114 protein-coding genes and 2 pseudogenes (1 of these 116 cut by a window edge) are annotated in these 110678 nt (G+C 73.0%); 55 read left to right on the top strand and 61 right to left on the bottom strand.

What is annotated here, in order from left to right:
- On the bottom strand, positions 1-630 hold the 5' portion of the coding sequence (locus ABZS58_RS08180) for a PhzF family phenazine biosynthesis protein (protein WP_354778917.1). 240 nt of this gene lie to the left of the window's left edge; the window shows 630 of its 870 coding nt (coding positions 1-630); the start codon lies at positions 628-630; its stop codon lies beyond the left edge, outside the window.
- A 93-nt stretch (positions 631-723) separates the two neighbouring features.
- Between ABZS58_RS08180 and ABZS58_RS08175 the strand changes: the two genes are divergently transcribed.
- Entirely contained in the window at positions 724-1164 is a 441-nt protein-coding gene (locus ABZS58_RS08175; RefSeq protein ID WP_354778915.1) for an Lrp/AsnC family transcriptional regulator, read from the top strand.
- Positions 1165-1257: 93 nt separating this feature from the next.
- On the opposite strand, the gene ABZS58_RS08170 is transcribed toward ABZS58_RS08175, so the two are convergent.
- The 4 genes from ABZS58_RS08170 to ABZS58_RS08155 all read right to left on the bottom strand — a co-directional run bounded on the left by ABZS58_RS08170 (position 1258) and on the right by ABZS58_RS08155 (position 5198).
- The gene (locus ABZS58_RS08170; protein WP_354778913.1) at positions 1258-1617 is read right to left on the bottom strand and encodes a DUF2203 domain-containing protein; all 360 of its coding nucleotides are present in this window, start codon (positions 1615-1617) and stop codon (positions 1258-1260) included.
- A 37-nt stretch (positions 1618-1654) separates the two neighbouring features.
- Entirely contained in the window at positions 1655-2146 is a 492-nt protein-coding gene (locus ABZS58_RS08165) for a universal stress protein (protein ID WP_354778911.1), read from the bottom strand.
- A 61-nt stretch (positions 2147-2207) separates the two neighbouring features.
- Positions 2208-4574: a penicillin acylase family protein gene (locus ABZS58_RS08160; protein ID WP_354778909.1), complete on the bottom strand. Its 2367-nt coding sequence runs from the start codon at positions 4572-4574 to the stop codon at positions 2208-2210.
- A 333-nt stretch (positions 4575-4907) separates the two neighbouring features.
- Entirely contained in the window at positions 4908-5198 is a 291-nt protein-coding gene (locus ABZS58_RS08155; RefSeq protein ID WP_354778907.1) for a DUF4287 domain-containing protein, read from the bottom strand.
- A 156-nt stretch (positions 5199-5354) separates the two neighbouring features.
- Between ABZS58_RS08155 and ABZS58_RS08150 the strand changes: the two genes are divergently transcribed.
- Both ABZS58_RS08150 and ABZS58_RS08145 read left to right on the top strand, forming a co-directional pair.
- A complete protein-coding gene (locus tag ABZS58_RS08150) occupies positions 5355-6863 on the top strand; it encodes an MFS transporter (protein ID WP_354778905.1) in 1509 nt (502 codons plus the stop codon).
- Positions 6864-6876: 13 nt separating this feature from the next.
- Positions 6877-7458, top strand: a complete 582-nt coding sequence (locus ABZS58_RS08145; protein WP_354778903.1) for a TetR/AcrR family transcriptional regulator — start codon at positions 6877-6879, stop codon at positions 7456-7458.
- Between the two features lie 59 nt (positions 7459-7517).
- Here the strand turns inward: ABZS58_RS08145 and ABZS58_RS08140 are convergent, their stop codons facing one another.
- Positions 7518-8333, bottom strand: a complete 816-nt coding sequence (locus ABZS58_RS08140) for a glycosyltransferase (protein WP_354778901.1) — start codon at positions 8331-8333, stop codon at positions 7518-7520.
- A 239-nt stretch (positions 8334-8572) separates the two neighbouring features.
- On the opposite strand from ABZS58_RS08140, the gene ABZS58_RS08135 reads away from it, so the two are divergent.
- Positions 8573-9460: a pentapeptide repeat-containing protein gene (locus ABZS58_RS08135; RefSeq protein WP_354778899.1), complete on the top strand. Its 888-nt coding sequence runs from the start codon at positions 8573-8575 to the stop codon at positions 9458-9460.
- Here the strand turns inward: ABZS58_RS08135 and ABZS58_RS08130 are convergent.
- The 3 genes from ABZS58_RS08130 to ABZS58_RS08120 form a co-directional block, all read right to left on the bottom strand.
- Entirely contained in the window at positions 9426-9821 is a 396-nt protein-coding gene (locus ABZS58_RS08130) for a hypothetical protein (protein WP_354778897.1), read from the bottom strand. The two genes, ABZS58_RS08135 and ABZS58_RS08130, sit on opposite strands and share 35 nt — an antisense overlap.
- Before the next feature lie 248 nt (positions 9822-10069).
- Positions 10070-10948 carry an aldo/keto reductase gene (locus ABZS58_RS08125; protein WP_354778895.1) on the bottom strand — a complete coding sequence of 293 codons (879 nt, stop codon included), beginning with the start codon at positions 10946-10948 and terminating at the stop codon, positions 10070-10072.
- A gap of 8 nt (positions 10949-10956) precedes the next feature.
- Entirely contained in the window at positions 10957-12114 is a 1158-nt protein-coding gene (locus tag ABZS58_RS08120; RefSeq protein WP_354779181.1) for a D-alanyl-D-alanine carboxypeptidase family protein, read from the bottom strand.
- A 43-nt stretch (positions 12115-12157) separates the two neighbouring features.
- Between ABZS58_RS08120 and ABZS58_RS08115 the strand changes: the two genes are divergently transcribed.
- The 5 genes from ABZS58_RS08115 to ABZS58_RS08095 all read left to right on the top strand — a co-directional run bounded on the left by ABZS58_RS08115 (position 12158) and on the right by ABZS58_RS08095 (position 15443).
- Entirely contained in the window at positions 12158-12358 is a 201-nt protein-coding gene (locus tag ABZS58_RS08115) for a hypothetical protein (RefSeq protein WP_354778893.1), read from the top strand.
- A 9-nt stretch (positions 12359-12367) separates the two neighbouring features.
- The gene (locus ABZS58_RS08110; protein ID WP_354778891.1) at positions 12368-12832 is read left to right on the top strand and encodes an NUDIX hydrolase; all 465 of its coding nucleotides are present in this window, start codon (positions 12368-12370) and stop codon (positions 12830-12832) included.
- Positions 12833-12860: 28 nt separating this feature from the next.
- Positions 12861-14477, top strand: a complete 1617-nt coding sequence (locus tag ABZS58_RS08105) for a methyl-accepting chemotaxis protein (RefSeq protein ID WP_354778889.1) — start codon at positions 12861-12863, stop codon at positions 14475-14477.
- A gap of 82 nt (positions 14478-14559) precedes the next feature.
- Positions 14560-14805 (top strand): PspC domain-containing protein, encoded by a 246-nt coding sequence (locus ABZS58_RS08100; RefSeq protein WP_354778888.1) that lies wholly within the window; start codon positions 14560-14562, stop codon positions 14803-14805.
- 11 nt (positions 14806-14816) lie between these two features.
- A complete protein-coding gene (locus ABZS58_RS08095; protein WP_354778886.1) occupies positions 14817-15443 on the top strand; it encodes a hypothetical protein in 627 nt (208 codons plus the stop codon).
- Positions 15444-15445: 2 nt separating this feature from the next.
- Here the strand turns inward: ABZS58_RS08095 and ABZS58_RS08090 are convergent, their stop codons facing one another.
- The 4 genes from ABZS58_RS08090 to ABZS58_RS08075 form a co-directional block, all read right to left on the bottom strand.
- Positions 15446-15664 carry a hypothetical protein gene (locus tag ABZS58_RS08090; RefSeq protein ID WP_354778884.1) on the bottom strand — a complete coding sequence of 73 codons (219 nt, stop codon included), beginning with the start codon at positions 15662-15664 and terminating at the stop codon, positions 15446-15448.
- Between the two features lie 243 nt (positions 15665-15907).
- The gene (locus ABZS58_RS08085; protein ID WP_354778882.1) at positions 15908-16522 is read right to left on the bottom strand and encodes a dihydrofolate reductase family protein; all 615 of its coding nucleotides are present in this window, start codon (positions 16520-16522) and stop codon (positions 15908-15910) included.
- A gap of 111 nt (positions 16523-16633) precedes the next feature.
- The gene (locus ABZS58_RS08080) at positions 16634-17209 is read right to left on the bottom strand and encodes a hypothetical protein (RefSeq protein WP_354778880.1); all 576 of its coding nucleotides are present in this window, start codon (positions 17207-17209) and stop codon (positions 16634-16636) included.
- A gap of 43 nt (positions 17210-17252) precedes the next feature.
- Positions 17253-18812 carry a polysaccharide deacetylase family protein gene (locus ABZS58_RS08075; RefSeq protein WP_354778878.1) on the bottom strand — a complete coding sequence of 520 codons (1560 nt, stop codon included), beginning with the start codon at positions 18810-18812 and terminating at the stop codon, positions 17253-17255.
- A gap of 62 nt (positions 18813-18874) precedes the next feature.
- On the opposite strand from ABZS58_RS08075, the gene ABZS58_RS08070 reads away from it, so the two are divergent.
- Positions 18875-20113: an MFS transporter gene (locus tag ABZS58_RS08070; RefSeq protein WP_354778876.1), complete on the top strand. Its 1239-nt coding sequence runs from the start codon at positions 18875-18877 to the stop codon at positions 20111-20113.
- A gap of 86 nt (positions 20114-20199) precedes the next feature.
- Here ABZS58_RS08070 and ABZS58_RS08065 read toward each other — a convergent pair whose 3' ends face one another.
- The 3 genes from ABZS58_RS08065 to ABZS58_RS08055 all read right to left on the bottom strand — a co-directional run bounded on the left by ABZS58_RS08065 (position 20200) and on the right by ABZS58_RS08055 (position 22467).
- Positions 20200-20700, bottom strand: coding sequence for a hemerythrin domain-containing protein (locus ABZS58_RS08065; RefSeq protein ID WP_354778874.1), 501 nt, complete (start codon positions 20698-20700; stop codon positions 20200-20202).
- A 72-nt stretch (positions 20701-20772) separates the two neighbouring features.
- Positions 20773-21588 (bottom strand): transcriptional repressor LexA, encoded by an 816-nt coding sequence (gene lexA, locus ABZS58_RS08060; protein ID WP_354778872.1) that lies wholly within the window; start codon positions 21586-21588, stop codon positions 20773-20775.
- Between the two features lie 120 nt (positions 21589-21708).
- Positions 21709-22467 carry a thioesterase family protein gene (locus tag ABZS58_RS08055; protein ID WP_354778870.1) on the bottom strand — a complete coding sequence of 253 codons (759 nt, stop codon included), beginning with the start codon at positions 22465-22467 and terminating at the stop codon, positions 21709-21711.
- 40 nt (positions 22468-22507) lie between these two features.
- On the opposite strand from ABZS58_RS08055, the gene ABZS58_RS08050 reads away from it, so the two are divergent.
- A complete protein-coding gene (locus tag ABZS58_RS08050) occupies positions 22508-23056 on the top strand; it encodes an NUDIX domain-containing protein (protein ID WP_354778868.1) in 549 nt (182 codons plus the stop codon).
- Here the strand turns inward: ABZS58_RS08050 and ABZS58_RS08045 are convergent.
- The 3 genes from ABZS58_RS08045 to ABZS58_RS08035 are packed head-to-tail and all read right to left on the bottom strand — an operon-like array spanning position 23025 to position 26361.
- Positions 23025-25172, bottom strand: a complete 2148-nt coding sequence (locus ABZS58_RS08045) for an FtsX-like permease family protein (RefSeq protein ID WP_354778866.1) — start codon at positions 25170-25172, stop codon at positions 23025-23027. The two genes, ABZS58_RS08050 and ABZS58_RS08045, sit on opposite strands and share 32 nt — an antisense overlap.
- Positions 25169-25840, bottom strand: coding sequence for an ABC transporter ATP-binding protein (locus ABZS58_RS08040; RefSeq protein WP_354778864.1), 672 nt, complete (start codon positions 25838-25840; stop codon positions 25169-25171). Before ABZS58_RS08040 ends, ABZS58_RS08045 begins: the two co-directional genes overlap by 4 nt.
- Positions 25837-26361, bottom strand: a complete 525-nt coding sequence (locus ABZS58_RS08035) for a PadR family transcriptional regulator (protein WP_354778862.1) — start codon at positions 26359-26361, stop codon at positions 25837-25839. Before ABZS58_RS08035 ends, ABZS58_RS08040 begins: the two co-directional genes overlap by 4 nt.
- Before the next feature lie 145 nt (positions 26362-26506).
- Between ABZS58_RS08035 and ABZS58_RS08030 the strand changes: the two genes are divergently transcribed.
- Complete coding sequence (locus ABZS58_RS08030) at positions 26507-27265, top strand: methyltransferase domain-containing protein (protein ID WP_354778860.1); 759 nt, start codon at positions 26507-26509, stop codon at positions 27263-27265.
- A gap of 155 nt (positions 27266-27420) precedes the next feature.
- On the opposite strand, the gene ABZS58_RS08025 is transcribed toward ABZS58_RS08030, so the two are convergent.
- Positions 27421-28584, bottom strand: coding sequence for a rhomboid family intramembrane serine protease (locus tag ABZS58_RS08025; protein WP_354778858.1), 1164 nt, complete (start codon positions 28582-28584; stop codon positions 27421-27423).
- A 103-nt stretch (positions 28585-28687) separates the two neighbouring features.
- A complete protein-coding gene (locus tag ABZS58_RS08020) occupies positions 28688-29380 on the bottom strand; it encodes a hypothetical protein (protein ID WP_354778856.1) in 693 nt (230 codons plus the stop codon).
- Positions 29381-29525: 145 nt separating this feature from the next.
- Between ABZS58_RS08020 and ABZS58_RS08015 the strand changes: the two genes are divergently transcribed.
- Positions 29526-31379 carry a DUF4118 domain-containing protein gene (locus ABZS58_RS08015; RefSeq protein ID WP_354778854.1) on the top strand — a complete coding sequence of 618 codons (1854 nt, stop codon included), beginning with the start codon at positions 29526-29528 and terminating at the stop codon, positions 31377-31379.
- 137 nt (positions 31380-31516) lie between these two features.
- On the opposite strand, the gene ABZS58_RS08010 is transcribed toward ABZS58_RS08015, so the two are convergent.
- Both ABZS58_RS08010 and ABZS58_RS08005 read right to left on the bottom strand, forming a co-directional pair.
- A complete protein-coding gene (locus ABZS58_RS08010) occupies positions 31517-32716 on the bottom strand; it encodes an ABC transporter permease (protein WP_354778852.1) in 1200 nt (399 codons plus the stop codon).
- Positions 32703-33800 (bottom strand): peptidoglycan-binding protein, encoded by a 1098-nt coding sequence (locus ABZS58_RS08005; protein ID WP_354778850.1) that lies wholly within the window; start codon positions 33798-33800, stop codon positions 32703-32705. The genes ABZS58_RS08010 and ABZS58_RS08005 overlap by 14 nt, the downstream gene beginning before the upstream one ends.
- Before the next feature lie 150 nt (positions 33801-33950).
- Here ABZS58_RS08005 and ABZS58_RS08000 point away from each other — a divergent pair, with 150 nt between their 5' ends.
- The 4 genes from ABZS58_RS08000 (at position 33951) to ABZS58_RS07985 (ending at position 37431) form a co-directional block, all read left to right on the top strand.
- Positions 33951-35504: an ATP-binding protein gene (locus tag ABZS58_RS08000; RefSeq protein WP_354778848.1), complete on the top strand. Its 1554-nt coding sequence runs from the start codon at positions 33951-33953 to the stop codon at positions 35502-35504.
- Positions 35501-36148, top strand: coding sequence for a response regulator transcription factor (locus ABZS58_RS07995; protein ID WP_354778846.1), 648 nt, complete (start codon positions 35501-35503; stop codon positions 36146-36148). Before ABZS58_RS08000 ends, ABZS58_RS07995 begins: the two co-directional genes overlap by 4 nt.
- A gap of 96 nt (positions 36149-36244) precedes the next feature.
- Positions 36245-36751 carry a hypothetical protein gene (locus tag ABZS58_RS07990; protein ID WP_354778844.1) on the top strand — a complete coding sequence of 169 codons (507 nt, stop codon included), beginning with the start codon at positions 36245-36247 and terminating at the stop codon, positions 36749-36751.
- A 5-nt stretch (positions 36752-36756) separates the two neighbouring features.
- Positions 36757-37431, top strand: a complete 675-nt coding sequence (locus ABZS58_RS07985) for an ABC transporter ATP-binding protein (RefSeq protein ID WP_354778842.1) — start codon at positions 36757-36759, stop codon at positions 37429-37431.
- 110 nt (positions 37432-37541) lie between these two features.
- Here the strand turns inward: ABZS58_RS07985 and ABZS58_RS07980 are convergent, their stop codons facing one another.
- The 4 genes from ABZS58_RS07980 to ABZS58_RS07965 form a co-directional block, all read right to left on the bottom strand.
- The gene (locus tag ABZS58_RS07980; protein ID WP_354778840.1) at positions 37542-38318 is read right to left on the bottom strand and encodes a DUF4184 family protein; all 777 of its coding nucleotides are present in this window, start codon (positions 38316-38318) and stop codon (positions 37542-37544) included.
- Positions 38319-38320: 2 nt separating this feature from the next.
- Positions 38321-39559: a glycoside hydrolase family 3 N-terminal domain-containing protein gene (locus tag ABZS58_RS07975; protein ID WP_354778838.1), complete on the bottom strand. Its 1239-nt coding sequence runs from the start codon at positions 39557-39559 to the stop codon at positions 38321-38323.
- 138 nt (positions 39560-39697) lie between these two features.
- Positions 39698-40201, bottom strand: a complete 504-nt coding sequence (locus ABZS58_RS07970; RefSeq protein WP_354778836.1) for a PadR family transcriptional regulator — start codon at positions 40199-40201, stop codon at positions 39698-39700.
- An 84-nt stretch (positions 40202-40285) separates the two neighbouring features.
- Positions 40286-40663: a BlaI/MecI/CopY family transcriptional regulator gene (locus tag ABZS58_RS07965; protein ID WP_354778834.1), complete on the bottom strand. Its 378-nt coding sequence runs from the start codon at positions 40661-40663 to the stop codon at positions 40286-40288.
- A gap of 84 nt (positions 40664-40747) precedes the next feature.
- On the opposite strand from ABZS58_RS07965, the gene ABZS58_RS07960 reads away from it, so the two are divergent.
- The 10 genes and pseudogenes from ABZS58_RS07960 (at position 40748) to ABZS58_RS07915 (ending at position 47583) form a co-directional block, all read left to right on the top strand.
- Entirely contained in the window at positions 40748-41668 is a 921-nt protein-coding gene (locus ABZS58_RS07960) for a M56 family metallopeptidase (protein WP_354778832.1), read from the top strand.
- Between the two features lie 159 nt (positions 41669-41827).
- On the top strand, positions 41828-42253 hold the full coding sequence (locus tag ABZS58_RS07955) for a GntR family transcriptional regulator (RefSeq protein ID WP_354778830.1): 426 nt from the start codon (positions 41828-41830) through the stop codon (positions 42251-42253).
- Positions 42237-42353 (top strand): annotated as a pseudogene (locus ABZS58_RS07950) (ABC transporter ATP-binding protein); the annotation flags it as partial. The gene ABZS58_RS07955 and the pseudogene ABZS58_RS07950, both read left to right, overlap by 17 nt.
- A 64-nt stretch (positions 42354-42417) precedes the next feature.
- Positions 42418-43152: an ATP-binding cassette domain-containing protein gene (locus ABZS58_RS07945; RefSeq protein WP_354778828.1), complete on the top strand. Its 735-nt coding sequence runs from the start codon at positions 42418-42420 to the stop codon at positions 43150-43152.
- On the top strand, positions 43149-44111 hold the full coding sequence (locus ABZS58_RS07940) for an ABC transporter permease subunit (protein WP_354778826.1): 963 nt from the start codon (positions 43149-43151) through the stop codon (positions 44109-44111). The genes ABZS58_RS07945 and ABZS58_RS07940 overlap by 4 nt, the downstream gene beginning before the upstream one ends.
- 48 nt (positions 44112-44159) lie before the next feature.
- On the top strand, positions 44160-44846 hold the full coding sequence (locus tag ABZS58_RS07935) for an FCD domain-containing protein (RefSeq protein WP_354778824.1): 687 nt from the start codon (positions 44160-44162) through the stop codon (positions 44844-44846).
- Positions 44843-46033, top strand: a complete 1191-nt coding sequence (locus ABZS58_RS07930) for an MFS transporter (protein WP_354778822.1) — start codon at positions 44843-44845, stop codon at positions 46031-46033. Before ABZS58_RS07935 ends, ABZS58_RS07930 begins: the two co-directional genes overlap by 4 nt.
- 71 nt (positions 46034-46104) lie before the next feature.
- On the top strand, positions 46105-46464 hold the full coding sequence (locus ABZS58_RS07925; RefSeq protein ID WP_354778820.1) for a hypothetical protein: 360 nt from the start codon (positions 46105-46107) through the stop codon (positions 46462-46464).
- 27 nt (positions 46465-46491) lie between these two features.
- Complete coding sequence (locus ABZS58_RS07920; protein WP_354778818.1) at positions 46492-47256, top strand: DUF4253 domain-containing protein; 765 nt, start codon at positions 46492-46494, stop codon at positions 47254-47256.
- Positions 47257-47358: 102 nt separating this feature from the next.
- Positions 47359-47583 (top strand): hypothetical protein, encoded by a 225-nt coding sequence (locus ABZS58_RS07915; RefSeq protein WP_354778816.1) that lies wholly within the window; start codon positions 47359-47361, stop codon positions 47581-47583.
- Between the two features lies 1 nt (position 47584).
- Here the strand turns inward: ABZS58_RS07915 and pip are convergent, their stop codons facing one another.
- The gene (gene pip / locus ABZS58_RS07910; RefSeq protein WP_354778814.1) at positions 47585-48535 is read right to left on the bottom strand and encodes a prolyl aminopeptidase; all 951 of its coding nucleotides are present in this window, start codon (positions 48533-48535) and stop codon (positions 47585-47587) included.
- A gap of 36 nt (positions 48536-48571) precedes the next feature.
- Here pip and ABZS58_RS07905 point away from each other — a divergent pair, with 36 nt between their 5' ends.
- Together ABZS58_RS07905 and ABZS58_RS07900 are read left to right on the top strand one after the other, a co-directional pair.
- Positions 48572-49036 carry a MarR family transcriptional regulator gene (locus ABZS58_RS07905; protein WP_354778812.1) on the top strand — a complete coding sequence of 155 codons (465 nt, stop codon included), beginning with the start codon at positions 48572-48574 and terminating at the stop codon, positions 49034-49036.
- Positions 49033-49788 carry a DUF427 domain-containing protein gene (locus ABZS58_RS07900; RefSeq protein WP_354778810.1) on the top strand — a complete coding sequence of 252 codons (756 nt, stop codon included), beginning with the start codon at positions 49033-49035 and terminating at the stop codon, positions 49786-49788. Before ABZS58_RS07905 ends, ABZS58_RS07900 begins: the two co-directional genes overlap by 4 nt.
- Here ABZS58_RS07900 and ABZS58_RS07895 read toward each other — a convergent pair.
- The 6 genes from ABZS58_RS07895 to ABZS58_RS07870 all read right to left on the bottom strand — a co-directional run bounded on the left by ABZS58_RS07895 (position 49774) and on the right by ABZS58_RS07870 (position 54864).
- Positions 49774-50241: a hypothetical protein gene (locus ABZS58_RS07895; protein WP_354778808.1), complete on the bottom strand. Its 468-nt coding sequence runs from the start codon at positions 50239-50241 to the stop codon at positions 49774-49776. The two genes, ABZS58_RS07900 and ABZS58_RS07895, sit on opposite strands and share 15 nt — an antisense overlap.
- Positions 50242-50251: 10 nt before the next feature.
- On the bottom strand, positions 50252-52492 hold the full coding sequence (locus ABZS58_RS07890) for an MMPL family transporter (protein ID WP_354778807.1): 2241 nt from the start codon (positions 52490-52492) through the stop codon (positions 50252-50254).
- Positions 52493-52734: 242 nt separating this feature from the next.
- Entirely contained in the window at positions 52735-53007 is a 273-nt protein-coding gene (locus ABZS58_RS07885) for a DUF4235 domain-containing protein (RefSeq protein WP_354779179.1), read from the bottom strand.
- Positions 53007-53438, bottom strand: a complete 432-nt coding sequence (locus tag ABZS58_RS07880) for a DUF3618 domain-containing protein (protein ID WP_354778805.1) — start codon at positions 53436-53438, stop codon at positions 53007-53009. The genes ABZS58_RS07885 and ABZS58_RS07880 overlap by 1 nt, the downstream gene beginning before the upstream one ends.
- Positions 53435-53866 carry a phage holin family protein gene (locus tag ABZS58_RS07875; protein WP_354778803.1) on the bottom strand — a complete coding sequence of 144 codons (432 nt, stop codon included), beginning with the start codon at positions 53864-53866 and terminating at the stop codon, positions 53435-53437. Before ABZS58_RS07875 ends, ABZS58_RS07880 begins: the two co-directional genes overlap by 4 nt.
- Positions 53867-54069: 203 nt before the next feature.
- Positions 54070-54864: an NAD(P)H-binding protein gene (locus tag ABZS58_RS07870; protein WP_354778801.1), complete on the bottom strand. Its 795-nt coding sequence runs from the start codon at positions 54862-54864 to the stop codon at positions 54070-54072.
- Between the two features lie 38 nt (positions 54865-54902).
- Here ABZS58_RS07870 and ABZS58_RS07865 point away from each other — a divergent pair, with 38 nt between their 5' ends.
- From ABZS58_RS07865 to ABZS58_RS07855, 3 genes are all read left to right on the top strand, one after another.
- Positions 54903-55487: a TetR family transcriptional regulator gene (locus ABZS58_RS07865; protein ID WP_354778799.1), complete on the top strand. Its 585-nt coding sequence runs from the start codon at positions 54903-54905 to the stop codon at positions 55485-55487.
- A gap of 63 nt (positions 55488-55550) precedes the next feature.
- Positions 55551-56438: an NAD(P)H-binding protein gene (locus ABZS58_RS07860; RefSeq protein ID WP_354778797.1), complete on the top strand. Its 888-nt coding sequence runs from the start codon at positions 55551-55553 to the stop codon at positions 56436-56438.
- On the top strand, positions 56435-57127 hold the full coding sequence (locus ABZS58_RS07855; RefSeq protein ID WP_354778795.1) for a CPBP family intramembrane glutamic endopeptidase: 693 nt from the start codon (positions 56435-56437) through the stop codon (positions 57125-57127). The genes ABZS58_RS07860 and ABZS58_RS07855 overlap by 4 nt, the downstream gene beginning before the upstream one ends.
- Before the next feature lie 62 nt (positions 57128-57189).
- On the opposite strand, the gene ABZS58_RS07850 is transcribed toward ABZS58_RS07855, so the two are convergent.
- Together ABZS58_RS07850 and ABZS58_RS07845 are read right to left on the bottom strand one after the other, a co-directional pair.
- A complete protein-coding gene (locus ABZS58_RS07850; protein ID WP_354778793.1) occupies positions 57190-57519 on the bottom strand; it encodes a YciI family protein in 330 nt (109 codons plus the stop codon).
- A 128-nt stretch (positions 57520-57647) separates the two neighbouring features.
- On the bottom strand, positions 57648-58421 hold the full coding sequence (locus ABZS58_RS07845) for an endonuclease/exonuclease/phosphatase family protein (RefSeq protein WP_354778791.1): 774 nt from the start codon (positions 58419-58421) through the stop codon (positions 57648-57650).
- Positions 58422-58514: 93 nt separating this feature from the next.
- Here ABZS58_RS07845 and ABZS58_RS07840 point away from each other — a divergent pair, with 93 nt between their 5' ends.
- Together ABZS58_RS07840 and ABZS58_RS07835 are read left to right on the top strand one after the other, a co-directional pair.
- A complete protein-coding gene (locus ABZS58_RS07840; protein ID WP_354778789.1) occupies positions 58515-58979 on the top strand; it encodes a hypothetical protein in 465 nt (154 codons plus the stop codon).
- Positions 58976-59278: a transcriptional regulator gene (locus ABZS58_RS07835; protein ID WP_354778787.1), complete on the top strand. Its 303-nt coding sequence runs from the start codon at positions 58976-58978 to the stop codon at positions 59276-59278. The genes ABZS58_RS07840 and ABZS58_RS07835 overlap by 4 nt, the downstream gene beginning before the upstream one ends.
- 43 nt (positions 59279-59321) lie before the next feature.
- On the opposite strand, the gene ABZS58_RS07830 is transcribed toward ABZS58_RS07835, so the two are convergent.
- Entirely contained in the window at positions 59322-62024 is a 2703-nt protein-coding gene (locus tag ABZS58_RS07830) for a glycoside hydrolase family 9 protein (protein WP_354778785.1), read from the bottom strand.
- A gap of 151 nt (positions 62025-62175) precedes the next feature.
- Here ABZS58_RS07830 and ABZS58_RS07825 point away from each other — a divergent pair, with 151 nt between their 5' ends.
- The 6 genes from ABZS58_RS07825 (at position 62176) to ABZS58_RS07800 (ending at position 68170) form a co-directional block, all read left to right on the top strand.
- Positions 62176-63273, top strand: coding sequence for an endonuclease/exonuclease/phosphatase family protein (locus ABZS58_RS07825; protein ID WP_354778784.1), 1098 nt, complete (start codon positions 62176-62178; stop codon positions 63271-63273).
- Positions 63274-63356: 83 nt separating this feature from the next.
- Positions 63357-63737 (top strand): hypothetical protein, encoded by a 381-nt coding sequence (locus tag ABZS58_RS07820; protein ID WP_354778783.1) that lies wholly within the window; start codon positions 63357-63359, stop codon positions 63735-63737.
- A gap of 114 nt (positions 63738-63851) precedes the next feature.
- Complete coding sequence (locus ABZS58_RS07815; RefSeq protein WP_354778782.1) at positions 63852-64658, top strand: hypothetical protein; 807 nt, start codon at positions 63852-63854, stop codon at positions 64656-64658.
- A gap of 148 nt (positions 64659-64806) precedes the next feature.
- Positions 64807-65763: a hypothetical protein gene (locus ABZS58_RS07810; protein WP_354778780.1), complete on the top strand. Its 957-nt coding sequence runs from the start codon at positions 64807-64809 to the stop codon at positions 65761-65763.
- On the top strand, positions 65760-66254 hold the full coding sequence (locus ABZS58_RS07805; protein WP_354778779.1) for a hypothetical protein: 495 nt from the start codon (positions 65760-65762) through the stop codon (positions 66252-66254). Before ABZS58_RS07810 ends, ABZS58_RS07805 begins: the two co-directional genes overlap by 4 nt.
- The gene (locus ABZS58_RS07800; RefSeq protein WP_354778777.1) at positions 66251-68170 is read left to right on the top strand and encodes a DNA recombination protein RecN; all 1920 of its coding nucleotides are present in this window, start codon (positions 66251-66253) and stop codon (positions 68168-68170) included. The genes ABZS58_RS07805 and ABZS58_RS07800 overlap by 4 nt, the downstream gene beginning before the upstream one ends.
- Here the strand turns inward: ABZS58_RS07800 and helR are convergent.
- The 4 genes from helR to ABZS58_RS07780 form a co-directional block, all read right to left on the bottom strand.
- Complete coding sequence (gene helR / locus ABZS58_RS07795; protein WP_354778775.1) at positions 68167-70281, bottom strand: RNA polymerase recycling motor ATPase HelR; 2115 nt, start codon at positions 70279-70281, stop codon at positions 68167-68169. The two genes, ABZS58_RS07800 and helR, sit on opposite strands and share 4 nt — an antisense overlap.
- A 104-nt stretch (positions 70282-70385) precedes the next feature.
- Entirely contained in the window at positions 70386-70529 is a 144-nt protein-coding gene (locus ABZS58_RS07790) for a hypothetical protein (RefSeq protein ID WP_354778773.1), read from the bottom strand.
- A gap of 138 nt (positions 70530-70667) precedes the next feature.
- Positions 70668-71294 carry a DUF4360 domain-containing protein gene (locus ABZS58_RS07785; RefSeq protein WP_354778771.1) on the bottom strand — a complete coding sequence of 209 codons (627 nt, stop codon included), beginning with the start codon at positions 71292-71294 and terminating at the stop codon, positions 70668-70670.
- Positions 71295-71465: 171 nt separating this feature from the next.
- Positions 71466-73478 carry a glycerophosphodiester phosphodiesterase family protein gene (locus tag ABZS58_RS07780; RefSeq protein ID WP_354778769.1) on the bottom strand — a complete coding sequence of 671 codons (2013 nt, stop codon included), beginning with the start codon at positions 73476-73478 and terminating at the stop codon, positions 71466-71468.
- A 152-nt stretch (positions 73479-73630) separates the two neighbouring features.
- Here ABZS58_RS07780 and ABZS58_RS07775 point away from each other — a divergent pair, with 152 nt between their 5' ends.
- Positions 73631-74095 (top strand): DIP1984 family protein, encoded by a 465-nt coding sequence (locus ABZS58_RS07775; protein ID WP_354778767.1) that lies wholly within the window; start codon positions 73631-73633, stop codon positions 74093-74095.
- Positions 74096-74354: 259 nt separating this feature from the next.
- On the opposite strand, the gene ABZS58_RS07770 is transcribed toward ABZS58_RS07775, so the two are convergent.
- Positions 74355-74837 carry a TIGR00725 family protein gene (locus tag ABZS58_RS07770; protein ID WP_354778765.1) on the bottom strand — a complete coding sequence of 161 codons (483 nt, stop codon included), beginning with the start codon at positions 74835-74837 and terminating at the stop codon, positions 74355-74357.
- A 79-nt stretch (positions 74838-74916) separates the two neighbouring features.
- Positions 74917-75684, bottom strand: a complete 768-nt coding sequence (locus ABZS58_RS07765; RefSeq protein WP_354778763.1) for an SDR family oxidoreductase — start codon at positions 75682-75684, stop codon at positions 74917-74919.
- Between the two features lie 100 nt (positions 75685-75784).
- Here ABZS58_RS07765 and ABZS58_RS07760 point away from each other — a divergent pair, with 100 nt between their 5' ends.
- Positions 75785-76621, top strand: a complete 837-nt coding sequence (locus tag ABZS58_RS07760; protein WP_354778761.1) for a helix-turn-helix transcriptional regulator — start codon at positions 75785-75787, stop codon at positions 76619-76621.
- Here the strand turns inward: ABZS58_RS07760 and ABZS58_RS07755 are convergent.
- The 4 genes and pseudogenes from ABZS58_RS07755 to ABZS58_RS07740 all read right to left on the bottom strand — a co-directional run.
- Positions 76618-76803 (bottom strand): hypothetical protein, encoded by a 186-nt coding sequence (locus ABZS58_RS07755; RefSeq protein WP_354778759.1) that lies wholly within the window; start codon positions 76801-76803, stop codon positions 76618-76620. The two genes, ABZS58_RS07760 and ABZS58_RS07755, sit on opposite strands and share 4 nt — an antisense overlap.
- Positions 76804-76812: 9 nt before the next feature.
- Positions 76813-77619: an SDR family NAD(P)-dependent oxidoreductase gene (locus tag ABZS58_RS07750; RefSeq protein ID WP_354778757.1), complete on the bottom strand. Its 807-nt coding sequence runs from the start codon at positions 77617-77619 to the stop codon at positions 76813-76815.
- A 34-nt stretch (positions 77620-77653) separates the two neighbouring features.
- A complete protein-coding gene (locus tag ABZS58_RS07745; RefSeq protein WP_354778755.1) occupies positions 77654-78952 on the bottom strand; it encodes an NAD(P)-binding domain-containing protein in 1299 nt (432 codons plus the stop codon).
- 801 nt (positions 78953-79753) lie between these two features.
- Positions 79754-79966, bottom strand: a pseudogene (locus tag ABZS58_RS07740) (helix-turn-helix domain-containing protein); the annotation flags it as partial.
- A 45-nt stretch (positions 79967-80011) separates the two neighbouring features.
- On the opposite strand from ABZS58_RS07740, the gene ABZS58_RS07735 reads away from it, so the two are divergent.
- Positions 80012-81331: an MFS transporter gene (locus ABZS58_RS07735; protein WP_354778753.1), complete on the top strand. Its 1320-nt coding sequence runs from the start codon at positions 80012-80014 to the stop codon at positions 81329-81331.
- Between the two features lie 33 nt (positions 81332-81364).
- A complete protein-coding gene (locus ABZS58_RS07730; protein ID WP_354778751.1) occupies positions 81365-82180 on the top strand; it encodes a polysaccharide deacetylase family protein in 816 nt (271 codons plus the stop codon).
- Positions 82181-82449: 269 nt separating this feature from the next.
- Here ABZS58_RS07730 and ABZS58_RS07725 read toward each other — a convergent pair whose 3' ends face one another.
- The 3 genes from ABZS58_RS07725 to ABZS58_RS07715 form a co-directional block, all read right to left on the bottom strand.
- Entirely contained in the window at positions 82450-82968 is a 519-nt protein-coding gene (locus tag ABZS58_RS07725; protein WP_354778749.1) for an AAA family ATPase, read from the bottom strand.
- Positions 82969-83044: 76 nt separating this feature from the next.
- A complete protein-coding gene (locus tag ABZS58_RS07720; protein WP_354778747.1) occupies positions 83045-83341 on the bottom strand; it encodes a DUF1905 domain-containing protein in 297 nt (98 codons plus the stop codon).
- 38 nt (positions 83342-83379) lie between these two features.
- Entirely contained in the window at positions 83380-83592 is a 213-nt protein-coding gene (locus ABZS58_RS07715; protein ID WP_354778745.1) for a hypothetical protein, read from the bottom strand.
- A gap of 83 nt (positions 83593-83675) precedes the next feature.
- Here ABZS58_RS07715 and ABZS58_RS07710 point away from each other — a divergent pair, with 83 nt between their 5' ends.
- Both ABZS58_RS07710 and ABZS58_RS07705 read left to right on the top strand, forming a co-directional pair.
- Positions 83676-84494, top strand: a complete 819-nt coding sequence (locus ABZS58_RS07710; RefSeq protein ID WP_354778743.1) for a metalloregulator ArsR/SmtB family transcription factor — start codon at positions 83676-83678, stop codon at positions 84492-84494.
- An 11-nt stretch (positions 84495-84505) separates the two neighbouring features.
- Positions 84506-85093, top strand: coding sequence for a dihydrofolate reductase family protein (locus ABZS58_RS07705; RefSeq protein WP_354778741.1), 588 nt, complete (start codon positions 84506-84508; stop codon positions 85091-85093).
- A 708-nt stretch (positions 85094-85801) separates the two neighbouring features.
- On the opposite strand, the gene ABZS58_RS07700 is transcribed toward ABZS58_RS07705, so the two are convergent.
- Positions 85802-87898, bottom strand: coding sequence for an MMPL family transporter (locus ABZS58_RS07700; RefSeq protein ID WP_354778739.1), 2097 nt, complete (start codon positions 87896-87898; stop codon positions 85802-85804).
- Between the two features lie 135 nt (positions 87899-88033).
- Here ABZS58_RS07700 and ABZS58_RS07695 point away from each other — a divergent pair, with 135 nt between their 5' ends.
- Entirely contained in the window at positions 88034-90295 is a 2262-nt protein-coding gene (locus tag ABZS58_RS07695; protein WP_354778737.1) for a glycoside hydrolase family 3 N-terminal domain-containing protein, read from the top strand.
- A 117-nt stretch (positions 90296-90412) separates the two neighbouring features.
- Here the strand turns inward: ABZS58_RS07695 and ABZS58_RS07690 are convergent, their stop codons facing one another.
- A complete protein-coding gene (locus ABZS58_RS07690; RefSeq protein ID WP_354778735.1) occupies positions 90413-91033 on the bottom strand; it encodes a helix-turn-helix domain-containing protein in 621 nt (206 codons plus the stop codon).
- A gap of 49 nt (positions 91034-91082) precedes the next feature.
- On the opposite strand from ABZS58_RS07690, the gene ABZS58_RS07685 reads away from it, so the two are divergent.
- Together ABZS58_RS07685 and ABZS58_RS07680 are read left to right on the top strand one after the other, a co-directional pair.
- Positions 91083-92021, top strand: coding sequence for an NADP-dependent oxidoreductase (locus tag ABZS58_RS07685; RefSeq protein WP_354778733.1), 939 nt, complete (start codon positions 91083-91085; stop codon positions 92019-92021).
- Positions 92022-92037: 16 nt separating this feature from the next.
- On the top strand, positions 92038-92562 hold the full coding sequence (locus tag ABZS58_RS07680; protein WP_354778731.1) for an N-acetyltransferase: 525 nt from the start codon (positions 92038-92040) through the stop codon (positions 92560-92562).
- Here ABZS58_RS07680 and ABZS58_RS07675 read toward each other — a convergent pair.
- A complete protein-coding gene (locus ABZS58_RS07675; protein ID WP_354778729.1) occupies positions 92531-93715 on the bottom strand; it encodes a GAF domain-containing SpoIIE family protein phosphatase in 1185 nt (394 codons plus the stop codon). The two genes, ABZS58_RS07680 and ABZS58_RS07675, sit on opposite strands and share 32 nt — an antisense overlap.
- Before the next feature lie 176 nt (positions 93716-93891).
- A complete protein-coding gene (locus ABZS58_RS07670) occupies positions 93892-95586 on the bottom strand; it encodes an MOSC and FAD-binding oxidoreductase domain-containing protein (protein ID WP_354778727.1) in 1695 nt (564 codons plus the stop codon).
- A gap of 293 nt (positions 95587-95879) precedes the next feature.
- Between ABZS58_RS07670 and ABZS58_RS07665 the strand changes: the two genes are divergently transcribed.
- Complete coding sequence (locus ABZS58_RS07665) at positions 95880-98681, top strand: ricin-type beta-trefoil lectin domain protein (RefSeq protein ID WP_354778725.1); 2802 nt, start codon at positions 95880-95882, stop codon at positions 98679-98681.
- 186 nt (positions 98682-98867) lie between these two features.
- Entirely contained in the window at positions 98868-99308 is a 441-nt protein-coding gene (locus ABZS58_RS07660; RefSeq protein ID WP_354778723.1) for an SHOCT domain-containing protein, read from the top strand.
- Between the two features lie 3 nt (positions 99309-99311).
- Here ABZS58_RS07660 and ABZS58_RS07655 read toward each other — a convergent pair whose 3' ends face one another.
- Both ABZS58_RS07655 and ABZS58_RS07650 read right to left on the bottom strand, forming a co-directional pair.
- Positions 99312-100208, bottom strand: coding sequence for a polyphosphate kinase 2 family protein (locus ABZS58_RS07655; protein ID WP_354778721.1), 897 nt, complete (start codon positions 100206-100208; stop codon positions 99312-99314).
- On the bottom strand, positions 100180-102909 hold the full coding sequence (locus tag ABZS58_RS07650) for an HAD-IC family P-type ATPase (RefSeq protein WP_354778719.1): 2730 nt from the start codon (positions 102907-102909) through the stop codon (positions 100180-100182). Before ABZS58_RS07650 ends, ABZS58_RS07655 begins: the two co-directional genes overlap by 29 nt.
- Positions 102910-103069: 160 nt before the next feature.
- Between ABZS58_RS07650 and ABZS58_RS07645 the strand changes: the two genes are divergently transcribed.
- Both ABZS58_RS07645 and ABZS58_RS07640 read left to right on the top strand, forming a co-directional pair.
- Positions 103070-103846, top strand: a complete 777-nt coding sequence (locus ABZS58_RS07645) for an OmpA family protein (RefSeq protein WP_354778717.1) — start codon at positions 103070-103072, stop codon at positions 103844-103846.
- 82 nt (positions 103847-103928) lie between these two features.
- Entirely contained in the window at positions 103929-105203 is a 1275-nt protein-coding gene (locus ABZS58_RS07640) for a condensation domain-containing protein (protein ID WP_354778715.1), read from the top strand.
- Positions 105204-105234: 31 nt separating this feature from the next.
- On the opposite strand, the gene ABZS58_RS07635 is transcribed toward ABZS58_RS07640, so the two are convergent.
- Genes ABZS58_RS07635 through ABZS58_RS07625 form a run of 3 tightly spaced genes read right to left on the bottom strand, consistent with a single transcriptional unit; the run spans position 105235 to position 107275 of the window.
- Complete coding sequence (locus ABZS58_RS07635; RefSeq protein WP_354778713.1) at positions 105235-105960, bottom strand: SAM-dependent methyltransferase; 726 nt, start codon at positions 105958-105960, stop codon at positions 105235-105237.
- An 18-nt stretch (positions 105961-105978) separates the two neighbouring features.
- Positions 105979-106833 (bottom strand): GH25 family lysozyme, encoded by an 855-nt coding sequence (locus ABZS58_RS07630; protein ID WP_354778711.1) that lies wholly within the window; start codon positions 106831-106833, stop codon positions 105979-105981.
- A 34-nt stretch (positions 106834-106867) separates the two neighbouring features.
- Positions 106868-107275, bottom strand: coding sequence for a hypothetical protein (locus tag ABZS58_RS07625; protein WP_354778709.1), 408 nt, complete (start codon positions 107273-107275; stop codon positions 106868-106870).
- Positions 107276-107416: 141 nt separating this feature from the next.
- Between ABZS58_RS07625 and ABZS58_RS07620 the strand changes: the two genes are divergently transcribed.
- Together ABZS58_RS07620 and ABZS58_RS07615 are read left to right on the top strand one after the other, a co-directional pair.
- Positions 107417-107668, top strand: coding sequence for a hypothetical protein (locus ABZS58_RS07620; protein WP_354778707.1), 252 nt, complete (start codon positions 107417-107419; stop codon positions 107666-107668).
- Positions 107599-107985 carry a hypothetical protein gene (locus tag ABZS58_RS07615; RefSeq protein ID WP_354778705.1) on the top strand — a complete coding sequence of 129 codons (387 nt, stop codon included), beginning with the start codon at positions 107599-107601 and terminating at the stop codon, positions 107983-107985. Before ABZS58_RS07620 ends, ABZS58_RS07615 begins: the two co-directional genes overlap by 70 nt.
- Positions 107986-108002: 17 nt before the next feature.
- Here ABZS58_RS07615 and ABZS58_RS07610 read toward each other — a convergent pair whose 3' ends face one another.
- Positions 108003-109223 (bottom strand): VWA-like domain-containing protein, encoded by a 1221-nt coding sequence (locus tag ABZS58_RS07610; protein ID WP_354778703.1) that lies wholly within the window; start codon positions 109221-109223, stop codon positions 108003-108005.
- On the bottom strand, positions 109220-110410 hold the full coding sequence (locus tag ABZS58_RS07605; RefSeq protein ID WP_354778701.1) for a MoxR family ATPase: 1191 nt from the start codon (positions 110408-110410) through the stop codon (positions 109220-109222). The genes ABZS58_RS07610 and ABZS58_RS07605 overlap by 4 nt, the downstream gene beginning before the upstream one ends.
- Positions 110411-110678 lie beyond the last annotated feature (268 nt).

Here is a 110678-nt window from a genome sequence, read left to right as displayed (position 1 = left end):
CGCGGTGGCGTCCGTGTCGAGCGTATACAGGTAGCACCCCTCCCCGTCGACCTCCCGCAGCGCCGCGGTGAGACGGGCGCCGTCCGGCACCGCCCGGTCGACGGCGTCCCGCGAGCGGACCGGCACGAGCAGGTGCCCGGCCCCGGTCGACACCACCTGCGCCGCCCGGTCCGCGACGAGGTCGTCCGGGCTCAGCCCGAGCGCGGCAGCCAGCTCGGCCCGGTCGGTGACGACGGCACCGAACACCGGCGGCGCCTGCTCCATCGTGACGACGACCCGGTCACCGTCACGGCGCACGTGCACCGGATACACGGCGTCGCCGATGTGCTGGGTGTAGGTCGCCTCGTCGTGGACCTCGAGCTCACCGGTGGAGGCGAGCCACAGCCACGCACCCAGAGCGTTGTGGCCCGCGCCGTACACCTCCTGCCCGGTCGGCGTGAAGGAGCGCAGCCGCCGCGTCGTGTCCGGCAGGGTCGGGCGCTGCACGAAGGTCGTCTCGGACTGGTTGAACTCGCGGGCGACGGCCCGCATCTGGTCGTCGGTGATGCCGTCGGCGTCGGTCACGAGGGTGAGCGGCGCGCCGGTGAGCGGCGTCGCGGCGAACACGTCGACGTACACGAAATCAAGCACAGCAACGACGCTACGGCCCGCACGGACCGTGGCGCAGAGCGTTCGTGCGGCATCCCGGCCGGTCGGCCGCAGAATCTGCGGTAGCCTGCCGCGATGACCGCACCCGGGCTCGACGAGGTCGATCGGCGGCTGCTCGCGGTGGTGCAGCGGGACGCCCGCGCGTCGCTGACCACCCTCGCCGCCGCGATCCACCTCGGCGTGTCGGCGACCAGGGCGCGGCTGAAGAGCCTGGAGGAGCGCGGCGTCATCACCGGCTACACGGCCAGGGTCGACCCGGTCTCGTTGGGCCTGCCGCTGCGGGCGGTCGTCCGGATGAAGGTCCACGGCGCCCTGTACGACAAGGTCGCCGACGTCCTGGCGCGGGAGCCGCAGATCGTGCGATGCGTGCGGGTGACCGGCGAGGCCTGCTACGTGGCGGAGATCCTGGCGGCCGACATGCCGGACCTGGCCCGCATCACCTCGGAGCTCGCCCGGATCGGCTCCATCACCACCGACATGGTCTACGAGGTCGTCGTGGACCGCGCTGTTCCGTGACTGCAGCGGCGAAGCCCAGGTCGTCGTGGACCGCGCCGTTGCGTGACTACAGCCGGCGAAGCCCAGGCCGGCGTGGACCGCGCCGTTGCGTGACTACAGCCGGCGGCGGCCGGCGAAGCCCAGGTCGGCGCGGTGGAACCAGGCCAGGTCCGCGTCCCCCTCGAGCCAGCACAACAGCACCGGCACGCCGTCGACCGAGGACGGGAAGTCCAGCAGCAGCGGCGCCACGCCCTTGATCTGCACGTCCGCCTCCTGCAGCGACGTCACCAGCTCGTCGAACCGCGCCGAGCAGGCCTTCCACTCCGGCAGCCCGCCCAGTGCGGTCGGCTCGCCGCCGGGTGCGAGCGCCGCCGCGAGCTCGGTCGCGTCCGCTCGTACGGTAATGAGCTCGTCGAGCAGCGGCCGCAACCGGGCGAGCTCCGCGCGTGCCGCCGCGAGTGTGTACAGACCCATGCGTCCAAGTCTGGCACCCGCCGTCCCAGCGGCACACCTAGGTCGCGGCGTGGGCGCGGACCACGACGACAGGGCGGTCCGCCTTGTGCACGAGGGTGTCGGTTGTACTGCCGAGCAGCAGCTCGCTGAGCTTGCGGTGCCCGTGGGCACCGACGACGATGCCGGGGCTGTCGCGTTCGCGGGCGATGCGCAGCAGGGTGTCGGCGGGGGTCATGTCGTCGGCGACGGCGAGGCCGGTGACGCCGAGGAAGCCCACCTCCCGGGCCAGGTGCGCGCCGTGCCGGGCCGTTTGCTTGGCGGCATCGTACGCCGCCGCATCGGCCTCGATCGCGCTGCGCAGGTCCAGCACGGTCGGCGGCATCTCCAGCCCGGTGACGGGCAGGGTCGCGGCCTCGAAGCGCCGGCCGGCCTCCCAGACCGTGACGACGAGGGCGTGCCGGGGCCCGAGCAGCGGGGCAGCGTCGCGCACGGCCCGTGCCGCCGCGGCGGATCCGTCGAACCCGAAGATGACCGGTGCTGCAGCCGTCATCTTCCCACCGTACCGACGGATCCGGCGAGGACAGGGTGAGGCCGGGGTGGTCGCTGACCCGTCACCCCCGGACGGTCTTGACGGTCAGCTTCGGGTCGGACGCGATCGACGACTCGGAGTAGCGGCAGTCGCGCAGTTGCTTGTTGCGCCACAACAAGGTCTGGTCAGGGTCGTTGGCCTCGCCGGCGGTGAGGATGCAGCGCGCCTGCGGGCCCGACGACGTGTAGGCGAGCGTCAGCAGGAAGCTGGTGCCGTAGTTGACGACGTAGCCCTTGTCGGTCAGGTCGCTGCCGGGCACGAACGTCCCAGGGTTCATGAACGGCTCCCGCGACGACCCGGGGAACGGTTCGTACTGCGCCATGTTGGCGATGCCGACGTTCTCCGTCGAGCCGGGCACGGGAATCCTCTGGCCGGCCTTCACCGTGTACTGGACGGTCTGCAGCTGCACGTTCAACGGCTGCCCGGCGGCGCGCATCCGCAGCATCGCCCGGGCCAGCCCGGTCAGCAGCGGCGCCGGGTCGGACGGGGCGCCGCGCGGGGTGCGGGCCGGGTCCGCGGGGTTGAACGGCACGCCGAACAGCGGCCCGGCGGTCGTCAGCGCGTCCGGGTGCTCGGCGAGGACCGCGCCGATCGTCTCCCGCCACAGCACCGCACCGCGGCTGGGCAGCTCGAACAGCCGGTCCCACCCGCCGAGGACGGCGCAACCGGCGCTGATGTCCACCGGCGTACCGTCGACGGACACCGGACGGGTGCCCTGCGCGCGGCACGACGTGACGACGTAGCCGGCGAGCTCCGCGGCGGTCAGCGAGTCACCGGACAGGATCGCGGTGCCGAGCCCCGCGAGGTCGAAGCGGGCGGTGCCGTTGATGAGCTTCAGGTTCTGCCTGGAGCGCGCCGACAGCGGCGTACCCTCGAGGCCCTGCAACGGCGAGAACCCTGTCAGGAACCTGTTCTGGTTCGGCACCCAGTGGCTGTCGTTGGCGTTGAACACGTAGTCGCGGCGCTGCAGCTGCGGCTGCTGGGCGAACGGGATCAGCCCCGGCGAGCGCGCCCCCGGCGCGACGACCCAGCCGTTGGCGCTGTCGCTGCCGTTGAGCGCGCCGAGCGGGTGGGCCGCGAGCTCGGCCAGGGAGGCGTCGGACAGGTTCGGCGTCGGCGACGAGTCGGTGTACCAGGCGTTGCCGGCCGAGTCGGTCGCGATCGTGTTCACCCACGGGATGCCCTGGTCCCGCCCGATCGAGGCGCGCAGGCCGGCCACGTCGGTGGCGCGGGCCATGTTGAGCCACACCCGCAGCAGCCGGTCGTTGTCGATGTTGCCGTCGCGGTACGTGTAGGCGGTCGTCGTGCTCCACCCGAACGCGGGGTCGATCGCGGAAAGGTCCAGGACCGGGCCGTAGCGGGTGAACCACATCGTGCGGGTCACCGTGCTCTGCCCGACCCGGATCGTCACCTGCTTGGACGTCATCGCCTCGGGCCGGCCGTCGACGAGGTACGTGGTCGGCGAGCCCGGGACGAGGTCGACGGAGTAGAACGTGAACCGCGAGCCCTCCGCGATCGTGTGCGTCCACGCGACCTTGTCCGTGAAGCCGATCTGCACGCCGGGCAGGCCGCCGAGGCTCGCGCCGTAGACGTTGAGGTTGCCGGGCACGGTCAGCTGCGACTCCCAGAAGCGCAGCTCGCCTTCCCACGGGAAGTGCGGGTTGCCCACCAGCATGCCCTTGCCGGTCTGCGTCTTGTCCGCGCCGAGCGCCCAGCCGTTGCTGGACAGTGCCTTCTGCTCGTCGAGCCCGCGCAGCCCGTCCTCGGTGACCGCCGCGCCGATCGGCAGCTTGGCATCGAGGCTCGACGGTGGGGTCGCCGCGGCGATCGGGCCGAGCAGGGCGTCACCGCTGGCCAGGATCGCGATGTTGCGCTGGTACGCCAGCACGTCGACAGCGCTGACGGGCGCGATCCACGGCTGCCCGGCGCACCAGCCGGGAACTCTGGCCGCCCCGGTGGCCGCGAGGTACGCGTTGAAGCCGCGCACGTAGCCGTTGAGGACGTCGCGCTCCTCGGGCTGCAGCCGGGTCAGCTGGTCCCTGGCGCGGTCGACGAGCCCGAGCGACTGGTAGGCGAGGTCGGTCGCCAGGTTGACGCCGTCGGGTCCCGGGCCGAACCACTTGGACCGCTCGCTGCGGACCTTGACGATCTGGTCGGCGAGGTCGCAGAACCGGTCCTCCGCGTAGGCCCAGGCCTGCCCGAACGCGGCACTGCCGACGTTGGCGGCCAGCACGTGCGGCACCCCGTAGCTGGTGCGCCTGATCACGGCGGCGTACCCACCGGAGGTGACGGCCTCCGCCCGCGCCGCGCTGTGCTGCACGGCGACGAGCGCGGAGGCCAGGAGGATCCCTGCCGACAACGTGATGACGATCCGACGGGCGCGATGCACGGCTCCTCCGATGTGACGCAGGTCCATTCACGCAGGTGCACGTCAGGCCACCATATTGCACTGGGTGACCTTTGTACTACGGTCAATGGACCATCAATCGAGAACCGTTGATCACCATGAGCCACCCGGCGGACCGGTCCGCGGGCACCGCGGGGATCAACCGCTGGACCCATGCCATGCCCCGCCCCGGATCCCCGGTGCCGGGCACCGCGAACAGGACAAGGACATCTGTGGCGATCTTCCCGATTTCGCCGATCTGACGGATCTCGCGGATCCGGCGGATTTCGCCACTCGCGACGAGCGTTGTCCGGCACCGAGAGCCGGCGCCCGCGCCTACACCGGCCGGTTCGCCTTACCGTCCAGCCACAGGGTGTCACTCTCGTCCCGGTGCGCTCCGGTCGTCCCGACGTGCCTGCCCGGGATCGCCGGACCGTTCTTGATCACGTGGACGAGCGCCATCGCATGCCCGCGGCCGAGGTCGAAGTCCTCCTTCAACCAGCCGACGATCGCACCCGCTTTCACCCCGGGCGCGTCCAGCCCACGTTCGGCCGCGAGGGCCAGCAGCTCCCGCGGGATTTTACCGGTCTTGGCCTCGATGTTGTCGAGATACGCCTGGAACGACATCTTCGTCCTCCTCGCCCACGCCGCACGCCCATCGTGCCGCTCACCAACGCGTCGAACACCCCCACCGCCTTTCGACACGACCACCGAACTTTCTTCGCGCATGGGTGCCGCGGATCACGCTGACAAACTTTACCGACCAGCCGGTACAGTTCCGCCATGACTTCCCTCGTGACGCCGGCTGCGGAGCCGGTGCTGTCGGCGCGGCGGCGGTGGGCGGCGCTCGCCGTGCTGGCCGCGGCCGTGCTGCTGCTCGCCATCGACGGGACGGTGCTCTCGCTGGCGGTGCCGGCGCTGACCACGAGCCTGGCACCGACCGCGGAGCAGGTGCTCTGGATCGGTGACATCTACTCGCTGACGCTGGCGGGCCTGCTGGTGCTGATGGGCAATCTGGCCGACCGGTTCGGACGCAAGCGGGTCCTGCTGATCGGTTCGGTGGCGTTCGGCGCGGCGTCGCTGCTCGCCGCGTTCGCCACCAGCGCGCAGGCGTTGATCGGGGCGCGTCTGCTGCTCGGCGTGGCAGGGGCGACGCTGATGCCGTCCACGCTGTCGCTGATCCGCAACATCTTCCCCGACAGCGCCGAACGGACGCGGGCGATCGCGGTCTGGTCCACCGCCTTCGGGGCGGGATCGGCGATCGGGCCGCTCGTGGGCGGGTTCCTGCTCGAGCACTTCTGGTGGGGGTCGGTGTTCCTCATCAACGTGCCCGTGATGGTCCTGGTGCTGGTCTCCGGCCTCGTCCTCCTGCCCGAGTCCCGCGATCCGCGACCGGGCCGCTTCGACGTGCTCTCCGCGGTGCTGTCCATGACGGCGATCGTGCCCGTCGTCTACGCCGTCAAGCACGTGGTCGGATCGGGCGTCGACGGCGTGATCGTGGCGTGCCTGCTGGCCGGGCTGACGGCCGGGCTGCTGTTCGTGCGGCGCCAGCGGCGGCTGGAGCAGCCCATGCTCGACGTCGAACTGTTCCGCAGCGCGGCGTTCTCCGGGGCGGTCGCGGCCAACGTCATCGCCATCTTCGCGCTGACCGGGCTGCTGTTCTTCTTCTCGCAGTACCTGCAGTTCGCCCGCGGACACAGCCCGCTGCAGGCCGGGCTCGCCGAGCTGCCCGCGACGCTCGCCTCGATCGTCGTGGTCGCGATCATCGCGCTGGCCGTGGCCCGGCTCGGCCGGGGGCGGGCCATCGCGCTCGGCCTGGGCCTGGCCGCCGCTGGGCTGGCGGCGGTCGCGGGGGCCGCGCACGGGCCGTACCTGTGGCTCGGCCTGGCGCTCGTGCCCATCGGCCTCGGCATCGGGCTGGCGATGACACTGACCGGCGACGCCATCATCTCCGCCGCACCGCCACGCAAGGCGGGCTCGGTCTCCGCGATCACCGAGACCGCCAACGAGCTCGGCGTGGTGCTGGGCATCGCGGTGCTGGGCTCGCTCCTGTCGCTGGTCTACCGCAACAACGTGAGCGTCCCGGCCGGGCTGCCGGCCACGGACGCGGCGCGGGTCCGTGACTCGCTGGGCCCGGCGCTGCAGGTGCTGCAGCCGGAAGCCGCCGCCGGTGCGCGGGACGCGTTCATCACCGGCATGCAGGTCACCTCGCTGGTCGCGGCGGCGCTGACCCTCGCGGCGGCGGTGCTCGCATGGACGCTGATCCCGTCGCCGCGCACGCCGCGACCGTAGGTACGGTGTCGTCGTGGGACGCACAGCCGGCCGGTCGCCGCACGACACCCGACGAGCCCTGGTGGACGCTGCCGCCGACGCCGTCCGCGCCCGTGGGATCCACGCCTCGCTGGACGATATCGCGCGCTTCGCCGGCGTGTCGAAGGGCGGACTGATCTACCACTTCGCCAGCAAGGACGAGCTGATCCTGGAGCTGGCCCGCGATCAGCTGGCCGCCTTCCAGGCCAGCGTCGACGCCGCGCTGGACCCGTCGGACACCGAGCCCGGACGGCTGACCCGGGCCTACATCCGGGCGGCGCTGGCGCCGGTCGAGGACGACGTCGCGATGCGCCAGTCGCTGGCCCTGATCACTCAGCTCATGACGCTGCCGGCGGTCGCCGAGCTCGCCCGGGCCGACGCGGAGCGGTGGGACGCGGCCCTCGCCGCCGACGGGCTTCCCCCCGACGTGCTGACGCTGGTGGTGGCGGCGGCGGACGGGATGAGCACCGCGCCGCTGTGGGGTGCCTCGACGCAGACGCCCGCCCACCGACGCCTGGCGCAGCGGCTCCTGCACCTGACCCGGCACCCACACCTGTGGGAGGCGCTCACCCCTTGACGCCGCCCGTCTTGAAGCCGCCCGCCCAGCCCGATCGCGCCCGCAGGCTCAGAACAGGCTCAGAAGAGGTCGGCGAGCAGGGCGGCGGCCCGGGCGGCACCGTCGGACGGGACGGGGTGGTAGGCGACCGGGCGGTCGATCTCCTCGGCGATCGCCGCCGCCAAGGTGTCAGGGGTGAGGGTGTCGTAGTCCATCCGCCGACCGGCACCGTGCCGGCGGAGCCGGTGGGTGACGTGGAACTGCTGCTCGAAATGGTTGCGCAGCGGCACGTAGATGAACGGGCGGTTCGCCGCGGTCAGCTCCATGCAGGTCGTGAGCCCGCCCTGCACCACCGCCAGGTCGCAGGCCGCGAGGTGCCGGTCCAGCGACGGCACATACGGCAGGACCTCCAGCCCGGCGGGTGCCGTCACCGCGGCCGGGTCGATGCGCGGCCCGGTCACCATGATCATGCGCAGACCCGGAACCCGCCGAGCGGCCGACGGGAACGCGGCGGCGACCAGGCGAAGCAGGTCGCCGCCGACGCCGGACCCACCGACGGTGACCACGCAGACCCGCTCGCCGGCGCGATACCCGAGCGACGCGCGCAACGCGGCCCGCGAACTCCCGCCCTCAGCACCGCCCTCAGCACCGCCGCCGACGCCGGCACCGGCGGTGAGCGGGGCGGAGCCGGTGACGTAGCCGGCGAAGTCGTAGTGCTGCTCGGTCCAGTCGCGGATGTGGGGCAGGTCGGGGCCGAAGCGCTCGTCGATCACGTCGTCCGGGTCGCCGACGAAGATGGACCGGTCGCGCAGGCGCGGATAGCGGGCGATGTGGCCGATCATCTCGGCGTTGTGGTCGGCGGCGACCAGGGCCTCGCGCTCGCCGCCGGACGGCATCGGCAGGAAGCCGACGAAGTCGGTGAGCCATGCATACGCCGAGCGCTTCAGGCATCGAGCCGTCCGACCGCGGCGAATGCCGCCGCTACGGGCTCAGGATCAGCTTCCGCCGGCGGACAGGTCTCCACGGCCATGCGGCCATGGTCGACGCGCGACCGGAACCGGGGACCCGATCGCGCCGTGTCGCGATCCGGACGGAGTGCGGCGCGGAAGGGGTGGGACGGCTGATGCTGTTGCGCGTGCTGACCAACCGTCTTGCCCATGTCGTGGGCGTGCTGCTGACCGTCGCCGCGCTCGGTCTCATCGGCGGCGCTCCCGCGGGTGCGGAGCCGGTCCGTGGGCCCGAGTGTCCGCAGACGCGGGCGCAGCTGGCCGGGCAGCACATCACGTCGGTCGAGGAGTTGCCGGATCTGACGTGCGCCGACCTGCACGGGGCGGTGCTCGACGGGTTGGATCTGGCGCAGGAGAACCTTTCCGGGGTCGACGCGCACGGGGCGTCGTTCCGCGGCACCGACCTGACCCAGGCGACGCTGACCGGCGCCGACCTGCGGGGCGCCCGGTTCGACGGAGCAGACCTGACGCAGGCGCAACTGAACACCGTCGACGCGCGGGACGCGACGTTCACGGAGGCCCGCCTCAGCCAGGTGGATCTGGCCAAGGCCGACCTGCGCGGGGCCGACTTCACCGGGGCGTCGTTGACGCAGGCGGACCTCACCGGGGCGGATCTGCGCGGGGCGCGCACCGTGTTCGCGGAGGCGATCCAGGCCGACACCAAGGACGCGAAGGTCGACGTCCTCGACCCGCGCACGTTCCAGGCGTCGCTGCTCGCCGTCCTGGTCGGGCTCGGGCTGCTGGTGAGGTCGTTGTTCAACGTCGCGAGGGGGCTGACGCCGGGCGGGAGCAGTCTCAAGCGCGGCCTGGTGCGCCTCGCCGTCTACGCCGTGGTCAGCGTGCTGGTGTGGCTCCCGGCGGGGATGATGCTGCCGTTGATGTTCGTCGCCGTCCTGTACCCGTGGCTCGTCGGAGCGCTCTTCGTCTACCTGTCGGGTGCCGTGCGAGGGTGGCGGCCGGAGCGGCACAACCTGACAAGTGTCAATGCGGGAACGCCACGCGTGGCCGGGGCGTGACCTCGTCGCGGAAGCGTTCGATGAGGTGACTGACCTGCAGCATGGTGTCGGTGCCCCGGATCCGGGACAGGTAGAGGGACTGCGCCGCCAGCCCGGCGAGGTCGAACGTGAAGTACATGGCCATCAGCGGGTTCACGAACAGTGAGGACGCACGGCCGGCGAGCGGCACGTCGCCGGCCGCGCCGGTGAGCGCCGCCGAGATCTGGCCGTTGACGATGCTCTCCCGGCCGGGGGTGCGGGCAGCGGCGTGCGCGACGGCGGAACGGCACAGCGCCGCCTCCGGACCGTGGGACGGCACGGTGAAGGCGCCCAGATAGGCCTGCGCCCGGTCGAGCGCGGCGATGTTCTCCAGCACCTGCACGTGTTGATGCCGTGGTACGCGTCGATGCCGAACCCGGCGCCGGCGATCAGGATCCGGTCGGCGTCGCGGAGCCGGTCGAAGAACGGCAGCTGCCACACGGCGGCCATACTCGCCGATCGGCCGCCCGCACGCATCTGGAAAACCGGCGGAGCCGGGTCGTGGTGGCGCCACCGCCGCGGAAGGCGCCCGGGAGCGCAGCCCGCGGTCAGCCCGGCGGCGGCGCGGTCACCGCTGAAGGAAACGGCGCGTCATGCCCAGGCGAGCGACGCGCGGTGGCGCCAGTAGCCGGCGGGCGGCTCGGCGGCCGGGAGCGGGCCGGGGTCGGTGATGTCGAGGGCGCGCAGGTTGGAGGCGAGCTGCGCGGTGGTCGCCGCCCCGGACAGCACCACGGTGGCCCATGGCCGGCGCAGCGCGGCGGCGATCGCGTCCGCGTCGCGGTCGGCGAGCCGCCCGTTGGCGAGGGACTCCTTGATGATGACGGTCCGCCCGTCCGCGTGCGCCTCGGCGAGCGCCTCCCCCGCCGACGGTTCGAGAGGGTTCCACGTCGCCTGCACGCTGCGGAACAGCGGCTCCCCGCCCACCTGGACCCGCAGCGCGGCGCGGATGGCGTCGGCCTGGTGCGGCCCGCTGGTGGACAGCCCGACGGTGACGCCGGAGGCGGCCAGGTCCGCGAGGCGACCGTGCAGGGCCGGGTCGGTCAGCGCGGTGCTCTCCGGTGTCACGGAGTGGATCTGGTACAGGTCGAGCCGGTCCCCGAACAGGGCAAGGGTCTCGGCGACCTGCCGGTCGAACGTGGCGACGCTGTGGTCCTTCGCCTCGTGCACCGGCGCGTCGACCCGCCACCCCGCCGTATACGTGTAGCCCCACTTGGACCCCACGACGACGTCGCGGCGGTCACCCAGCCACCCGGCGAGGAACTCCTCCGCCAGCCCGTACGAGCGGGCGACGTCGAAGTAGCGGATCCCGGCGGCGTACGCGGCGTCGAGCAGCTCATGGCTTCGCGCCCGCAGCGCCTCCACGGACCGGTCCGGCGGCAGGTCCCGGTCCCGGCCCAGGTTGATGTACCCGGGACGGCCGACGGCGGCGAGCCCGAGCCCGATCCGTGTCGCGGGCGGTTCGAAGGGCATGCCCGATCCTATGCCGCGCGGCGCCGCCTGATCACCATGACGGCACCGAAGACGATCGCGGTCAGCGCGACCGCCCCGACGGCGATGACGGTCGGCCAGATCGAGTAGCCGCCGCGGGCGGGCAGCGCCACCGCGACCGCCGACGGGCCGGTCGACGGGGGCGGCGGGCTGTGCAGGACGGCCGCCTCCTCGGGGGTGACGAGGTGGCCGACGGACGTCCCCGCGGGCAGCGCGAACCCCCAGTCGAACAGCATCGTGCTCTGCTTCCAGGCGCGGGCCGGCACGATCTCGGCGCCCATGATCGTGACGACGAGCCGGCGGCCGTTGCGTTGGGCGCCGCCGACGTACGTGTGCCGCGCCTCGTCGGTGAAGCCGGTCTTGCCGCCGATGGCGCCCTGGTAGCTGGTGAGGAGCTTGTTCTCGTTCTGGATCTGGAAGCCCTTGGGGTCCTTCGGCGGCTGGGCCGGCCACTGGAAGACGAGCGTGGTGTCGTAGGCGAGGAAGTCCGGCCGGGCGAAGTCGGCGCGGGCGATGAGCGCCAGGTCGTAGGCGCTGGTGAGCTGGTCGGGGGCGTCGAGGCCGGACGGGGTGACGGCGTGGGTGTCGTCGGCACCGAGCCGGCGCGCCTCGGCGTTCATCGCGGCGACGGTCGCGGCGACCCCCCCGTCGCCGCCGGCCACCCGGGCGAGAGCGTTGGCGGTGTCGTTGCCGGACTGCAGCAGCAGCCCGAGCCACAGCGTCGACACCGGGTACTTCCCGCCGACGATCATGCCGACGGCGGAGCTGTCCGCGGGCAGGGCGAGGTCCTCGGCGGTCGCCTCGACGACGAGGGCGGGGTCGAGCTTCGGCAGGGCGGTCGCGGCGAGCAGCAGCTTCTGCACGCTCGCGGGGCGGCGGCGCAGGTGCGGCGCGCAGGCGCCGAGGACCTCGCCGGTGTCGAGGTCGGCGACGATCCACGACATCGCGGACAGGGTCGGCGGCGCCGCGGTCCCGGGCGCGACGGCCAGCCCGGTGGTGCCGAGCCGCCCGCCGCCGACCACAGCGGCGCCGGGGTCCCGCTCGGGCGACGGCGGCGTCGGCGGGATGGTGGGGATCGAGACGTACGGGCACGGCACCGCGGCCGGGGGCGAGGTGGACGGGCTCACCACCGGCGCCGGCCACGCCATCAGTCCCGCGCTCACCACCGCGGCCACCAGTCCCGTCGCACCCATGGCGGCGAGAGTAGCGGCCGGGGCGGGACCGGTCGTCGCCGAGCCCGTGCGATCATCCCCGCAGAGGAGCCACCCGGCGGGCGTGCCGTGGACGGCCGCCCCTCAGCCGATCCCGGGCACGTCCCGCCTCGCGCACCTGGAGGAGAACGGCGCCGCCGCCGCCGTCACGCTGAGCGAAGCGGACCTCGCGGATCTGTAGGCTCCCGGGATGGTCAGGGTGGGGATAGCGGTGTTCGTGTTCCGCGACGGCAGGTTCCTGATGGCCCGCCGTCGCGGCGCGCACGGCGCGGGCACGTGGTCGGTGCCCGGCGGGCATCTCGAGTTCGGCGAGTCGTTCGAGGACACCGCCGTCCGCGAGGTGGCGGAGGAGACCGGCGTCCAGATCGCACGCGTCCGCTTCGGCGCCGTCACCAACGACGTCTTCACCGACGAGGACCGGCACTACGTCACCGTGTGGATGCTCAGCGACCACGTCGCGGGCGAGCCGGCGATCCTCGAGCCCGACAAGTGCACGGACCTCGCCTGGCACGACTTCGACAACCTCCCGGACCCGCTCTTCCTGCCCTGGCGGCAGCTGCTGGAGTCGCCGCTGTTCGCCAGGATCCGCGAGTCCGCCGGTTTCTCTGCCGTGCCCGCGCCCGGCGCCGATAAGCCCCAGGAGTTTGCCCGATGACGTGACACCGCTCAGGAGGCTCGACGAAATGAACATGCTCCGGCGGACCCGGGTCGCGACGCGGCTGGCGGTCGGTTTCCTGACGGTCTCACTGTGCGTGGTGGCCATCTGGTTGACGGCGTTGTCGTCGGCGGAAGGCACCCGCACGACCGCCGACAGTCTCTCCGCCGCGCAGGAGGAGCTGGACGCGGCGCAGCAGCTGAAGTTCCGCAGCACCGACGTGCTGGGCTGGCAGGCGGGCTACGCCTTCGACATCGTCCGCGGCGCCGACGACGCGGCGGCCGACACGGCACCGTCCCGCTCGGCGTTCCTCGCCGCCGCGACGGACTTCGGCCGCGAGATCGACAAGATGGCGGCGCTGCCGCTGACCGCGGGCCAGCACGAGGACGTGCGGTCGATCCGCACCGCCTGGACCGGCTTCCTCGACCTCGACAAGAAGGTCATCGCCGACTACCGGGCCGGCACACCGGCGCGGACCTCGGCGGCGAACGACATCGTCGCCGGTGAGGCCCTGGACGTGTACCAGACGATCGCCGACGGCGTCGCCGACCTGGAGGCCGTCGCGCGGCAGAAGTGGGCGGCGACGCAGAAGGCGGCGGACCGGTCGTCGAGCACCACGAACCGGGTGGCGACCCTCGCCGGCAGCGCCGCGCTGCTGCTGTCGATCGTGCTCGCCGTCGCGCTGTCGCTGTCCATCATCAGGCCGCTGCGCGCCATCGGCGACCGGCTCGCCGACATCGCCGACGGCGACGGCGACCTGACCCGCCGCCTCGAGGACAGCGGCGACGACGAGTTCACGTCCGTCAGCCGGTCGTTCAACACATTCGTCGGGAAGATCGGCGACACGATCCGCGCCATCGGCAGTTCGGCCGCGACCGTCGCCGACGCCAGCGCCAAGCTCACCGACACGTCGACCCACATCATGGCCGGGGCGCAGCAGACGTCGGACCGGTCGGAGCGGATCGTCACGGCGGCGGACGAGGTGTCGGACACGGTTCGCACCGTGGCGACCGGCGCCGAACAGATGAGCATCTCCATCCAGCAGATCGCCGGGACCACCGCCGAGGCGGCCAGGATCGGTGGCCAGACCAACCAGCTGACGCAGGCGACGTTCGACCTCATCGGCCGGCTCGCCGACTCCAGCCGGGAGATCGGCGACGTGGTCAAGGCGATCACCGCGATCGCCGGGCAGACGAACCTCCTCGCCCTCAACGCCACCATCGAGGCGGCCCGCGCCGGTGAGGCGGGCAAGGGCTTCGCCGTGGTCGCCGGTGAGGTGAAGCAGCTGGCGCAGGAGACCGGCCGCGCCACCGAGGACATCACCGCGAAGGTGCAGAGCATCCAGCACGACACGGCCGCCGCCACCGACGCGATCAACCAGATCGTCGAGATCACCGGCCGGCTCGGCGACTACCAGACAACGATCGCCAGCGCCGTGGAGCAGCAGACCGCGACGACGGACGAGATCAGCCGCAACATCACGCACGCGGCGACGAGCTCGGCGGACATCGCGGCGAACATCGCCGGGATCTCCGCGGCGGCGCAGGGCACGACCGGCGGCGTGCAGGACACCCGCGCCGCCGCGCACGAGCTGTCCGCGATGAGTCAGGAGCTCCGGGTTCTCGTGGGTCAGTTCAGGGTCTGACCGGGGTCGTTCCCTGATGCCGCCGACGGTCCCGCTGCCGCACGCTTGACGGTACAAGCAGACAGCGTGAAGGAGCAAGACGATGGAGACCGTGTACCAGTCGATGCGACAACAGGGCCTGGTCCGGCCGGCGCAGGGCAGGGTGCTCGGCGGTGTGTGTGCCGGGCTCGGGCGGCGCTTCGGGATCGACCCGTGGCCGGCACGGCTGCTGTTCATCCTGATCCTGCTGCTGATCCCCGGCAGCCAGATCCTGGTCTACCCCATCCTGTGGATCATCATGCCGGCCGAGCCGGTGACCGCTTCGAAATGGGCCACCACGACTGACTAGGATCAGCCGGCATGTCTCCCGAATGGCGTGCCAGGCTCACCCCCGCGTTCGAGGCCATGCTGGGCGGCACGCTGCCTGAGGGCCCCACCTATGCGGTGTACGTATGGGGCAACTTCCTGCGCGAGGCGGAGCTCGACCGGCTGCCCGAGTGGCTCGACCCCGCGGCCCTGCGCGGCGACACCGTCCTGGTGCACCAGCATCTGGCGATGACCGACGAAGGGCCGCTGCGGGTCGACGCCGCGGGCTCCCTGTTCGAGCTCGCCGACGCCGATGCCGAGGACTACGTCGAGGGTCGGGACCTGCCGCTGCCGCCGCGGGAGGGGTGGCGCGTGGCGTACGTGCGGCTCGCCTCCGACGGCTCGCTGTTCGACGCGATGCGGGCCGCCACCCAGGTCGGCGACGGGCCCGAGGACCTGTCCGAGTACGAGTTCGACGCCGACGAGGAGTGGGAGGCCACTCTCACGGAGGCGGGTGTCGACGATGCGCTGCTCGCGCACCTGCGCTGGTGCGTCGCCGACGGCTCCGCCGGCATGGTCTTCAACGGCCCCGCCCCGTGCGACGTCCCCCGCGGCACCGCCGTGGCGTCGTGGTCGGACGAGGCCGGCTTCCAGTGGGAGACCGCCGTCGTCAGGCTCTGACCTCAGTCGTTGCGGATGCTGTGCACCGGGTCGTCGGACTGCGGCTTCCGGTCGAACGGCAGCCCCGGCGCGTCGGCCTGCCCGCCGAACCCCAGCGACGTCCTCGCGCCCTCGGCCGACCCGTTGGGCCGGTCGGGGTCGTCGATCGCGTCGGCGCCCTCGGTGCCCGGCGTGCCGGTGGTGCCCATCGTCGCGTCATCATCCGTGCTGTGTTCGCCCATACCCTTCACGTACCCCGTTCGCGGCCCCGATATCGCGCGGATCACGACCGCGTCGGTCGGGCGGCGGCTACGGGCGTCCGCGAAGGGTCGGCGAAGGGCGAGCCGGCCCGGACCGGGCCCGGCCGCGGACCGACGGCGTGGGGACGCGAGGTCGTCGCACCAGTGTCGGCGCAGGACCGGATCCTCGAAGCCCGCGGCCCGGCGCGGACCCGCCGCTCCAGGCGCGGCCGGAAGCCGGGCGGGTCACTCGCCGGCGGGCACCCGGTCCTTGACGTCGTCGTAGCCGGCCTGCTGCGGGGCCTCGGTGGGCGCGTAGATCACGCGGATGACGCCGGTCGGGAGGACCTCGGTCGTGATGACCTTCAGGTGGTACGCGGCGTCGCCGTCGTCGAACAGGCGGCGGCCCTTGCGCGCCGCGACCGGGTGCACGAGCAGGCGCAGCTCGTCCACCAGGCCGGCGGCGAGCAGCTGCTGCACCACGGAGACCGAGCCCGGGATGAGGATGCCCTTGATGCCCGGGTCGGCCTTGAGCGCGGCGACGGCCTCGGCGAGGTCGCCGGCGACGAGCTCGGAGTTGCGCCACGTGAACTCGAGGGGCTGCCGCGACACGACGACCTTGCGCGTGTCGCCGAGCTGCTTGGCGAAGCCCGCGTCCTCGCCGCCCGCCGCCTCGCGCACGGGCCACGCGCCGGCGAAACTGTCGTAGGTCTCGCGGCCGATGAGCAGCACGTCCGAGGTGTCGTAGTCCTCGCCGACGCAGCGGCCCATGTTGTCGTCGAAGTACGGGAAGTGCCAGTCGGGGTCGATCTCGGCCACGCCGTCGGCGGAGATGAACAACGTGGAGATGACCTTCGCCATGTGCGGTGACCCCTTCGAGACGGCTGCCCGGACCAGGTCAGCTTAGTACCGCCGCACTGCCGCGCCGGGCTCTGCCGGCCGGCCGGGTTCCGCGGGTGAGCGCGGCCGGGGTCAGGAGACCGCCACCGGCCCCGTCGTGCCGGTGACCTGCCAGCCGTCGCCGCTCTGGTACCGCACGACGTACGTCAGCCAGGTCGCGCCGAGGCAGGCGACGAACCCCTCGATGCCGACCTCGACCTGCTTGCGGCCGCCCTCCACGGGGCCGAGCGTGATCAGGATGCCACCGTCCTTGACCTGCGCGCAGCCGTCCTTGGTCTCGACCGCAGCCGACCGTTCGGCGACGAACACGATCCGGGTCTCCGGGGCCAGCGCGGCGGCGATCCGCTGCCGGGTGTCCTCCGCGATCGGCACGCCGGCGCCGCGGTTCCCCGTCGGCTCGCCGGCGTTGGCGAACGTCCGGTCCATGACGTACACCAGGGTGAACGTCCGCTCGGGGAACGAGTTCTCCGACGAGTTGCCGAGATACCGGCGCAGCACCTGCGCGTAGATGTCGACGTCCGGTGCGCGGCTCCCGTCGGAAGCCACCGCCGCCGGTGCCGTGCCGGGCGCACGGGCGCACCCGGTCACCGCGAGCGTGGCGAGCAGTGCGACGACCGTGCCGATGATCTGGAATCTCCCCGAAGTCACGACGCTCTGACGCCGGGAGTCCCCCAATGGTTCCCTGCAGGCCTCACAGCAGGGACGGCGCCGGGACGAAGGTGTAGCCCAGCTGCTGGATGCCCTCGACCAGTTGCGGGAGGTACTGCAGGCCGAGGAACGGGTGGTAGAAGAAGCCCGCCACGTTGTCGCGGACGACGAGCTGGCGGCGGGCGGAGGCGAGCAGGTCCTCGGCGAGCCGGACGCCGTGCTGGTTGAATCGCTGGGTGGCGACGTTGCCGAGGGTCTCGGGGATCACGGGGGTGCCGTAGGGGTCGTCGACCACGTACGGGAAGAACTGGCTCACCGACCGGTTGCCGGACGGCGTGCCGGACAGGACGCCGGAGAAGTACAGGACCTGTTCGAAGCGGGCGCGGATGCCGGGCGCCGTGGCGATCGCCCGGTAGTCGGTGGCGCTGGCCGTGTAGTGCGGGAACTCCCAGATGTCCGGCGGGGTCAGCCCGGCGGCGGTCCACTCCTGGCGGGCCGCGGCGAGCCGGCCGAGCGCCCACTGCGCCGAGTCGTCCGGGACCGCACCGTCCAGGGCGACCGTGCCGTCGGCGTCGACGTGCGCGCGGTAGAACTCGTAGTCCTCGGCGCTGACACCGTACGGGTTGCGGGCCCCGGCCATGCCGTGCGTGTAGCCGTGCATGAGCAGGGTGCCGCCGTGGTCGACCATGTACCTGAGGGCGTCGACCACGGCGGGTGCGGTGCTGAGCGTCTTGTGCACGGGCACGCCGCCCGAATAGATCCCGCCGGCGTCGTCGTACACCGGGAACACCGCGACGGAGAAGGGCACACCGCGACCGGAGAGGTAGTCGGCGATGGTGCGCAGCTGCGCGGGGTCGGAGTGCGGGCCGACGTCCTCGATCCGCACCAGCGCCCGGTGCCGGCCCGGCGCGTCCGGGTCGAGCAGGGTGAACATGAGGTCGGCGAGGATGAGGTACCGGTCGTCGAACGTCACGTACGTGAGCGGCACCTCGGTGATGTACGTCAGCGGGCCGGCCCGCACGGCATACGGCACAACGGATCCGTCGGGCAGCACGGCGTCGGCGAGCGTCGTCACGTCGGCGCCGGGCGTGGTGCCGACCCGGACCATCGCGCCCGCCGCGGCGTTGCGGGTGAGCTCGGTGCCCTGATACCGGACCGTGGTCACCGCGGCCTCGTCGATCGTCGCCGTCCGCAGCCCCGTCCCGCCGTACCTGCCGATGAGCTGCCAGATGTTGGCGCCCATCCACAGCACGTGCGCGCCGCCGGCGACGTCGGCGAGGAACGCGTCGGGCAGCGGCTCGTCGTACGTCGACCCGACGTAGATCGTCAGCTTGTGCCGCGCGGCGCTGCCGGCCGTGTACCACGACACCGGCAGCGCGTCCCATTTCCCGAAGTGGGAGGCGAGGTTGCCGGCCTGCACCGCGTACAGCTCGCCCAGGTCGCCGTACTGCCCGGTCGTGTCGTACAGGACGAGCACCCCAGTGCCCGGCCGGGGAGTCTCACCGGGGGTGGCCGGCGGGCCGCCGCCGCAGGCGGAGAGCACCACGATCGTCACGACCACCGCGGCACAGATCCGGCGGCGCACCGCGTCTCGCATGCCCATCGTCTCGACGGTACCGGCCGGGACAGCGCTACACTGCCGCTTCGGCCGTTGGGGGGACGGGCATGCTCGAGGCGCTGCGCGTGCGGGACTTCAGGCTGCTGTGGGTGGGCCGGTCCGTCAGCCTCCTCGGCAGCTGGCTGCTCACCGTCGCCGTCCCCGCGCACGTGCTGCAGCTGACCGGCTCGCTCATGGCCACCGGCCTGACCCTCGCCGCGGAGTATCTTCCGGTGCTGCTGCTCGGCCCGCTCGCCGGGGCGCTGAGCGACCGCTGGGACCGCCGCCGGGTCATGCTCGCCACCGACGTGTTCCGCGCCTGCGCCGTCGCCGGGATGCTCCTCGTCGACTCCCCCGGCACCGTGTGGCTCGTCTACGCCGCCCTCGCCGCGGAGAGCACCGGCTCGGCCCTGTTCCGCCCGGCCGCGCAGGCCTACGTGCCCGCGATCGTCGGCACCGGCACCACCCTCAGCAGCGCCAACGCGCTCACGGCCGGCACCGACGGCATCGTCCGCCTCATCGGTGCCCCGCTCGGCGCGGTCCTGCTGCTCACGTTCGGCTTCCCCACGCTCATCTGGATCGACGCCGCGACGTATCTCTGCTCGGCCCTCGCCATCTTCCTCACCGCCCACCGCCCGGTCCTGGCGTCGTCGCGCCGGCGGCTCCGCGAGGACCTGCTGGACGGGCTGCGGGTCGTCGGCGGCGCACGGCTGACCCGGTGGCTGCTGGTCGTCAGCACCACCTTCGCCCTCGCCAACGGCTCCCTCAGCGCCCTGCTCATCCCCCTCGGTGTCACGGAGCTCGGCGGCCCCCGCCAGGCCGGCCTGGTCGTCTCGGCCCTCGGCGCCGGTTTCCTGCTCGGGGCCCCACTGATCCGTCTGCTGGTCGACCGGATCCAGCCGCGGCAGCTGTACGCCGGAAGCCTGCTGTGCACGGCGGCGGGCTTCCTCGTGCTGTTCACCGCCAATTCCTTGCCGGTCGCCCTGCCCGCCGCCGCCGGGATCGGCGTCTTCGGCTCGCTCACGTGGGCCGTGCCGCAGACGACGATCCAGCGCCACCTGCCCAACGCCGTCCTGGGCCGCGTCACCGCCGTCTTCCTCAGCGGCGACGCCCTCGCCACCCTGACCGGCGCCGTCGCCGGCCCCGCGGTCGCCCAGGCCGCCGGGCTGACCGCCCTGGCACTGGCCGCGTGCACCGTCGCCGTCGCCGCCGCCGCGCTGGCCCTCGTCACGCTCCCGACCCTCGCCACCCTGCTGCCGGACCCCGCCACCCTGCTGCCGGACCCCGCCACCACAACGCCGGACTGACGTCCGCCGGCGGCACCACGGGCGCGGCGCCGTCCTGTGGTGTCAGGCCGGCCCCGCGCCCGGGTGGCGGTCGGGATGCCGGGTCGTCAGGCGGTCATCGCGTCGAGGGCCTTCTTCAGCGCCTTCGGCTGGGTCGGGGTGGTCGGCGCGTCGGGACGCAGCTGCTGCATGCGGGCGCCGATGTCCTGCAGCTGGTTGCGGCCGAGGCCCTCGCGGACCTTCGGGAACCACTCCTGCTCTTCCTCGTCGATGTGGTGGGTGACGCTCTCGATGAGGACGGTGACCTTGGCGTCGTAGTGCTCGTCGTCGGGGCTCATCGTGGCGAGCTCGAAGCAGAGCACGTCGGCGACGTGGTGCTCCTCGTAGGACTCGAGCACGTCGTCGTCCAGGTCGGGCAGGAGCTTGCGGACCTCGGGATACATGATCTCGTTCTCGAGATAGGTGTGGACGGTCAGCTCCCGCAGGATCTGGCCGACGATGTCCGCCTTGCGCCGCTTCGCGCCGTCACCCGTGGACTGGAACTCTTTGAAGAGCCGCTTGACGGTCTTGTGGTCCTCTTTGAGCACAACGATGGCGTCGGTCGACACGAGGTCCTCCAAACGTGGAAATCCCTGCTGGTACGACCGTATGGCTACCCTACATTGCACTGCTGCAAACAGTCAGAGGCGGCGCAGGACGCTGACGACACGGCCGAGGATGACGGCCTCGTCGCCGGGGATCACGTCATAGGCCTGGTTACGCGGGACCAGGTCGACGTGCCCGTCGTCGCGGCGGCGGTAGACCTTCACGGTCGCCTCACCGTCGATCATCGCGGCCACGATGTCACCGTTGTCCGCGACCGGCTGGCGGCGGACCACGACGAAGTCGCCGTCGCAGATGGCCGCCTCGATCATCGAGTCGCCCTTGACCCGCAGGGCGAAGAGGCTGCCGTGCCCGACGATCGACGACGGCAGGGTCAGCTCGTCCTCGGCCTGCTCCTCGGCGAGGATCGGCTGACCGGCGGCGATCGCACCGAGCACCGGCACGCTGACCCCGGCGTCCCGGTGAGCGCCCGGCGAACCACCGTCGGCACCGTCCCGCGCGCCCGGCCAGCCGCCGGACCGCCCGTCGGCCCATCCGCCCCGGCGACGGTCGCCCGGACCACCCGCCCGACCGTCGGACAGCCCGCCGGCGATGACGCCGAACCGACCGGCGCGGCCGTCGATGCGGGCGCCTCCCAGCGGGTCGGCGGCGGCGCGGCGGCCGTCGGTGCACGCGTCGGCGCGGGCGTCCAGCGCCCGCGGCCGCAGCGAGTCGCGGCGCAGATATCCGAGCCGCTCCAAGGACTTCAGGTGATGCGCCACCGACGACGTCGAGACGAGCCCGACGGCCGCCCCGATCTCGCGCACGGTGGGCGGATAGCCGTGCTCCTCGACCCAGCCGCGGATCACCGTCAGAACGCGCCGCTGCCGATCGCTGAGCTCACCGTCCGCCATGCCGATCACCATACGCCAAGATTCGATCATCTGTACGATTCTTCAGCCATCCGATGGTGCGGGTGCACCGCCGGAGGTCGCGGCCGGCGACGTTCCACATGTTCGTGGCGATCACGCCGATCACCTGCGTGGGGCGACGAAGAGGCTCTGCGCGGAGCGGCCGATCGGGCCGTGCTGGTCGTGCAGGGCGGTGTCGGCGAGCCCGATCCCGGCGGCGTCGATGGCGGTCGCCGAGCGCAGGCAGACCCACTCCCCGACCGGGTGCCGCAGCAGGTGCACGGTCAGGTCCGCGTTGACGAACAGGAAGCGGCTCAGCTCCAGCTCGTTGCTGATGCCGTTGCCCGAGTCCGCGGCGACCAGCACACGGGTGAGCGGGCTCGGCTCCTCGCCGTCCACAAGGGACTCCAGCATGCGCATCCACGCGGTGGCCGGGCCGCGCTCCAGGAACGAACCTTCGGAGAAGCGGAAGTCCATCGCCGTGTGGTAGCCGACGTCATGCGTGGTCGGGTAGAGGGGTTTGACGGTGGCGCCGTCGAGGTGGACGGTGACGGGCGGGGTGGCGGCCGGCACGAGGTCCTCGCCGACCCTGATGAGCAGCGCGGTGCAGCGCATGAACGGCTCGATCGCGGCCTCGACGAGCGTGACACCGCGCCCCTGCCGCACGATCCGGGTGGTGACCTCGAGGTCCGCGATCGGCACCGGCCGGGCGATCTCGTAGGTGAGCCGCGCGACCCGCATGCCGGGCGGCGCCACGGATTCGACCGCGCGGCCGAGCAGCGCGGCGGGCGGTCCGGCGTGCTGGGAGCCCGCGTCCCACGGCCCGCGGGTGTGTTCCGTGGACTCGAAGCGGCCGGCGCCGAGCGGAAGGTAGAACGCCATCGGGACATCGTAGGTCGACATCGGCCGATAGCCTTCGATCATGCCGGACCTGATCGCAGTCGGCCGGGCGGAGCCCGCACCAGTTGCGGTGCCGCTCGCCGCCCGGGGCAACCACCAGGACTGGCTGGTGTCGTGGCACCCGCCGGCCGACCGGCCGGTGGGTCGCGCGCACGGTGCGAGCGGGGTCTGTCTCGACGGCACCGACCTGGTCCTCGTCAGTCACGAGGGTGAGCACTTCGGCCTGCCGGGCGGGCGGCAGGAAGGTGACGAGACCGACCTGGAGACCCTCTGCCGCGAGATGCGTGAGGAGGCGTGTGTGCGGGTGACCGAGGCCCGGCTGCTCGGCCACACCCGGTCGGAGTGCGTCGCCGGCCGCGAGCTGGGCGTGGTCCTGGTGCGGTCGTTCTGGCGGGCGGAGGTGCTGCTGGATCCGTGGGAGCCGAGGTTCGAGGTGCCGCACCGCCGGGTCGTGCCGTCGGCCGCCGCCGGCGACGAGGTGTGGGACGTCGCCGACGGCTCCGCGCGGATCATCGCCCGGGTGCTGCGGGAGGCCGGGCTCACTCGCTGCGGGCGGTCTCCGGGCCGGTGATGCGCCGCAGCAGCGGAAACGTCGCGGCGATGATGCCCAGCGACAGCAGGAGCGCTCCGGCGACGACCGCGCTGTAGGTCGGTCCCGGCAGGTGCAGGGTGTAGCCCATCTGCGCGGTCAGGAACAGCTGCGCGCCCAGCAGCCCGGCGGCGATCGCGACGACGGCGGCGGCCAGCAGGGGCACGGCGCTCTCCAGGGCCACGACGCGGCGCAGGACCCCCAGCTGTACACCCGTGAGACGCAGCAGACTGAACGGCCGCTTGCGGTCGGTGAGCCCGGCGATGACGCTGACGGCGAGGCTGCATCCGGCGATCGGCAGGCTGGCGAAGATGACCACGGACGCGAGCTGCTCGAAGCCGGCGAGCTGCGAGGTCTGGTCTTCGGCGCGGTCCCGTTCGGTGGCCGGCAGGACCCGCAGGTCGGGGAACGCCCGCTGGAGCGTGGTGCGGACGCGTTCCAGGACCGCGGTGGATCCGTCGGTGCCGACGACGACCGAGATGACCGGTTGCGCGGCGGCCTGCGCCTCGGTGACGGGTGCCGCCGGCCAGATCACGCCGGAGCCGTGGGTCGTCCTGTACCCCATGAGGTCGCCCCAGGTGTAGGCGACGACGGCCCCGTCGGCACAGCGGCCGTATTCGGCAGGGAGGTCGGCGCAGCGCACGACACCCGAGTAGCCGGTGTCACGGACGGGGTTGTCCCGCACGACGGTGACGGAGCGGACCCCGGCGTCGGCGGTGAGGCCGGCGACGAGTGGGGCGGGGACGCTGTCGGGGTTCCGTTCGAACGTGGTGATCATCGTACCGGCGGCGAGGGTGTCGACGTGGCGGCCTCGTTCGGCGGCGATGGTCTGGATGATGCCGACGGCCGTGGTGGTGACGAAGAGGCCGAGGACGACGCCGCTGATCGCCCGGAACGCGGCCGTGGGGTTGTCCGCCATGCGGCGGGCGGCGATGAGGGTCGCGGGCCGCTGCGCCCGGCGGGCGAGCAGGCGGGCGCCGACCATGGTCAGCCACGGCCCGGCGGTGACCAGGCCGGCCATGATGAGGAGCAGTCCGGGCAGGAACACCGCGACCTGTGCGGTGGAGCTCGACGGCACGCGGCCGATGAAGAACACGAGTTCGGCGACGCCGACCAGCATCGGGATCAGGCGATACCAGCGCGGCGGTTTCGGCGTGACCCGGCGCACGACGCCGAGCGGGGAGATACGGACCCGGCGCAGCGCCACGCGGGCGGCGAGCGCCGCTCCGACCGGCACGCCGAGCGCGACCGCGACGATCACGAGCGGACCCAGGCGGACGTCCTCGGGCTGGAACGGCATGCCGGTGAACGGGATCCCGGCGAGCCGCACGCGGAACGCCGCGTAGAGCCCGAACCCGGCGGCGGTGCCGAGCAGCGCGGCGACGGTCGACTCGACGGCGGCCACGGCGGAGATCTGCCGCGGCGTGCCGCCGATGAGGCGCATCGCGGCGAAGCGCTGCTCGCGACGGGCCGCGGTGAGGCGGGTCGCGGTGCCGATGAAGATGAGGACGGGGAAGAGCAGCCCGCCGGCGACGACGCTCAGGATCAGGTCGAGGGCGGCCACGGGGATGCCCGACGCCTCGGTGGGGAACGCGGCGACGCGCTGCGCCCGGTACAGCTGCGAGACGAAGTCGGGCGTGCCGCCGACGACGATATTGAGGCTGCCGGGTGACGGCAGCGCGGCGTCGCCGATGATCCCTGCCCGGCGGCCGGGGAAGCGGTCGCCGAGCTCGGCGGGCGGGGCCGCGGCGATCAGCTCCGCGAGGGCGGGCGAGACGAAGTACTCCCCCGGTGCGGGCAGCCGCGGCAGGCCCGGCGGCACCGGCGCCTTCTCGTCGATGACGGCGGCGTCGTAGCGTTCGATGCTGCGCCCGTCGAAGTAGTCGTGGCGCTCGGCCCACCACAGTGGACCGTCGTCGGCGTGGACCTGCGCGCCGAGCGCGGCGAGCCGGGCGAACTGGCCGTCGACGGCGTTGACGCCGGCGAGGGTGCTCAGCAGCAGCCACGCGCCGAGTCCGATGGCACCGGCCATGACGGCGAGCCGGACCGCGGCCTCGCGGCCGCCGGCGAGGGTGAGCCGCAGCCCGAGGCGGATCATGACGTGCTCCGGGCGAGGGCGTGCACGCGGCCGTCGCGGACGACGACCTGCCGGTCCGCGTAGGCGGCGACGCGGGCCTCGTGGGTGACGACGACGACGGTGGTGCCCTGCTCGCGGGCGGAGTCGACCAGGAGGTCCATGACCTGCTCGCCGGTGAGCGAGTCGAGGGACCCGGTCGGCTCGTCGGCGAACAGGACCTGGGGCCTGGCGACGAGCGCGCGGGCGAGCGCGACCCGTTGCGCCTCACCGCCGGACAGCTCTCCGGAGCGGCGCTGCTCGAGCCCGTCGATGCCGAGCCTGGCGAACCAGGGCCGGGCCTGCGCGACCGCCTCCGCCCGGCGGGCACCGCCGAGCAGCAGCGGCAGGGCCACGTTGTCCTCGGCGGTCAGCTCCGGGACGAGCTGCCCGAACTGGAACACGAACCCGAACCTGTCGCGGCGCAGCGTGCTGCGGCGGGTCTCGTCGAGCCGGTCGACGCGCTGCCCGTCGAAGACGATCTCGCCCTCGTCGGGGACGAGGATGCCGGCGAGGCAGTGCAGGAGCGTCGACTTGCCGGAGCCGCTGGGCCCCATGATGGCGACGATCTCGCCCTGCTCGACGGTCAGGGTGGCGCCGCGCAGCGCCGGGGTCTGGCCGAAGGACAGTTTGACGTTGCTGGCCTCGATCATCGGCGGATCTCCTTCGTGAGTGCGTCGAGCCGCGCCACGGTCGTCTCGATCCAGTGCAGGTCGGCCTCGAGGTGGAACAGGCCGTGGTCGGCGAGCATCGCGTCGATGAGGTCGCCGGCCCGCTTGACCTCGGTGAGCTGCTGCATGCGCCGCAGGTGCGCGCTGCGCTGCAGGTCGAGGTAGTCCTCGGCGGAGCGGCCCAGCATCAGCGACAGCACGACCTTGGCGAACAGGACCGTCTGCAGGTGCGGCTCCGGCTCGACCGGCTCGGTGAGCCACGTGTCGACCTCGGTCGCGCCGGCGTCGGTGATGAGATACCGCTTCCGGTCGGGCCCCTCCCCCGGCTCGACGTCGCTGATGACGACCAGCTCGTCCCGGGCGAGGCGGCCGAGGGTCGCGTAGACCTGCCCGAAGGACAGCGGCTTGCCCCGGCCGAAGAAGGTGTCGTAGTCACGCTTGAGGTCATAACCGTGGCTCGGCTCCCGTTCGAGGAGCCCGAGCAACGTGAGGGGAACGCTCATGCCCGTCACCATACGCTGAGGGTATACGCCGCGTATATACCCTCAGCGTAGGTCGCTTCGATCGTGGCGTACCGTCACGAGCCGTATCCACTGCGTCACGGCGCCGTTGGCCCGGGTAGGCGGCACAACGGAACGGGGATCAGCTTTGGACACGAACTACGCGCAGGTGTTCCAGCACACCGGCGCGGTCGACAAGTACGAGCACGTCACCTACGCACCCGGCAGCTACGCCTCCCGGATCAACGAACGCCAGCGCGCCTACCTGCGCGCCCTGGTCCGCCGCGCGTTCCCCGGCCGGCGACCGGTCCAGCACGACTTCGCCTGCGGCACCGGCCGGGCGATCCGCAGCCTGCACGGCCTCGTCCGCGACGCCCACGGCTACGACACCTCCACCGACATGCTCACCAAGGCCGCCTCCGTGGGCACCCGCGCCCACCTGCACACCGTCCCCGCCGACGGCCCCACGCCATGGCCCGTCACCGCACCGGACGGACCGGCGCTGGTCACCATGTTCCGGCTCCTGCTCAACGTCGACGACACCGTCCGCGACCGGGCCCTCACCTTCGCCGCACGCGCCCTGCCCACTCCCGGCTCCGGGCTGCTCGTCATCGAGAACCACGGCAACGCCCGCTCACTGCGCCACCTCCGCGCCCGCCACCTCCGCGGCCAGCGCTGGTTCGCCGAGCTCTCCCACGACGACATCGACCGGCTCCTCGACCGGCACGGCTTCGAGATCGTCGAACGCCGCGGCTTCTCGATGCTCACCCAGGGCTGGTACGAACGCCGCGGCCTCGACCGCATCGCCCGCGGCGTCGACTCCGCGGCGAGCATCCTGCCCGGCACCGACCGCTACGCCGTCAACGTCGTCTACGTCGCCCGCCGACGCCTGAACCGCGCGGCGTAGGCAGCGGGCGCCGCACCGGTGCCACCACCGGCACGGCGCCCGCTGCCGTCCACCGCAGGGCGTTCCGGTCCGGCGGCTGAGGACGCGGCGAGCGGCCCCGGCCGCCGGCGTTCGAGCACGCGCGCCGCGGCCGGACCCACCGGGCCGGCTGCCGGCTACCCGGCCGGATCGCGCGGTACGCCACCGGCGCGGCTGAGCGCGGCCGTGATGCGCGGCTGGTCCGCCGGGCTGGTGAGCAGCACGAGGACCGCCCCGCCCGCCGGGACACCGCGGGCCGCCTGCTCGACGACGGCGTCGGACAGCCCCGCGTCGTGGATCCCGGCCACGGCCGCCGCCACGGCGGCGCCGACGGTCAGTCCGGTGATCGGCCACCCGGCGAATGTGCCGATCACGATGCCCCACGCGGCCCCGGCGAGCGCGCCGTCGAGGACGCCCAGGTCACGGGTCTGCAGTTCATGCATCCGGTAGGGACGGCCGGCCCCGGACCCGGCGTCGGACCAGGCGACCACGGCGTCGTCGAGACGGATCAGCTGCTGCTCCCGCAGATGCAGCACGAGGACGAGTGCGTCCTGAGCCTGCCGCGCCGTGCCGAAGGTGTAGAGCGCGGGCCGGTCGGTGCGTTGCGCGCCCGGCCGGCGCAGTCGCCCGGCGAGGGGACGGTGCCGCAGCTGCCAGCCCGCCAGCAGCCCGATCAGGGTCGACAGGAGATGCCCGAGGCTGGTGAAGGTCCTGGCGTCGGCGAACGGCAGCACCACGAGGACCAGCACCGCGGGCACCAGCACCCGCCGGGCCCGCACCGGCAGGCTGCAGGCCAGGGCGGCAGCGACGGCGTGCGCGCCGTAGCTGGTCCCGACATCGGCGGCCCGGGCCACCTCCCGGCCGAGCCAGCCGTGGCGCAGGCCGATCTGCAGCACCGCATAGACCAGACAGCTTGCGATCACGTGGGTCAGCAGGAACACCTCGACCAACCGGCGCCGCCCCCACACCAGTTCGGCCGCCCCGGTGAGCAGCAACAGCGTCACGACCTGCACCGGCTCGATCGGGCCACTCAGCACGAACGCACTGGTGAACAGCGTCCACACCTGATGCTGCTCCAGGTTGGCCACGTTGGTGGAGTTCGCCGCGACGATCTGCGTCCGGACCTGCGGCCCGGACAACCTGTCGATGCCGATGCTGATCCCGACCACGGCCGCCACGTACAGCGGCGCCAGCCGTAGCCCCCTCGCCGCCGCCAGCAGCACCCGCGCCTTCGCCGACGGCCCTGCGCCCGCGGCAAGATCGGCGGCGAGGTCGGCGCCAGGCAGATATCGGGCCGACACGAGGCCGGGCTGGTTCGTATGCCGCCACGTCCGGTGGATCACGACCCTGCGCCGATACCCGGTCGTCAGGCCGTCAACCCTGTGCCCGGCCGGTCGCCCACCGCTACGGATCTGGTGCGAGTGGCCTGCCCGTCGCCAGGATGCCGGCGTACCGCCGGTCCAGGATCAGCGCCAGCAGGGCACCGGTCAATGTGGCGACGAGATGCTCGCGGGAAGACAGTCCACCCACGGCGACGACCTCAGCGCCGTGGTACGCCACGAGCGCCGCCGCGAGCCACCCGATGCGCAGGCGGACCGCGGTGTACGCCAGCAGCGCCACCACCGCGGCCGATGGGCCGGCGTCGGCGAGGTGGGCGTCCTGCGACCCGAGCCCGACCGGCGGCCCGGCGGCGACCCACAGCGCCGCGGACAGCGTGGCGGCGCTGTGCCCGGCGACCGCGACGGCGACGGTCCGCGCCGTGCCCAGCACCGCCTGGGTCAGGGAGAACACGAGCAGCACCTGGAATACCGCGAACCAGAACGGCAGCAGCGCGGCCGGCGCGAACAGCGACAGGGGCAACCGCGGCAGGACGGCCAGCAGCGGATCGTCGGGATGCGTGATGGCATACCGGCGGATGACCGGATGCCCGGGTTCGGTCCGGGCGGCGACAGCCAGGACCGTCACCAGCACCGCGGCGGCCGGACCCAGCCACAACCGGCCGTACCGGCGCAGCCGGACCGCCTCGCACACGGGCCCGAACAGCGCCTGGCCCTGCGCGGTGAACCTCCGCAGGATCGGCTCGACGTCAGTCACCATCAACGCGACCTACCCGCCCGCCTGGCACGCAACCCTCCCTGCCGGCGGCGGCCGTTGCCGGCGAGGTCCCCCTGGGCACCATCCGGTCGTACGCACCGGTCCGGCCGTCACCAGTTGGCCGGACCGGGTCACGAGCCGGATTACCATGGTGTTTGTGCACGTCGGTTCGTGGTCCTGGCTGGTGCGACCGACACCCCCGCCCCGATGGTTGGGGATCTCGGTTGCCGCCCTGCTCATAGTGGTGGAGACCCTCCTGCTCTATCCGCTCCAGGAGGTGATGGCACCGCTCGACCCGGGCATGATCTACATCATCGGGGTGCTGGTGGCCTCGATGGTGTGGGGAATGTGGCTCGGGCTGGCCACCGCGGTCACGAGCACCGTGGCGTTCATCTACTTTCACGTCCAGCCCATCGGCAAATTCGCCATCACCGACATCCGGCAGGTCATCGGGTTGGCGCTCCTGCTCATCGTCGCGGTGGCCACCAGCGCGGTGGCTGACCTGTCCCGGCTGTGCACCGTCCAGGCCGAGGAGTCGGATCTCACCGCCGACATGGCCCGGCTGCTGCTGCACGCAGATGACATTCCCGCCGTGCTGCCCGCGGTCGCACAGCGCATCACGCAGGCCCTCGAGCTGCCCGGCACGGCGATCCACCTCGCCGCCGTCCCCGCTGATGATCGGCACTCGGCGTTTCCGCTGCGCGCCGGCACCGCCGAGGTCGGGACCATCATCGTGCCGGCCGACATTCCCCAGCGGACGGTGCGGCGGCTGCGGGAGCGGGTCGTGCCGTCACTGGCGTCGCTGCTGCACGCCGGCTGCGAACGTGCGGCAAGCCGGGAGCACCTGCGCCGGCTCGCCGCCGAACAGGCCGCGTTGGGGCGGGTGGCGACACTCGTGGCGTCCGGTGGCCGCCCACTCGAGGTCTTCGAAGCGATCACCATAGAGCTGCGCCGGCTGCTCGGTGAATACAGCACGTGGCTGTGCCGCTACGAGCCCGACGGCACGGCCAGCGTCGCCTCGACCAGCATCTCCGAGCTCAGTGCGGCCCAGGTGCGCTGGCCGATCGAGGGTGAGAACGTTCTGGTCAAGGTGCGGGACACGGGCCAGGCAGCCAGAGTCGACGGTTTCGAGGGTGCCGCCGGCCCCGTCGCCGCGTTCGCCCGCGAGCTGGGCATCCATTCCGTGGTCGGGGTGCCGATCGTGGTCGCGGGGAGGCTGTGGGGCGTGGCCGGTGTCGCGTGGACCCGGCCCGAGCCGCTGCCACCGGACACCGAGGCACGCGTCGCGGCCTTCACCGACCTCGCCGCCATCGCCATCGCCAACGCCAACAGCCAGGCTGAGCTTGCCGCGTCCCGGGCCCGCCTGGTCGCCGCCGCGGACCAGGCCCGCCAGCGCATCGAACGTAACCTGCACGACAGCGCACTGCAGCACTTCCTCGCCGTCGCCATGCAGCTCGGCATCACGCGGGCCGGCCTGCCGCCGGAGCTGGAGCAGACCAGGGCGGAACTGTCCCGCACCCTGTGCACCCTGAACGATGCCGTGGACAACCTGCGGGAGATCTCCCGGGGCATCCACCCGACGCTGCTCGCCGCGGGCGGCCTGCCACCCGCGCTCAAGGCGCTCGCCCGCAGATCCCCGGTGCCGGTCGAGCTCGACCTCCACACCTGCCGGCGCATGCCCACACGGGATGAGATAGCCGCGTATCACCTCGTGTCCGAAGCATTGGCCAACGCGGCCAGACACGCCCACGCCACGGTCGTGCAGGTGCAGGTCGCAACCCGGGACGACACCCTGCACGTCCTGATCCGCGACGACGGCGTCGGAGGCGCCGACCCGCGCCGCGGCACCGGACTCACCGGTCTGCAGGACCGCGTCGAGGCACTCGGAGGACACCTGACCATCGCCAGCCCCACCGGCGGCGGCACGCTGCTACGGGCAGCCATCCCCAACAGCACCTGGACCCTGACCTCCTCAGAAGGCGACCCCGAGGCGATCCGGTGACGCGGGTGGCGCCGCGCACCCGGCCCCGGCCGCGCGGGTCGCTCAGGCGGTGATCACGCTGCCCACGGTGGGACTGCCCACGGCCACGCCGGTGCGGCTGCCCGCCCTTCGGGCCGCGCGGGGATGACCCGGGTCTCTCAGGTGGTTCGCAAGGCGTCGGTCGGGGGGATGGCGGCGGCGCGCAGCGCCGGGTACAGGCCGGCGAGCGCTCCGGCGACCAGCGAGACACCCAGGCCGCCCCACAGTGCCTGCGGTGGGACGAGGACGGTCCAGCCGCGGTCGGCGGCGACGGCGGCGGTGACCGCGACGCCGATCGCGACACCGGCCAGGCCTCCGATCACGGACAGCATCAGGGACTCCGTCAGGAACTGGGCGGCGACGTGGCCGCGGGTGGCGCCGAGCGCGCGGCGCACGCCGATCTCGGTGCGGCGTTCCAGCACGGAGATGACCATGACGTTGGCGATGCCGATCGCCCCGACGAGCAGCGCGATGCCGCCGAGGCCCAGGAAGAGCCCAGCGCCTGCCTGCTTGACGGCCAGCTGGGCGGTGAGCGCGTCGGAGGTGCGGCTCACCCGGACGAGCGAGGGCTGCTCCGGGTCGGCGGCGCGGTGCAGGACCGCGGCGACGTCCGGCACATGGTCGGGGTCGGTCCGCACGTAGATGCGGCTCGGGGCACCGTCGTAGCCGAGCAGGTCCGTCGCCGACGCGAACGACACGAGGGCCGAGCGGTCGATCTCCGGGGCGAGCGGCACCGGGTCGAGGATGCCGACGACGGTGAACCAGTGCCCGCCGAGCCATATCCGGGGGCCGTCGCCGACGTCGTCGATGCCGAGGGTACCGGCGGCCCGGGAGCCGAGCACGGCGACGGGATAGCGGCCGTCGTCCAGGAACGTGCCGGTGCGCAGCGCGCCGTCGAGGGTGGTGAGCAGCGAGGCGTCGCACGCCCGCACGGACATCCCGCCGGTGCGGCCCCGCGGGACGTGGTCGTTGCGGTACACGTTGACCGTCTCGAGCTGCGCCGTCGGCGCGACCGACCGGACCGCCGGGAGCAGGCCGATCATCGGCGCCGCGGTGGCTCGCAGCGGCTGCTCGTCGCCGCCGGGGGCCTCGCCGCCGGCGACGGTGAGGAGGTTGGTGCCGAGCCGGTCGAGCTGGTCGAGGACGTGGGACTGGCTGGATCGGGTGACGCTGAGCACCGCGACGATCGAGGCGATGCCGATCGCGATGCCCAGCCCTGACAGCAGCGCGCGGACGGTCTGGGTGCGCAGCCCGAGCGTGCCCAGCGGCAGCAGGTCCGCGGCGCGCAGGGTGCTGCGCGGAAGGTCACGAGGTCGCACGCGGCACCCGCACCTGCTGGCCCTCGGTCAGGCCGGGCCCGTCGACCTCGACGAGCCCGGTCCGCTCGTCGAAGAGGCCGGTCGTCACGTCGATCCGGTGCGTCCCGCCGCCGTCGAGGACCACGACCTGGTACGTGCCGCCGGCCACCGGGTTCAGGGCGGTGACCGGCACGGCCAGCACGCCGGTGCGGGCCGCGACGGTGACCGCGACCTGGACCTGGGTCTGGTCCATGAAGCCGGTGATCGCACCGTCGACCCGGACGGTGACGGTCGCCGTCGGCTGGTTGTTGCCGCCGTTCGATCCGGGTGCCTCGGTGGGCACCGTGACCGCGCCGATGCTGACGATCGTCCCGTCGCGGGTGGTGCCGTCGGGCAGCGTGACGGCGACCGCGTCACCGGCCTTGGCGGTCGGCAGCTGCCTGGGCACGAGCAGGAACGTGACGGCGGGTGCTCCGCCGGTACCGCGGAGCACCACGCCACCCGGCTGCACCTGCGCACCCGGCACGAGCTCGGTGCCGCCGACGCGGACCGCCTCCGGCGCGAACACCACCTGGCCGAGCGGCACCGAGCCGGTCACCGGCAGGCCCGTGGCGCGTTGCCAGCGGCGGACGGCCTGCGCGGTCGCCGCGGTGAAGTGCCGGTCGACGGTGACACCGGCGCCGTGGCCGAGCTGGACGAGGTTCGACTCCAGCTGCTCGACGTCGGCGCCGTCGGTCATCCCCGCCTGCAGCGACCGCCACGGCGGCAACCCCCCGTACAGCAGGATGACCGGCAGCCCGTCGGCGTCGTAGACGGCGCCGCCACGCCCGACGGTCGAGCCGACCACGGGCAGCCGGGTGAGCGTCCCCGGCGCCGGCGCGACGACGACATGCTCCCCCGCGTAGCCGAGCGTCCCGTTGACCCACCGGCGCTCGGCGACGTCACCGCGGCGGACCTGCGCGGTCGCCGCCGACGCCGCCGCCTCCTGCGGTGTCGCACTCGTCCTGTCGGGGCCGTCCAGCGCGACGAAGCCCGCCACACCCGCGACGCCGGCCACCCCGGCGGCGGTCACCGCGGACACGATTCTCGATCGCCTGCGACTCATGCCCATACGATGGCCGCCGGACCGGCGTGCGCACCGCCCCGAAAGGTGGCCGACCCGCGCCGCTCGTCGAGGTGGGTCCGGCACCGCCGAAGGTGGGTGGGCGGACACCCACCAACGGCCGTACCGGGCGGCCCCCGGACCACCCCGCACATGCGTAGCCTGGAGCTGGTCTTCCCCGGAGGCGGCATGCTGTCCAGATTGGGCCTGCGCTCGCGCATGGCGGTGTCCTACGTGCTGGTGTCGGCCGTCGCCGTGCTCGTGGTGGAGGCCGGGGCACTGGCGATCCTGCTGCCGCGGATGATGGCCGCCCGGGACAGCGTCGATCAGGCCCGGCAACGGCTCGCCGAGGCCGAGGCCGACGCGGTCCAGTCCAAGGTCGCGCGGCAGGCGGTGGAGACCGCTGCCGGCGTCGGCGAGAGAGCGGCCCGGGCCGCCGCGTCGGTGCCCGGCCGGTCGGACGCCGAGCTGCTCACCGACGCCGGCCTGACCGGGCAGACCGGCGGTAGGGTCGCCGCCGACGCCGACCCGGTCGTCCTGCTGGCGCTGACGACGGTCGACGGCCGGGTGCTCGGCAGCACCGCCGAGGGCGTCCTGCCGACCGGTTCCACGGTGACGGCCGCGGCGGGAGCGCTGACGGGCCGCGGCGGCCGCGTCACGGTCGACGGACGCGCCGGAGCGTGGGCGACGAGCCCGGTGCGGATCGCCGACCCGGCGGGCGCGGAGCGGGTGGTCGGCGTCGTCTACGTGCGGATGCTCATCGACAAGGACGCGTTCGCGCGGAAGGACGGGCCGCCGGAGGCACCCGGCCCGGCGGACCCGGTCACCGGGCTCGGCGGGCTGCTCGTCCCGGGCGGTGTCGTGCTGCTCATGCTGATCCCGGTCGGCGCGCTGTTCGGGCTGCTCAGCACCGGTCCACTGATCCACCGGATCCGGCGGCTGGCCCAGGGCACGGCGGCGATGGCAGACGGCGACCTGCGCACCCGGCTCCCGGTCACCGGCGACGACGAGGTGGCCCGGTTGGAGCGGTCGTTCAACGCGATGGCCGAGCGGCTCGAGACGGCCGTCGCCGCGGAACGCGCCGCGGCGGGGGCCGAGGCCCGGCGGGCGGAACGCAACCGGATCACGCGGGAGCTGCACGACTCGATCTCCCAGGACCTGTTCTCCGCCAGCCTGCTCGCCGGCGGGCTGCGCAAGGCGCTGCCGGACGGCTCCGCGCTGCGGCATCAGGCGGCGTCGCTGGAGCAGTCGCTGGAGCGCACGAAACGGGAGATGCGGGCCATGCTGCTGGAGCTGCGCCCGGTGGCGCTGGAGGACGCCGGGCTGGCCGAGGCGCTCGCCGGGCTGTGCCGGGGCTACCAGGAGCGGCTCGGGGTCGCCGTCACCGCGCACCTGGAGGCGGAGCGGCTCGGCCCGCCCGTCGAGCACGCGGTCCTGCGGGTCGTGCAGGAGGCGCTGAGCAACGCGGTGCGCCACGGGCGGCCGGACAGCGTCGAGCTGCGGGTGACCCGTACCGGCGAACGGCTGACCATCACGGTCCACGACGACGGCCGCGGCTTCGACCCCGCCTCGGCCGGCGACCGTCAGGGCATGGGCCTGCGGCTGATGCGTGACCGGGTCGGCGAGCTCGGCGGCACGGTCGACGTCGTCAGCGCCCCGGACCGCGGCACGACGGTGCGGGTGCTGCTGCCGGTGGGTGCCGCATGATCCGGGTGCTCGTCGTCGACGACCACGAGGTCGTCCGCCAGGGGCTGCGGTTCGCGCTGGAGCAGGAGGCCGACGTGACGGTGGTCGGCGAGTCCTCGGACGGTGCCGCCGCCCTCGCCGACATCGACCGGCTGCGACCCGACGTGGTGCTGCTGGACATGGTGATGCCGGGCCTCGACGGCCTGGGCGTGCTGCACGCGCTGCGCGAACGCGACGATCCGGCGGCGGTCGTCGTCCTGACGTCATACCCCGCCGAGGACCGCGCGCTGGACGCGGTGCGGGCCGGCGCCGTGTCCTACCTGTCCAAGAGCACCGCCGTGGACCGGGTCGTCGAGGCGGTGCGAGCGGCGGTGACCGGCGGCAGCGTGCTGGACCCGGATGTGGCCGCGCTGCTCGTCCGAGGTGTGCGGGCCGGCGATCAGGGACCGTTGACGCGGCTGTCGGCCCGCGAGCGTGACGTGCTGGCGCTGCTGTCCCGTGGCCGGTCCAACCGCGAGATCGCCAGGGCGCTGTCACTCGGCGAGCTGACCGTGAAGTCGTACGTGTCCAGCGTGCTGGCCAAGCTCGGACTGCAGGACCGCACCCAGGCGGCGATCTTCGGCCTGCAGCAGGGCCTCGTCCCGCTGGGCGAGGCGCTGGACTGACCCGCCTTCCGGGGTGTCGGTGGCCCGCCATTTTCGGGTGTCCGACGGCCACTTTTCGGCGATGTCACCGGTCACCGGTTCGGGGATGGTCGGGTCATGACTCTTCGGAACCTCACCGTCGCCGGGCTTGCGGTCGTGGCCCTCGCCGGCTGTGCCGACGCCGCGGGCGGAACACCGGGTGCCGTGCCGTCGCCGACGCGGGCCTCCAACCAGGCCGCCGCGGTCGCACTGGCGCAATGCCAGCGGGCCAACGGCTTTCCGCAGTTCCCCGACCCCGTGCAGGACGACCAGGGCCGCTGGGACTTCCCGACCGACACGATCGGCGACTGGCTGCCTGCCGAGGCGTGCCGGTCACTGGTCCACGACTGGAAGATCGCGTTCAGCGACGCGAAGCCCCTGACGGCCGAGGACATGACGAAGCTGCGGGCCTACGCGGCCTGCATGCGCGAGCACGGCCTGCCGGACTTCCCCGACCCGGACGAACGCGGCGACTTCGCCCTGCCGGACCGGATCCGGGTGCTCGCCGACAACCACGACCCGGCCTTCGCCACCGCGGACCAGGCCTGCGGCCAGCGGCGCCCGCCGAAGCCGGCCGAGGGCTGATCCCCGTGCGGCACGTGCCCGTCCTGGAACTGCACGACGTCCGCAAGACCTACCCCGGCGAGCCGCCCGTCGAGTCCGTCCGTGGTGTCGACCTGTCGATCGAGGCCGGCGACATGCTCGCCATCCGCGGAGCGTCCGGCTCCGGCAAGTCCACCCTGCTCAACCTGATGGCCACCCTCGACCGGCCCACGACGGGCTCGATCGTCGTCGACGGACTGGCGGTCGAGCGGCTGTCGGACCGCGAGCTGGCCGGCGTCCGCGCCCACCGCATCGGCGTGGTCTTCCAGCAGTTCTTCCTCCTCGAGTCGCTCGACGCCGTCGACAACGTGGCCAACGGCCTGCTCTACCGTGGCGTGCCCGCCGCCGCCCGCCGGGCCGCCGCGCGGGAGGCCCTGGAACGGGTCGGCCTCGGTCACCGCCTGCGCCACCGGGTCACCAAACTGTCCGGCGGTGAGCGGCAACGGGTCGCCGTCGCCCGGGCCCTCGTCGGGCGCCCGGCCATCGTCTTCGCCGACGAGCCGACGGGCAACCTCGACTCGACCGCCAGCGCCGAGATCATGACGCTGCTGACCGAGCTCAACACCGCCGGGACCACCATGGTCATCATCACCCACGAGCAGGCCGTCGCCGACGCCTGCCGCCGCCGGTTCCTCATGAGCGACGGCCGGCTGATCACCTGATCCGCGTCGGCGGCACAGGAAGTACGACGATGCCGATCAGCGCCCCGACACCGCACGCCGGACCGGACCGCGCCGCGCGGCGGCGGGCGGGCGACGGCTGTGACGGGCGGTCAGCGGCGCCGGGACAGTGCGCGGTGCACGGCCGCGGCGGCCGTCAGGGACGCCGCGGTCACGCCCAGCAGGCGGGCGGACAGCACCGCCGGCCGGGGCATCGCGGGCAGGAACGGCACGATCCGGTCACGCACCGCCGGCGCCCTGAACGCGGCCGCCGTGCCCGCGGCGCCGACCGCCGCGGCCGTGCCCCAGAACAGCGCCGGGCGGCGGGTGACCCGCGGCGCAGGGCCGTGCCACGCGGTGAGACGCCGGCGGCGGCCGATCCGGGCGGACATCGCCAGCCAGCCGGCCGCACCCACCGCGCTGGACGCGAGGTGCAGCGGCATCCACACCGGCACCCCGGGCAGCACCTCGCGGTCGAGCCGGGCGATCCCGACCTTCGTGCCCTCCACGGACGCGTGGGTGACGTGGTCCCACGCGACGTGGCTCACCGCACCGAGCAGCGCGGAGCCGGCCGTGACCCACCACGGGTGCCGGACGCCGCCGAGCACGCCGTAGTCGCGGACGTTGAACGGGCCGAGGCCCGGCAGGTGCGCGGCGACCTCGGGCGCGGCCCGGCGCACCAGCATGGTGGCGGCCGTGGTGACCGGCACGCTCGCCAGGACCCCCCACCAGGTGTGGCCGCAGGTGTACGGCGGGCGACCGCTGCCCATCGCATAGGGCAGATCGGGCGCGGCGGCGCCGATGACCAGCGCGACCCCGTCGAACCAGGTGGGCTTCCACAGCTTCAGCGGCAGGACCGCGGCGGCGTGCGAGGGGAAGGTAGCGGGCAACGTCAGCCTCCACATCTGGCCAGGCCGGCGCGCAGCTTGGCGCGCACGACCCGGGTCGCCGACTCGGTCACCCGGGCGGCGAACGCCGGGTCGGCCTTCGCCGCGGCCAGCAGCGCGTCGGTCCAGGGACCGGCGTCGGACAGCTTCACCGACAGCGCGACGTCGCCGCCGGCCTTGACGAACCGCACCGCGCGCTGCCCGAGCGGGACGGCGTTGACGGCGACGGCGGCGCCCAGGTCGTCGGAGAGCACCAGCCCGTCGAAGCCGAGTTTCTGGCGCAGCAGGCCGGTGACGATCGGCGTGGAGAACGCGGCGACGTTCGCGGCGTCCAGCTTCGGATAGGTCGCCGAGGAGATCATGACGGCGGCGGTACCGGCGGAGATGCCGCTGACGAACGGCTGCAGCGCGGGGTCGTCGGCGGTCGTCACATCGTCCCGGGCGCCGGTGGACGTGTCGGTGTTGACGCGCACGCGGCCGAGACCCGGGAAGTGCTTGACCGTGGCGAGGACGCCGGCGCCCTGGATCGCGGTCACGACGGTCGCGACGTCGGCGGCGACCGGCTCGGGGGTGGCGCCGTACTGCCGGTCGAAGCCGCCGATCGGCGGGTTGGCCTTGCCGACGCTCGCCGGGACCACGTCGGCGACGGGGGCGAGGTCGATCGTCACACCGATGGCCTTCAACCGGCCGGCCCATTCCGCGGTGCGGGACTTCAAGGTCGCGTCGTCGAGTTTGCCCTGGTTGACCGCCGACGGGATGAGCGGGAAGTCGGTGCCCTTGAGGGTCTGCACCTGGCCGCCCTCCTGGTCGACGCCGATCTGCAGGCCCAGCCCGGACGACTTGGCCGCGGCCGCCTGCAGCTGGCCGATCGACTGCTGCAGTGACGCCGCCGATGCGGTGCTGCGGCCCGCCAGGAAGATGCCGCCGAGCTGGTACCGCTGGATCGCCTGCACCGCGTTGAGCGGCGTCCCGATCGGGGTGCCGATCATGACCAGCTGCCCGACCTGCTGCTCCAGGGTCAGCTTCGTGGCGAGGGTCGCGGCGCAGTCGGCGCTCGGCGACGCCGACGGCGACCCGGCCGACGACGAGCCGGGCGCGGCGCCGGGCGGACGCGCGCCGGAGTTGGGCGTGTCGCGGCGGGCCGCGACGAACCACAGCGCCGCGCCGGCGGCGACCAGCAGCACGGCGGCGACGGCGACGGCCCATCTGGGGAACGGGCCGATCCGGCCACGATGGCGAGCCATGGGCCGCTCCGTCCGTGGGTTCGCTGGATGCCCGACCCGATGGACGGTACCCGGGCCGCGCCCGTCAGCCGACGGCAGACCGGACCGCGCTCGCCATCCGGACGGCGGACGGGGCCGGACCGCGCCGGGGCGTGCTCGTCAGCCGGCGGCGGACCGGGGCGCCCGGTGGTCGGGCAGCTGGTGCAGCCACAGCGCCAGGGCCCGGACGGTTTCGCGTTCGAAGGCGGCCTTCGCCCCGGCGACGTCGTCGGTGAGCGTGTGCATCCGCACCCGGGTGGCGGTGAGCCCGTTGCGCACGAACGTCTCGAACGTCTCCTCGTCGGCGGTCTGCACCGCCAGCATCCCGCGGACATAGACGTCCTCGACGCTGACGTCCGGGTTGAACTCGCACAGCCAGGCCCGCTGCCGCTGGCGACCGGCGGCGGTGAGCGAGCAGGTGCGCCGGTTACCGCTGGCCATGCGTTCCGGCACAGCGGCGTCCACGCGAAGGAAGCCGGCCCGCTCCAACCGGGTCACCGCCGCCATCACCCGGACGATGTCCATCCGGTGGGCACCGCCGAAGAGCTCGTCGTGGCGCTGCATCAGCTCCCACGCGCTGCCGTCCCGGCCGCCGAGCAGGGCGAGCAGGATGTCGTCCAGCACCAACGCCAGGCACCTCCCGCCGAACTTCTACAAGACGTAGAAGCTAGCAGAAACCAGGACAGGGTCGCGGGCAGCGACCTCCGACTAGTCGTCGGGGTGCTCCCGCAGGAGCGCGCGCAGTGTCTCCTCGTCGCTGTCGTCGAGGGTGCCGACGAACCTGCGCAGCACCGTCGCCCGGTCGGGCTCCTCGGCGAGCAACCGGCTCATCCGCTCCGCGACCAGACCCGCCGCGTCCCGGAGCGCCCCGTAGCGGAACGCCCGGCCGTCGCGGTGCCGGGTGACCGAACCCTTCTCGTGCAACCGTGTCAGGGTGGTCACCACGGCGCTGTAGGACAGCGTGCCGGTCGGATCCAGCAGGTCGCGGACCTCACCCGGCGTCAACGGCCCGGCGGCCTCGCCGAGGACCGTGACCACCTGCGCCTCGAGCTGCCCGGGCCGGCGGCGGCGGTCTGGTGTGCTCACCGGCGCAACTCTATCGAGCCTCCGGCAGTTGCCACGGACCCGGCTGGATACAGTCCTTCGCAGGCGCTTCGGGACGGAGGTCGCGTGTTCGATCATTTCGTGTGGTCGGTGGTCGTGGTGCCGCCGCTGGTCGTGCTCGTGGTGCGGCTCCTCGCCGACCGGCTCCCGCCGTCGACCGCGGCCCGCGCCGTCGCCTGGTCCGCGGCCGTGGTCGCCGCCGCCAGCACGGTCAACCTGCTGCTGTTCGCGATGAAGGCGGTCGCGCAGGTCCCGGCCGTCGCACACGCGGCCGGCTGGTCGGCCCGGGTCGTCACCGCCGACACCGCCGCCGAGCCGTGGGTGCCGTGGCTCAGCGTCGCGCTCCTCGCCGCCGTCGCCGTCTCCGTCACCCTGCGCTGGCGCCGGCACCGCGACGTCCTCGCCCTCGGCCGCTCCGCCGACCCCGGCCCGCTCGTCGTGCTGCCCGACCCGGAGGCGAAGGCGTTCGCGGTCCCCGGCCGTCCCGGCTACGTCGTGGTCACCACCGGTATGCGGTCACTGCTCACCGACCGGCAGTTCGACGCGCTCATCGCCCACGAGCACGCCCACCTCACCGGCCGGCACCACCGCCTCGCCCGCCTCTCGGGCCTGGCCGCCGCCGCCCACCCGGCGCTGTGGTGGGTCGCCCGGCACGTCGACTATCTCCTGGAGCGCGCCGCCGACGAGCAGGCCGCCACGGAGGTCGGCAGCCGCCGTACGGTCGCCCACGCCATCGGCGCCGCCGCCCTCGCCACCGCGGGCACCGGCGCGTCGGCCGCCGGCACGGGCCGGTCGATGCTGCACGTCGCCATCCCGGCGGGCATCGTCCCGCGCCGGGTGTCGCTGCTGCTCACTCCTCGCACCTGGCGCGGTGCCCGGCTGCTGCCCCTGCTGCCCGCCGGTCTCGCGGCGTTCTCGGTCGCCTGGTCCGTCGAGGCCGCCCTGGACCTCGTCGAACTGTTGATGGCCGCCCACAACGCCCGCTGAGTCCACCGGCGCACACGCCCCGCCGCCGGGGCGCTCGACCCGCCGGACGAAGACCCGTCCGACGCCCCCGGCGGTGCGTCCGCCGACCGCACACGGTTGACATCGGTGGATCGATGTGACCATCATTCCACTAAGCACTTAATGGATTGAGGGTTTCGCGTGATCGACTTCCAGCTGGACGACCGGTCCGGGGTCGCCACGTATCTGCAGCTGGCACAGCAGGTGCGGCATGCGCTACGGCTGGGGCTGCTGGAGCCCGGGGACAAGTTGCCGACCGCGAAAGAGGTCGTGGCGAAGCTCGCCATCAATCCGAACACGGTGCTGAAGGCATACCGCGAGCTGGAGCGCGAAGGGCTCCTCGTCGTCCGGCAGGGGCTCGGCACGTTCGTCCGGGCGTCGCTGGGACCGAAAGGCCAGGCCGAACAGGCCGAGCAGGACGAGCTGCGGCAGCGGCTGGCCGACTGGGTGCGCGCGGCGCGCCGGGCCGGCCTCGGCGAGGACGACATCGAGGCGATGTACCGCGCAGCGATGCGGCAGGAGATCCCAGCGATCCACACGGAGGGACTGCATGACACCCGCGCTTGAGGCCGAGCACCTCGGCCGCCGCTATGGACGGAAGTGGGCGCTGCGCGACTGCACCCTGACACTGCCGGCCGGGCAGGTGATCGGGCTCGTCGGACCCAACGGCGCCGGCAAGACCACGCTGCTGCACCTGGCCGTGGGGCCTGCTGCGGCCGACCGAAGGGACGGTGCGCGTCCTCGGGCGGGCGCCGAGCGGCGCGGTCGCCGACGTCGGGTTCGTCGCGCAGGACAAGCCGCTGTACCGCAACCTCACCGTCGGCGAGACGGTGCGGATGGGCGCGTGGCTCAACCCGGGCTGGGACCGGCAGGCGGTGGTGGACCGGATCGAGCGGATCGGCATCACGCCGGAGCAGAAGGTCGGCGGGCTCTCCGGTGGGCAGCGCTCGCAGGTCGCCCTCGCCGTGGCGCTGGGCAAGCGGCCGAGGCTGCTGCTGCTCGACGAGCCGGTCGCCGACCTGGACCCCATCGCCCGGCGGGACTTCCTCCGCACGTTGATGGCGGAGGTCGCCGAGTCCGGAGTGACGGTCGTGCTGTCCTCGCACCTGCTCGCCGACGTCGAGAAGACGTGCGAGTTCCTGGTACTGCTGACCACGCCGGTTCGTCGAGGCGCTGAAGACCGCCGAGCACCCGGTGCTGACGTCCACTCGCACGTCCAGCTCGCCGACCACACCGAGACGCTGCTGGCGCAGCACCGATTGGTGACCGGTCCGAGGGCCGCCGCGCCGGCGCTGACCGCCGCGCACAGCGTCGTGCAGGCCGACTACACCGACCGTCAGGCCAGTCTCGTGCTCAGGGCCCGCGGGCCGATCGACGAGCGGGTCTGGACGGTCCGCCCCATATCCCTGGAAGCGCTCGCGCTCGCCTACATGTCCGCACCGGAGCAGCAGGAGACCGCGGCATGACCCGCCTCGCGTGGCGGCTGGCCCGCCCCAACATCCTGTCGTCGGTGCTGCTGCTCGCCGCTGTGGCCGTTTTCGCGGTACTGACGCGGCAGGCGATGACCGCGTTCATGCACGACTCCGGGCTCGACGCGTGCCTCGCGGGCAACGGGGACTGCGGCAACCTGATGCAGGCGTTCGACATGCGGTTCGACACCGTGACCACCGTCGTGAAGCTGCTCAACGTGGTGCCGATGCTGATCGGCGTCTTCTGGGGCGGGCCGCTCATCGCCCGCGAGCTGGAGCAGGGCACCCACCGCCTGGTCTGGACGCAGTCACACGGGCGCGGCCGGTGGCTCGCCGCGCGGCTCGGCGTGCATCTGGCCGGCGCCGCCGCCGTCGCCGCGGTGTTCACCCAGCTGATGGCGTGGTGGTTCGCGCCGATCGAGCGGATCCAGGTCGAGGGCACCGTCCTGTACGGGCGGCTCGACCCCAACGTCTTCGACTTCCGAGGGATCGTCCCCGTCGCCTACGCCGTGTTCGCGTTCGCCGTCGGCGCCGCCGCCGGGGCACTGCTGCGCCGGACCGTCCCCGCGATGGCCGTCACGCTGGTCCTGTACCTGGTGACGACGGTGCTCGTGCGGGTCTGGCGGGAGCACTTCATGGCGCCGCTGCGGTCCACGTACGCGTTCGGCGTCACCGACCCGCGCGCCGGCAAGGGCGACTGGGTGCTCAGTCACGACACCGTCGACCCGACCGGCGCCCTGACCACCCTCGCCGAGGTGCCCGCCGCGTGCCGGGCGCAGGCCGACCACACCGCCACCGACGCGTGCCTCGGCGGCCTCGGCTATCAGTGGGCCGACACGTATCAGCCGATCGAGCGCTTCTGGACGTTCCAGCTCATCGAGACGGGCATCTTCGCCGGGCTGGCCGCCACGGCGCTCGGGTTCGCCGCCTGGTGGGTGGTTCGGAAGCTGGCCTAACCAACCAGAATGTCCTACCATCCAAATGTCCTACATTTGGAGGTCGGTGTGCTGGAGAGCCCCCGCCGGGCCGTGCCCCTCGCTGTGCAGGTCGCCGGCCAGTTCAAAACGCTGATCGCGGCCGGTGACTGGCCGGTCGGCTCCCGGATCCCGCCGGAGCACCGGCTCACCGAGGAGCTCGGTGTCAGCCGCAACACCGTCCGTGAGGCGTTGAGTGCGCTCGTCCACCTCGGGCTGCTCGAGGCGCGGCCGGGCGACGGCACCTACGTGCGGGCCGACAGCGAGCTGCAGGTCTCCCTCGGCCGGCGGGTCGCCGAGGCCGACCCCGACGACGCCTTCGAGGTGCGGGCGCTGTTCGAGCACCGGGGCGCCCGCCGCGCCGCCACCCACGCCACGGGCGAGGACGTGGCGCGGCTGCGGGAGCTCCTCGAACATCGTGACGCGGCCCGCACCGCCGGCGACCTGCCCCGCTTCGTCGAGACCGACTTCGCGTTCCACCGCGCGGTCGTCATCGCCGGCGGCAACCCGCTGCTCGCCGAGCTGTATCAGCACCTGAGCCCCGTCATCACCCAGACCATCAGCGACACGGCCGCCCTGCACGAGGACCGCGCCGTCCACGACCTGCACCATCGGCTCGTCGACGCGATCGCCGCCGGCGACCCCGCCGCCGCCGAGGCGTGCAGCGTCGCCCTCGTCGAAGAAGGCCGCGACATCCTGCACGGGAGTGCCTCATGACCGCCACCCTCGCCACACCCGTCCGCGCCCGCACCGGGCTCCTCGTCATCGGCATCCTGCTCATCGCCACCAACCTGCGGGCGGCGCTGACGTCCGTCGGGCCGGTGCTCGACGACGTCCGTGCCGACCTCGGACTCACCGCCACCGCCGCCGGTGTCCTGACGGCGCTCCCGCTCCTCGCGTTCGCGGGCTTCTCCCCCGTCGCGCCGCTGGTCGCCCGCCGGCTCGGCCTGGAGCGCACCATCGGCCTCGGCCTCGCGGTGCTCGCGGCCGGGATCGTCCTGCGGTCGCTGCCGGTCACCGGCGGGATCTGGGTGGGGACCGTCGCGATCGGCGCGTCGATCGCGTTCTTCAACGTCCTGCTGCCCAGTCTCGTCAAGCGCGACTTCCCGGACCGCGTCGCGCAGCTGTCCGGCGGGTACTCCGCGACGCAGAGCATCGTCGCGGCGATCGCGTCCGGTGTGGCGGTGCCGATCGCGGGCCAGTCGACGGCCGGCTGGCGGATCGCGCTCGGCTGCTGGGTCGGCCTCACCGTCATCGCCGCCGCCGTGTGGCTGCCCCGGCTGCGCACCCGCCCGCCCGGCGCGGACAGCGCCGCCGGCACGACGGCCGCGCACCGCTCACCGTGGGGTAGCGCCGTCGGCTGGCAGGTGACGCTGTTCATGGGCCTGCAGTCGCTGGTCTTCTACGTCATGGTCGCCTGGCTGCCCACCATCGAGCAGGACCACGGCGTCTCCGCCACCACCGCCGGCTGGCACCTGTTCCTGTACCTGATCGCCGCGGTCGCCGCGAACCTCACCGCCCCGCACCTGATGCGGCGCCTGCCGGACCAGCGGCTCGTCGCCCTGCTGTGCGCCGCGCTCATCCTCCTCGGCGCCGGCGGCCTGCTGCTCGCACCGGGCCTGTCGGTCGTGTGGCTGTTCAGCGCGGGCTTCGGCGCCGGCACGTCCCTCGTCCTGTGCCTGTCCCTGTTCAGCATGCGCGCCGTCGACCACCGCCAGGCCGCCGCCCTGTCCGGCATGGCCCAGTCGATCGGCTATCTCCTCGCCGCCTGCGGCCCCGTCCTGATCGGCGCCCTCCGCGACGCCAGCGGCTCATGGACCCTGCCCCTCGCGACGGTCTGCGCACTGACCGCGATCATGGGCGCCTTCGCGGTCCTCGCCGGCCGTGACCGCGTCATCGGCTGACCGGGGCAGCGGATCAGGTTCACCCCCGGATCGACTGGTGCGGATGCGGGGTCGGCGCTAGCGTCACAGCGATGAGCATCCAGCGCGCGCTTGTGTTCGCCGCCGCGGTCGTCCTGGCGCTGGCAGGCTGCGACGGCTCGCCGGCGCCGGCGGCGTCGGGGCAGGCGGCCGCCACCGCGTGCGGCGGGGCGGTCGCGGCCGAAGTTCAGCAGCGCATCGCGCGGCCCGGGGTGCAGAGCGTGACGGTGGACAAGGACTGCGTGACCCTGGTCGTCGGGACCACGCTGTCCGACGGGGACGCGGACGCCGCCCGGCAGTTGTGCGATCTGGCGGCCACGACGGCGTATGCGGGCGGCATCATCCGCGTCAGGGTCGACAGCGGCGCGGGCAAGGACCTGGCACGGGGCGTCAAAGGGTCGAGGTGTGGCTGATTGCGGAAATCGGATACGGTCATGCGGGTGTCCGCCAAGCGTCTGACGCTGCCCGCCCGGGTCAAGGCCCTCGCGGTGCCGCTCCCCGCGGGCAGGCACATCCGGCCCGACCTCGACGACGACGAGCCCGCGGTGCTCTGGCTGAGCAAGACGTCCCCGCCGCCGGGCCTGTGGGAGGAGCTGCGCGCCGCGCACTCCGTCACCGGACTGTGGCCGCTGCTGCTGACCCACCTCGACGGTGACCCGGCCCGCCCGTGGGTCGAGGGCGAGCTGCTCCCCGACGACATGTCCGACCCCGCCACCCACGACCCGGCGGCGCTGCTGTCGGCGTGGTGGGCCGCATCGGCGGCCGGACAGGACGGCTGGCCCGGCCTCGCGCCCGCGTCCGTGACCGTCCATCCGGGCGAGGCCGACGCGACCGCGGACCGGGAGGCGGCGGCGCTGCTCGCGTCGCGTCGCCCGTGGCGGCTCGGCCTCGCCGCCGCCGGGCGGGGCGCGGACGCTCTCGCCGTCATCGGCTGGGACGGGCCCGTCAACCACGCCGGGGACACCGCCCACATCAGCGCGGTGCTGCGCAGCTGGGAGGAGCGCTTCGGGGTCAGGGTCGTCGGGGTCGGCTTCGCGGAGCTGTTCCTGAGCGTCGCCGCACCACCGGCCACCGCGGACGAAGCCGTCGCGGTGGCCGCCGAGCACTTCGCGTTCTGCCCCGACAACGTGTGGAGCCACGACGGCCTCCCCGGCTACGCGGCAACCCTCGTCGGCGCCCCCGCCTGGCACTTCTGGTGGGACTGACGCACGTCGGCGCCTGACATCCCGCGGTGCGACGGGAAAGGGTGGCACGATCCGCGCGGAGCACAGCGGAGGGGACCGGGGATACGGCGGATCGTCGACGGGGTGTGGGAGATCGCGACCGGCTACGTCCACGCGCACCTCATCGAGGTCGACGACGGCCTGGTCCTCGTCGACACCGGCCTGCCGCGCAAGGTGACCAACGCCGCCCAGTCCGTCGCCGCCCGCCTCGCCGACCTCGACTTCCAGGTCGCGGTGTTCGGCCACGGTGCCGCGGTCACCGGCGACGCCGTGTCCAGGTTCCGCGACTACGCAGGCCGCCGGCGGTAGCTCAGACGAACGAGTCCAGGGCGGAGCGGATCAGGGCGCGCATGGTGTCGCTGCCGGTGTGGCCCGAGTCCTCGACGATCGTGAGCGACGCGCCGGGCCAGCGCTCGGCGAGGTGCCACGCCGTTTCGAGAGGGCTGCTGATGTCGAAGCGGCCGTGCAGCAGGACCCCGCGGATCCCGGCGAGCCGACCGGCGTCGCGCAGCAGGACGCCCTCCTCCAGCCAGGCGGCGTTGGCGAAGTAGTGGGTGCAGATGCGGACCATGGCCAGTCTCGCGTCGTCGGGGCGGCCACTGTACGCGTCGGGCACGCCGTTCGGCTCGAGGGAGATCGCGGTGTCCTCCCACGCGCACCACGCCTCGGCGGCCGCGGCCCGCACCGAGGCGTCGGGTGAGTCCATCAGCCGGGCATAGGCCGCGACCAGGTCGCCGTCGCCGGGTGCGGCCCTGGAAAGGGCATGGTCGCGGAACGCCGCCCACTGCGCGGGGAAGAACCGGCCGATCCCCTCATACAGCCAGGCGATCTCGCGGCGGCGGGTGGAGGTCACCCCGTCGATGACGACACCGGCGACCCGCTGCGGATGGGTCTGCGCATACGCGAGGATCAGCGTCGAGCCCCACGAGCCGCCGAACAGCACCCACCGGTCGATCCCGAGATGCTCCCGCAGCCGCTCCATGTCGGCGATCAGATGCGCCGTGGTGTTGTGCCGCAGGTCGGCGTCCGGTGTGGACGCGTGCGGGGTGCTGCGGCCGCAGTTGCGCTGGTCGAACTGCACGATCCGGTAGCGGTCCGGGTCGAAGTAGCGCCGGGTGCCGGGGGTGCAGCCGGAGCCGGGCCCGCCGTGCACGACGAGCGCGGGCAGCCCGCCGGGGTCGCCGGCGACGTCCCAGTGCACGAGGTTGCCGTCGCCGACGTCGAGCATGCCCTCGTCGTACGGGTCGATGAGCGGATACATCCCGACACGATACAACAGCGCTGTTATATTAGTGCTGTGACATTCCTCGGCAGCCGGCTCCGGCATCTCCTCGAACTGCTCGACGGCGACGTCGCCGCCGTCTACGCCGACCTCGGGCTGCCCGAGGTGCGGCCCAGGTTCGCCCCGGTCCTGCGCACCCTCACCCGGCGGGGGCCGGCGACGATCCGCGACCTGGCCGCCGCGGTCGGCGTCACCCACTCCGCGGCGAGCCAGACCGTTGCGGAGATGGCCCGGCAGGACCTCGTCCGGCTCGAGGCCGGCGACGACGCCCGGCAGCGGATCGTGCACCTCACCGACCGGGCCGCCCGGCTCATGCCGGCGATCGAGGCGGAGATGGCGGCGACCGTCGCGGCCGCCGGCGCGCTCGACGCCGAACTGCCGTACCCGCTGAGCCGCCTCGTCGAGGAGGCCGTCGCCGCCCTCGAGGTCCGCCCGATGCGGGTTAGGATCGGCGAGGTGGTGGTAGGCAGGAAGACGTGACAGCCGACTTCCCGAAGTTGATCGTGCCGGTCGACCACACCGAGCCGGTGCCGCGCCGGGTCCGCGCCATGCTGGGCGGCAGGACCGTCCTTTCCACCACCCGCGCCGTGTATCTGTGGGAGTCGCCGGCCTACCCGCAGTACTACATCCCCGCCGAGGACCTCGACCGGGCGGCCGTCGTCGACGAGGACCACGTGCAGCGGCTCAAGCACGGCAGCGCTCGCCGCATCGGCCTGCGGGTCGGCGACGTGGACCGCCCCGCCGCCGGGCGGATCTACACCGACGGGCCGGTCACCGGCCTCGCCCGCCTGGAATGGGACTCCCTGGACGCCTGGTTCGAGGAGGACGAGCAGGTGTTCGTGCACCCGCGGAACCCGTACAGCCGCGTCGACGCCCTGCGGTCCACGCGCACCGTGCGGGTCTCACTCGACGGGGTGATCCTGGCCGGGTCGTCGTCGCCGGTGCTGGTGTTCGAGACCGGCCTGCCGACCCGGTACTACCTGAACCGGACCGACGTCGACTTCACCCGCCTGGAGGCGTCGCCGACCCGCTCGTCGTGCCCGTACAAGGGACGCACCACCGACTCCTGGTCGGCCCGGATCAACGGAACAGCGCATCAGGACATCGCGTGGGCCTACAACTTCCCGACGGCGGCGCTGACCCCGATCGCCGGACTCGTCGCCTTCTACAACGAGAAGGTCGACATCCAGCTCGACGGACGCGTCCTCGACCGTCCTTCAGCCACCGCCTGACGACGCCGCCGCGGCGGACTGGGCCTGCCACATGGACACGATGACGCCGAGGACGAAGACCTGCACCGGCAGCGGCACCCCGGGCAGGTCGACGGCGACGTCGTTGCCCCAGAAGCTGAGCTTGTGGACCGAGCCGACCTTGGTGCCGCCCGCATACAGGTCCTGCGCCTGGCTCCACATCGAGGCTCGGCGGAACTCGTAGGTGAGGCCGCCGGCGGTCACCGTCCACTGTTTGCGGCCGACCCGGTCGGCGGCTGCCACCACCCCACCGGCCTTGTCGAGCATGGAGAACGTGTTGCCCCACATGTTGCTCCGGACCTGGAACGACCCGCCCGCGACCGTGAGGTCGCCGCCGCTGCGCCACACCGCGCCCTCCCACGCGGCGACCTGCCGGCCGTTGTCGGTCACCGTGTAACGGGAGCGCAACACACTGGTCCGCTTCGCGATCAGCATGGCTCCGAGCCTAACCCCGTGGGGCAAACCCGACCGGTTGCGGCGGCGCCGGCGCCTCCTCGACGGGCGGCGCCACCGTCGATCCGAGCACGCTCAGCAGGGCCGGTGCGAGCAGCGACCGGACGACGAACGCGTCGATGAGCACGCCGACCGCGAGCGCGAAGGCGAGCTCCTGGAAGGGGCGCAGCGGCACGATCAGCAGCAGGCCGAAGCTCACCGCGAGCGTGAACGCGGCCGTGCGGATGGCGCGCGCCGAATGCGGCAATGTCATGGCCAGGGCCTCCCGCAGCGGGCGGGACCGCGCCTCCCGCCACGCGGGCCCGATGCCGAAGATGTTGTAGTCGGAGCCGAGCGCGACGAGCAGTACCGCCGCCGCGAACGGGACGTAGAAGGTCAGTCCGTCGCCGCCGAGCCGGTCCTGGAACACATACGTCGTCAGGCCCAGCGTGGCACCGATCGCGAGGACGCTGCAGGCGAGCAGCCCGACCGGCGCGATGAGCGCCCGCAGGAACAGCACCAGGAACAGCAGGTTCGCCAGCAGCGCGGCGATGGCGATGCGGCCGAGGTCGTGCACGGTCTGGTCGACGATCACGTGTGCGACGGCGGTGTCGCCGCCGAGGGTGGCCGTGGCGCCGTCGAAGCCGGCGGCGGCCAGCAGGCCCGGCAGATCCCGCTGGATCCGGCCCACGGTGTCGACGGCGCGGGCGCCGAGCGGCTCGTCGGCGAGGATGAGCAGGATGCGGGCGGCGGCACCGTCGCGGGCCTGGAAGACGCTGAGCCCTTCCGGCAGGCCCTTGGTGCCGGGGCCGAGGACCGCGGCGACGCCGGTCTCCTTCGCCAGCGCCTGCTGTAGCTTGTCGAGCTCCGCCTGCCGGCCGGCGACGCCGGCGCCCTCGATGAGGACCTCGGTCGGTGACAGGATGCCGTCGGCGAACCCGGTCTGGGCGGCGTCCGCGGCGACCCGCGTCGGGTGGCCGGGCGGCAGCGCCTCGACGAACGACACCCCGAGCCGGATGTGCTGCAGCGGCAGCGCGGCGACGAGCAGCCCGCCGACGCACAGCAGCAGCATCGGCAACGCGAACCAGCGCCGGGTGAGCAGCCTCGCCCACCAGCGCCCGCCGGTCGGTGCCGGCTCCGCGCCGCGTGCGCCGAGGGGCCGGCGCAGCAGGGACCAGAAGGTGACCCGGCCGAGGATCGCCAGCATCGCCGGGACGAGCGTGACGGCGACCAGCACGCCGATGAGGATGGCCAGGGCCATGCCGGGGCCGAACGCCCGGAAGGTGGGCGCGTCGGCGACGATGAGTGCGCCGGTACCGGCGGCGGCGGTCGCCCCGGCGACGGCGATGATCGGGGTGAAGCGGGCGGTGGCGTGCCGGGCCGCGTCCAGCCGTGACTCACCGGCGGCGAGCTGCCCTCGCGCGGCGGACAGGTAGAACACGACGTAGTCGGTGACGACGCCGAGCAGCAGCGCCACCAGCAGCGGCTGGGTCTCCTGCGGGACGGGCACCCCGAGCCGCGACGCGAGCGCGCCGCCGACGTAGATGGTCAGCAGCGTGGCGATGCCGGCCGCGGCGAGGGCGAGCAGCGGCGCGATCAGCGACCGGAACGCGAAGGCGACGATGAGGAACACCGCACCGACGGTGATCAGCTCCAGGGTCGGCACCTTCGACTGCAGGATGCGGGTCTGCTCGACGCGGGCCGGCACGGAGCCGGTGATCCCCACGACGGCGTCGTCGGCGTCGTAGTGCAGCTTCACGAACTGCTCCGCGGCGGCGACCTGCCCGCCGAAGGTGACCGACGGGTCGGTGAACAGCAGCGTGACGATCGTCGTGCCGTCCTCGGCGGAGCCCGGGAAGAGGCCGAGGGTGTTCATGACCGGGACCGCGGCCTTGATGGGGCCGGCGTCGGTGTACGTGCCGTCGCTGACCGACCGGGCGCGGGTGACCGCTTCCTCCTGGGTGGCCTGCGACAGGCCGTCGGCCTTGCGCTGCACCACGGCGACGCGGCTCAGCAGTGGGAAGCCGAACTTCTCGAACGAGCGGACCTCGCTGGCGACGGCCGGGTTGTTCGCCGACACCAGCTGCTCCAGATCGGCGCCGCCCTGCGGGGCAGGCAGGTACATCACGGAGGCGGCGGCCGCGGCGACCCAGCCGGCGAGGATGAACCAGCGCAGCCACACCACGAGGGCGGCGTATCCGCGCAGCAGCGCGTTGGGGCGCCAGCGGCTGCGGGGCTCCACGACATCGGTCACGGCCCGGTCCCTTCCCGAGGTCTGATGTGGCTCGTCAGTACCCGACGGGCCGGGCCGGAAAACGGTGGCGCTCGATCGGGCGACGGACGCTGAGTCAACCGGCCGGCAACCGGTGGCCTCGCGGCTCCTGGTGCCGGCCCGGCGGCCTCGCACCCTGGTGTCGAGCCGGCCGCCGACCGGCGGCCTGTGCGGACCTCGGCGTCAGCCGGGCCAGCGGTCAGTGGCCTGTGCGGACCTCGGCGTCAGCCGGGCCAGCGGCCGGTGGCTCTGCGCACGCCGACGGCGCCCGCCCGGTCGACGGTCGCCTTCACCACGGCGAAGATCGCGCCCTGCAGGGCGGCGGCGACGAGGATCTCGCCCCAGCCGCGGTCCTCGTCGGTGGCGTTCGGCGCGTCGTCGTCGTTGGCGACGACCTTCCACACCTGCTTGAAGACCAGCCCGGCGACGAGGCCGGCGCCCGCGCCGAGCAGGAGCCCGACCGGCTTGTACGCGATCTTCGCGCCCAGGCGGCTCATCATCGCCCCCTGCGGCGCACGACGACGGCGACGACGACGGCGAGGATCAGCGCGGCCCCGATCACGGCGACCGGCACCGGGCGGCGCCGGACGACGACCGCCTTGTCCGACACCGTGCCGGCGAGCCCGGCGGCCTGCCCCTGGATGGCGACCTTCGCCCTGCCCGCCGCGTCCTTCGCCTTCCCGGCGGCATCCACCGCGGCGTCCTTGGCCTTGCCCGCCGCATCCACCGCGGCGTCCTTGGCCTTGCCGGCGGCGTCCGACGCGGCGCCCTTGGCACGGTCAGCGGCCTGCGCGGCGGCGTCCTTCGCGCGGGCCTTCACGTCGGTCTTCGCGGCGAGGGCCTCGACGGTGCTGCCGAGCTCGGCACGGGTCCTCGCGATCTGCGCCCGCAGCTCCTGCGGGTCCTGGGGAACGTCCGAAGTGCTCACGACGCTCGTCCTTCCCGGACCGCGGTCTGCACCGCGTCCACGTCCGCGGTGACACTGGCCACCGTCTCCTGCGGGGTGATGGGGGTCGCGGCCTTCAGCTGCCGCCGGCCGAGCAGCGCCGCGACGCCCGAGGCGGCGAAGACCACCACGGTGACGACGAGCACGGCCAGCCACAGCGGCCACGCCAGGTCCAGCACGACGACCGCCAGGACGATCGTCAGTCCCAGCCCGTACAGCGCGAGGGCCGCGGCGCCGCCGAACAGGCCACCGCCGAGGCCGGCGCGCCTGCCCTTCTCCGCCAGCTCGGCCTTGGCCAGCGCGAGCTCGTCGCGGACCAGCGTGGAGATCTGCTCGGCGGCCTGCGAGACCAGCTGCGACGTCGACCTACCGGCCTCGGCCGGCTCGCCCACGGGTCGTGGCGTGACCATGGCGCGACCTCCCGTTCAGTTGCAGCGGTCATTCCCTTGCCCTCCGGCAACCAAACACGCCGTCGACGGTTCGGCCCACGACCGCGCGAAACGGCATCACGTGAGGTCGACGGTCAGGGGGCGGCACGGCGGCACCCGGACAGGAGGCCGAGGCGCCGTACGTGCGGCCGCGCGGCACCCGCGACCTGGACACGGCCGCCAGGTCAGGCGCCGGCCGGTCCTCGTGACCGCCTCGCCTCCTGCCAGATCAGGCGGGCGATGCCCGGTCGCACGTCGGTGGTGATGACCGCCATCGCCCGCCGGACGAACCGGTCGTCGTCCAGCTGCGCGAGCATGGCAGCGGCGAGGTCGGGCCGGGCGGTGAAGAGCCCGTCCGCCACGTCCGGCGCGGTCTGGAAGCGGGTGACGGCCGGGTGGTCGAACAGCCCGGACGGCCGGGCGAGGGTCCAGTCCAGGTCGCTGGCGCGGACCAGGGCCTCCATGCGGCGCATGTCGTCGTGGGCGGTGCGGGCGACCCGCCGGTTGACCAGCGGGTCCATGACCAGGTTGAAGAAGTGCTCGCCGGTGGGACGCCAGGCGGGGTCCATCACGCTGGAGCTCACCGCGACGAGCCGCTTGACGCCGTGCCGGTGCATCGCCGCGACGATGTTCGCCGCGCCCCGCGAGTAGACGCTGACCGGTCGCCGGGTCGGTGGCACGCCGAGGCTGGACAGGACGGCGTCGCTGCCGGCAACGGCCCGGTCCACCGCGTCGGGATCGAGGACGTCGCCGGTGACGAAGGTGAGCCCGGCACGGCGCGCGGCCACGCCGGGGCCGGACGGGTCCACGCCGGAACCGGCGGAGACCGCGCTGGAGCCGGCGGAGACTGCACTAAAGCCGGCGGAGCCGGTCGGGATCGGGTGGCGGGTGACGGCGGTGACCTCGTGGCCGGCCTCGACGGCCTGGTCGACGAGCCGGCGGCCGGTGGGGCCGGTGGCCCCGAAGACGGTGAGTCGCATGCGTTGACGGTGCCTCGCCCGAGGCGCAGTATTCAACCATGCTGAATAAAACCCGGGGCCGCCCGCGCGGCAACCCGGACACCAAGGCCCGCATCGCCGGCGCCGCGCGCGAGCTGTTCCTGGCGAAGGGCTACCGGGGCACGACGGTCCGGGCGGTCGCCGCGGCGGCCGGCGTCGACCAGGCGCTCATCAGCTACCACTTCGGCTCCAAGCAGGGACTGTTCGGGCAGTCCCTCGACCTGCTGTGCCTCGGCTCGACGGCCCTCGACGAGGCGCTGAGCGGCGACCAGGCGGGCCTCGCCGACCGGCTCCTGACGGCGGTCACCGGCCTGTGGGACGCCGCCGACCCGGCCGGGCACCGGATCGCCGGGCAGGACGACGACACGATGCGCGTCTTCCGCGACTACCTGGAATGTGAGCTCCGCGTCCGCATCGCTGAATTTCTCGGCGGGCCGGGAGCGTCCGACCGGGCCACCGCCGCCGTCGGCGTCATCGGCGGGCTCGTCTTCACGCGGTACCTGCACCCGATCGGCTCGATCGCCAGGCTGCCGGCGCCGGAGGTCGTGCGGGTGTTCGGCCCGGCGCTGCGGGCCGCCCTGCACCCGCCCCGGAGAAGGCCATGACAGGGTGGCACCGCGTCTGCGTCGATTTGCGGTGGTCGGGTCCGGGTGGGGTAACAGGACCGGGTGACGAAGACCGTGCTCGTGACCGGAGCCTCCGGGTTCATCGGGTCGCACCTGGCCCGCGCGCTCGCCGACGAGGGATACGACGTCCGGGCGATGACCCGCCACCCCGGCCGCTACGACGGCTCGGGCACTCCCGTGCGTGGTGACGTGTTCGACCAGGACAGCCTCGGCGAGGCCCTCGACGGCACCGACGCCGCCTACTATCTCGTGCACTCGCTGGACTCCGACGACTTCGAGGAGAAGGACGCCGAGGCGGCCCGCACCTTCGCGGCAGCGGCGGCGGACGCGGGACTGGAACGCATCGTCTATCTCGGCGGGCTCGGCGACGACGACGGCGAGCTGTCCCCGCACCTGCGCTCCCGGCGTGCCGTCGAACGCATCCTGCGGGAAGGTCCGGTGCCGGTCACCGCGCTGCGGGCCGCGGTCGTCATCGGCGACGGTGGGATCAGCTGGGAGATCACCCGGCAGCTCGTCGACCGGCTCCCGGCGCTGCTCACCCCGCGGTGGGTGCGGACGCGGACCCAGCCGATCGCGCTGCCGGACGTCATCCGGTACCTCGTCGGCGTCCTGGAGCCGGTCGAGGCCCGCGGCAAGGTGTACGAGATCGGCGGCCCCGAGGTGCTGCGCTACATCGACATGCTGACCCGCGCGGCGAAGGTCCAGGGCGACCACCTCGCCAACGTGACGGTGCCGCTGCTGACGCCGCGGCTGTCGTCGTCGTGGCTGGTGCTCGTCACCGACGTCGACTTCACGACCGCCCGGAACCTGGTCGACTCCCTCAGCACCGAGGTCGTCGTCCGCGACCACAGCATCGAGGACGTCGTGCCCGGCCCGACGATCGGCTACGACGAGGCGGTCCGGCTCGCGCTGCGGGACCACGCCGCATGAGACGGTTCGTGAGGGCCGCGTTCGTCGACCGCGTGCCCCGCGACCACACGCAGCCGGACGCGCAGTTCCGCCGCCGGCGCGTCGTGGCCGCGGTGACGCTCGTCGTCGGCGCGCTGCTGCTCGGCCTGTCGCTGTCGATCCGCCCCGGCGACGCGCTGTTCTACCCGATGACCCTCGCCGTCGCCGCGACCTGGGTCGCCGGTGCGTTCCTGTCCGGCCCGCTGCACCTCGGCCGGATCCTGTTCCGCGACACGCTGCGCCGGCCCGTCGTCACCCCGATCCTGACCGGGCTGCTCGCCGGGGCGGTGTTCATCGCCGGCTCGCTCGTCGTGCGGGAGATCCCGCCGCTGCGCGCCTCCACCGACGAGGTGCTCGACCACGCCAGGTACGGCTCGATCGTCCTCATCACCGTCGTGACCCTCGCCAACGGCGCCGCCGAGGAGCTGTTCTTCCGCGGCGCGCTCTTCGCCGCCGTCGGCCGCACCCTGCCGGTGACGATCTCCACCGTCGTCTACGCGCTCGCGACCGTCGCCACCGGCAACCCGATGCTCGTCTTCGCCGCCGTCGTCCTCGGCACGGTCCTCGCCCTGCAACGCCGCGCGTCCGGCGGTGTCCTCGCCCCGGTCCTCACCCACGTCACATGGTCGACGGTGATGCTGTTCGCACTGCCGCCGCTCATAGCCAACTGATCCTGCCTGCTCGCGCGGGCCCCCGGACCTGCGCACCGGGGCGCCCGACGACAACCGCCGCGCTACGACTCCAGCAGCGGCCAGACCTCGACGACGCCGTGCGCGACCGCGCACGGGGTGCCGGACGCGAGTTTCACGGCCTCTTCGATGCTGTCGGCCTCGATGATCCCGAACCCGGCGAGGGGCAGGCCGGTGGACATGAACGCGCCCTCCCGCACCGTGACCTCCACGCCGTCGTGGTTGCGCACCTGCACCGGCGTGCCGGCCCGGGCGGCGCTCGCCCCGCCCGCGATGAGCTTCGCGTCGTGCGCGTGTGCCTCGTCCCGGACCGCGGGGTCGGTGCGGTCATACCCCGCCTGGTCGCCATATCCGATCGTCACGAACCGTGCCATGATGACCTCCTTCGCCTCGATGGTATGTCCGCCGTGCCGGTTTCGCCCGGCTCACCGGCCGAAGGGCACAGCCCGGCTCACGGGCCGAAGGGCACAGCCCGGCTCACGGGCCGAAGGCAGAACCCGGCTCACGGGCCGAAGGTCAGGTCGGCCTCGATGCCGTAGTGGTCGGAGAGGAACAGTTCGCGGCCGTCCGCGACCCGGACCGCGTCCTGCAGGACGGTGCGGGCCCGCGCGGTCAGCGGCCGGTCCCGGCCCGGACGGACGAGGACCTGGTCGAGGGCCGGTGGTGAGGGCCAGCGCGGCGTCGGCCGGTAGGTCGTGGACGTGTCCCCCGCCAGGACGTCGCGCAGCCCGGCCGCGGCGGCGAAACCCGTGAACACGGGTGCGTCCCGGGGGACATTGAAGTCGCCGACGACGACCGCGGGCAGCGCCGGCTCGAATTCGGTGACGACGCGCGCCAGATGCTCGAGCTCGCCCTGGATGATCCGCGTGAACCGGTTGCCCTCCGACCAGTCGTCGTCCCGGTTGGCGGTGAGATGGGTGTTGACGACGACGAGCGGGCCGGCCGGCGCCTCCACGACGGCGAGCTGTGCGCCCTTGCGCATGAGCAGCTCGGTGCGCCGTGGCCCGGTCATGGGGTACCGCGCGAACCGGTGCCGCCGGACCGGCCACCGGGACAGGATCAGCAGCCCGCCGGCGGGCAGCACGCCCCAGCTCACGGCCCGGTGCGCGTAGCCGGACACCCGGCGCAGCAGCCGGACGCTACCGCCGTGCAGGACCTCCTGGAGGCACACGATGTCGTACCCGGACCGGTCCAGGACGGGGCCGAGCGCCCGCAGGCGGGCCGGCACATCGTCCCGCATCAGCGCGTTGAACGTCAGCAGCCGAACATCGATCATCGACGCATTCCACCATCCGCCCGCCCGGCGGCGCCATCGGCGGTCCCCCGGATTGCTTGCCCGACTGGAAAGTGATCGCGTAAGGTTTCCGGCATGGAAAGTGATGAGATCAGGGCGCAGCTCGCGATGGTGCGACGGGCCGAGGCCGCGCCGTACATCGACCATCCGCCGACCCCGTGGTGGTATTCGCCGGTCGTCGGCGCGTGGGTCGCCGCCATGATCGGCACGTTCACCTGGTGGCGGGAGGACGTGGGGTTGTTCGTGGGGTCGCTCGCGGCGCTCGTCGTCCTGGAGCTGGTCTTCCTGACCTGGATGCGCCGCAGGCACGGCGCCCTGCCGATGCCGGGCCGGGGCACGCCGCCGGCCGAGATCGCGGCCGCCTGGCGCGGCTACGCCCTCGCGGTGCCGGTCGTCGCGCTCGTCGTCGCCGCCACCTGGTGGCTCGCCGGGGTCCTGCCCGCGGCCGGGGTCGCGTTCGTCCTCGTCACCGCCGGCCTCGCCCACTATGAGCGGCGCTACGCCGCCGCGGCCGCGGAGGCCAGGTCGCGACTCGCATGATCGAGGGCATCGACCCGGTCATCCACGTGCCGAAGCGCCTCGCCGCGATGGCGATCCTGGCCAACGCCCCGTCCGCGTCATTCCGCTTCCTCCGCGACCACCTGAGGATCAGCGAGTCGGACCTGTCGAAACAGATGTCCACCCTCGAGGCCGCCGGCTACGTCCGGTCCACGAAGGACGGTCACGGTCGCGGCGGCACCACCACCTACCGGATGACCGCCGCGGGCGACCAGGCGTACAAGACCCACTGTGCCGCCCTGCGCGCACTGCTGGACGGCGTGGTCCCCCAGCAGCAGTAGCCGCCGGCCGTCGCGGAAGGACGGCCGGCGGCTGGGTGCCGGGTCAGGTGCAGGTGGTGCCGTTGACGGTGAAGGCCGTCGGATTGAGGTTGGCGCCGGTGTACGTGGCGTTGAAGCCGAGACTGACCGTGCCGCCGGCGGGGACGGCGCCGTTCCAGGCCTCGTTGGTGACGGTGACCGTCGAGCCGGTCTGCGTCCAGCGGCCGGACCAGCCCTGGGTGACGCGCTGGTCGCCGGCGAACGCGAAGGTCATCGTCCACGACGTCCACGCGGCGGGGCCGTTGTTGGTGATCGTGACGTTGCCGGTGAAGCCGGTGCTCCAGCCGTTCGTCGAGTACGCCACCTTGCACCCGCCGGTCGGGGTCGGCGGTGTCCGTACCGTCACCGGCGCCGACAACAAGGAGAACTGCCCGGCGGTGTCCTTCGCCCGGACCATCAGGATGTATTCCGTGTTCGGCACGAGGCCGCTCAGCACCACCGACGGCCCGGTGCTGGTGGCCAGGACCGACAGCGCGTCGCCCTGCCGGCGGTGGATCTCGTAGCCGGTGACGCCGTTGTCGTCGGTGGAGGCGGGCCAGGTCAGCGTGAAGCCCGTCGAGGTCACGGCCGAGGCGACCGGCAGGCCGGGCGTCGTCGGCCGGGCGTCCGCCGGCGGGTCCGCGGTGGTGACGGCGACCGGTGCGGACGCGGCGGACGTGAGCCCGGCGCCGTTGCGGGCCGCGACCACGAACGTGTACGCGGTGGCCGGGGTCAGGCCGGTCAGCGACACCGACGCGGTGGTGGTGGTCGCGACGACCGTCGACGTGCCGCCCGAGACGCGACGCACCTCGTAGCCGGTGACGCCGCTCTCCGGGTCGCCGGACGCCGCCCAGGTCAGGCGCAGCCCGGTCGCGGTGACGTCGGACGCGACCGGCGTGCCCGGCACGGTCGGCGGGGTCGTGTCCTGCGGCAGGATCGTGCCGGTGTGGTCCGCGGCCCAGCTCGCCAGGGACGCCAGCGCGGAGTTCCAGTTGATCGCGACCTCGTTGACCGAGTAGGCGCCGATGTCGTCGACGAAGCACTTCTGCGCCTTGCAGCCGCCGAGCTGCGCCTGCGCGACCGGGTCCTGCAGGCCGCTGTTCGGGCCGCCGGACAGCGACCCGGGCGGCGCGGTCGGCAGCGACGCGTCGGACTGGTTGGCCCAGAACCGGTGGTGCACGTTGCGGACGGCCTTCTCGCCGTAGCCGGCGATGTACGACTGGTTCAGCGGGTTGCGGCCCAGCAGGTAGTCCAGCGTCTGGAACGCGCCGGTGCGGTACTTCGCGAGGCCGGTGAAGTCGTGCGCCAGGCCGAGGACGGCGGCGTTGTTGGCGATCTGCCCGTCGGAGCCCCAGTTGTAGGTGGTGCCGCCGTTCGGCGCCGGGTAGCCCTGCGCCGCCATCTGGCTCAGCAGGCCGTCGGCGAACGTCGCGAACTTCGCCCGGGTCGCGGCGACGTCGGCGGCGGGCAGGCCGTTGGGGACGAGCGCGAGAGTGGTGTCGCCGAGGCCGCCGACCCAGCCCCAGTCGTAGCCGCGCTGGTTGAAGCTCGCGCCCTTGAACAGCGAGGATCCGGTCACGTCGGTGCGGTAGGACGCGCCGCCGGTGGTGGTGAACAGCTCCGCCGCGGCCCAGTAGAACTCGTCGCTGACGTTGCTGTCGTCGTACGCACCGCCGCCGGTGCTGTCGGTGCCGCTGGCCAGCCGGCTCGGGTTGGCCTTGGCCGCGGTGTACGCCTTCTGCGCGGCGGCGAGGGCCCGGGCGGAGAACGCGGGGTCGATGGTGCGCCAGATCCGGGCCGCCTGCGCGGCGACGGCGGCGAGGTTGAGCGTCGCGGCGGTGCTCACCGGCGACAGCAGGCGCCGCTGCGGGTCGGCCTCCGGGCGCATCGGCAGGCCGGTCCAGTTCTCGTCATGGATCTTGTGGTGGACCATGCCGGCGTCGGTGCGACCGTCCGGGACCTGCATCCGCAGCAGGAACTCGACCTCCCAGCGGGCCTCGTCGAGCACGTCGGGGACGCCGTTCGCGCGTTCCGGGATGGCGAGGGTACCGTCGCCGAGCGCGGCCCGGTCGCTGCCGGCGACGTTCGCGGCCCGCTCGTAGATGTTGAGCAGCTGCCACGCGGCGATACCGCCGTTGACGACGTATTTGCCCTGGTCGCCGGCGTCGTACCAGCCGCCGCGCACATCCAGGGAGTAGCCGCAGTTCGCGCGGCACGGCACGGACGTGTCGCCCTGGTTCGGCGCGACGCCCACGTGCCCGGCGGGGCGGGCGTAGCGGCTGCCGACGTACTGCGACTCGATCGCGATGCCGCTGCGCTGGTGGTAGAAGAACGCGAGGGAGTCGTACCGCAGCTGCTTCACCGGCGCGGCGGAGATGTCGAAGGGGTAGCTGTCCGACCCGCCGGCCGACAGCACGTAGCCGCTGCCCGGGGTGTCGTAGGCGGAGAAGTCGGCGATGTGCACGGTGTCGCCGGACAGGGCGTCGGCGCCCTTCACCGTCGTCTGTCCACTGGCGACGGTCGCGCCGGCGGCGTTGCGCAGCGTCCAGCCGATCGGCGCGGCGGACGAGCTGACGACGGTGGCCTGCTTGGTCAGGCCCGGCACGTACGCCACCTGGTTGACCTTGACCGGCGACCCGGGGTCCGGCGCGGCGGCCGCGGGCGGCGCACCCACGGTCAGCGCCAGCAGTGCGCTCGCCGCGGCGATCGCCACGGTACGGCTTCTCATGTTCGGGAGTCCTCCTGCGGCAAAGGGTGCCGGCACTGGCGGGCGCCGGCGTGCCGGACCGTATGGGGGACCTCGACGCGCTGTAAAGCTCTACCGGAAAGGCGGACGATCCAGCGGGCGGCGCCGATGTAACTTACGGTCGGGGGGACACATGCGGATCGCCGGCTACAACGTCGAGAACCTGTTCAACCGCGCCAAGGCCCTCGACCAGCGCACGTGGGCGGCGGGCCGGCCGGTCCTGGAGGCGTACCAGCGGGCGTGCGAGCTGCTCGAGGAGCCCGTCTACACCGACGAGGTCAAGCACGACATCCTGCGCGAGCTGGGGAAGCTCGGGCTGCGGGGCGGCGACGCGGCGAAGTTCGCCCGGCTGCGGCAGAACCGGGGCCGGCTGCTCGTGCGCCGCCGGACCGGCGTGGTCGAGGTCGTCGCCGGTGGCCGCGCCGACTGGATCGGCTGGGTGGAGCTGACCACCGACCGCGTCGACGAGCTCGCGCTGCTCAACACCGCCCGGGTCATCCTCGACGTGCGCGCCGACATCCTCGGCGTGATCGAGGCCGAGAGCCGCCTGGCGCTGAAACGCTTCGCCGACGGCGGCCTCAACGGCATGTACGAACACTTCATGGTGGTGGACGGCAACGACGAGCGCGGCATCGACGTCGGCGTCATGTCCACCCCGGACTTCCCGCCGGTCGGCCAGCGCACCCACGTCGACGACACCGACGAACGCGGCCGGATCTTCAGCCGCGACTGCCCCGAATACCACTTCCGGCTGCCCGGCGGGCAGATCCTGGCGGTGCTGGTCAACCATCTCAAGAGCAAGGGCTACGGCGGGAAGGTCGCCTCCGACGCGCGCCGCCGCCGGCAGGCCACCCGGGTCGCGGACATCTACCGCGCCCTGGACACCCCGCTCGTCGCCGTCGTCGGCGACCTCAACGACACCCCGGCCAGCGAGCCCCTCGCCCCGCTGCTGCGCGACACCGACCTGCGCGACGTCAGCACCCACCCGGGTTTCGACGACGGCGGCCGCCCCGGCACGTACGGCTACTGCACCGCCCCGAACAAGCTCGACTACGTGCTGCTGTCCCCCGCCCTCTACGCCGCGACGACCGGCGGCGGCATCCTCCGCAAGGGCGTGTGGGGCGGTCGCCGCGGCGCGCTGTGGCCGATCTACGACACGATGACGCAGCCGGTGCACGCGGGCTCCGACCACGCCGCCATCTACGCCGACATCGACCTCGCCCGCCTGTAAGTTCCACGGCCCGGCCGGAGGTCAGCGGCCCTCTGCCGAGCGTGCCGTTGACGGCCGGCGCCGCGGCTCACGACGCTGCGCGGATGCGTCTGCGGCGGTGGCTGATGATCCTGACGGTCGGGGTGGGGCTCGTGGTGGCGGCCCCGGCGGTGCCGGCGACGGCCGCGACGACCGGATGGCTGGAGGTCTCGGCGGGCACCATCCACTCGTGCGCGATCCGGTCCGACCGGACGCTGTGGTGCTGGGGGCGCAACGACACGGGGCAGCTCGGACTCGGCGACACCACCACCCGCACCGCGCCGCGGCGGGTCGTCGACGAGCCGGCATGGCGCACGCTCACCGCGGGGCCGGGCTCGGTGTGCGGCATCCGTGCCGACGGGACCCTGTGGTGCTGGGGTGAGGCCCGCTACGCCGGCGCCGGCGGCACCGAGGAGATCCTGGAACCGCTCCTGATCGCCGCGTGACTCTGTCCTGACAGAGCGCATCGGGTCACCGATCGGAGGATGTCATGACATGACCGATCCCCATAGATTGCTGACGCGAGCCGATCGGCCGCCATCAATCACGGGGGGACCGGGATGACCAGGATCGTCGGGGTGCACGGGGTCGGCAACTTCGACAGGTACCCGTCGGTGGACGACGCCGCCATCGACCTGGCCTGGATCTGGCAGCGGGCGCTGCTGGACCACATGCCGGCCGGGACCGTCGACCTGCGGATGGCCTACTACGCCGACCAGGTGCGCCCTGCGCCGAGCCTCGCGGCGGCGGTCGGCCAGCAGCTCAGCGGCGCCAACTTCGGGCAGCTGGCGGCATGGGCCGACGCGCTCGGCGCGCCCAGCGACGCCGGGCGCGGGCACGCGGCGCTGCCGCCGTTCGTCGACTGGCTGGCCAAGCGCAAGGACCTCGACAACGCGCTCGTGCGGTCGTTCGTCACCACGTTCATCGGTGAGGTCGACCGCTATCTGGGCGCGGCGGAGACCCGCCTCGCCGTGCGCCGCACGGTCGAGGCGCAGGTGGAGCGGCACCGCCCGGACGTGCTGATCGCGCACTCGCTCGGCTCCGTCGTCGCCTACGAGGCGCTCGTCGCCCGGCCCGACCTGCACGTCGACCTGTTCATCACCGTCGGCTCGCCGCTCGCCCTCGACACCGTCGTCTACGACCGGCTCCCGCACGACGGTGAGGACAACCCGTCGCGCCGGCCGAACGTCGGCCGGTGGGTCAACGTCGCCGACGCCAAGGACCTGGCGGCGGTGCCGCGCAGCCTCGCGGCCCGCTTCGACGTCGACACCGAGCACCAGGAGGACCTCGGGCTCACCGCGCTGCCCAGCGCCGTGGACTACCTGAGGACCCCCGCGGTCGGCGCATTGCTGGCGACGGCCGCCTGACGCCGTTCACCGCTTCGGGCGACCAACAAACGGTGAAATACCCGCGAACTCCACGCTCTGGGTAGCGAACATATAGCTTTCCGTGACAACCTGAAGCCGCGAAGATCAATGGGGGTCGACGAACTGCGGCGCGAGGGAGGAGCGGGAGATGACCGCGACTGCGGCCGCGATGAGTCTTGCCTCCGGCGAGCCGCCGATCAACTTCGCCGCCCACCAGCTGCGGGCCGGCAACATCGCGGGCGCCCGCGACGACTTCGAGCAGATGCTGGCGATGCTGCTCGCCGCGATCTACCCGGGCGCCCGGGCGATCACCGCCAACCCCGGCGACTGGGGCATCGACATCCTCCTCGGCGAGCTGTCGGGGCTCGTCATCATCTGGCAGTCGAAGTACTTCTGGCCCGTCGTCGGCCGCGGCCAGCAGGGCCAGATCCGCGAGTCGTTCGACGCCGCGGTCGCCGCGGCCGCCCGCAACGGCTACCGGCTCAGCCAGTGGGTGCTGTGCGTGCCGGCCAGCATGGACGCGCAGACGGCGCAGTGGTGGGACAACTGGCGGGCCAGGCGGCAGCGCGACACCGGCGTCTCGATCGAGCTGTGGCACGAGAACGCGCTGCGCAACCACCTCGTGCGGCCGGACTGCGCGCACGTGCGGCGGCACTTCTACGACCCGTACGTGCCGCAGCAGACCCCGCGGGCGCCGGTGCGGGACCTCGACCCCGACGACGACGCCGGCCTCGACCGGGCGCTGTTCGTGCGCCAGCTGCGCGCCGCCGGGCACGTCGAGCTCGGCGCGGCGAAACGGGAGTACTTCAACGCCGAGCTCCTCGCCCGCGAGGTCCTCGACAAGCGGATCCCGTCGGAGGTCGAGGCGCTCAGCGAGGCCGACGGGGTGGTGCACGGCATCTGGGAGGCGACCTTCAACGCCAAGGTGGTCGACGAGGATCCGCGCCTGCCGGGGCTGCACGCCGAGGTCATGCGCGAGATCCGGGAGTCCGGCGTGTTCCCGTCACAGCTGCGGGCCGGGCCGGTGCACCGCTGCGGCCTGATGCACCGCGTCGTCGAGGACCGCCGCGCGGGCTGGGTCCGGCACTGGCGGGACATCGCATGACTCCGGACGAGATCTCCGTCTTCCGCCAGGCGAAGCTGCTCCTCGCGCTGGAGTGCGCCGGCGAACCCCTCGACGCCGAACGCCTCGGCGTCTACGACTTCCTGGCCGCCCACCCGCTCCTGCTGGCCCGCGGCGACGACGACCCGGAACGCACCGCGCTGCGCCTGGCCGGCTTCGACGACCGCGCCACCGAATACGCCAGCCCCGCGCAGCGGTTCGTCACCGCCCAACTGCACCTGTCCCACGACCTCGCCGCCCTCATCGGGCGCGGCCTGATCGAGGTCACGGCCACCGGACGGGTGACCTACCGGCTCACCCAGGAGGGCGCGAGCATGGCCGCTCGATTCACCGCGATGTATGCTCAGCTGTACCGCACAGCGGCGCGCATCGTCATCCGCCGCCTCCGTCGCCTGAGCACCCGGAGGCTGCGCGAAGGCCTGCGGCAGTGGCTCCTTCCGGTTCCTTCTTCCGCGGTGAAGGACCTGACATGATCGGTTTGCGAGCACACGGCATCCGGCTCAGGCGGCTGCGCCTGCACAGCGGCGACCGCACCTATGATGTCGACTTCCGCGCCACCGACGACTCCCCACGGCCGCTGTCCGTGCTCGCCGGCGCGTTCAGCACCGGCAAGACCACCGTCCTGGAGTTCGTCGACTACTGCCTCGGCGCGTCCGACCACCCGCGCCACCCGGAGATCATGCCGAAGGTCCGCGCGGCGACCCTCGAGGTGGAGCTGTCCGGCACGCCGTATCTCATCGAGCGGGCCGTCGGCGAGCCGTCGATGTTCGCCTACGTGCGCGCGGGGCGCCTCGACGAGCCGGGCGCGACCCCTCCGGTACGCCGGCCGCTGCGACCGGCGAGTCACCCGGAGAGCCTGTCGTCGCTGCTGCTGTCGCACTGCAAACTCGAGGGCGTCCGGCTGCGCGACAGCGGCGTCGACACCGACCCGCTGAGCTTCCGCGACCTCATGTGGCTGTGCTTCCTGCCCAACGAACGCCTCGACGACAAGGACCTGCTCTTCCGCAGCGTGCCGATGAAGCACCTCAAGCTGCGGCAGGTCGTCGACGTCGTCTTCGACGTCCACGACGACCACTCCGTGGAGATCGGCCGCCGGATCCGCGCGGTGGAGGCCGAGCTGTCCGTGGCGCGCGCCGCCTACCGCGCGGCGGAGCAGATCGTCGACGAGCAGCACGGCGGCGACCGCGACGACCTCGAGGCGCTGCACCGCAGCGCGAAGGACGAGCTCGCCGCGTGCGCCCAGGCCCTCGCGGCGCTGGACGCGCAGGGCCGCGCCGACACGATGTTCGCCGAGGAGCTGCGCGAGCGGCACCGCGCCGCGGCCGTCGAGGCCCGCCGCGCCGCCGAGGAGCTCCGCGACCGGGAGACGTCGCTGCAGCGGATGACGACCCTGCACGGCAGCTACGCCGACGACGTCGCGAAGTGGACGATGCTCGCCGAGGCCGACCACCTCTTCGAGCCGGTGCGCGTGTCGGCGTGCCCGTCGTGCCTGGCGCCGCTCGCCGGCGGCGAGGACCGCTGCCCCGCGTGCCGGCTGCCGATCACCGACGGCGGCTCCATCGACGTGACCGCCGAGCTGCGCTCCGCGAAGACCCGTCTCGCCGAGCTCAACCGGTACACCGACGAGCTGCAGGAGCGGCTGCCCCGCCTGCGGGACGCGGCGGAACGCGCCCAGCGCGCCGAGGCCCGCGCCGCCACCGAGGTCGACGAGGCGACGGTGCACACGATCACGCCGTTCCTCGCGCAGCGCGACGCCCTCGGCCGGCGCCGGGAGGAGGCCGCCGCGACCCTCCAGCGGGCGCTGAGCGGGCTGCGGCTGGTGCAGAGCCTGGAGCGGCGCGCCGCCGGCATCCTGCACCAGATGGACCAGGTCGCCGCGTACCGCGAGGAGCTGGCCGCCGCCGGGCCGCAGGCGCGACGCGCGGACCGGTCCGCGGTCGTGCGCCGGGTCAGCGAACGCTACCGGGAGATCCTGCAGGAGTGGCGCTACCCGAAGGTCGCCGACGCCTACCTCGCCGAGGACCTGACCCCGTACATGCGCGGCGAGCCCTACACGGCCGCGTCCTCCGGCGGCCGGACGCTGATCGCCCTCGCGTGGCAGCTGGCGCTGTTCGAGGTCGCGTGGGAGTCCCGCTCGTCGCATCCGGGTTTCCTGATGCTCGACAGCCCGCAGAAGAACCTCGGCGTCGCCGACGACCTCGCCGACGGCGTCACCATCGACCGCATCTACCAGCACCTGGAGCGCTGGCTGGCCGGCCGCGGCGTCGGCGCGCAGATCGTCGTCGCCGACAACGCGCCACCACCCGCCGCGGCCGACGACGTCGTCGTCCGCTACACCCGCCGCCCCGACCAGCCGCCGTACGGCCTGATCGACGACGAGACCAGTTAGACGATCACCAGCTGCCGCGTCGCCCGGGTCATGGCGACGTAGCGGTCGACCGCGCTGTCGAACGACCCCGGGTCGACGAGGACGACCAGGTCGAACTCGAGGCCCTTCGACAGCTCGGGGGTCAGCGACCGCACGCGGTCCCGCGCCGTGAACCCCGGGTCGCCGATGACGCACGCCGTGCCTTCCGCGTGCTCGGCGAGCCAGGCGTCGAGGATGCCGGCGAGTTCCGCTCTCGCCGCGTGTACGACGGGCAGCCCGCTCCTGCGGATCGAGGTCGGCACGTTGGCATCGGGAAGGGCGGCGCGGATGACCGGCGCGGCGTGCGCCATCACCTCTTCCGGGGTGCGGTAGTTGATGCTCAGCGTCGCCATCGTGACCCGGTCGACGCCGACCCGCTCCAGCCGCTCCTGCCACGACTCGGTGAACGGTCTGCGGGCCTGGGCCCGGTCACCGACGATCGTGAAGCTCCGTGACGGGCAGCGCAGCAGCAGCATCTGCCACTCGGCGTCGGTGAGCTCCTGCGCCTCGTCGACGACGATGTGCGCGAACGGTCCCGCGAGCCGGTCCGGGTCGCCGTCCGCGATGGCCGCCTCGTCGACGAGGGCGTCGTGGAAGTCCTCGCCGCGCAGCATCGTCACCAGGCCGGTGCCGTACTCGTCGTCGGCGGCCTCGATCAGGTCGTCGACGACCCGGTCCATCCGCTCCCGCCGTGCCTTCACCTCCGCCTTCTGCCGGCGCCGCGCTTTCGCCGCCTCCGGGTCGCCGAGCCGCTGCCGCGCCGCGTCGAGCAGCGGCAGATCACTTGTCGTCCAAGCCTGTGCATCGGTCCGCTGCAGCGTCTGTACCTCCGCCGCGTGCAGCCACGGCGCGCACCTGCGGAGGTAGGCGGGCACCGACCACAGGTCGCCGACGAGGTCCGCCGCCTCGATCAGCGGCCACGCCCGGTTGAACGCCGTCACCAGGTCGCGGTGCTGCATGAGCGACCTGCGCAGCAGCTCGTCATCAACGTTCTCGTCGTGCTTGTCCATCAGGATCCGCAGCAGCTCCTCCCAGACGAGGTCGCGGGCGTCGTTGTGCGGGATACCGGGCTCCGCGGCCTCGAACGCCTCCGCCCAGTCGTCGGCGCCGAGCCAGATGTCGGACCAGTGGGTCTCGACGGTCATCCCCTTCGCCGGAGGACGCTCGTAGAACCGGACGGCCTCCTCGATCGCCCGCACCATCGCCTTCGAAGACTTCAGGCGGGCCACCTCGGGATCCGTCTCGACGGTCGCGTCCACTCCGACGAGGTCCCGGATGGTGCACGTCTGGACGCCTTCTTCGCCGAGGCTCGGCAGCACGTCCGCGACGTACGCCAGGTACGGCTGGTGCGGCCCCACGAAGAGCACCCCACCGCGCCGGTGGCCGAGGCGGGGGTCCGCGTAGAGCAGATACGCCGTGCGGTGCAACGCGACGACGGTCTTGCCCGTGCCGGGGCCGCCGTCGACGACCAGCGCGCTGCTGGACCCGGCCCGGATGATCGCGTCCTGGTCGGCCTGGATCGTGCCGAGGACGTCGCGCATCTTCGCCGACCGGCTGCCGCCGAGGGTCGCGATGAACGCCGACTGGTCGTCGAGCGCCGCGTTGCCCTCGAGGCCTTCGGCGGTGAAGACCTCGTCCCAGTAGTCACTGATCCTGCCCCGCGTCCAGCGGTACCTTCTCCGGCTGGCCAGGCCCATCGGGTTGGCGTGCGTGGCGCCGAAGAACGGCTCGGCCGCCGGCGACCGCCAGTCCAGCAGCAGCCGCCCGCCGCTGCCGTCGGTCAGCCCGAGCCGCCCGACGTACACCGGCTCGCCGTCCGTGGGGACCATCCGCCCGAGGCACAGGTCGAGCCCGAAGCGCCGCAACGTCCGCAGCCGCGCGCTCAGTCGCCGCACCTCCTGGTCCCGGTCCATCGCCGCCTGCCCGATCCCGCCGGGCGCCCTGCGCTCCGCGTCGAGCCGCTCCTCCATTTCCGCGACCGTCGCATCGAGGCTCCTGGTGACGTCCGCGAAGTGCCGCTCGTCCGCGGCGATCAGCCCGGGCTCTCCCTTCGCCGCAAGCCGCTCGGGCAGTTCGAACACGCTGGCATCCATCAGTTGGTCCCCGTTTCCGCAGGTTCCGGCTCCGGCCAGCGATTCTGCGCCCCGCACCGGGGCTTGCCGCAAGCCCCGGGGTCCGCTATACGTTAAGAAGGGGATCAGTGCAGCGTGGGGCGGTAGGTGAGCTCCTGGATGTTGCCGTCGAGCGTCCGGCTCTCGAGTAGTTCCAGGTCGAAGTCGTCCGCACCCTGGAAGATCGGTGCCGCGCCGGTCCGGCCGCTGATCACTGGAAAGATCGTCACCTGGACGAACAGCTCCGCCCCGATCCGACACCGCGCCCCGGCTTTTCTTCCGGTTCTTTCTTTTTCGGACCCTCAGGGTGTGGCCGCCCGCATCGACAGGCTGGAGCGCCGATGCGGGCGGCCGCGTCGGTACGGGTGTTACGCGCAGCGCTTCCAGGCCAGGTTGTACACCGTGCTGAAGCTGCCGTCGGTCGAGTCCATGGCCATGAAGCTGGTGGTCTTCTTGGGGTTGGAGCGGCCCGCGTTGACCCGCAGCTCGGTGTTGATGTTGAGGTTGCGCTGCTCGCCGCAGGGCTGGAAGACCAGGGCGGCCACGCCGACGGTGTCCTTGGTCTGCCAGTTGTCCTCCAGGGGACCACGGAACGGGTGGGTGGCCCTGGCGGTCTGCGAGTTGCCCTGGAAGTAGTAGCTCGCCACCGCCGTGCCGGTCGCGCCGGCCGCGAGGCTGGCGTACCCGCGGTAGTCGGCCTCCGCGATCGCGTAGGTGAAGCCGTTCGGGATGTGCACCTGGAGGGCGATCTGGCAGTTCTTCCGGAAGTCGGTGGGTTTGGTGCCGACGCCGACCTGCGCCATGTACTGACTGTAGGTGATCGTGAACGCGCGCCGGTCGAGCGAGACGTCGACCGCGGCGGTGCCGTCCGGACACCCCGAGCCGTTGGCCGTTGCCACGCTGATGCTGACCTCGTTCGGCGGCGGCGATGTGGGCGCGACCGGCGCCGCGAGCGAGGACAGCAGCATGGCACCGGCGGTGATGGCGTGGAACATGGAACCCCCGAAAGTCAAGCGAGCCCATGGGTCGCTTACGGTGATGACACCGCCACTCTATGGAGTCAATTTGTCGGGGATCACCGGTCTGGCATGGCCGCTCAGGTTGTTGTAGGGCGCCGACCGAAGGATCACCCTTCATCCGTTCGGTCAGCGCCCTACAGTGCGAACTCAGCGCAGGCCGGCCCGGCGGGCCACCTTGATCAGCTTCTCGGGGTCGTCGGAGATGATGCCGTCGACGCCGAGGGTGATGGCCCGGTCCATGGTCGGCTCGTCGTCGATGGTGTAGGGGACGACCTTCAGACCGTCACGGCGGTGCAGGACGTCGATGGTCGGGCCGTGGAAGTAGGACGGGTCCTGGCGCAGGTACCAGTCGTCGGAGACGACGGTGCCCTGAGCGGGGTCGTGCACCTGCCAGTTCGCCGAGACGGTCGACGCGCCGCTCGCCTTCACGAGTTTGCCCAGGTCGCGGTACTTCCACCAGTCGAGCGTGCCGGTCCACGGGCTCTTCACGGCCGGATTGCCGTATACGGCCTGCAGCGAGCACTCGTCGGCGAGCGCCGCGCATTCGCGGGGGCCGTACTGCCACACGAGCGCGACCGTCTCGATGCGCGGGGAGAGCCGGCGGGACAGCTGGATCGTGCGCCAGTCGAACGACTGGATCGTGACGCGGCGGGCGAAGCCGGCCTTCTCGATCGCGGTGACGAGCCGGATGGTGAAGATCCAGTAGGGCTCGGTGTCGGCGACGGTCGGGCTGATCTTCGTCTCGATGTTCATGCGGATGTCGTCGCGGCCGCTGGACCTGACGAGCTTGAAGAGTTCGTCGAGGGTCGGGATGCGTTCGCCGGGCGCCGAGGCGTCGCCGCAGTCGATGGTCTTCACCTGGGCGAGGGTCAGGCTGCGGATGGTCCGGCCGATGTACGGGTACAGCGGGTCACCCGGACGGACGGGCGCGGTGTCGCGGCAGTGCGATCCGTTCAGCGCGCGGTCGTGGCTGACGACCAGGACGCCGTCCTTCGTGACGCCGGTGTCCAGTTCCAGGGTGGAGATGTCGGGGTTGGCCAGCGAGTTGCGGAACGCGGCCAGGGTGTTCTCCGGCCTGGTCGCCTTGCCGCCGCGGTGCGCCTGCACGTCGAACGGCGACGCCGTGCCGCGCGGCAGCGCGAAGCCCCGCTTCGCGGCGACGGTCCGCAGCCGGTCGGGGTAGTCGGTGATGATGCCGTCGACGCCGTCGTCGATGAGCTTGTTCATCGTCGCCGGGTCGTCGATCGTCCACGGGACGACCTTGATGCCGTTGCGGTGCGCGTGGTCGACCATCGTCTTCGTGACGTACGGCTCGTAGCCGGGGTCGGTGACCTTGCCGTTCTGCGGGAAGCCGTGCACCGGCGAGAAGGCGGTGACACCGAGGGTCTTCACCGCGGCGATCGGGTCGCCGCCGAAGTCGTCGATGTCGAGGCCGCCCAGCCACGGCGAGGCGCCCGGCTGCCCGGTCTGCAGGAAGTCGCGGTTGGTCAGGGCGACCAGCCCGAGCCGCGGCTCGACCTCGCGGAAGCGGCGCAGCGCGCCCCAGTCGAAGCTCTGGATCGTGACCCGGCGCAGCAGCCCGGCGGCGCGGATCTCGCGCGCGGCGATCTGCACGAACTGCTCGCGGGGCGCGGTCTCCTGCGGGGCGCCGGCCTCGACCTTGGTCTCGAGGTTGAACTTCACGTCGTCGTTGCCGTAGCGGGCGACGAGGTCGAACACCTCGCGCAGCAGCGGCATCCGCGACCCGGGCGTCAGCAGCTGGCCCGGGTGCTCCGGCAGGCCCTTGCTGCCGCAGTCGAGCGTGCGGACCTGCGCGAGCGTCAGATCCTTCACGAACTTGCCGACGTAGGGGTACGCCGGGTCACCGGCGACGACCGGTGCGGTGTCGAGGCACTTCGCGCCGCTGACCTTCCGGTCATGGGTGACGACGGCCTGAGCGTCGGCGGTGATCTGGATGTCGAGTTCGAGGGTGGTGACGCCGAGGCGCAGCGCGTTGCCGAACGAGCTCAGCGTGCTCTCGCTGCGCAGGCCGAGCCCCCCACGGTGGGCCTGGATGTCGAAGGACTTCGGTGTGCCGTGCGCCGCGGCGGGCAGGGCCACGGCCAGCGGAAGGAGCAGGCCGGCGCTGAGCGCGACGGCCGACCATCGAGACATGGACATGCCGCGCACGTTGCCAACCGCAGGCGGCGCGCGACCGGGCTGCGGTTGGCGCCCCCGTGAACGCCGGGCGTACAACGCTCAGGCCGACCGGCGGAGCGGCTCCGCCGGAAAACGGCGTGCGGTGATGATCGGCGGCGCGGAGACTGGTGGGCGTGAAACTCGCTGAAGCGCTTGCGCTACGTGCCGACGCGGCGCGCCGGGTCGAACAGCTTCGCGCCCGGATCGTCGGCAGCGCCCGGTTCCAGGAAGGTGAGACGCCCGCCGAGGACGCGGCCGCGCTGCTCGCCGAGTCGGCGGCGGTCCTCGACGAGCTCGAGTCGCTGATCCGGCGGATCAACCGCACCAACGCCGCCACCCCGCTGGGCGACGGCACGCTCACCGACGCCCTGGCCCGCCGCGACGTGCTGCGCCTGCGGCACAACGTGGTGACGACCGCGGCGAACGCGTCGGCGGGCGACGGGCAGCGCGGCCACCGGCAGCTGCGCTCGGAGCTGAAGATGCTGTCGGCGCTGCCGGTCGCCGACCTGCACGCCGAGGCCGACGACCTGGCCCGGCAGCTGCGCGAGGTCGACACCGCCGTGCAGCGCACCAACTGGGAGGCCGACCTCCTGGACTGACAGAGACTGGCGCAGATGGACGCGGAGCAGGTAGCCGTCGTGGAGGCGTGCACAACCCGAGGGCCGACGGGCAATTCGGCTCCCTTTCTGGCGCGCCGCGGGCAGGCGCAGGGGTTCGACTCCCTGACATACGACGCACGCCCAGCACGGCACACAAGTGAAGGCGCACCGGGCACAGCACACCACCGGGTGCAGATCCACGACGGCGAGGGCGGGCAAGGGGCACTCCGCGTCCCCTCCGGTCCCCGCGCGGCGAGGCTCACCGCCCGCGTGCGGTGATCTCCTCCAGCACCCACGCGACGGCCTCGTCGGCCGTGGCCATCACCGGGTAGGACGCGCCGCCGTCCGGCGCCGAGACGGCCCAGCTGCCGACCGCGGCGAGCGGCCGCCCGAGCCGCATCGCGAAGCCGATCTCGCTGAGCGTCCCCCACCCGCCGCCGACCGCCACGAGGCCGTCCGCGGTCCGCGCGACCAGCCCGTTGCGCAGCTCACCCATGCCGGTCGGCAGGGCGACGGTCAGGAACGGGTTGCCGTCGGCCCGGTCCGTGCCGGGCAGGAGACCGACGGTGAGCCCGCCCCGCTCGTACGCACCCCGGCACGACGCCTCCATCACGCCACCGCGCCCCCCGGAGACGACGACCGCCCCGGCCTCCGCGAGCAGCACCCCGACCCGCTCGGCGACCCGCTCCTGCGCCGCGGTCGCCTGCCCCGCCCCGATCACCGCCACATACGGACCCCGCACCACCGCGACGATACCGTTTCACTCGCCGCACCCGGCACGAACTGCGCGGCCGCCGCCCGGCAGGGACCGAGCGCCGGGATCAGCCCTGTTGCGTGGGCACGACGATGAGTTCGGCGAGGTTCACGCGGCGGGGCGCGGCGGTGGCGTACACGATGGCGTCCGCGATGTCCGACGGCGTCAGCACCTCCAGGGAGTCCCGCCACTGGGCGAGCTGGTCGCGCTGGCCGGTGTCGCGCATCCCGTCGCCGAGCTCGGTGAGCACGAAGCCGGGCTCGACGTTCTTCACGCGGACCCCGCGCGGGCCGAGCTCCGCCCGCAGATTGCGGGTGAGGTGCGCGACGGCGGCCTTCGTGGCCGTGTACACGCCGTAGTTCGGGAACACGGTGTGCCCGCCGATCGAGCCGACGTGCACGAGGTCCGCGGGCTTGCCGTCCGCCGCCGCCGCGAGGAGGTCGTCGATGAACGCGCGTCCCGTGTACAGCAGCCCGGTGACGTTCGTGGCGATCATCTCGTCCCATTCGGCGGTGTCCGCGGCCTCGAACGGCGCGGCGAGCATGACGCCCGCGTTGGCGACGACGAGGTCCACGCGTCCGAACGCCGCCCGGACGGTGGCCGCCGCGGCCCGCATCGCGTCGCGGTCGCCGACGTCCGCGGCGACGGGCAGGGCGTTGCCGCCGATCTGCGCCGCCAGGTCCTTGAGGCGGCTCTCGCGCCGCCCGACGAGCGCGACGGCCGCGCCGCCTTCGGCCAGCCGCTGCGCGGTCGCCGCGCCGATGCCGCTGGTGGCTCCGGTGACGACCGCGACGCGGCCGGCCAGAGCGCCGGAGTTGGTAACCGTGGTTGTCATGGCCCAACCGTCGCTCGTGCGGCAGGAGCCTTCCAGGACGGGGTTTTCCTGGGAGTACCACGGCCAGGCAAGCCTGGAGGATGCCGCCTAGGCTGGAAGGATGCCAAGCGACAACCGCCTCGGCGAGTTCCTGCGGGCGCGCCGCGAGGTGGCCCGCCCGGAGGACTTCGGCCTGCCGGAGCCGGCCCGCCGCCGCACCCCGGGCCTACGCCGCGAGGAGGTCGCGCTGCTCGCCGGCGTCAGCGCCGACTATTACGTCCGCCTCGAGCAGGGCCGCGACAAACACCCGTCGGATCAGGTGCTCGACGCGCTCGCACGGGTGTACACGCTGAACGACGACGGCGTCGCCCACCTGCGGGAGCTGGCCAGACCGGCCACCCGCCCCAGGCGCCGGGCGCGGCAGCCGGAGCGGGTCAGCGCGCACCTGCTGCGCCTGCTGGACATCTGGACCGACACGCCCGCCATGGTGATCGGCCGCCACCTGGACGTCCTGGCCAACAACGCGCTCGCCGCCGCGCTCAACCACTGCTCGGTGAAGGGCCAGAACCAGGTCCGCGTGGTGTTCCTCGACCCGTACACGCGCCGCATCTACGCCGACTGGCCGACGGTGGCGGCGGAGACCGTCGCGAGCCTGCGCGCCGCCGCCGGTGCCGACCTCGACGATCCCCGCCTCACCGATCTCGTCGGCGAGCTGTCCCTGAAGAGCGACGACTTCCGCCGCCTGTGGGCCCGCCACGACGTCGCCGCGAAGACGGCCGGCACGAAGCGCTTCACCCACCCGATGGTCGGGGAGCTGACGCTGTCGTTCGAGACGTTCGCGGTCAACGGCGCCCCCGGCCAGCAGCTGCTCGTCTACCACGCCGAGCCCGCCAGTCCGTCGGCCCAGGCCCTGCGCCTGCTCACCACGATGGCCGCTCCCCCTGTTGCGGTGCGCTAGACCTTTTTGACGTGGCCGCCGGTGTACTGGCATTCGCTGTCGAGCGTCTGGGCCGGCTGGAGCGTGCCGGGATCGAACGGGACGCGGGCAGTGGTGCCGTTGCCGAGGGTGAGCTCGACCTCGTGCTCGGCGGTGAAGGCCGCGGACGTGACGCGGACCGTCGGGTCATGCCAGCGGGTCATGCCAGCGGGTCATGCCAGCGGGTCATGCCTGCGGATCATGCCTGCGGCGAGGGGCGCGTTGTCGAAGGCGCCGGCGGCGAGGCGTGCCGCGACGGTCCGGCGGACCATCGCATCGGCCAGGGACGGGAAATGGCGGGCGATGGCCATCTCCAGGCGCCCGCGCCCGGTGGTGGCGACCGCGCGGGGGGCCTTGCGGGCGGTGGCGGCGCGGAGGATCGCGGTGACGACGCCGTCGGCGGGTTCCATCCTGGAGACGCCCTGCAGCGACAGGCCGGCGGCGGCGGTCGTGTCGTGGATCGGCGAGGCGACCATGCTCGGGTACACGACGCTGACCCCGACGTGGCTGCCGACCTCGAGGCGCAGCGCGTCGGCGTACGCGACGAGGGCCCGCTTGCTGACACCGTAGGCGGCGGCCAGGGGCAGCGGCAGGACGGCCATCCGGCTGGCGACGAACACCACCCTGCCACGGGCCGCCTCAAGGGCCGGGAGGGCTGCGGCGGTGGTGCGCCACGCGGCCAGGAGGTTGACCTCCAGCTGCCGTGCGACGACCTCGTCGGGCGGCAGCTCCGCCGGCGCGGGACCGCCGACGCCGGCGTTGTTGATGAGCAGGTCGAGGCCGCCGAGCCGCTCGACGGCCTCGGCGACGGTGGCGGGCACCGCGGCGGCGGAGGTGAGGTCGCAGGCGAGCACCGGCACGGGGCCGTCTGCGGCGACGAGGTCGATGCCGACGACGGAGGCGCCGGCGGCGGTCAACCGTTCGCCGAGCAGCCGCCCGAACGTCCCGTTCGCCCCGGTGACGATGACCCTCTTGTTCATCGCTTCCGGCCTCCGTCCAGCTCTCGTGCGGCGTTCATCGCTTCCGGCCCTCGTCCAGTTCTCGTGCGGCGAGGTCGAGATAGGCGTCGAAGTCGATGCGCATCGCCGGTCTGCGCTCTCCCCACCGGTCCCGGGCGGCGCGCAGCTCGGCGGCGCAGTCGTCGCGCTGCCTGTCCGGCGGCGGCAGCCTGTACGTGCCCGCGAGGTGGCCCGCGACCAGCCGGGCCTGCGCCTCGACGACCGGGAACGCGGCGCCCGTCGACTGCATCAGTCCGACGAACATCAGGCCGGGTGCGTCGAGGTGGAACACGTGCCGGAACAGCGGCAGCCTGTCCGCCCCGCCGGCGAGCAGTGCGGGGTCCAGGAAGGGGAGGTCGGCGCGGTAGCCGGTACACCAGACGATGAGATCGATCGAATCCTTGCGACCGTCCTCGAAGACCACCTCGTCGCCCTCGAACCGGGTGATCGCGGGGCGGACCGCGATCTCGCCGTGGGTGATGCGCGGCAGCAGCGCGTCGGACAGCGTGGGATGGTCCTGCAGGAACCCGTGCGTGGGGGCGGGCAGCCCGTACCGCTGCGGCGGGCCGACCGCGAGCCGCAGCATCGTCTGGCTGATGCGTTGCCGGACCCGCCACGGCAGACGCTTCGCGAGAGCGCCGTTGAGCGTGTCGGACGGCCTGCCGAACAGGTACTTCGGCACGATCCACACACCGCGGCGCACCGACAGCAGCGTCCGCGCGGCGACGTGGGAGGCGTCGACGGCGATGTCCATCGCGGAGTTGCCGCCGCCGACGACGAGGACGCGGCGGCCCTGCAGCTGCTCGGGGCCGCGGTAGTCGTGGCTGTGCAGCTGCTCGGCGGCCGGCTCGCCGGGCTGCGGCGGGTCGGGCAGCCGGGGCACGGTGTTGTGCCCGTTGGCGACGACCACCGCCTCGGCCGTCACCTCGACCGTCCCTTGTGGACCTTCCGCGGTCACTTCCCAGGTCCCGTCCGGCGCCCGGTGTACGCGGGTCACGACGTGCCCTGATCGGATGCTTTCCGCGAGGCCGAACGCGCCGGCGTAGGCCGCGAGGTATCCGGCGACGCGCTCGTGACCCGGATAGTCGGGCCAGTCGGCGGGCATCGGGAAGTCGGCGAACTCGGTGCGGGTGCGGCTGGTGTTGAGGTGCAGGGTGCGGTACGCGGACGAGTGCGGACCACCGATCACCCACAACCCGCCGGGCCTGTCACCGGCGTCGAAGCAGATCGCGGGCACGCCGGCGTCGGCGAGGGCCTTGAGCGTCGCAAGGCCCGCCGGCCCACCGCCGATGACCACCACCCGGTATTCCAACACGCGTTGGATTCTGGGTCACCCGCGTCGGGCGCGTCAAGGCCGCCCGTACATGCGGTCCAGCCACCGATGCACGAACGCCCTCAACGCAAACCTCGCATCGGCACTCATCCCACCCCGCAGCGCGGTGACCGTGTGGGCGTGCACCGCCCAGATGAGACTGCGCACGGCGAGGTGCGGCTGCGGCTCGTGCAGGACACCACGCTGGTGCGCGACCGCCAGGACGGCCTCCACCTGCTCGTACAGCGGCGTCGAGAACCGCTCGTCGATCCCCTCGTGCCGGTCAGGGTCCAACCACCGCCGCAACCACAACCCCGTGGTCTCGGGCCGCTCCTCCAGAAAGTCCACGAACGCGTCGACAACCCGGTGCAGGCTCTGGAGGACGTCCGCCGAGGCCGCTTCGACGGTCTTGTCGTCGCCCACCTGCCGAGCGGCCGCCTCTTCGGTGGCCGCCGCTCCGGCCGCGGTTTCGGTGGCGGCGGCTCGCGTGACCGCACCTTCGACGGCGTACTCGTTGCCCACCTGTCGCGTGGTCGCCGCTTCGGCCGCCTTCTCGTCGACCACCCCGCGCGTGGCCACCGCTCCGGTCGCCGCCCGCTCAGCAGCCGCTGCAGCCGCCGTCTCGTCGGCCATCCCTCGCGTGGCCACCGCCCCGGCCGCCTTCTCGTGGGCGCCTCCCTGCATGGCGGCCGCTTCGGGGGTCGCGTGCCGCGTGGCCGCCGCTTCGGTGGCCGCCGCTTCGGTGGCCGCTCTGATGACCGGTTCGAGGGCGCGGCGCTCGGCGTCGAAGACGACTGCGAAGCACGCCTGGTACAGCGCGGCCTTGCTGCCCGCGTGGTGATGCACCGTGGCGACGTCGACGCCTGCCGCCCCGGCGACCGCGCGGATGCTCACGGCGTCGAACCCGTGCCTGGCGAACAGTTCCGTCGCGACCCTCAGGATCACCTCGCGCGTGTCGACGGCGTCCGCCGCGCGGGGCCTGCCGGGGCGTCGTCGCGTGCTGTTCAGATCTTCCATCGTCGCCTATTATCCATCGCACGTTGGATTACCGGGAGCGTGGTTATGTCGAACGTCCGGCTGCCGCTGCGCGGGCTCGTCCCGTTCGCGACCGGCTCCGTCGGCATGGGTGTCTGGGTCACTGTGCCCGGCCTGCTGCTGCTGTACTTCCTCACCGACGTCCTCGCCGTCACGCCGCTGCTCGCGGGCTTCGTGCTGCTCGCGCCGAAGATCCTCGACGTCGTGCTGCATCCGTGGGTCGGCCGGCTCTCCGACGCCGACCTCGCCCGCCGCGGGCACCGGCGGCGGCTCATGCTCGCCGGCTGCGCGCTCGCCGTCGCGTTCGCCGCGATGTTCGCCGTGCCGGGCGGCCTGCGCGGCGCCCCGGCGGCGTTGTGGGTCGCGGTCGCGTTCATCGCCGGCAACCTCCTCTTCGCCGCCTACCAGGTCCCCTACCTTGCCACCCCGGCCGACCTGAGCATCGGCTACCACGAGCGCACCCGTCTGATGGGCTTCCGCATGGTGGTGCTCACCGTCGGCATCCTGCTCAGCGGCGTCGCCGCGCCCCTGTTCGCCGACGCACTCGGGTACACCCGCATGGGCCTCGTCCTCGGCGCCGCCATGCTCGCCGCGATGCTGGTCGGCATTCTCGGCGTCCTCCGTCTGACCGCTGCCGCTCCGGTGCTCCGCACGACCGGCACCCGGCACGGGCTGCTCGCCTCGTTGCGGGACCGGCAGTTCCGCGCGCTCGTCGCGTCGTATCTCGCGATGTCGACCACGACGCACCTGGTGCTCGCCGCTGTGCCCTATTTCGCCGAGTACGAGCTGGGCCGCCCCAAACTGACCACCGTCCTCGTCGCCGCGTTCGTCGCTCCCGCCATCCTCGCGACGCCCGTCTGGGTCGTCGTCGCCCGCCGCATCGGCAAGCAGCGCGGGCTGCTCGTCGCGCAGGCGTCGTTCGTCGCCGGTTCCCTCGTCCTCGCCCTCGGCTCCGCCGCCGGTCTGCCGCTCATCGTGGCCGCCGTCGCCGTCCTCGGGGTCGCGTTCGCCGCCATGCAACTCCTGCCCTTCTCGATGCTTCCCGACGTCATCGCCGCCTCCGGCCCCGACGGCACCACCCGCGCAGGCGGCTACACCGGCGTCTGGACCGCGGCCGAGGCGACCGGCGGCGCGTTGGGCCCTTACCTGTACGCCGCCTGCCTCGCCCTCGGCGGCTTCGCGGCCAGCGAGTCCAGCTCCGTCATCGTCCAGTCCTCCTCCGCGCTCGCCGCCGTCCGCTACGGTTTCGCCGTCGTGCCCGCGGTCCTCATGACCGTCTCCGTCTTCCTGCAGCGCAGATACACCCTCGACAACGGTGCAACCCTTCCCGGGCCGATCGCGTCATGAACAGTGCGATCATGCTTTCGGAGGTGACCCCTGTTGAACGGACTGTCCCGCAGACGCCTGCTCGGCGCCGGACTCGCGGCGGCCGGCACCGCCCTCGTCGCCGCCGGCTCATCGGGTCCTGTCCTGCACGCCTCCACGGTCACGGTGCCTCCGTCGTCTCCCCCGCCATCACCGCCGCCGCCGTCGCCCTCCGTGCCGGCCATGGCGCCGCTCGACCGGCCGGTGTTCACGCTTGAGGAATACCGCCGGCTGGTGCCCGGCCCGCCCTTCCCCGCCAACGCTGTCGCCCTGACCATCGACGACGGCCCGCACCCCACGTGGACGCCGAAGGTGCTCCGCCTGCTGGACCGCTACCACGTGCCCGCACTCTTCTGCCTCATCGGCAACCAGGTCCTCGGCCACGAACCGGTCGCCCGCGACATCGTCGCCGCCGGCCACCACGTCGCCAACCACACGTGGAGCCACCCGGCGAAGATCGCCCAATTCGACCCCGCCCGTGTCCAGCAGGAGGTCGACCGCGCCCAGGACAAGATCTACAGCACCACGGGCAAGGTCCCCACCATCTTCCGCTCCCCGGGCGGCGCCGTCTCCCCCGCCGTCTTCACCGCCGCCGCCCACGCCCGGATGGTCCCCATCAACTGGACCAACGACCCCCGCGACTGGACCCGCCCCGGCACCCGCTCCATCACCGACCACCTCCTCGCTGCCCGCCCGGGCCAGATCCTGCTCTGCCACGACGGCGGCGGAGACCGGGCCCAGACCTGCGCCGCTCTCGCCACGGTCATCCCCGCCCTGCAGGCCCGCGGCTACCAGTTCGTCATCCTTGACGGCACCCCCGGCCCCAACTGACCCACCCGCCACAACCACGGGCCGCGCCGCCACAACTCTGGAACACCCCGCCGCAACCACGAGCCGCGCCGCCATAACCACAGGCCCTCCCCGCCACAACCTCAGAACGCTCCGCCACGTCCGTGGGCCGTCCCGTCACAACCCGAGTTGCGCGCGATGGCGCCACGTTCCGTCGGGGGGATGTCTCGTCGACGCCGACGGGCCGGGAGCCACAGCGCAGAGCCGGCACGCCGGGGCGTCGGAGCGGCGCGGGGCGGGGTTGCCCGAGCTCAGCCGGGCACGGGCGTGGTGAGCCTGCGGTGGGCCTCCTCGATGACGTCGGCCAGCGGCGCTGTGGCGTCGAGCAGCACGTGCGGGTCCTTCCATGGCTCATACGTGCCGGCGAGCGCCTCGACGCGTGCCCAGGTCGGCTCGGGGAGGTGGCGCAGCCCTCGTCGGCGCCCTTCCAGGCGACGGCGGTGCTCCACACGATCGGCGCAGACGACCACGACGAACCGCAGCGCGACCCCGGCGGTGGAGGCCGCGCGCCGCCACGTCTCACGGGCCGGCTCGCTGTCGTTGACGGCGTCGACGACGACGTCACGGCCCAAAGCGAGGTTCTGCTCCGCGGCCGCCCTGACCGCCTCATACGCGGCGACGCCGGTCTCCCACCCCGCGGCCAGCCCTGCGCCGAGCATGGCGTCCTCAACGGTGTCGATGGACAACTGCACGGCACCCAACCGGGCGGCGACCCCCTCGGCCACGGCGCTCTTGCCCGTGCCCGGCAGGCCTGAGATCACGATCAACATCTGCTCGGTGTCCTTCCGGTCCGCAGCACCCGCCCGGCCGCGAGAGAACGCGGCCGGGCGGGGTCACATTTTCTGGTCATACGTCGAGCAGCTCGACGGTCACGGTGGTCACGTCGCCGATGTCGAGGGACTCGCCCTTGCGGACCGCGGCCTTGACCGGCAGGACATAGGCGTCGCTGCCGGGGAAGATCGACGTCTTCCAGGTGGTGCCGCCGATGGTCGCCCGGACCCGCAGCGAGCCGAAGCCGCGCCTTACATCACCGGTCAGATGACGGATGTCTTCCGACTCGTCGGCGGGCAGCGAGACGAACACCCATGTGTCCGCCCGTCTCGCGTCCCATGACCACAGCTGCGCTTCGAAGTTCACCACCACGCGCTCACCTTCGCACGTGGGTACGACAGAAAATCCGGCTACGCGGCGGGCGGGGTGTCGTCGGTGAAACCGGAGCGGATCTGGACCGTCCAGCTCATCAGCGTGCCCGGACCGTTGGCGGGAATGGACCACGACTCCAGCGCGAGCGCACGCCCGTTCGCCGCGTCGACGATCAGGTGCTGCTGGCCGAGATCACCGCCGTCGCCGCGCCGCGTGCACGCCACGCCCGACCTGCCGTGCCGGTCCTGCACGTAGTGCCTGGGGAGGCTCGGTTCTTACACTACCCGAAGTTATTCCTTGACAAGAATATTCTCCGTGGAGCATACTTTTCGGCATGGACGCACTTCTCACCGCGCTCGCCGATCCGGCCAGGTGGCGGCTCGTCTGCCTGCTGGCGGAGCGGCCACGGGCGGTCGGGGTCCTCGCCCAGCTGACCGGGGCGCGGCAGCCACAGACCACCAAGCACCTGCAGACCCTCGAGCGGGCCGGCGTCGTGACCTCGCAGAGGACTGGGCAGCGCCGTGTGTATGCATTGCTGAGCCGGCCCCTGCTCGACCTCGCCGAGGCGCTGAACGGGCTCGCCGCGGGCGCCGCCCGGGTCAGCGGTCCCGACACCGTCTTCGAGCGGCACGGGATCAGCGTCGAGATCGAGCGGCTCGCCGCGGACAGCGCCGGCTGGGCCGACGGGCGCACATTCCGGTTCCACCGCTCCCTTGCGGGCGGCCCCGACCTGGTCTGGCGGCACATGACCGAGCCCGATCTGGTCGCGCAATGGTGGGCGCCCGAGGGACTGCGCGTCTCCGACCTGGTCCTGGAGGCGCAACCCGGTGGGCGCCTGCTGTTGGAGTATCGCGACGCCGAGGACACCGACGGCACCGAACAGGTGCTCGGGCGCGCCGAGGGCGCCGTGGACGACGTCCGTCCCGGCGAGCGTCTCGCGTATCGGCTCTCCCCCCTGCTGCCCGGCGGCGACGGGATCGCGTTCACCTCGCACGTCGAGGTGGACCTCCGCCCTCACGGCGACGGCACCGAGCTCGACGTGCTCTACCGGATCACCGACAGCACCGTCGACTCCGCCGACTTCATCGCGGGCATCGAGATCGGCTACGGCCAGACCCTCGACAAGCTCGCGGCCAACCTGCACACCAACTGAAGGAGCACACCTTGACCCGCAGGATCGTCACCAACATGAGCCTTTCCCTCGACGGCCGCTATGCCGCGCCGGAGAACCCCGTCGACATGCGCTGGGTGATGCCGTATGCGATCACGGACGTCGCCCGGGACCACCTGACGAGCCTGTGGGAGCCGGCGACCACGGCCCTGCTCGGGCGGGTCAACGCTGAGGGGTTCCTCGGGTTCTGGCCCACGGTCATCGGCATGGAGGGCGTCGACCCGCGCGACGAGGCGTTCGCGAAGTGGCTCGTCTCGGCCGACAAGGTCGTGCTGTCGTCGACGCTGCGCGAGGCGCCGTGGGAGCGCACGACGATCGTCGACAAGCCCGCCGAGGAGGTGGCCGCCGAGCTGAAGGAGACCGACGGCGGCGACATCCTCGCGCTGTCCAGCGCGAGCGTCATCAAGGCGCTGCTCGCCGCCGACCAGGTCGACCGGCTGGCGCTCACGGTCTTCCCGGTGTTCCTCGGCGGCGGGCCGCGCCTGTTCGACGACGGGCTGCCCACCGGGCAGTGGGCGCTCACCAGCCAGGCGGCGGGCGAGCACGGCACCCTCGCCCTCGTCTACGACCGGGTCCGCTGACCCGCACGGCCGCGACCGGACCGGCGGCGGTGCCGCACGGTGTCCGGTAGGGCATCAGCGAGCGGAACCCCGGCTCGCTGCGCGCGGCGGGGAGACGCGGCGGGGAGACAGGGGGCAGGCGGGGAGACAAGGGGCAGCAGGTGCCGCCAGGTGTGCGCGAGGTCACGGTCGGCGACGGCACAACGGCACCGGTCACCCGGGCATGCATCGCGGCGACCACGGTCGGCAGGCCGCAGGCGGCGTGTGCGATCAGGTGCGCGCTGTCACGGAACTCCGTCAGGAACGCCCGTTCGTCGATGTCGAGCCGCACCGCCGCCAGGCGCTGACCACCGGACACCCTGGCCCCGACGTCGGACAGCCCCGACGTCGGACAGCCCCGGCGCCGGCGGGCCAGCGGCGGGCGGGTCGGCGCCGGGGTTCAGTGACACCCCGGCGGTCCGGCAGTTGGCCTGTAGGGCCCAGGCACAAGCATTGAAGGCCGCGACCTGGGGAAACAGGTGAGCATCCACGGCCATAACGCTACTGATGAGTGATTCGACACAGTTTGGTCGATCTTCGTTGCGGGTATAGATGAACCCGCAACGAAGGGAAGGTACAAATGTCGGCGCACGACGAACGTGAGTACCGCGAGTTCGAGCACGACGATGATCTGCTGATCATCGAGGAGGAGTACGTCAGCGGGCCGTACCGCGACGGGCGTCCGATCCTCTAGACGGTCACCCGGTCCTCCTGGACCGCTGGCCTGGTGGTCCGGCCGAGAGCGCTGGGCCACCACATGCGCTCACCGATGTCGAGGTTCAGTGCGGTGACGAGCACGGACCGGACGACGATCGTGTCGAGCAGCACACCGAACGCCACCGCGAAGCCGATCTCGGCGAAGTTGGTGAGAGGCAGCGTGGCGAGGACCGCGAAGGTGCCCGCGAGGACCAGGCCCGCCGAGGTGATGACGCCCCCGGTGGCCGAGAGCCCGGTCAGGGCCGCACGGCGGGTGCCGTGCTTGACCGCTTCTTCCCGGACCCGGGTCATCAGGAAGATGTTGTAGTCGATCCCGAGCGCGACCAGGAACACGAAGACGAACAGCGGCAGCGAGGAGTCGGCGCCGCCGAAGCCGAAGACGTGCCGGAAGACGAGCGCGCTGACGCCGAGCGCCGCGCCGAAGGACAGCACGACGGTCGCCATGAGGATGACCGGTGCGAGCACGGAGCGCAGCAGCAGGACCAGGATCAGGAGCACCACCGCGAGGACGATCGGGATGATCAGGTTGCGGTCGTGCTTCGCGGCGCGCTGGACGTCCAGGTTGACGGCGGTCGTGCCACCGACCTTCGCGAGAGCGCCGGGGACGGCGTGCACGGCGGTCCGGACGCGGTCCACGGTGTCGTACGCCGCCTGGCTGTCGGCCTGGTCGACGAGGTCACCGGTGAGGTAGGCATGCGAGCCCTTGACGATCGGCGACGTGACCGACGCGGGGTCGATGCCGGGCACCGCCGCGAACGCGGCACGAACAGCAGCGGCACCGGCGGCGGTGCTGATGACGACGACCGGACTGCCCGCGGCGCCCGCGCCGTGACGGGCCAGGACCTCCTCGCCGACGATCGAGTCCTGGGTGCCGCGGAAGGACTCCTTGTTGGTGAGCCCGGTCGCGTCGAGTCGCACGATGCCGATCGTGGCGACGGCGAGCACGAGCGCGGTCGCGACCCAGGTGAGACGGGCACGCCGGGCGATGCGGTCGCCGACGCGGGCCCACAGGCCGGTCGCGGTGGGTTCGGCGGAGCCGACCTTCGGCCGCAGCGGCCAGAAGATCCAGCGGCCGCAGATGGTGAGCAGCACCGGCAGCAGGGTCAGCATGACGGCCAGCCCGACCGCGATGCCGATCGCGGCGACCGGGCCGAGGCCGCTGGTCGAGTTGGTCTCGGCGAAGAACAGGCAGAGCATGCCGAGCACGACCGTGGCGGCGCTGGCGATGATCGCGGGTCCGGAGCGGTGCAGCGCCTCGGCCATCGCCTCGTGCCGGTCGTCGTGGCGGCGCAGTTCCTCGCGGTACCGCGCGATCAGCAGCAACGCGTAGTCGGTGCCGGCGCCGAAGACGAGGACGGTGAGGATGCCGGCACTCTGCGCGTTGACGACCAGGTCGGCGTGCTTGGCCAGGAGGTAGATGACGGCCTGGGCGGCGACCAGCGCGACCCCGGACGAGATCACCGGCAGCAGCCAGAGCAGTGGACTACGGTACGTGATGAGCAGGATCACGACCACGACGGCGATCGTGCCGAGCAGCAGGCTGCTGTCGATGCCCTCGAACGCGGCGCTGGAGTCGGCGGCGGTGCCCGCCGGCCCGGTGACGTGCACGCTGAGCCCGTTGGCGCCGTCCGAGGCAGTCGCTCGCAGGCGGTCGACGAGGGCGCCGGCGAGCGCCCAGCCGTCGCTGCCCAGGTTGACCGGCACGATGATCTGGGCGACCTGGCCGTCCTCGGTCGGAATGGGTCCGGTGACCGTGCCGTCGAGCTCGGGGATGCCGCCGAACGCCACCGCATCGGCAGCCATCTTGGCCCGGTCACCCTCGGTCAGGCCGGAATCACGTGAATACACCACGATGGCGGGAATCGTGTCGGGCGAGGCGAAACTCGCCTGCACGTCGATGACCTGCACGGACTCGGCGCCGCCGGGCAGCCAGGACCTGGCGTCGTTGCGCTCGACATCGGTGAGCTTGCCGGCGAGCGGGCCGGCGAGGGCCGCGACGGCCAGCCAGAAGACCACGAAGACGTACTTGATCCGGCGGCCCGCGACGGCACCGGCGACAGACTTCCCCATGCGTCGATGCTTGCATAGGTAGCCGCGCTACACATTGTGACCCAGGACACGCTCGGTAATGCCCCGAGCCCGGGGGTTCTCCAGAGAGCGCTCTCCCGCGTATCGTTCTGTGCGGACCAGTGTGAAAGGAACTCCGTGCCAGCGCCTCTGCCCTACCTCGATCCATCTCTCGCCGTCGCCGAGCGCGTCGCCGACCTGCTCGCCCGCATGACGCTGCCCGAGAAGGTAGGGCAGATGCTGCAGCTCAACGCGCGCGACGGCGTCCGCCACCTCGTCGAGGACATGCACGCCGGCTCGATCCTGCACGCCTCGCCGGAGCGGGTGCTGGAGGCGACGGCGCTCGTGGAGCGGACCCGCCTGCGGATCCCGCTGCTGGTCGCCGAGGACTGCATCCACGGCCACTCGTTCTGGAGCGGCGCGACGATCTTCCCGACCCAGCTCGGCATGGCCGCGTCCTGGGACCCGGACCTCGTGGAGCGGGTCGCCCGCGTCACCGCCGTCGAGGTCGCCGCCACCGGCATCCACTGGACCTTCTCCCCCGTCCTGTGCATCGCCCGCGACCTGCGGTGGGGCCGGGTCAGCGAGACGTTCGGCGAGGACCCGTTCCTCATCGGCGAGCTCGCCTCCGCGATGGTCCGCGGCTACCAGGGTGACGGCCTGTCCGACCCGACCGCGATCCTCGCCACCGCGAAGCACTTCGCCGGCTACTCCGAGACGCAGGGCGGCCGCGACGCCAGCGAGGCCGACCTGTCCCCGCGCAAGCTGCGCTCGTGGTTCCTGCCGCCGTTCGAGCGGGTCGCCCGGGAGGGCTGCCGCACGTTCATGCTCGGCTACCAGTCGATGGACGGCGTGCCGATCACCGTCAACAGCTGGCTGCTCGACGACGTCCTGCGCGGCGAGTGGGGGTACACGGGCACGCTCGTCACCGACTGGGACAACGTCGGCCGGATGGTCTGGGAGCAGCGGGTCCACGTCGACTACGCCTCCGCGTCCGCCGCCGCCGTCAAGGCCGGCAACGACATGGTGATGACCACGCCGGGCTTCTTCGAGGGCGCCCAGGACGCGGTCGCGAAGGGCCTGCTCGACGAGTCGGACATCGACCAGGCCGTGCGCCGGATCCTGACGCTGAAGTTCGAGCTCGGCCTCTTCGAGCAGCCGCGGCACCCCGACCCGGAGCGGCAGGCGGCGGTGATCGGGTGCGGCCCGCACGCCGCGGTCAACCTGGAGATCGCCCGCCGCAGCCTGGTCCTGCTGCGCAACGACGGCACGCTGCCGTTCTCCGGGACGAACCGGACCGTTGCCGTGGTCGGCCCCAACGCCGACGACCAGCACGCGCAGATGGGCGACTGGGCCGGCGCGTCCGGGCAGACCGAGTGGCTGCCCGACGGCCACCCGCGCGAGCTGACCGAGACCGTGCTCGACGGCCTGCGCGCCGCCGTCCCCGACGGCTGGACCGTCACCACCGCCCGCGGCGCCGACATCCTCACCGTCGGCCCCGACCCGGAGGGCGAGTTCTTCCCCGACGGCCAGCCCCGCCCGCACGTCGTGCACCCGTGCGCCCCCGACCCGGCGATGATCGCCGAGGCCGTCGCGCTCGCCGAGGAAGCGGACTACGTCGTCGCGGTCGTCGGCGACCACATCGAGCTGGTCGGCGAGGGCAAGTCGACCGCCACCCTGGAGCTCATCGGCGGGCAGGTCGCCCTGCTCGATGCGCTCGCCGCGACCGGCAAGCCGCTCATCGTCGTCCTGATCAGCTCGAAGCCGCTCGTGCTGCCGCCGTCGGCACTGGGCGCCGCCGCGATCGTCTACGCGGCCAACCCCGGCATGCGCGGCGGCCTCGCGGTCGCGGAGCTGCTGGTCGGCGCCATCGAGCCGACCGGCCGCCTGCCGATCTCCTTCGCCCAGCACTCGGGCCAGCAGCCGACGTACTACAACCAGGTCCGCGGCCAGCACGGCAGCCGCTACGCCGACCTCACGCAGCGCCCGACGTTCGCGTTCGGCCAGGGCCTGAGCTACACCACCGTCGAATACGGCGACCTGCGCATCGAGCAGACCGAGGTGACCGAGGCGGACACGCTGCGGGCGACCGTCACCCTCAGCAACACCGGCGGCCGCCCGTCGCTGGAGACCGTCCAGGTGTACGTCAGCGACACCGTCACCTCGGCGACCTGGGCCGACAAGGAGCTCAAGGCCTACACCCAGGTGCACGTCGAGCCCGGGGAGCGGCAGATCGTCACCATCGACCTGCCGGTCGCGGCTTGCACGTTCGTCAATGCGGCGGGTGTGCGGGTCGTCGAACCCGGAGCGTTCGAGCTGCTCGTCGGCTCGTCCTCGCGCGACGAGGACCTGCTCCGCGCCGAGTTCAACGTCAGCCGGCCGGTCCGCACCTCCCTGTAGGACGCGTCGGGGGTGAGCCGGGCCCGACCCGGCTCACCCTGAGCAGCCCGGCCGCAACCCAGGCCGCAACCCAGGCCGCAACCCAGGCCGCAACCCGGGCCGCGACCCGGGCGACGGCTAACGGGACAGCGGCAGCCTGACGGGCGGCGGCAGGGGCGACGCGACCGGATCGGCCTGGAACGACTGGAGCATCAGGGCGGCGAAGCGGCGCGACGCGGCCACCCGCAACTGTGGCGTCTCGGCCCGGATCCCCTCGTTCGCCATCAGGGCGAGGCTGACGTCCTCCAGCACGAAATCCGGCCGGAGCGGTCCCGCCGCCTTCGCCCGGCGCACCAGCTCCAGCAGCATCCGCAGCGTCCGGTCCCGGTCCTCGGCGAACCCCGCCGCCTCGGGCAGCGCGGACGTGAACGCGCGGGCGAAGCCCCGGTCGAGCGCGTGCAGCTCCATGAGCCGCTCGATCACCAGGCTGAACCCGCGCCACGGGTCGGCCGCCGCCAGCCCCTCGGCGACGATCGACGAGCACGTCGTCAGCTGCTCCGCGAACGCCTCCGCCAGCAGCGTCTCCTTGGTGCCGAAATGCCGGTACACGGTGGCGACGCCGACGTCGGCGCGCCTGGCGATCTCCCGGATCGGCACGTCCAGACCATCGGCGGCGAACGCCAGCCGGGCGACGGCGAGGATGCGCCCCCGGTTGTCACGGGCGTCGGACCGCAGCCGTGCTCCCACTTGTGCCGTCACCGCTCTCACTTTAGCGAAACGGACGGGGTGCTCCGTTACGGTCGGCCGCATGCGAGTTGTGCAGTTCACGCGGTACGGGCCACCGGACGTCCTCCACATCGCCGAGGCCGGGGCGCCGCACGCCGGACCGGGCGAGATCCGGATCGCGGTGCGGGTCTCCGGCGTCTCGCCGGGGGAGGTGACCATCCGCTCCGGCGTGTGGCGCGACATGGTGCCCGTCGCCTTCCCGTACCGCACCGGCTTCGACGCCGCGGGCGTGGTCGACGAGGTCGGCGAAGGCGTCACCGGGGTCAGCGCCGGCGACGAGGTGTTCGGGATGACGAGCATGACCACCCGCGCCGCGAACGCCGACCACGCCGTCCTGACCGCGTGGGCGGCGAAGCCCGCCGGGTGGAGCTGGGAGGAGGCGGGCGGCGCCGCGGGCACCGTCGAGACCGGCGTGCGGGTCCTGGACCGGCTCGGGGTCGGCGCCGGGCATACGCTGCTCGTGCAGGGCGCGGCCGGCGGCGTCGGCGGCGTCGCCGTCCAGCTCGCCGCCGCCCGGGGCGCGACCGTCATCGGCACCGCGAGCGAGCCCAACCACGACTTCCTGCGCTCGTTCGGCGTCATGCCGGTGGTGTACGGGCCGGGCCTGGCCGAACGGGTCCGCGCCCTGGCGCCGGGCGGGGTGGACGCCGTGTTCGACTGCGCGGGCGGCGCGCTGCCGGACCTGATCGCGATCGCCGGCGACCCCGGCAGGGTGGTCACGATCGCCGACCTCGGCGCGGCCGCGCACGGCGTGCACCTGTCGCACGGCGCGCCGGCGGGCGCCGGTGACACGACCGCGGACCGCCTCGCCGTGCACGCCCTGCCGATCGCGGCCGACCTTGCCGGACAGGGGCGGCTGCGGATCCCGGTCGCGGCAGCGTTCCCCCTCGACGAGGTCGCGGCCGCGCACGAGCTCAGCGAGACCCGGCACGCCCGCGGCAAGATCGTCCTGCGGCACTGAGGCTACGCTTCCGGACGTGATCACCACGGCTGTCCAGGACGTCGACGACCGGTTCGTGGCGGCCGCGCACCGGATCCTCGCCGACCTCGTCGCCGGCGGTGCCGCGCTCGGCTGGGTCGACCCGCCGTCCCTCGACGAGGTCGCCGAACTGCTCGGGCACGTCGTCACGGCGGTGCGGCAGGGCGACGGCGCGCTCCGGGCCGCCCATGTCGACGGCCAGGTGGCAGGGCTCGGCTACTGGCTCCGCTACGCCCGGCCGACCCACCGCCCGCACGCGGACCTGGAGAAGCTCGCGGTCGCCGCCGACGCCCACGGACAGGGCATCGGCCGGGCGCTCACCGCGGCGCTGATCGACGACGCCCGGCGGGCCGGGATCGAGGTGCTGACCCTGGACGCGCGGGGCGACAACAGCGCCGCGCTGCGCCTCTACCGGTCGCTCGGCTTCACCGACTACGGGCGGCTGCCGGACTTCGTCGCCTTCGGCGCGCGCCGCTACGACAAGGTGCTGCTCATGCTCGATCTCCGCGCGGGGTCCAGCTGAGCAGCAACGCGGTCGCGTCGTCCTGCAGCTGGTCCTGCTGGCGGGTGAGCAGGGTCCGCACCAGGCGGCGCATCGTCTCCGCCGGGTGGAGCTGATCGGCGAGCGCCCTGGTCACGCAGTCGACGAGGCGCTCGACGCCGAACTGCTCGCCGCCGTCGATACGGGCCTCGACGACGCCGTCGGTGTAGAGCAGCAGCGCGTCGCCGGGCTCGAGGTGCTCATCGACGACGACCGGGGTGGGGTCGCCGAGATACCCGAGGCCGAGCGGCAGGGCGGTCGGCGCGGTCAGGGTCCGCACCAGCCGGCCGCCGCGCAGCAGCAGCTCCTCGGGATGCCCGGCGCTGATCTTCCGGTAGACGCCGGTGGTGACGTCGAGCTCACCGAGGACCGCCGTGACGTAGTCGGCCGGATACTGTGCGTGCACCCACTTGTCGACCGACCGGTACGTGTCCGCGAGGTCCAGACCGCAGCGGCGGGCGTTGCGGTACGCGCTGATCGCCAGGGACGTGAGCGCGCTTGCCGCGATCCCGTGGCCGACGGCGTCGAACACCGCGACGTGCAGCACCGACTCGTTGATCGCATAGTCGAAGGCGTCGCCGCCGACGTCGTAGCAGGGCTCGAGGACCGCGGCGACCGCGGCGTCCGGGGTCGCGAACGTCAGCGGCGGCAGCTGATTCCAGATGATCTCGGCGGCGAGCTGCATCGGCAGGCGCCGCCGGGTGCGCTCCAGGGCGTCGCCGTAGGTGCGGCGGGTGGCGACGATGCCGGCGAACGCCGCCGCGAGAATCCGCAGCTCATGGTCGAGATCCGGGCCCGGACCCAGGTGCGCGGCGAGGACGCCGAGGCGGTCGGCGCCGCTGATCACGGGCATCCAGATCCGCTCGTCGCCGTTGTCGTCGCCGATGCGCACCGGCTCGCCGGTGGTGTAGGCGCGGCCGGCCAGGGTGCCGTCGATCCGCACCGGGTCGCCCAGGCCACCGGTCTCGCGGGGCAGCGGCAGCAGCTCCAGCTGCCCGTAGTCGACGAGGTAGAGCTCGATGTCGTGCGCGCCGAGCGCCCGCGCGACCCTCGACGCGACCGTCGGCAGGTCCTCGGGTCGCGCGTGGTGCAGCGCGTCGACGAGGTCGCGCACCGCCTGCATCGTGCCTGTCACCCTGCCACCCCGGTCCACGTCGTCGTGCCCCCCGATGGTGCTGCAGCATCGCCGAAACACCAAACGCCGGGCACGTGAACGCGGTGACCGGTCTCACGCACGGCGTGACCGGCCCGGCCACGTGCACCCGGTGCCCGCTGCGCACGGGCCGGGAGCGTGCGGGCCCGGCCCGGCCGTCACAGGTCGAGGACGAGGTCGGTCAGGGGGCGGGCGCAGCAGATGAGGACGGTGCCTTCGGCCGGTGGGTCCAGGGGGTCGGGCTCGGACGAGACGGAGCCCGACAGCAGGCCGCTCTCGCACGAGTGGCAGACGCCGGTCCGGCACGACCAGCGGACCGGGACGCGGCACTCCTCGGCGAGCCGCAGGACGCTGCCGTCGCTGTCCGTCCAGCCCGCGGTGACGCCACTGCGCGCGAAGGTGATCGTGGGGCCGGGTCCGGGGCGGGACCGGGGCGGGCCGGCGGCGGATCGGCGTACCCCGGGAGTCGACGCGGCAACGGTCGTGAACTGCTCACGGCGGATGTCCCCGACGCCCTGCGCGGTCAGGGCGGCGGTCACGTCGTCCATGAAGCCCGGGGGCCCGCACACGAACGCCACCGCGTCCGGCGGCAGGGCCAGCCCGCGCAGGACGCCCGCGTCGAGACGGCCGGCGATCGCGCCACGGTCCTGCGGGCGGGGACGGCTGTAGCAGATCACCTCCCGGGTGGGGTGCAGGGCGCGGACCTCCTCGGCGAACGCGTGCCCGGCGCCGTCCCTGGCACCGTGCAGCCACCACACCGCCCGGCTCCTCTGGCGCGCGGCGAGGTCGTGCAGCATGGCGAGCAGCGGGGTGGCGCCGATCCCGGCGGAGACGAGCAGCACGGGCCGGTCCGACCGGTCGAGGGTGAACGTCCCGCGCGGCGCGGCGGTGTCCAGCACCGCGCCGGCCCGCGCGTGGTCGCGCAGATATCCGCCGCCCGCACCGCCGGGCTCGAGTTTGACGCTGATGCGGTACGACGGCCCGCCCGGTGACCCGGACAGCGAGTAGCTGCGCACCAGGCCGGGCGCCAGCCGGAAGGTGAGGAACTGGCCGGGCGCGGCGGCGGGCAGCGGCGTGTCGTCGGGCGCGGCGAGGTGCAGCGACAGGACGTCGGCGGTCTCGTGCTCCACGGCGGTGATCCGCAGCGGCCGGAACCCTGGCCACGCCGGCGGTGCCGCGACGGCGGCGAGCCCCGCGTTGCCCGCGCTCCCGGGCTGGTCCCGCAGAGCGCGCAGGGACGCCTTCCACCCGGGGCTGAGCGCGTCGACCCGCAGCGCCCGGCCGACGGCCTCGCGGTCGTGGCCGGGCAGGTACAGCAGCGCGTCGATCTCCGCGACGGTGACGCCTTCCGGCCCGTCGGCGATCTTGACGATGGCGTCGCCGGCCCGCACCTCGCCCTCGTCGATGACCCGCAGGTAGAAGCCGGGCCGGTGGTGCGCGACGAGCAGGGCGGGCAGGCGCGGCTCGCCGAGGCGCAGGCCGACGCGGTAGCAGGTGACGCGCGGCTGGGTCACCTCGACGACCGCTCCCCCGACGCGGAAGCGGTCGCCGATGCAGACCTCGTCGTCGGGCAGGCCGTCGACGGTGAAGTTCTCCCCGAAGATGCCGGGCGTGAGGTCGTCACGGCCGAGGACGCCGCGCCAGTGCTCGTACGAGCCGAGCTGGTAGACGAGGACGGCCCGCTGCTCGCCGCCGTGGCCGACGAGGTCGCCCTGGCCGTCGCCGTCGAGGTTGAGGGTGCGCAGCATGACCGGCCCGCCGGCCGGCGCCTTCCAGACGCCGGTGTGCACGGTGCGCCCCTGCCACGTGACATCCTTCGGCAGGCCCACGTTCACCGACACCAGCGTCGCCACGGCACCGACGCTAGTGGCCCTGCCATGTCCTGCCACCCGTTCAGCGGGTGATGCCCGCGAACGGTCAGGGGCAGGACCGCTCGCAGCCGTGGCGCTGACGCCGGCCTCGGGTGCAAACCTTCTGCACACGCTCCGCAAACTTTTGCTGAGATGGCCAAAAGGTATGGACATGGCGATCGAAACTGCCTAATCTTCCGCCAGGTGGTCCAGTCGTCGGCGTCGATAGGCCTGCCTGCGCTCAAGCGTCCCCCGACCGCCATCCGGGGACGTTCTCCATCCCCTCAGGAGGAAGCATGGGCATCAGGCCTTTGCGCTCGTTCACCATCGCCGCCGTCGCAGTCGCGACCGTCGCCGCCACCGGGCTCTGGGCCGTGCCCGCCAGCGCGATCCCCGCTCAGGAGCCCGGCGTGACGCTGCGCGTGTACGACGTGCAGACCGCGCTCAGCAGCATCTGCACACTCAAGTCGGGCCAGACCCCGAACGTCGACAAGCTGATGCCGACGATCAACTGGACCACCCCGGCCGACTTCGGCTTCGACAACCTGTTCGTCTCGCAGGTGCTCGGCAACGTCAACATCAGCACCGCCGGCAGCTACACGTTCCGGCTCAGCAGCGACGACGGGTCGCGCCTCGCGATCGACGGCGCCACCGTCATCAACCACGACGGCCTGCACGGCGCGACGCCGCCGAAGGAGGGCACCGTCACCCTCACCACCGGCTACCACGCGCTGCGCATCGACCACTTCGAGCGCGACGGCGGGCAGCAGATCACCCTGGAATGGAAGACGCCCGGCTCGTCCGCGTTCGTCGTCGTGCCCAACTCGGTGCTCAGCACCGACGCCGGCGTCGTCCGCGTGACCGCTCCCGGCCGCAAGGAGTGCGAGGGCGCCGCCGACTCCCCCGGCGACGGCCTGCCGCTGACGTCGGTGCACCCCGGCTTCACCCTGACGAACCTGCGGCCCAACGCGGCGTTCCAGCCGAAGGTCACCGGCATGGACTGGCTGCCCGACGGGCGGCTCGTCATCTGCACCTGGGGCGGCAACGACCAGTCCGGCACGTCGCAGGCCGGCGAGGTCTGGATCCTCGGCAACACCGGCGGGTCGACCAGCCCGGGCAACGTGACGACCAAGCGGATCGGCAGCAACCTCAAGGAGCCGATGGGTCTCAAGGTCGTCGACGGCGTCGTGTACGTGTCGGAGAAGGCGCGCCTGACCCGGCTCGTCGACACCACCGGGGACGAGGTCGCCGACCAGTACCAGACCGTCGCGACCTGGCCGTTCAGCGGCGCGTTCCACGAGTTCGCGTTCGGCCTGCTGTACCGCGACGGCTACTTCTACCTGAGCCTGTCGGTGCCGATCGACTACGGCGGCGCGAGCACCGTCCCGCAGCCGGCGGCCAACCGCGGAACGTCGGTCAAGGTCAACGCGACGACCGGCGCCGTGGAGTACGTCGCCGGCGGCCTGCGCACCCCGCACGGCATCGGCTGGGGCCCGGAGAACGGCCTGTTCGTCACCGACAACCAGGGCGGCTGGCTGCCCGCGTCGAAGCTGGTGCAGATCAAGCCGGGCCGCTTCTTCAACCACTACAACACCCCGGCCGGGCCGTTCGACTACAACGCCGTCACGCCGCCGGTGCTGTACATGCCGCAGAACGAGATCGCGAACTCGCCGAGCACGCCGATCGTCATGCCCACCGGCGTCTACGCCGGTCAGCTGCTCATCGGTGACGTCACGTACGGCGGCCTGCAGCGGGCGTACCTGGAGAAGGTCAACGGCGAGTACCAGGGCGCGCTGTTCCGGATGACGCAGGGCCTCGAGGCCGGCATCGCCGAGGTGAACATCGGCCCCGACGGCGCGATCTACCTCGGCGGGCTCGGCGCCGGCGGCAACTGGGGCCAGGCCGGCAAGCTCACCTACGGCCTGCAGAAGCTGACCCCCAACGGCACCGCCACGTTCGACATCCTCGCGATGCGGGCCACCGCGGCCGGGTTCGAGATGGAGTACACGCAGCCGCTGTCCACCGCGACCGCGACGGACCTGGTGTCGAAGTACACGTTCAAGCAGTGGCGGTACGAGCCGACGTCCTCCTACGGCGGGCCGAAGGTCGACGAGGAGAACCTCACCGTCACCGCCGCGTCCCTGTCCCCGGACGGCAAGAAGGTCTCGCTGACGGTGTCGGGCCGCAAGCCCGGCCGGGTCGTGTACGTGCGCTCGCCGAAGCCGTTCAGCTCGTCCAGCGGGCTGTCGCTGTGGAGCACCGAGGCGTGGTACACGCTGAACTCCATCCCGGGCGGTGCCACCGTCGCCAACCTGGCGCTGAACGCACCGGCCACCGCCGACAGCTCCTGCATCGCGGCGGAGAGCCCCGCGAAGGCCGTCAACGGCACCGTTTCCGGTGGCAGCGGCGACAAGTGGTGCTCCAACAGCGCCAACAAATGGCTGCAGGTCGACCTCGGCTCGGCGAAGTCCGTCGGCCAGGTCGTGGTCCGGCACGCCGGCGCCGGCCGCGAAGCCGTGGCGAACACGCAGAACTTCTCGATCCAGACCAGCACCGACGGCACCACGTGGACGACCCGCGCGACCGTCACCGGCAACACGGCGAACATCACCACGCACAACTTCACCGGGGTGACCGCCCGGTACGTGCGGTTCGCCACGACCGACACGCCCTACGCCCGCGTCTACGAGCTGGAGGTGTACTCGCAGACCGGTCCGACGTCCGGGCCGATCACCGGTATCGCCGGTAAGTGCCTCGACCTCGACAACGCCGGCACCGCCGACGGCACGAAGGTCCAGCTGTGGACCTGCAACGGCACCGCCGCGCAGCGGTGGAGCCGGGTCGGCAGCACGTACCAGGCGAACGGCAAGTGCCTCGACGTCGACAACGCCGGCACCGCGAACGGCACCAAGGTCCAGCTATGGACCTGCAACGGCACCGGCTCGCAGGTGTGGCAGCCGCAGGCGAACGGTTCGATCCTGAACCCGCAGTCCGGCAAGGTCCTCGACGCCCTCGGCGGCGCCTCCGCCGACGGCACCCAGATCCACATCTGGGAGTACGCCAACGTGGCGAGCCAGAGGTGGGTCGTCCCGGCCTGACCTGTTCCGCAACGGGGCCGCGGCGCACTCGCGCCGCGGCCCTTCGCGGAGGTCCCGCCAGCCGCCGCCGGCGAGCCGTGACCCTCGTTCACCCCCGCCGGGCGATGAACCCGGCGGGGTTCGGGTCGACGCTGAAGGTGCCGGGGTTAACCCGGGTGAGGGCGTTCGAGCCATCGGAGGTATGCCATGGGTGTCTCGTTCGGCCAGGTCGTGCTGTCGACCCTGTGGTTCATGCTCGTGTTCGCCTGGATCTGGCTGATGGTCAGCATCCTGACGGACCTGTTCCGGGATCCGGCGGTGTCGGGCTGGGGCAAGGCGGGCTGGACGGTGTTCCTGATCGTGCTGCCGTGGGTGGGTGCGCTGACCTACCTGATCGTCCGGGGCCGGTCGATGAACGAGCGCAGCGCGCAGCGGGCGCAACGGCAGGAGGCGCAGTTCCGGCAGTACGTGCGCGAGGCCGCCGGCGAGGCCGCTCCCCGCACCGGCTCCAGCACCTGGTCCGGGGCCGACGAGCTGGCGAAGCTCGCGGACCTGCGGCAGCGCGGTGTGCTGACCGACGGGGAGTACGCGCGGGCCAAGGCGTCGCTGCTCGGCTCCGACGGCATCGCGCCGCGCCAGTCGGTCTGAGCTTCAGCCGTGTTCCAGCGCGTCGCGGACCTCCAGGAGTTCGCGGCGCGCCTGCGTGTCGACGACCGGGTACTGCGGGTCGATGCCGTCCAGCGCGTTGACGATGACGGCCGCCGCGGCGATGCGGGAGAACCATTTGTGGTCGGCCGGGATCACGTGCCACGGCGCGTGCTCGGTGCTGGTGTGCGTCAGCATGTCGGCGTAGGCGCGCTGGTAGTCGCGCCAGTAGCCGCGTTCGCGGATGTCGGCCTCGGAGAACTTCCAGTTCTTCTCCGGCCGGTCGATGCGGGCCAGCAGGCGCTTGCGCTGCTCCTCCTTGGACACGTTGAGGAACAGCTTCACGATCCGGAAGCCGTTGCCGGTGAGGTGCCGCTCGAAGGCGTTGATGGCCTCGAATCTGCGCCGCCAGACGGCACCCTTGCGCGGCACCCGCTGCCGGTCCAGGAGCTCCTTGTGGACCCGCACGACGAGGACCTCCTCGTAGTGTGACCGGTTGAAGATGGCGATCTCGCCGCGGGCCGGGAGGCGGCAGCCGTAGCGCCACAGGAAGTCGTGGTCGAGCTCCTCCGCCGACGGCACCTTGAAGCTGTGCACCCGCACGCCCTGCGGGTTGACGCCGCTCATCACGTGCCGGATGGTGCCGTCCTTGCCGGCCGCGTCGAGCGCCTGCAGCACCACGAGCAGCCCGTCGGTCTGCTGCGCGGCGAGTCTCGACTGCAGGTCGGCGAGCATGGTCACGCCGCGCTGCAGCAGTTCGACGCCGGCCTCCTTGTCGCTGATGCCGCCGGTGTACCCGGGGTCGAAGTCCTTCGGGAGCCGCACCGTCGCTCCGGGGCGGACCCGCAGCGGTGCGATGAGCTCGGCGATGCGGTCACGTGGCTGGTTCGGCACGGTGGTCACCTGTGTTCCTGCGCAGGACGGCTTTACGGATCTCGGTCAGCGCCACGACCGGCACGGCCGTGAGCGCGCAGACGAGCCACTGCCCCAGCCCGAGGCCGGTGGTGTCCAGCAGCCGTTGCAGGACGCCGAGCTCGGTGGACAGCACGATCACCAGGACCGACAGCCCGCTGGTGACGACGAACCGGTGGTCGTCGAGGGTGTCGAGGTCGAACACGGACCGGGTCTCGCTGCGGACCGTGAGCGACAGCACCAGGCTCATGATGGAGAAGGCGGCGAGGCCCATGGTGCGGGCCACGTCGACGCCGTGCCGGCGGCCGGACCACGCGATCACCAACAGGGTCAGCCCGCCGATCACGGTCCCGAGGACGGCGAGCCAGCTGAGGGTCCGCCCGGGCAGCAGCGGCTCGTCGCCGCCGCGCGGTTTGCGGCGCATGAGGTCCGGCTCCGGTCTGCCGTAGCCGAGCCCGATCGACTGCAGCAGGTGGACGGTGAAGTTGGTCCACAACGTCTGCAGCGGCAGCAGCGGCACCCCGGCGGCGATGTTGAGCACGCTCGCGCCGAGGAACATGGCGATGTACCCGATGAGCGCGCCCATCTGGAAGAAGACGTACCGCTTCAGGTTGTCGTACAGGGCGCGGCCGATCGCGACGGCCTTGACGATGGTGGCGAAGTCGTCGTCGGTGAGGATCATCGCGGCGGCCTCCTTGGAGACCTCGGTGCCGGTGATCCCCATCGCGATGCCGATGTCCGCGCGTTTGAGCGCCGGCGCGTCGTTGACGCCGTCGCCGGTCATCGCGACGATGTGCCCCTTGCGGCGCAGGACGTCGACGAGCCGCACCTTGTGCTCGGGCGTCACCCGGGCGATGACGCCGATGCCGTCGATCTCGGCGACCGCCTCGTCGTCGCTCATCGCGGCGAACTCCGCGCCGGTGATCGCGCGCCCCTCGATGCCGAGCTGCCCGGCGATCGCACCGGCGGTCGCCGCGTGGTCGCCGGTGATCATGCGGACCTGGATGCCGGCGGCCTTCGCGGTGGCGATCGCGTCCCGCGCCTGCGGCCGGGGCGGGTCGACGATCCCGGCGAGAGCCAGCAGCGTCAGCCCGTCGAGGCCGGCGAGGAGGTCGGCGCGGGGGTCGAAGGTCGCCGGGTCGAAGTCCTGGCGCGCCGTCGCCATCACCCGCAACCCCTGGCCCGCCATGCGCCCGTTCTCGTCCATGTACCGCCCACGCGACGTCTCGTCCAGCGGCCGCGGTTCCCCGCCGGGCGCCACGACCGCCGTCGCCCGGGCCAGCAGCTGGTCCGGCGCGCCCTTGACGAAGCACCGGACCACGTCCCGGCCGGACTCGTCGGTCATCCGGTGGTAGGTCGCCATCAGCTTGTAGGCGGCGTCGAACGGGAGCTCGGCCACCCGGGGGTACCGCTGCCGCGTCGAAGCGACGTCGAGGTGCCCCTTCTCGGCGAGGACGACGAGCGCCCCCTCGGTCGGGTCGCCGACGAGCTGCCCGTCGCTGACGACGGCGTCACCGGCGAGCGCCATGGGCAGCAGGAACGGCTCGAGGGGCAGGTCCGGGTCGCCGGCCGCGTGCCGGATGTCGCCGACGGTGCCGTAGCCGGTGCCCGACACCGTGTACCGGCGGCCCGGGATCGCCAGTTCCGCGACCGTCATCTGGTTGAGCGTCAGCGTCCCCGTCTTGTCGGAGTTGATCGCCGAGGTCGACCCGAGCGTCTCCGTGGACCGCAGCCGCTTCACGATCGCGTCGGCCTTCGCCAGCAGCTGCGTGCCCATCGACAGGATCGTGGTCACCACCGCCGGCAGGCCCGTCGGGATCGCCGAGATGGCGAACGCGACCGCCGCGCTGAACACGACGTCGAAGCTGTCGCCACGGGACAGGTTCAGCAGCACCGACACCAGCAGCGCGACGCCGGCGACGACCAGGATCTGGTCGGTCAGCCGGCCCAGCTGCCGGGTCAGCGGCGTGGCCGCCTCGGCGTCGGCCTGCAGCAGGCCGGAGATCCTGCCCACCTCGGTGCTCATGCCGGTCGCCGTCACCACGAGCTCGCCGGTGCCTCTGGTCACGCTGGTGTGCATGTACGCCATGTCGACCCGGTCCCCGAGCGCCGCGCCGAGGTCCACGACCGTCTCCGCGTCCTTGGCGACGGGCAGGCTCTCCCCCGTCAGCGCCGACTCGTCGATCTCCAGCCGGGCCGCTCTGACGAGACGGCCGTCGGCCGGGATCCGGTCGCCGGCCTCGACGAGCACCACGTCACCCGGCACGAGGTCCTCCGCCGGCACGCTCATGAGGTCCCCGCCGCGGCGTACCCGCGCATGCGTGATCATCGAGCGCTGCAACGCACCGACCGCGGCCGCCGCCTTCCCCTCCTGCCGCAGGCCGAGCACGGCGTTGAGCAGGGTGAGGGCCAGCAGGAGCACGCCGGTGCCGTACTGCTTGAGCGGGTACAAACTGCCGATCGCCGCGCACAGCAGCACGATCTGCATCGGGTCCGCGTACTGCCGCACGAACGCCTGCCAGCGCCGCTCCCGCCGCGCCTCGGTGAACCGGTTCGGGCCGTAGCGGGCCCGCCGCGCGTCGGCCTCGCCCGGGGTGAGGCCCGCCGGTGCCTCGACGCGCTCCACGGACAGCGCCTCGCCGGCGGACAGCGTGTGGAACGCCGGCGCCTCGGTCTCCTCGATCGTGGACATCGACCGCCTCCCGTCAGAGCGGCTGTTCGTACCCGTGCCCCGTCCCGCCAACCACCGCGCGTCCCCGATCCCCCGCGGGCCAACCTCCGCCGTCACCCGTTGGTGTCGGCTACCCGCCTGTCACGAGCGGGGGCGTCGAGCGGTCCCTACGCTCCCCGCCATGAGACGTGTCCTGAGTCACGCGGCCGTGGTGGCCATCGGTGCGCTGCTGCTGACCGGATGCGGCGGATCGTCCGGCGACAAGCCGCCCGCCGCGCCGGCGACCACGGCCGAGGCGGCGGCGTCGTCGGAGGAGCCGCCCGCGGAGGAGCCGCCCGCGTCGCTGCCGCCCGGTGCCCAGCCCGGCCTCGACGACTACGACGGCGACGGGCGCAAGGACCCGACCTGCTCGACCCAGGACTTCGGCGCCGGGCTCGTCCTGCGCATCCCGTGCGAGATCCACAACGCGCACGACCCGGAGAACGACACCAGGCTCGTCAAGGACTCCCTGTACCGCCTGCCCGGCCCCGACGTCGACCTCACCGGCGTCTCCGGCTCGGTGCTGGAGGCCCGCGACCCCTCCGGCGGCCACGTCTACATCGTCGCGTTCAACAGCGACGCCCTCTTCGCCACCGGCAGCGCCGACGTCGGCAGCCCCGAGACGCTCGACAACACGGTCCTCGTCATCAACAAGCACTACCCCAACGGCGCCGTCCAGGTCCGCGGCCACACCGACGCCACCGGCTCCGCCCAGGCCAACCAGACGCTGTCCCAGCGCCGGGCGGAGACGGTCCGCGCGTACCTGACCGCCCACGGCGTCACCGCCACCTCGGTCACGGCGGTCGGTCTCGGCAGCACCCAGCCCCTCGTGGAGGAGAAGAACCCCGACGGCTCCGCCAGCACCGCCGGCCGCGCCTTCAACCGCCGCGTCGAACTCGTCATCCGCCTCCCGAAGTGACGGCGGCTCCGCCCGAGGACTGCACACAACCTGCAAACGCCGGCGGGGTTCGCGGGGGCCCGATGAGCCTAGAGTGACGGGCATGGATGTGCCGTTCGCCGGGGAAGGCGCCGGGTCCGGGGAGCTGTCCTGGGGGCAGCTCGACGTGTGGGTCAAGATGGGACGGCTCGGCAGGTCGTTCGCGATGGGCGGGGCCAGGGCACTGCCGGCCGGGACCACCGTCGGCGACGTCGCCGGGGAGCTCGCGTATCTCATGGGGCGCTACCAGTCGATGCGGACCCGGTTCGTGCCCGCCGGCGACGGCCCGCCGCGGCAGGTGGTGCACGACCACGGCACGATCGACCTGGAGATCGTCGCGGCCGGCGAAGATCCGGCGGCCGCCGCGCAGAGCGTGGCGCAGCGGTACAGGACGACACCGTTCGACTATGTGCACACCTGGCCGGTCCGGATGGCGGCCATTGTGGACGGTGGCCGGTGCACCCATGCGGTGCTCGTCATGTCGCACCTGGTCTTCGACGGCGCCGGGGCGGTCGTCATGATGGCCGAGACCGCCGCCCGCACCACCGCCGCGGTGCGCGGCATCGCACCCCTGGAACAGGCGCGGCAGCAGGCGCTGCCGGCGGGACGGCGGCACAACGCGGCCGCGCTGCGGCACTGGGAGACGCGGCTGCGGGCGATCCCGGTGCCGGACCTGCCGCCGTCGCGGGACGTCCGCAGCCCCCGCTACCACCAAGGGGTGCACCGCACGACGACGCTGCCGCGGGCGCTGCGGGCCGCGGCACGGGAGCACGGCACGGACACCGCGGCCGCGCTGCTGGCCGTGTTCGCGATCGCGTTCGCCGAGGTGACCGGCGTCGTCGTGCTGCCGCTGCGGCTGATGGCCAGCAACCGCTTCCGCACCGAGCTCGACGGCAGCGTCAGTCCCGTGTCGCAGAACGGCCTGTGCGTGCTCGACACCGCCGGCGCCTTCGGTGACGTCGTACGACGGGCCCGCGGCGCGGCGATGACCGCCTACAAGTACGCCTACTACGACCGGCGGGAGCTCGAGGCCCGCGTCGCGGCCGTCGCCGCCGACCGCGGCCCCGGGGTGGCCCTGGACGTCAACTTCAACGACCGCCGCTTCGGCGGCACGCTTCGCCCCGTCGCGCCGCCCACCGGCGCCGACCCCGCGTTCGCCTGGGTCAGCGCCCACGACGACCCGCAGTCCGGGTTCTTCCTCAACGTCGACGGCTCCGACGACGTCCTGGAGCTCACCGTGTATGTCGACAGCCACTTTCTCGCCCCCGGCGACGCCGCCGCGGTCCTGCGGGCGATGGAGACGACCGCCGCCCGCGTCGCCGGAGCGCCGCTGTCCTGAGCGGAGCCGGTGCCGTTGTGCGGGAAGCGGGTCAGGCGGGTTTGACGGCGACGCCGCCCCAGAAGGCGTCGGGCACCTGCTCGGGCTCACCCTCCGGCCGCCACAGCGCCACCGGCACGATCCCGTCCTGCGTGGTGCTCCACCGCCCCAGCAGGTCCGCGAAGTGGACCGGTGACCGCATGTGGAAACCCGGCCCCATCATCGCCAGGGCCTGCGGGTACGCCTCCAGCTCGGTGGTGTCGAAGTCGAAGGCGAGGCAGCTGGCGGGCGGGACCGCGTCGTACAACGCGTCCAGCGCACGCGTCAGCGTCGCGTCGTCGAGGAACGCGGCCAGCCCCAGGAACACCACCCCGACCGGCCCGCCGTCGAGGATCCACGCCCGGGCGCCGGCGTCGACGCCGGCCAGGTCGGTGGCGTCGCCGCGGACGTAGCCGACGCCGGGGAGGTCCGCGACGAGCGCGGCGCCGGCCGCCACGATGTGCGGGTCGATGTCGGTGTACAGCACCCGTGCGCCGGGCGCGTTCTCGTGCACGTTGCCCCTGGTCGGGATGCCCGCGCCGAAGACGAGGAAGCGGTCGGCGCCGGCCGCGACGAGGTGCCGCACCGCCCGGCCGGAGAAGGCGCGCAGCGAGCGGAAGATGTCGGCGCACGGCCCGTACGCCGACTCGAACGCCTGCGCGGCGGCGACGTCGACCGGCAGATGGTCACCGCCGCCGAGCCAGTAGTCGATCATCCGTGCGGTACTGGGCTCCGTCATGGGCCCCAGCATGCCACCTCAGCCGGGCCACGCGAGGGCACGCAGCGCCTCCGGGCCGCCGTTGACGACGTCCCGGTCGTGGTCGTGCCGCTCGTCGGGGTTTCCCGGCCGGTACTGCCACAGCGCGAACGTCGTCCAGCCGGCCGGCAGCTTCGGGGGCCGCGCGGTGTAGCCGGCGATGTCCAGCGGATACCCGCCGAAGGACGCGTCGTTGCCGGTGCACGGGTTCCACCAGTTGGTGTTCGTGTAGATCATCGGCTTGCGGCCGATGCCCGCCTCGATGCGGTCGACGAACGCGCGGATCCAGGCGCGCATCTGCGTGGTGGTGAGGTCGTAGCAGTCGTCGGTGCGCACCCCGGCATACGGCCATTCCAGGTCGACGAACGGCACCAGGGTCCGCGCGTCGCGGGTGAAGCGGGCGTGCCGCAGGAAGTGCTCGGCCTGCCCGACGGGGTCGCCGCGGTCCGGCCGCGCGTAGACGTAGGCGCCGACGTAGAGCCCGGCCTTCCGCGCCGCCGTGTAGTCCGCGGCGAAGTGCGGGTTGACGTACGTGCTGCCCTCGGTCGCCTTGACGTAGACGAACTGGCTGCCGGCCGCGACCTCGGTCGGCCAGTGGATCCCGAAGCGCCGGTGGTCATGGCTGGAGATGTCGATCCCGCCCACCGGATAGCCCGCCGGCCGTTCGGCCCGGATCCGGTCGGCGGCCGCCAGGACCGGCGGGTCGGCGGGCACGGGCGGCGGCACCGGTACCGACGCCACCGCCCACACCGGAGCGGTCACCAGCAGGACCCCGGCCACCACCGCCCGGCGCTGCGCACGGGTGAGCCCGGCGATGAACTGTCGCAGGCGCGGCCACACCGTCGTCGAAGGCACCGCTCAAGTGTGCCTGGCGGTTTACCCCGCCTTGTTACCCACGGGTAACCAGCCATCCCTTTCGGACGTACTGCGCGACGTCGTCGGGCACGTCGCCGGGCTCGACCATCAGCCCCTCGTAGCCGATCGACGTCAGCGGCCGGGACGACACGACCACGGACGTGTCCATGTCGACGACGCCGCCGGTCATGTCCTCGACCATCCGCGGGAACGTGGACAGGAACGCGGTGCGGGCCGCGTCGATCTGGGCCTGGTTGAGCGTGGCGTTCAGGCCGGGCACCTGCGACACCGGCTTGATGATCATCAGGAAGCGGAGCGTGACCGCCGGGGCGGCGGCGGCCTGCGCGGCCGGCATCGCCGCCGCGCCGGTGAACCCCAGCAGCACGCTCAGCGCCGCCAGGATCATCGACAGCCGGGTCCGTCTGGGCCGTGCTCGGTGCATATGGACAACCTCCGATCGGGTGACCGCCAGCATCAGCGACGGCGCGGCGGATCCCATAGAGGCTTCGCAAAGGTTTCGACGCCGCGACCTGCGGCGAGCCCCGATCGTTGAGCCCGCGGACCCACGCGAAGGAGGCGGTCGATGGAGCTGCAGCACGCCGACGTGTACCGCTACTGCGTCATCCTCGCGTGCGGCGACGAGGCGGTCGCCCGCACGGCCACCGCAGCGGCGAGCGTCGGAGCAGCGACCACCGGCGGGCCGGCGGCGGTGTTCGCGGCGGCGAGGGCCGCGGTCAAGGAGGAGCTGCGGGGCCGGCCGGCTCCGTGCCGGCCGCCCTCGCGCCGCTCGTCCCCGCGGCGGACCGGCTGCGCGAGGTGCTGCCGCTGGTGGTGAAGGCGCCCGGGTGCCCGGGGCAGACGTTCGGCGGGGCGTGCTACTCGATCCAGCCGTTCACGCTGCCGCTGTCGGTGGCGGTCCCGGCCGGGTTCGACGAGGCCCGGCTCGCCGACGCTCTACAGTGGACGGTGCGGACGGAGACGGTGCTCGGGCCGGTCGCGTTCCACGCGCGGGGCAACCACGCCCGCGTCACGGTCACCGACGACGGCCGGGCCACCCCGCCCACGGTGTGGGTCGTGCGGGCGGCGCTGACCGTCAACGGCGAGACGCACCTGAGCGACGAGGTCACCCTGCGCGTGTACGCGACGACCTGAAACCCTGTCAGGGTGGCTCATTCCTTGAGGTGGACGACCTTCGCCCAGTCGGGCGGCGTCTCCGGGATGTAGTCCGGGTCCTCCTCGTCCCAGCTGCCCTCCCTGGCGAACAGCCCGACCACCGTGCGGCACCGCGGCCGGACGGTGGGCCACGGCGTCTGCCCGTCGGTCAGGACCACGACGACGTCCGGCGGCGGTGCCGTGCGCAGCGCCCGCTCGAACCCGGCCCGCAGATCGGTCCCACCGCCGCCGATCAGCGCGATGCCCTCCGCCCGGCACAGCGGGTGCGCGACCCCGGCCGCAGCGTCGCACGACAGCACCCGCACCAGGTCGCGGCGGCCACCGACGGCCCGGCCGATCGCGGCGACCTCCAGCAGCGCGCTGCCCAGCTCGGCGTCGCTGACCGACCCCGAGGTGTCGATGACGACGCTGACCTGCGGCGGGCGGCGGCGCAGGCTCGGCAGCACCACGCCGGGCAGGCCCGCGGAGCGCCGCGCCGGCCGCCCGTACGTGTAGTCGTCTCCCCCGGCGGCGCTCGCGGCGGAGCGGACCGCGGCGCCGAGCAGGTCCCGCCACGCCTGCGGCGGGTGGAACGCCTCCTCGGCCCAGCGCCGCCAGCCCTTCGGGACGTCGCCGGGCCGGGCCTTGATCGCCTCCGCGACCCGGAACCGGACCGCGTCCAGCTCGTGGCCGCGCAGCCCGCGGACGCCGTCCTCGCCGTCGCCCAGCTCCCACTCCCGCTCCAGTCCATCGGCGCCGCTGCCGCAGTCCAGCCACACCAGGCCGTCGGTGCACGGGCCGAGGCTGAACCGGCGCAGGTAGTCCTCCATCAGCTGCCCGTCGCCCAGGCCCAGGTCCCCGGCGGCGACGGCACCCTCGGGGCGGGCGAGGCCGTCGCCGTAGATGTCGTCGTTGATCTCGCAGTCGGCGGCGATGTTCATCCGCAGCCGCTCGCCCGGCCCGTGCAGGTCGCGTTCGGCCGCCACCCGGTCGCCGCGGCCGTGGTGGTCGCGCAGCAGGTGCGAGACCTCATGGACCCACACCCCGGCGAGCTCCTCGACCGGGGTCACGTCGACGAACACCGGCGACGCGTAGCAGCGCCACCGCCGGTCGACGGCCATCGTCGGCACCCGCCGCGACTCGACGACGTGCAGGGCGAACAGCGCCGTCGCCAGGTACGGCCGGACCTTCGCCGCGTGCAGCCTCGCCGTGTACAGCTTGTCGAGATCCAGGGTCATGCGGCCACCCGGTCGGCGCGCTGCGAGATGGACACCACGCCGGCGAGCCGCTCGATGAGGTCGGGCACGTCCCAGTCGACGTGGCGCTGCGCGGCGAGCGTCGCCGCCGGCACGACGACGAGGTCCGGGGCGCCGGTGTCGACCGCCAGGGCCAGGATCGCCCACGCGGCGTCCCACCGGGCCCTTTCGGGCCGTTTGCGGACCGCCTCGACGACGCCGTCGAGGACGGCCTGACGCAGGTCGCCCCGCTCCGGCAACGTCGCGGCCGCCGGGTCGGCGAGGAGCGTCTCGGGGTCCGGCAGGTCGAGACGGTCCAGGCTCGCCAGGAGCTCCAGGCCCGGGCCGTCGCCGACCGTGCCGCGCACCAGCATGGAGAGCACGTCCCGGGACGTACCGGCGGCGGTGGCGAACGCCGTCAGCCGCAGCGCCATGTCCCAGCTTCTCGGCGAGGGCCACGGACCACCGCGGCGCGCCTCGCTGCCGGGCAGCTGGTGCACCAGGCGCGGGCGGGCGGTGAGCAGCCCGCACACGGCCCGCCGGGCGAACGCGACCGCGGCGCCGAGCCGGCGCGGGTCCAGGCGCGGCAACGACGCGCGGGGCCAGGTGCCGCCGAGTCCGCGGACGACGACGTCGTGGTCGTGCACCCATTGCAGGTGCACGAACCGGTTCGCCAGCGGCGCGCTGAGCTCCCAGCCGTCGGCGGCCGAGGACCGGGGGTTGGCGGCGGCGACGATCCGCACGCCCGGCGGCAGCCGCAACGCGCCGACACGCCGCTCCAGCACCAGCCGCAGCAACGCCGCCTGGACCGCGGGCGGGGCGGTGGACAGCTCGTCGAGGAACAGCAGGCCGCGCCCGGCCTTGACGAGGCGCACCGCCCAGTCCGGCGGGGCCATCGGGACGCCCTGCGCCGCGGGGTCGTCGCCGACGACGGGCAGCCCGGAGAAGTCCGACGGCTCGTGGACGCTGGCGATGACGGTGGTCAACGGCAGGTCGAGCTCCTCGGCGAGCTGGGTCAGGGCGGCGGTCTTGCCGATGCCGGGCTCGCCCCACAGCAGGACCGGCAGGTCGGCGGCGACGGCGAGGGTCAGCGCCTCCAGTTGTGTGTCGGCGCGCGGCTCGGTGTCGGTGTCGTGCAGCAGCGCGAGGAGTTCGGCGGCGACGTCGAGCTGGTCGGCGAACAAGGACATGGGTCATCACCTTTCGTGTGGAAGTCGTTCCGGCGCACCGCACGCGGCCGTGCGACGCGTTTCGGTGCCGCGCATCTGGTGCTTGTGAAGGCTTCGCGCCGCAGGGTTCGCGGCCCAGGGTTCGCGCCGCAGGGTTCGCGGCCCAGGGTTCGCGCCGCAGGGTTCGCGGCCCAGGGTTCGCGGCCCAGGGTTCGCGGCCCAGGGTTCGCGGCCCAGGGTTCGCGGCCCAGGGTTCGCGGCCCAGGGTTCGCGGCCCAGGGTTCGCGGC

Origin of the sequence: Dactylosporangium sp. NPDC005555 (genome assembly GCF_040605635.1) — a bacterium.
Lineage (GTDB): Bacteria > Actinomycetota > Actinomycetes > Mycobacteriales > Micromonosporaceae > Dactylosporangium.
This window is presented reverse-complemented; position numbering and strand designations above follow the sequence as displayed.

Coding starts and splice junctions, on each gene's coding strand:
- ABZS58_RS08120 (WP_354779181.1), bottom strand. CDS start 12,114: ATGGCGTGGCCGGCGCCGGTGGTGAGCCCGTCCACCTCGCCCCCGGCC.
- ABZS58_RS07620 (WP_354778707.1), top strand. CDS start 107,417: ATGGAGCTGCAGCACGCCGACGTGTACCGCTACTGCGTCATCCTCGCG.
- ABZS58_RS07940 (WP_354778826.1), top strand. CDS start 43,149: ATGACCCGCCTCGCGTGGCGGCTGGCCCGCCCCAACATCCTGTCGTCG.
- ABZS58_RS07640 (WP_354778715.1), top strand. CDS start 103,929: ATGGATGTGCCGTTCGCCGGGGAAGGCGCCGGGTCCGGGGAGCTGTCC.
- ABZS58_RS08155 (WP_354778907.1), bottom strand. CDS start 5,198: ATGTCGTTCCAGGCGTATCTCGACAACATCGAGGCCAAGACCGGTAAA.
- ABZS58_RS07755 (WP_354778759.1), bottom strand. CDS start 76,803: ATGACCCGCTGGCATGACCCGACGGTCCGCGTCACGTCCGCGGCCTTC.
- ABZS58_RS07840 (WP_354778789.1), top strand. CDS start 58,515: ATGGAAAGTGATGAGATCAGGGCGCAGCTCGCGATGGTGCGACGGGCC.
- ABZS58_RS08150 (WP_354778905.1), top strand. CDS start 5,355: ATGACTTCCCTCGTGACGCCGGCTGCGGAGCCGGTGCTGTCGGCGCGG.
- helR (WP_354778775.1), bottom strand. CDS start 70,281: ATGGATGCCAGCGTGTTCGAACTGCCCGAGCGGCTTGCGGCGAAGGGA.
- ABZS58_RS07995 (WP_354778846.1), top strand. CDS start 35,501: ATGATCCGGGTGCTCGTCGTCGACGACCACGAGGTCGTCCGCCAGGGG.
- ABZS58_RS07725 (WP_354778749.1), bottom strand. CDS start 82,968: ATGTTGATCGTGATCTCAGGCCTGCCGGGCACGGGCAAGAGCGCCGTG.
- ABZS58_RS07820 (WP_354778783.1), top strand. CDS start 63,357: ATGCGTCTGCGGCGGTGGCTGATGATCCTGACGGTCGGGGTGGGGCTC.
- ABZS58_RS08090 (WP_354778884.1), bottom strand. CDS start 15,664: ATGGGCGAACACAGCACGGATGATGACGCGACGATGGGCACCACCGGC.
- ABZS58_RS08125 (WP_354778895.1), bottom strand. CDS start 10,948: ATGCCCTTCGAACCGCCCGCGACACGGATCGGGCTCGGGCTCGCCGCC.
- ABZS58_RS07735 (WP_354778753.1), top strand. CDS start 80,012: ATGTCGAACGTCCGGCTGCCGCTGCGCGGGCTCGTCCCGTTCGCGACC.
- ABZS58_RS07610 (WP_354778703.1), bottom strand. CDS start 109,223: ATGACCCTGGATCTCGACAAGCTGTACACGGCGAGGCTGCACGCGGCG.
- ABZS58_RS07645 (WP_354778717.1), top strand. CDS start 103,070: ATGAGACGTGTCCTGAGTCACGCGGCCGTGGTGGCCATCGGTGCGCTG.
- ABZS58_RS07830 (WP_354778785.1), bottom strand. CDS start 62,024: ATGAGAAGCCGTACCGTGGCGATCGCCGCGGCGAGCGCACTGCTGGCG.
- ABZS58_RS07785 (WP_354778771.1), bottom strand. CDS start 71,294: ATGTTCCACGCCATCACCGCCGGTGCCATGCTGCTGTCCTCGCTCGCG.
- ABZS58_RS07845 (WP_354778791.1), bottom strand. CDS start 58,421: ATGATCGATGTTCGGCTGCTGACGTTCAACGCGCTGATGCGGGACGAT.
- ABZS58_RS08055 (WP_354778870.1), bottom strand. CDS start 22,467: ATGGCGTTCTACCTTCCGCTCGGCGCCGGCCGCTTCGAGTCCACGGAA.
- ABZS58_RS07760 (WP_354778761.1), top strand. CDS start 75,785: ATGCCAAGCGACAACCGCCTCGGCGAGTTCCTGCGGGCGCGCCGCGAG.
- ABZS58_RS07835 (WP_354778787.1), top strand. CDS start 58,976: ATGATCGAGGGCATCGACCCGGTCATCCACGTGCCGAAGCGCCTCGCC.
- ABZS58_RS08175 (WP_354778915.1), top strand. CDS start 724: ATGACCGCACCCGGGCTCGACGAGGTCGATCGGCGGCTGCTCGCGGTG.
- ABZS58_RS07805 (WP_354778779.1), top strand. CDS start 65,760: ATGACTCCGGACGAGATCTCCGTCTTCCGCCAGGCGAAGCTGCTCCTC.
- ABZS58_RS08070 (WP_354778876.1), top strand. CDS start 18,875: ATGCTCGAGGCGCTGCGCGTGCGGGACTTCAGGCTGCTGTGGGTGGGC.
- ABZS58_RS08075 (WP_354778878.1), bottom strand. CDS start 18,812: ATGGGCATGCGAGACGCGGTGCGCCGCCGGATCTGTGCCGCGGTGGTC.
- ABZS58_RS08005 (WP_354778850.1), bottom strand. CDS start 33,800: ATGAGTCGCAGGCGATCGAGAATCGTGTCCGCGGTGACCGCCGCCGGG.
- ABZS58_RS08105 (WP_354778889.1), top strand. CDS start 12,861: ATGAACATGCTCCGGCGGACCCGGGTCGCGACGCGGCTGGCGGTCGGT.
- ABZS58_RS08035 (WP_354778862.1), bottom strand. CDS start 26,361: ATGAGCGTTCCCCTCACGTTGCTCGGGCTCCTCGAACGGGAGCCGAGC.
- ABZS58_RS08140 (WP_354778901.1), bottom strand. CDS start 8,333: ATGCCGTCCGGCGGCGAGCGCGAGGCCCTGGTCGCCGCCGACCACAAC.
- ABZS58_RS08100 (WP_354778888.1), top strand. CDS start 14,560: ATGGAGACCGTGTACCAGTCGATGCGACAACAGGGCCTGGTCCGGCCG.
- ABZS58_RS07925 (WP_354778820.1), top strand. CDS start 46,105: ATGAGCATCCAGCGCGCGCTTGTGTTCGCCGCCGCGGTCGTCCTGGCG.
- ABZS58_RS07780 (WP_354778769.1), bottom strand. CDS start 73,478: ATGTCCATGTCTCGATGGTCGGCCGTCGCGCTCAGCGCCGGCCTGCTC.
- ABZS58_RS07885 (WP_354779179.1), bottom strand. CDS start 53,007: ATGAGCCGCCTGGGCGCGAAGATCGCGTACAAGCCGGTCGGGCTCCTG.
- ABZS58_RS07875 (WP_354778803.1), bottom strand. CDS start 53,866: ATGGTCACGCCACGACCCGTGGGCGAGCCGGCCGAGGCCGGTAGGTCG.
- ABZS58_RS07815 (WP_354778782.1), top strand. CDS start 63,852: ATGACCAGGATCGTCGGGGTGCACGGGGTCGGCAACTTCGACAGGTAC.
- ABZS58_RS07895 (WP_354778808.1), bottom strand. CDS start 50,241: ATGCTGATCGCGAAGCGGACCAGTGTGTTGCGCTCCCGTTACACGGTG.
- ABZS58_RS08000 (WP_354778848.1), top strand. CDS start 33,951: ATGCGTAGCCTGGAGCTGGTCTTCCCCGGAGGCGGCATGCTGTCCAGA.
- ABZS58_RS07710 (WP_354778743.1), top strand. CDS start 83,676: ATGGACGCACTTCTCACCGCGCTCGCCGATCCGGCCAGGTGGCGGCTC.
- ABZS58_RS07765 (WP_354778763.1), bottom strand. CDS start 75,684: ATGACAACCACGGTTACCAACTCCGGCGCTCTGGCCGGCCGCGTCGCG.
- ABZS58_RS08165 (WP_354778911.1), bottom strand. CDS start 2,146: ATGACGGCTGCAGCACCGGTCATCTTCGGGTTCGACGGATCCGCCGCG.
- ABZS58_RS07990 (WP_354778844.1), top strand. CDS start 36,245: ATGACTCTTCGGAACCTCACCGTCGCCGGGCTTGCGGTCGTGGCCCTC.
- ABZS58_RS07665 (WP_354778725.1), top strand. CDS start 95,880: ATGGGCATCAGGCCTTTGCGCTCGTTCACCATCGCCGCCGTCGCAGTC.
- ABZS58_RS08170 (WP_354778913.1), bottom strand. CDS start 1,617: ATGGGTCTGTACACACTCGCGGCGGCACGCGCGGAGCTCGCCCGGTTG.
- ABZS58_RS07855 (WP_354778795.1), top strand. CDS start 56,435: ATGAGACGGTTCGTGAGGGCCGCGTTCGTCGACCGCGTGCCCCGCGAC.
- ABZS58_RS07605 (WP_354778701.1), bottom strand. CDS start 110,410: ATGTCCTTGTTCGCCGACCAGCTCGACGTCGCCGCCGAACTCCTCGCG.
- ABZS58_RS07625 (WP_354778709.1), bottom strand. CDS start 107,275: ATGCACCGAGCACGGCCCAGACGGACCCGGCTGTCGATGATCCTGGCG.
- ABZS58_RS08085 (WP_354778882.1), bottom strand. CDS start 16,522: ATGGCGAAGGTCATCTCCACGTTGTTCATCTCCGCCGACGGCGTGGCC.
- ABZS58_RS07800 (WP_354778777.1), top strand. CDS start 66,251: ATGATCGGTTTGCGAGCACACGGCATCCGGCTCAGGCGGCTGCGCCTG.
- ABZS58_RS08015 (WP_354778854.1), top strand. CDS start 29,526: ATGGTGTTTGTGCACGTCGGTTCGTGGTCCTGGCTGGTGCGACCGACA.
- ABZS58_RS08040 (WP_354778864.1), bottom strand. CDS start 25,840: ATGATCGAGGCCAGCAACGTCAAACTGTCCTTCGGCCAGACCCCGGCG.
- ABZS58_RS07700 (WP_354778739.1), bottom strand. CDS start 87,898: ATGGGGAAGTCTGTCGCCGGTGCCGTCGCGGGCCGCCGGATCAAGTAC.
- ABZS58_RS07930 (WP_354778822.1), top strand. CDS start 44,843: ATGACCGCCACCCTCGCCACACCCGTCCGCGCCCGCACCGGGCTCCTC.
- ABZS58_RS07850 (WP_354778793.1), bottom strand. CDS start 57,519: ATGGCACGGTTCGTGACGATCGGATATGGCGACCAGGCGGGGTATGAC.
- ABZS58_RS08095 (WP_354778886.1), top strand. CDS start 14,817: ATGTCTCCCGAATGGCGTGCCAGGCTCACCCCCGCGTTCGAGGCCATG.
- ABZS58_RS08020 (WP_354778856.1), bottom strand. CDS start 29,380: ATGGTGACTGACGTCGAGCCGATCCTGCGGAGGTTCACCGCGCAGGGC.
- ABZS58_RS08115 (WP_354778893.1), top strand. CDS start 12,158: ATGGCGGCGAGAGTAGCGGCCGGGGCGGGACCGGTCGTCGCCGAGCCC.
- ABZS58_RS08045 (WP_354778866.1), bottom strand. CDS start 25,172: ATGATCCGCCTCGGGCTGCGGCTCACCCTCGCCGGCGGCCGCGAGGCC.
- ABZS58_RS07975 (WP_354778838.1), bottom strand. CDS start 39,559: ATGGCTCGCCATCGTGGCCGGATCGGCCCGTTCCCCAGATGGGCCGTC.
- ABZS58_RS07660 (WP_354778723.1), top strand. CDS start 98,868: ATGGGTGTCTCGTTCGGCCAGGTCGTGCTGTCGACCCTGTGGTTCATG.
- ABZS58_RS07825 (WP_354778784.1), top strand. CDS start 62,176: ATGCGGATCGCCGGCTACAACGTCGAGAACCTGTTCAACCGCGCCAAG.
- ABZS58_RS08050 (WP_354778868.1), top strand. CDS start 22,508: ATGCCGGACCTGATCGCAGTCGGCCGGGCGGAGCCCGCACCAGTTGCG.
- ABZS58_RS07750 (WP_354778757.1), bottom strand. CDS start 77,619: ATGAACAAGAGGGTCATCGTCACCGGGGCGAACGGGACGTTCGGGCGG.
- ABZS58_RS08110 (WP_354778891.1), top strand. CDS start 12,368: ATGGTCAGGGTGGGGATAGCGGTGTTCGTGTTCCGCGACGGCAGGTTC.
- pip (WP_354778814.1), bottom strand. CDS start 48,535: ATGTATCCGCTCATCGACCCGTACGACGAGGGCATGCTCGACGTCGGC.
- ABZS58_RS07870 (WP_354778801.1), bottom strand. CDS start 54,864: ATGCGACTCACCGTCTTCGGGGCCACCGGCCCCACCGGCCGCCGGCTC.
- ABZS58_RS07685 (WP_354778733.1), top strand. CDS start 91,083: ATGCGAGTTGTGCAGTTCACGCGGTACGGGCCACCGGACGTCCTCCAC.
- ABZS58_RS07635 (WP_354778713.1), bottom strand. CDS start 105,960: ATGACGGAGCCCAGTACCGCACGGATGATCGACTACTGGCTCGGCGGC.
- ABZS58_RS07865 (WP_354778799.1), top strand. CDS start 54,903: ATGCTGAATAAAACCCGGGGCCGCCCGCGCGGCAACCCGGACACCAAG.
- lexA (WP_354778872.1), bottom strand. CDS start 21,588: ATGGCGGACGGTGAGCTCAGCGATCGGCAGCGGCGCGTTCTGACGGTG.
- ABZS58_RS07650 (WP_354778719.1), bottom strand. CDS start 102,909: ATGTCCACGATCGAGGAGACCGAGGCGCCGGCGTTCCACACGCTGTCC.
- ABZS58_RS07810 (WP_354778780.1), top strand. CDS start 64,807: ATGACCGCGACTGCGGCCGCGATGAGTCTTGCCTCCGGCGAGCCGCCG.